Below are 112143 nucleotides of genomic sequence, written 5' to 3'. Positions count from 1 at the left end.
ATGCCGATGCGCGGCGCGGCTCCATGGTGGTGATCATGCGGGTCGGGCCCGTGGTTAGCTCCCAAAGAGACGCACCCCTTCACGTCGGACATGTGCCTCGGCCAGCAGGTCCAAGGCAGGTGAACCCAGAGCAGGCAGCTCCTTGCACGCTCGCGCGGCGACGTCCTCGACGGCGAGTGAGGCCACGATCGCGTTGACCCCGAACGGATCCAGCCCCAGCAACCGGACGGCCGCCGACGCCGGCCCGCTCACGGCCAGATAAGCGCAGGTCAAAGCAGCCTCAACAGGCTCGCCGATCAGCACCCCGATCACCAACGGCTGGTGCGGGTCACGCGGCAACGCATCCAGCCGCGCGGAAGGCCAGGCACGACGAGCCGCGCGCAGCATCCCTCGTCCCTGTGCGCGCGAAGCCGAGCGCTGAGCGGGAGAAGGCGTGCGGGCGTCCAGTTCCGCGTCCAGCACGTCCAGATCCTCACCACGAGCCGCCGCGGCCGCGAACCCGGCCGCGAGCAACCCGGCTCCCAGCAACCGGCCGTGCAGGAACGCCCGCAGCGACGGCTCGTCGTGCACCAGCCCGCGCGCGGCGGCTTCCTCCAGCCCACCGGAGTGCACGTGGCCGCCGCCGGGGAAGCGGGAGTCGGCGAGGATCAGCGCGGTCAGCATCAGAACAGGAAGTACCGTTGGGCCATCGGCAGTTCCGCGACCGGCGAAGGCACGACCAGGTCCCCGTCGACGTGCACGGCGAAGCTGTCCGGATCGACCCGGACGTCCGGCATCGCGTCGTTGTGCACCATGTCCGCCTTGGTCACCGATCGCGTCGAGGCCACCGGCAGCACCCGCCGCGCGTACCGATCGCCGACACCGGCCTCGATCGCCGACGGCGCGACGAAGAACACCGACGAGGCCGCACCGGCCGTCGCGCCGAACATCGGCCGTGCCCACACCGGCTGCGGCGTCGGGATCGAGGCGTTCGCGTCACCCATCGCGCCCCACGCGATGAACCCACCCTTCAGCACCACCGAAGGCCGCACGCCGAAGAACTTGGGCTCCCACAACACCAGGTCGGCCAGCTTGCCGGCCTCGACCGACCCGACCTCGTCGGCGATCCCGTGCGCCACAGCGGGGTTGATCGTGTACTTGGCGACGTAGCGCTGCGCCCGCAGGTTCGAGTCCATGGAACGCCGCGACGACATGACGTGCGCGGTCTGCCAGGTCCGGATGATCACCTCGCCGACGCGGCCCATCGCCTGCGAGTCGGACGAGATCATCGAGATCGCACCCATGTCGTGCAGCAGGTCCTCGGCCGCGATCGTGGTCGGCCTGATCCGCGACTCGGCGAACGCCAGGTCCTCCGGCACGGACGGGTTGAGGTGGTGGCACACCATCAGCATGTCGAGGTGTTCTTCGAGCGTGTTGACGGTGTGCGGGCGCGTCGGGTTCGTCGACGACGGCAGCACGTTCGGCAGCGAGACCACGCGGATGATGTCCGGCGCGTGCCCGCCACCGGCGCCCTCGGAGTGGTAGGCGTTGATCGACCGGCCACCGATGGCGTCCACAGTGGACTCCAGGAAGCCGGCCTCGTTCAACGTGTCCGTGTGGATCGCGACCTGGACGCCGGACTCGTCAGCGACGCGCAGGCAGGCGTCGATCGCGGCAGGCGTCGTACCCCAGTCCTCGTGCAGCTTGAACCCGCCCGCGCCGCCGGCGAGCTGCTCGCGCAGGCCCTCCTCGGAGACCGTGTTCCCCTTGCCCAGCAACAGGATGTTGACCGGCATGTGGTCCATCGACGTCAGCATGCGGTCGAGGTACCAGGCTCCGGGCGTGACGGTCGTGGCCTTCGTGCCCTCCGCCGGACCGGTGCCGCCGCCGATCAGCGTCGTCAGCCCGGACGCCAGCGCCTCGTCCACGATCTGCGGGCAGATGAAGTGCACGTGGCAGTCGATGCCGCCCGCGGTGAGGATCTTCCCGTTGCCGGACAGGATCTCCGTCGACGGCCCGATCACCAGTGCTGGGTGCACGCCGTCCATCGTGTCCGGGTTGCCCGCCTTGCCGATCGCGACGATCCGCCCGTCCCGCACGCCGACGTCGGCCTTGACGACACCCCAGTGGTCGAGGACCACCGCACCGGTGATGACCAGGTCGGGAGCACCCTCGGCACGGGTCGCGACGCCCTGGCCCATCGACTCGCGGATCACCTTGCCGCCGCCGAAGATCACCTCGTCGCCGGACGCCGCACCGCGCGAACGGTCCTCGGTGACCTCGATGAACAGGTCCGTGTCGGCGAGCCGGATCCGGTCACCGGCCGTCGGCCCGAGCAGTTCGGCATAACGCTCGCGGTCGATCATCGCTGCAACCCCCGGACGATCCTCAAGCCTGCCAGCGGAACCAGCGTGACCTCGCGCTCGACACCGGGCTCGAACCGCACGGCCGTCCCCGCCGGGATGTCGAGCCGGTAGCCGAACGCCGCCTCGCGGTCGAAGGACAGCCCCGTGTTGACCGAGGCGAAGTGGAAGTGCGATCCGACCTGAACGGGCCGGTCGGCGACGTTCACGACGACCATCGTCACGCGCGGCCGGCCGGGGTTGAGCTCGACGGGCTCGGCGCCGACGACCACCTCACCCGGCGCCGGACCGGCCGAGGGCGCGATCGGGTGGTGCACGGTGACGAGCTTCGTGCCGTCCGGGAACGTCGCCTCCGCCTGCACCGAGTCGATCATCTCCGGCACGCCCCGCATGACCTGCTCCGGCGCGAGCACGGTCCGCCCGCTCTCCATGAGCTCGCTGACCGTGCGGCCGTCCCGCGCACCCTCCAGCACGTGGTCGGTGATCAACGCGACCGCCTCGGGGTAGTTGAGCAGCACTCCGCGTTCGAGCCTCCGCCGCGCCACGTCGGCAGCGACGTGCACGAGGAGCTTGTCCCGTTCATGCGGCGTCAGATGCACTCCGCCGTTCTAACACGCGAAAGCGCGCTATCGCGGAGTGGAAACACGGCCGAAACACGACCGCGTGTCCACTGACCGGTTGACAATCGGAGTCAGCGGTGCGTGACCCAGGACACCCGGCTGTCACCTCTCGGCCACCGGCCTGCAACACTGTGAACTCCGGCAACGGCGCCGGTCAGGTCCCTGAAGCTCGTCAATCGCCCCGGAGGCGTGACCACATGACCCAGACCGCCGATCCGACCTCGTTGGTGCTTCCCGCCGAGCTCAAGCCGTCTGACGGCCGCTTCGGCTGTGGACCGTCCAAGGTGCGTCCCGAGGCCGTCGCGGCCCTCGCGTCCGAGGGCGCCGCACTGCTCGGCACATCGCACCGGCAGAAGCCCGTCAAGAACCTCGTCGGCCGCGTCCGCTCCGGACTGCGCGACCTGTTCCAGTTGCCGGACGGCTACGAGGTCGTGCTCGGCAACGGTGGCACCACGGCGTTCTGGGACGCGGCGTCGTTCGGGCTGGTCCGCGAGACCGCGCAGCACTTCACGAACGGTGAGTTCTCCTCCAAGTTCGCGAAGGTCACGCAGACCGCGCCGTTCCTGAAGGACTCCCTGGTCACCAAAGCCGAGCCGGGCACCTCGCCCGAGCTCTTCTACGCCGAGGGCGCCGACCTGGTCGGCTGGGCGCAGAACGAGACCTCGACCGGTGTCGCGATGCCCGTGACCCGCATCGAGGGTTCCGGCGACGCGCTGATCGCGATCGACGCGACGTCCGGTGCCGGTGGCCTGCCGGTCAAGGCCGAGGACTTCGACGTCTACTACTTCGCGCCGCAGAAGTCGTTCGCCTCGGACGGTGGCCTGTGGCTCGCCCTGATGTCGCCCGCCGCGCTGGCCCGCGTCGAGGAGCTCAAGGACCGCTGGGTGCCGGAGTTCCTGTCGCTGCCGACCGCGCTCGACAACTCCACCAAGGACCAGACGTACAACACGCCGTCGGTCGCCACGCTCTTCCTGCTGGCGCACCAGATCGACTGGATCAACGGCAACGGTGGCCTCGACTGGTCGGTCGCGCGCACGAAGGACAGCAGCGACCGGCTGTACTCGTGGGCCGAGAAGACCGCGTACACCACGCCGTACGTCGAGAAGGCCGCTGACCGCTCGCAGGTCGTCGGCACGATCAACTTCTCCGACGAGGTCGACGCCGCCGTCGTGGCGAAGGTGTTGCGCGCCAACGGCATCGTGGACGTCGAGCCGTACCGCAAGCTCGGCAAGAACCAGCTGCGCGTCGCGATGTTCCCGGCCATCGAGCCGAACGACGTCACGATCCTGACGCAGGCGATCGAGTGGGTCGTCGGCCAGCTCTGAAGTTCTTGAGGTAGCAGCCTGGGGTGCACCGACGAGTTTCTCGGTGCACCCCAGGGCTTTTCAGGCAAGTGCTTCCGTGGGCGACTGACGTGCCGCCCGCACCGCGGGATAGACGCCGGCGATGGCGCCGATGAGGATCGCCGAGCCCACTCCCCCGAGCAGGGCCGGCCACGGCAGTGCCGCGGGCCATTGCTGACTGATCGAATATCCGGCCGTGACCGCGATTCCCACGATCACGCCGACCAGTCCGCCGAGGCCCGACAGCAGCACCGACTCGGTCAGGAACTGCCACCGGATCTGCCGCCGGGTCGCCCCGAGCGCCCGCCGCAGACCGATCTCCCTGCGCCGTTCCAGTACCGAGATCACCATCGTGTTCGCCACGCCGACGCCACCCACCAACAACGCGACTCCACCCAGGCCCAGGAACAGCGCGTTGTAGGAACTCTCGGCCAGCTGCTGCGCTTCCAGCGCATCCGACGGCCGGGAAACCTTGACCTCGTTGGACTTCTGCGGGTTCAGCGTCGGACCGAGCAGGTTGCGGACGTTGTCGACCTGGTCCGGGGACGTGCGCACGTAGACCGTGTTCGCGTTGCCCTCGAACCCGAACGCCTCCTTGGCCGCGTCCCAGCCGATCAGCGCGGACCTGTCGATCTCCGGGGAGAGCGGCAACGGCCCGAGGATGCCGACGACGGTGAACCACTGCCCGTCGATCCACAGCTGCACACCGGGCTTGTCCACGCCCAGACGTGACGCCGCGGTACCCCCGAGCACCACCGACTTCTCGCCCGGCGAGAGCCACCTGCCCTCGCGCACCTCGGCACCCAGCACCTTCAGCAGGTCCTTCTCCGCCGCCTGCACCTGCAGCCCGAGCGTGTCACTCGACGGCACGAGGTCGTTCTTGCGGACGCTCGCGGAGAGCTTGCCGGTGGCACTGGCCGCCGACACCGCGCCGATCCGCTTGGCCATCGGCACCGCGGTCTCGGGCAGCTTCGCGTCCTGGCCGAAGAAGTCCTGGCCGGGCGCGGCGGTCAGGAGGTTGGTGCCCAGCTTGGACATCTTCTCGTTCAACGCGGCGGCGCTGGAGGCCGGGATGCCGACGACCGCGACCACGGCGGCGATGCCGATCGCGATGCCCAGGGCGGACAACACCGCGCGGATCGGGCGGGTCCGCATCCCGAAGAACCCGAGGCGAAGGAGGTCGATCACACGATCACCCCGTCGCGGACCTCGACCTTGCGCGGCGCCCAGGCCGCGATGTCCCGGTCGTGCGTGATCATCACGATCGTCGTGCCATCGGAGTTGAGGCTTTCCAGCAACTCCAGCACGCCCGCACCGTTCTTCGTGTCCAGGTTCCCGGTCGGCTCGTCGGCCAGCAGGATCCCCGGTGTGTTCACCACGGCCCGCGCGATCGCGACCCGCTGACGTTCACCGCCGGACAGCTCGTGCGGCTTGTGCAGCGCGCGGTGGATCAGCCCGACTCTGTCCAAAGCGGACATCGCCATGGACCGTCTCTTCGAACGCGGCACGCCGGCGTAGACGAGCCCCGCGGCCACGTTCTCGATCGCGGACAGTCCGTCGGTGAGGAAGAACTGCTGGAACACGAACCCGATCGTGCGCGCTCGCAGCGCGGACAAAGCGTTGTCGGACAGGGTGGAGATGTCGTTGCCGTCGATCTCCACGGTCCCTGTCGTCGGCTTGTCGAGCGTGCCCATCAGGTGCAGCAGGGTCGACTTCCCCGAGCCGGACGGTCCCACGATCGCGAGCATCTCCCCGCCCCCGACGGTCAGGGAGACGTCGCGCAACGCCTGCACACCACCGGGATACGTCCGGCTCGCGTGGTCGACGGTGATCACTCGGTGGTCACCACCTTCATGCCCTCGCGCAGGCCCTCGCCCTGCACCTCGACCTGGCCCTTGGCGAAGATGCCGACGGTGACCGGGATGGTCTTGCCGTCCTCGCCGACCACGCCGTAGCCGCCCTCGTTCAACGCGAGGAGCGCGCCGATCGGGACCGCGAGCACGTTCTGCTTCTTCGACACCGTGAACAACGTGGTGACGCTGCCGGTCTCGACGCCCTCGGCGGCCTTGGGGTCGTCGACGGAGATCGTGAGGACGAGCTTCGGTTTCTGGCCCTGGTTGGGGTCGCCGGGGTTGCGGGTGACGCCGGTGATGGTGCCGGTGGTGGGCTTGCCGCCGGTGATCGACAGCTCGACCTTCTCGCCCACCTTGGCGAGGCGCTGCTTGGACTGTTCCAACTCGACTGTCACCGCGCGTTCGGTGCCGGTGACCTTCATCAGGTCGCCGCCGGCGGGTGCGCCGAGCTGAGCGGTCAAGGACGCGACGCGGATCGCTCCAGGTTGGACGATCACGTCACCGGAGCCGAGTTTTCCGTTCTGTTCCAGGCCGTTGGCCTTCTGCCACTTCTTCAGCGCGGAGGCCGTGTACGAGGTGAACTTCTCGTCGGGGGCGCCGAAGTCCTTGAACCCCAGAGCGGCGAGGTTCTCCTCCACCACCTTGACGTCGGGTCCGTTCGACATGCCCGCTTCGAGATCGCGGTAGAGGGGCATCGCGCCGTAGAACAGCGGCACCGGTTTGGCGTCCGAGTGGAACACCGGTTTGCCCTGGTCGATGACAGCGCCCTGATTCGGCAGCCCGGTGATGGTGCCACTTTTCCGGCTGGCCAGCGCTCGTTCCGCGCCGAAGCCGAGCTGGCCGGTCACCGACTGCTGGTCCGCGAGGTTCGTCTTCTTGACCGGCGCGGTCTTGGACGGGTCGTTCTGCAACGGTGCGGCGTTGGCCTGGTTGGAGGCGATTCTCGTGAGGACGACGACCCCGCCGGTGCCGAGCACCACGGCGGCGACGAGTGCGGCGACGACGATCTTCCTGTTCACCTGGCGCTTCATCCGATGGGCCTCGTCGCTACCATGCCTTCACCCATGCCGCAGTCCTTCATGTCCTGCTTGACCTTCTCGTCCTCCATGTCCGGCAGCTCGATCGACTCGGTCATGCCGCCGCCCTCGAACTTCGGGTCCGGCCAGTTGTAACCCCTGTCGCGCATGCACTTCGCCTCTTGGCGCGCCTTGTCCTGCTCCTCCGGCGACGGCGGCTTCATCTCGCCGCCGTTGGGCAGATGCTCCTTGCAGGCCTCGTGGGCGGAGTTCATCTTCTCCATGTCGGGAGAGCCGGCTTCGCCGCCGGGCATCGCCTCGATCATCACGCCGCCGTTGTCGTCCTGCTTCGGGTCCGGCATGTCGACGCCGTTGTCCCGCATGCACTGGGCGAACTTGACCATGTCGCCCTTCTCGTTCTTCTGGGCCCCGCCGGGCTGCTCTTTCGACCCGCAGGCGGTCAGCGCCAGGAGCAGGCCCAGCAACACTGCGATGGTGGATTTCATGGGGACAGGTCTACGGAGGGCGGCATTCGGCGGCGTTAAGCGAAAGGTCTTATCCGGCGCTTATGCCCGTTGGGCGGAAGATAGGTGTCATGCGTGTGCTGGTGGTCGAGGACGAACAGCTGCTCGCGGACACGATCGCCGAGGGGTTGCGCAGGTTCTCGATGGCGGTCGACGTCTGCTACGACGGTGAAGCGGCGTTGGAACGGGTGGGGGTGCACGCGTACGACGTCGTGGTGCTCGACCGCGATCTGCCCTTCGTGCACGGTGACGAGGTGTGCAAGGCGGTGCACACAACCGGTGGCGAGGCACGGGTGCTGATGCTGACGGCGGCGGCCGAAGTGGACGATCGGGTGGCCGGGCTCGGGATCGGCGCCGACGACTACCTGACCAAGCCGTTCGCGTTCGCCGAGCTCGTGGCCCGCGTGCAGGCGCTGGGCCGCCGGGCGCGTCCCGCCCTGCCGCCGGTGCTCGAACGGGCGGGGGTGACGCTGGACCTGCCACGGCACCAGGCGATGCGCGAAGGGAAGTTCCTACCGCTCTCGCCGAAGGAGTTCGCCGTGCTGGAGGTGCTGATGCGGGCGGAGGGCAACGTGGTGAGTCCGGAGGAACTGCTGGAGAAGGCCTGGGACGAGCACGCGGACCCGTTCACCAACGCCGTGCGGGTGGCGGTGATGACGTTGCGCCGCAAGCTGGGCGCGCCTCAGGTCATCCAGACCGTGCCCGGCGCCGGCTACCGGTTCGGCTCATGACGCTCCGGACCAGGCTGACGGCCTGGTACGGCGGGGTGTTCCTGATCGCGGGCATCGCGTTGATCGGGCTCAACTACTGGCTGCTCGCGTCGTTCGCGCCGGTGGACGCCGGGATAGCGGTGGCGCGGGGGATTCCGGCCACGCAGCTGGACCCCTACAGCGGCTCCGTGACGCTCGAAGCGGCGCAGTTGCCCGCCGACACCCTGGTAGTCACCGCCGATCAGGTCAAAGTGGACACGATGAACACGGTCCTGTGGCAGTCGATCATCGCGTTGCTGGTGGCCGCGGTGATAGCCGTGTGGCTCGGCTGGGTGGTGGCCGGACGGGTGCTGGCGCCGTTGCACTCGATCACGTCGACCGCGCACCGGCTGGAGGCCGAGCGACTGGACCAGCGCATCGAGCTGGACGGGCCGCCGGACGAGCTCAAGGAGCTCGCGGACACCTTCGACGGCATGCTCGACCGGCTCGCGTCGTCGTTCGACAGCCAGAAGCGCTTCGTCGCGAACGCCTCGCACGAGCTGCGCACGCCGTTGGCCGTGCAGCGGACGTTGATCGAGGTGGCGTTGGCCGCCCCGGACGCGAACGACGACATGCGCCGTCTCGGCACGCACCTGCTCGACACGAACGAACGAAGCGAGAAGCTCATCGACGGGCTGTTGGTGCTCGCTCGCAGTGACCGCGGCCTCGCCACGCGTGAGCTGGTGTGGCTGGACGAGGTGATCGACGACGAAATCGAGTCCTGCGCGGCTCTGGCTTCGGAGAAAAAGGTCACGTTTGCGGTTCGGACGCGCAGGTATCTGGTCGACGGTGATCCGGTCCTACTTGCCCAGCTCGTCGGCAACCTGTTGCGCAACGCCGTGCTCTACAACAAGCCGGGCGGTTCCGTCTCGGTGGAGCTTGATCGGGAACTGGTCGTCGCCAACACCGGTCCCACCGTGCCTGCCCAGGCAGTACCCGGATTGTTCGAGCCGTTCCGCCGGCTCCGGGACCGCACCGGGACCGCCGGATCCGGCCTCGGACTGTCGATCGTGCAGTCCGTGGCGAGGGCGCACCAGGGCGCGGCGAAGGCTCGTCCGAACGGAGGAGGAGGCCTTGTGGTCCAGGTGAACCTTCCGGAAACGGGAGTGCGGCAACCCTCGTGAACTGGCAAGATCACGTATAGATATCGGCGAGTCTCCCACTCAACGGCGGCTCGTTGTCCTAACGTTGTCTGCTGGCGAGGTGCGAATTCAGGGAGGCCACGATGCGAGCGCTGCGAGTCATCGGGCTCGACGAGGACGGCAAGTCCGTCATCCTCGAGGACCCCGAAAACCGCGGCGAGCGCTTCACGCTCCCCGCTGACGAGCGTCTTCGGGCGGCGCTGCGCGGTGATCTGGCTCGCCTCGGCCAGATGCAGATCGAGTCCGGCGAGGCCCAGATGCGGCCCCGGGAGATCCAGGCCCGCATCCGTTCCGGCGAGTCGATCGATCAGGTCGCGGCCGCCTCCGGCATGCCGACGCACCGCATCGAGCGCTTCGCCTACCCCGTTCTGCTGGAGCGTTCGCGCACGGCTGACATGGCCCAGCGCGCGCACCCGGTCCGTGAGGACGGCCCGGACGTGCAGACGCTCGGCGAGGTCGTCGCGCACTCGTTCGGCCTGCGCGGACACGACCTGTCCGACACCAGCTGGGACTCGTGGAAGGGCGACGACGGTCGCTGGATCGTGCAGCTGCACTGGAAGACCGGGCGCTCGGACAACCGCGCGCACTGGGCGTTCCACCCCGGTGCGCAGGGCGGCACGGTCACGGCGCTCGACGACGTCGCCGTCGACCTGATGGACCCGAACCCGAACCGGACGCTGCGCACGGTGCGCCCGGTGACGCAGCTCGCGCGGCAGGCCCTGGAGGCGACTCCGGTCCTCCCGCCGATCCCCGTCGCCGAGGAGCCACTGCCGGTCCCGGCCCAGGCGCCTGCCCCCGTGGCGGCTCCGGTGCCGGCTCCGGCCGTGGCCGAGAAGCCGGTTCAGGAGAAGCTGCCCGAGCCGGAACCCGCTCCTGCCCCGCCGGTGGAGAAGGAGCAGGAGCCCGCCGCGGAGAAGCCGGTCCGCAAGGACGCTCCTCCGAAGCGGGGCAAGAAGAACCACCCCATCGTCCCTTCGTGGGAGGACGTTTTACTGGGCGTGCGGTCGAACCGCTGAGTGAGACGCTCGCGCCATGGGACGTCGTGTCGCGCTGGCTGCCGGAGTGGGTGCACTCCTCGGGCTGGCCTGGTGGGGAATGTTCGAGCTCATCAGCTCGGGCACGGTCTGCACGTTCGAAGAGTGGGGCTGCCTCGGCGCCTTCGTGACCGCTGTGCCGATCTTCGGTGTGGTCGCGATGGTGCTGGGGTGGCTCGCGTTGCGTTCGCTGAGCGTGTCGCGGGCCGGGCTGGTGGCCCTGCCCGCGACCCTCATGGCGGTCGTCGCCATGATCCTGCTGCTCGGTGTCACTTTCCTCGCCTTCGCGGTGTTCGCCGCGCTCTACGCGTTGATCGCCGTGCTCACGGCTCCGCGTGGTGAAGGTGTTGTGGAGGGTTCGTGAAGTTCGGCCTGACGGGCGGCTCGACCAGTAACTCTGGGCGCATGTTGTCGCGCGCTGTCGTCGGGGTTGTCACTGGAGCGGTGGCCGGCTTCGGGTTCCCGTACACCATGACCCTGATGATCCGGTACTGCAACGGTGGGCCGAGCCGCTCCCTGTGCCGTCATGTCCTGCTGCTGATCCCGCTTCAGTTCCTGTTCTGGGTGGCGGTGGCCGGGATGCTCGTCGTGGCCGGGTTCCGGTTCCTGCGGCAGCGACGCGGCCGGTGGGTGGTGGGGGTCGCCCCCGTGCTGTGGGTCGTGCTGGTCCTGGCGACCTTGCACGTGATCCACGAGTACTTCGACCTGTACCAGGCGGAGCGCGCTCCCCTCATCACGACGGTCGTGGTGGTCACGGGGTGCGTCGCCTACGCGGTCGCCGCGTTGTGCGTCGGCCGGTCCCCTGGTTCCGCACGTGCCGGAGGGCGTACCGCGGTCGCAGGAGCAGGCGGGGACGCCTTGGCTTCCGTGGTGACCGCTGGTTACGGTGGACGGTGTGACGGAGCAGAGCACCGCGGGCAAGACGGGTAGGACAGGACGCCGGCTGTTGTTCCGGGTCGTCCTGTCGATGGCCGTCGGGGCCGGGCTGGTGCTCGGGTGGACGTGGGCGTACGAGTCGGGCTTCCTGAAGTCGTGGCTCGACAGCACGTCGATGTCGACGTTCCTGCTGCTCGTGCTGATCGGACTGCCGCTCGCGCTCGTGTCGTCGCTGGTGCTGGCCGGGCCGGTGCTGCGGGTCTTCGGGGTGCGGCCGGTGTGGCCGATCATCCTGCTCGGACCGATCGTGCTGGGCGTCGGGCTCTACTTCAAGGTGCACGAACCGATCCTCGGGTGGTTCACCAACCGGCACCACGCCGAGGCGTTGCTCGCGGCCGTCGCCTACGGGTTGGTCAGCCTGTTCACCTTCAAGAGGTAGCCGGCACCTCGTCGAGCAGGTGCAGGTCCCAGCCCTCTCGTTCGCACCAGTCCTCCGCGTCCTCACGGGAGACGAGCATGGCGTGTCTGGGGCGTGCGCCGGCGAGCCGGTCCCAGCCGTCCGGAGCCAGGACGAAGTTCACTCCGTCGTGTGAGGCGATGAGCCGTCCGTGCGGAAACGCCATCGTCTGCTCGGTTCGCAGAAACCGCGTCATGGTGTTCATCGTGCCCTTGACCTCGACCTAAGTCGAGACAGGAGGCTCCGGTGGGAGAAAAACCGGATGCTGACTGTCGGTCGTACTTCGTACCGTGGGGACGACCTGGAGGGGGCTCACCGCGTGAGCGATCAACGTAACTCGACGATCAGGACCTTGCGAAGGTTGTGGCCGTACGTGCGGCCGCACCGCGCAAGGATGACTGTCGTGCTGTCGGCGACGATGCTCGCGATGCTGTGCGGTCTCGGCATCCCACTGCTGACGCAGCGCATCGTCGACGGTCCGATTCAGAACAAACAGACCGGTCCGCTGCCGTGGCTGATCGCCGGCGTGCTGGTGCTCGGCATCGGCGAGGCAGTGCTGTTCTACATCCGGCGCAAGGTCGTCGCCCGGCCGGCGGCCGAGGTCGAGGCGCGCATGCGGTTCGACCTGTACCAGCACCTGCAGCGGCTGCCGGTGTCGTTCCACGACCGGTGGCAGTCCGGTCAGTTGCTGTCGCGTGCCACGAACGACCTCACGACCGTGCGTCGGTTCGTGGCGTTCGCGATCGTCTTCCTGATCGTGAACAGCGTGATCGTGGTGATCGGGCTGGGCGTCATCGCGTCGCTCTCGCCGTGGCTGCTGATCGTGTCGCTGTGCGGCGCGCTGCCGTTGATCGTCATCTCGTACTTCTTCGAGGCGAAGTTCAAGGTCGTGGCGCGCAGGGCCCAGGACCAGTCCGGCGACCTGACCACGACGGTCGAGGAGTCGGTGCTCGGCATCCGGGTGCTCAAGGCGTTCGGGCGCGGGCCGGAGCTGTCGAAGCGGTTCCTGGCGCAGGCCCGTGACCTGCGGACGACCGAGCTGAACAAGATCTCGATCCTGGCCGCGCTGTGGTCGGTGCTGATCGTGCTGCCGGAGCTGTCGATCGCGGGCATGCTCGCCGTCGGCGCGGTCGGCATCGTGCAGGGCTGGCTGACGGTCGGCGCGCTGGTCGCGGCGGTCGCCGTGAGCGCGTACCTGCGCTGGCCGGTCGACTCCATCGGCTGGTTGCTGGCGGAGACGAACCAGACCGCCTCGGCGCTGGAACGGTACTGGGAGGTCATCGACTCCCCCGTCGCGATCACCGGCCCCGCCTCGCCCGCGCCGCTGCCCACGCCACTGCGCGGGCACGTTCGTTTCGAGGGCGTGCGGTTCGCGTTCGAGGACGGCCGCGAGGTGCTGTCCGGCGTCGACCTCGACCTGCGTCCCGGTGAGACGGTGGCACTGGTCGGTGCGACGGGATCGGGCAAGACGACGCTGACCGCGCTGGTGCCGCGGCTCGCGGACGTGACCGGCGGCCGGATCACCATCGACGGCACCGACGTGCGGGACCTCTCGCTGGAGGACCTGCGGACCGTCGTGGGCACGGCGTTCGAGGAACCGGTGCTGTTCTCCGCGTCGGTGACCGAGAACGTCGGCCTGGGGCTGCCGGACGTCACCGAGGCCCAGGTGCGCGAGGCGTTGCGGGTCGCCAAGGCGGAGGAGTTCGTGGAGGACCTGCCGTGGGGTCTCGCGACCCGGATCGGCGAGCAGGGCCTGTCGCTGTCCGGTGGTCAGCGGCAGCGGCTGGCGCTGGCCCGCGCGGTCGTCGGCAAGCCGGCGGTGCTGGTGCTGGACGACCCGCTGTCCGCGTTGGACGTCCACACCGAGGCCGAGGTGGAGGGCGCGCTGCGGCGCGTGCTGAGCGAGACGACGGCGCTGGTCGTGGCACACCGGTCGTCGACCGTGCAGCTGGCCGACCGCGTGGCGTTGCTGGTCGACGGCAAGATCGAGGCGATCGGCTCGCACCGGGAGTTGTTGGACACCAACGAGGAGTACCGGCGTCTTCTGTCCAGTATGGACGATGACCTGGTCGAAGAGGAGGTGGCGTCGTGAGTGAAGTTGTCGCACCTGTTGCGGCTGAAGAAGAGTGGCGCGGCGTCGCCGCCGAGGAGATAGAGGAGATCTCCTACTCGACGGGTCTGCGCCTGCAGGCCCGCTCGCGCAGGCTGCTGGGCTCGTTGCTGCGCCCGCACGTCGCCCGCACGTCGCTGGCGATCGCCGCGGTGGTCAGCGGCAACGTGGCGGCGCTCGCGGGCCCGCTGCTGATCGCCGCCGCGATCGACCGGGGCATCCCCGCGGCGGTGGGCGGCGATCCGGCGATCCTGATCTGGTGCGTGGTGGGCTACGGGGTCTGCGCGCTGCTGATGACGTTCCTGCGCTGGGCGTTCCTGCGGATCTCCGGCCGGGTCGGCCAGGACCTGCTGCTGGACCTGCGCGGCCGGATCTTCCGGCACTCGCAGGGCCTGTCGGTCGGCTTCCACGAGTCGTACACGTCCGGCAAGGTCATCTCCCGGCTGACCAGCGACGTCGACGCGTTGCAGGACCTGCTGGAAGAGGGCCTGGACAGCCTGTTCAACGCCGCGCTGTCGGTGGTCGGCATCGCGGTGATCCTGATCTGGCTCGACGCCCCGCTGGCGTCGGTCGTGATCGCGGGCTTCGTGCCGCTGTACTTCCTGTGGCGCTGGTTCCGCCGCCGTTCGATGGAGGCGTACCGGGGCACGCGCGGCGCGATCGCCAAGATCATCGTGCAGTTCGTGGAGTCCATGAACGGCATCCGCGCGGTGCAGGCGTTCCGGCGCCAGCCCCGCAACGAGCAGATCATGTCGGGCTTCAACGGCCAGTTCCGCGACGCGAACACCGACGCCCTGGGCGTCATGGCCACGTTCGTCGCCACGATTCGCGTCATCGGCAACGTGTCACTGGCCGTCGTCCTGGCCTGGGGCGCCTACCGGGTGGCGGGCGGCGCCATCGAACTGGGCGTGCTCGCGGCGTTCATGCTGTACCTGCGCCGCTTCTACGACCCGTTCGACGAACTGGCGATGTTCGCGAACTCCTACTCCTCCGCCACCGCCGCCCTGGAGAAGATCTCGGGCGTCCTGGAGGAACAGCCGTCCGTACCGGAACCGTCGTCGCCGGTGGCCATGCCGCACGCCAGAAGCGCCGTCCGGTTCGCCGACGTGGAGTTCCAGTACCCCGGCACGTCCCGGCAGGTGCTGCCCCGCTTCACGCTGGACGTGCCGGCGGGCCAGACCGTGGCACTGGTGGGCGCAACAGGCGCCGGCAAGACCACGGTGGCAAAGCTCGTCGCCCGCTTCTACGACCCGTCAGCGGGTTCCGTGCAACTAGACGGCACGGACCTGCGCTCGGTGACGGACACAGACCTGCGCAGGGCCGTCGTGATGGTGACGCAGGAGAACTTCCTGTTCTCCGGCTCGGTGGCGGACAACATCGCCCTGGGCCGCCCGTCTGCGTCGCGGGCAGAGATCGAGGCCGCAGCAGCCGAGGTGGGCGCGCACGAGTTCATCGCCGCCCTCCCGAACGGCTACGACACGGACGTCCGCAAACGAGGCGGCCGCCTGTCCGCAGGACAGCGCCAGATGGTCGCCTTCGCCCGCGCGTTCCTCGCAGACCCGGCAGTACTGGTCCTGGATGAGGCAACATCATCCTTGGACGTACCCACCGAACGCGCCGTACAGGCAGCCCTGGAAACAGTGCTCGCCGACCGAACCGCGTTCATCATCGCCCACCGCCTGTCAACGGTCCTGATCGCAGACCGCGTCCTGGTCCTGGATGGTGGCATTGTGGTGGAAGACGGCTCCCCCGAGGAGCTGATCGGTGAGCGGGGCAGGTTCGCCGCCCTGCACACGGCCTGGCGCGACTCGCTCGCATAGGCCTGAAGGTCGCGTTCGCGCCAATGGGGATCTGGCGCGAACGCGACCTCACGACTCCCCGCATGGCACGGCAGTAGCCACACGGCCAGGCCACCGCACGACCAAGACATGGCAAACCACCCTCCCCAGCCACCGGAACGGCGTAGCAAGGCGTCCCTCCGCACGAATCGGGCGACGGCGGAGCCGAGCCAAGCCCGGCCTTTTCCGGCCGTCAAGCATCCCGCCAGAGGCTCAAGGTCAAGCCCCAATCGCTATCGACGCGCAGCGGCGATGACCGGCACCGGCCCGGTCCTGCCCGCCCGGCCACCCACGCAAGGTGACCTGAGCGCATTGGTGACCACCCCTCTGGAACGCGACACGCCCACGCAAACCGACCCGCACAGCCCCAACCCACCCGCCCACGCAAGGCGACCGCCCGCACGGCAGACCGCCACCCCGACCCCAACACCCCCAAACCCCTCATCCGTTCTCCCCACCCTCCCCGTCCGATAGGTTCTGCCCGAAAGCCAGACCAAGGAGGGCTCTGTGGAGTTGCGAGTCCGGGACGGCCGTGCCGTGCTCGCCGGAGAAGACGATTCCGGTGAGCGCGAGGTCGACCCGCACAGCCTGCCCCTCGGTGCCGATCTCGCCGAGGCACTGCACGAGTGGGCCAAGGTCGCCGACGCGGTGGTGCGCACCGAGACGCCGTCCGACGGCGTGGCCGGCGCGCTGATCTCACGCAGGGGCAAGCAGCTCGCGGGCAGGATCGCCGCGGTCATGAACTCCCCCGTCAGCTACACCGACCCGGTCAGCGGCGACCTGCTCACCGTCGACGCACCCGAGGCGCCGGTCGAGGCCGCAGTCACCACAGAGGCCGAGCCGGAGCCGACGCCGTGGGGCACCGGGCTCACGGTCAGCGTCATCACGGCCGCGATCGTCACGGTGACCGTCGTGTCGTTGTCGCTGGGCCTGGGTGAGACGAGCCGGTGGCTCGCCCTGGTCGCGAACGTGCTGGTTGTCGGCGGTCTGGCGCCGAGTGTCTGGCTGGGGCGCAGCGTGCCGGTGTGGCGCTGGGTCGCGTACGGCGTCGTGACCGGGGTGCTCGTCGCCTGGCTGGCCCTGATCCTGACGTTGCTCTAAAGCCTGAAAAAAGGCTCGAAAGGCTCTAAAGCAACGCATGGAACGCCACCGCGCCCGCTGTGGCCACGTTCAGCGAGTCCACGCCCGACGACATCGGGATGCGCACGGCCAGGTCGGCGGCGTCGATGGCCTCGTCGGTGAGTCCCGGCCCCTCCGAGCCGAGCAGGACCGCCACGCGACGGCCGCGCAAACCCGCGTCTGCAAGATGCAGGGCGGTGGGACGAGGCGTCAGCGCGGCAACTGTATAACCCTTTTGCCGCAACAGGTTCAGCGCCGTGGGCCACTGATCCGTGGTAGCGAACGGCACGCGCAGCACGTGCCCCATCGAGACCCGCACGCTGCGGCGGTACAGCGGATCGCTGCAGCCCGGGCCCAGAAGGACGCCGTCGACGCCCAGCGCGGCGGCGTTGCGGAAGATCGATCCGAGGTTCTCGTGGTCGCCCACGCCTTCGAGCACGGCGAGGCGCTGGGCACCCGTGACGAGCTCGTCGAACGACACCGCCGGAGCGCGATCGGCCGCCGCGAGTACACCCCGGTTCAAGTGGAAACCAACGACCGACGCCATAACCTCTGCTGACGTCACGTAGGCGGGAACGTCCAGGTCAGAAAGGTCCAGAGCCTCGATCCTGCGCCGCACCCCGAGCAGCCCGCGCACCGGGTACGGCGATGCCAGCAGACGTTCCACCACGACGACACCTTCGGCGATGACGAGACCCCGTCCTCCTGGCCGGTCGGGCCTGCGATCGGCCGTCGACAGGTCGCGGAAGTCGTCCAGCCGGGCATCAGCCGGGTCGTAGATCTCGAACACGTCAGCCACGCCGGAAGTTTCGCATCCGGCCCGGTGTGGAACAGGCGAGGTAGGCCGGAGGGCGGAACCGCACACGCCCGACCAGCGGATGATCGCTGGTTGTTACCTCCACGTGACAGAGAGCACCGATTTGGGCGATGTAAAGGGGGATTCCGCTGTGACACTTTTGGCGTTCCGCCTGGCCCGCGCCCACCGGCGCCGAGCGAAGGGGTAGCGGCATGGGAAGTGAAGTGTCCAGCCGCACTTTCACCAGAGACGACCGCCAGCGTTATCGGGAGAAGATGCAGCGGAGTCTCGACGCACTGGCCACGATGCTGGCCGAAGACACGTTCTCCTTTCCCCGTCGCCAGATGGGGCTCGAGATCGAGCTGAACCTCGTCGACGACGCGATGCGGCCGGCGATGGCGAACTCGGAGGTCCTCGAGAAGATCGACGATCCCTCCTACACCCTGGAGCTGGGACAGCAGAACCTGGAGATCAACGTCCCCCCGCGAGAGCTCGCCGGGGGTGAGATGCTCGGCCTGGAGGAGGAACTGCGGCAGTCGCTCGACAGCGCGGACTCCAAGGCCAACGACGCGGGCGCCAACCTCGCCATGATCGGCCTGCTGCCCACGTTGCGGGAGCGGCACTTCGACCGCAAGTGGCTCTCCGAGGCACCGCGGTACGCGCTGCTCAACGACACCATCTTCAAGGCCCGCGGCGAGGAGATGGTGCTGCACATGGAGGGCCCGGCGATGCCGGGCAAAGGGCCGGAGAAGCTGCTCACCTACGCGGACTCGATCCTGCCGGAGGCCGCGTGCACCTCGGTGCAGCTGCATCTGCAGGTCGAGCCGACGCACTTCGCCGCGCACTGGAACGCCGCGCAGTGCCTGGCCGGGGTCCAGGTCGCCATCGCCGCGAACTCGGCCTTCCTGCTGGGCAAGGCGCTCTGGCACGAGACCCGGATCCCGTTGTTCCAGCAGGCCACCGACACCCGTCCGGACGAGCTGAAGAACCAGGGCGTCCGTCCGCGCGTGTGGTTCGGTGAACGGTGGATCACGTCGATCTTCGACCTGTTCGAGGAGAACGTGCGCTACTTCCCCAGCCTGCTGCCCGAAACCGACGACGAGGACCCGTTGGAGGTCCTGGAAGCCGGTGGCGCGCCTCGTCTTTCCGAGCTGCGCCTGCACAACGGCACGATCTGGCGCTGGAACCGGCCGGTCTACGACGTGGTCGACGGCGTGCCGCACCTGCGCGTCGAGAACCGGGTCCTGCCCGCCGGCCCCACGGTGCTCGACACGATGGCCAACGCCGCCTTCTTCTACGGTGCCCAGCGCGCGCTCACCTCGCAGGAGCGTCCACTGTGGACGCAGATGTCGTTCCAGGCGGCCGAGGAGAACCTCTACACCGGCGCCAGGCACGGCATGCATGCTCAGCTGTACTGGCCGGGCATCGGCTGGATCCCGCCGGACGAGCTCGTGTTGCGGCGGCTCCTGCCGATGGCGCACGAGGGCCTGCGCGACTGCGGCGTCTCCGACGACGCCCGCGAACGCTACCTCGGTGTGATCGAGCAGCGCTGCCTGGCGCGGCGCACGGGATCGTCCTGGCAGCGGGAAACCGTTGCGCTGCTGGAAGAACGCGGCATGTCGAGAGACGCGGCGCTCTCCGGGATGCTCAAGCGGTACATGGAGCTGATGCACGCGGGCGAGCCCGTGCACACGTGGCACGTCGGCTAGGCCCCACCTGAGCAACTGCTGGAACTCGTTGGATAGGCCGGTCCCCGCGACCGGCCTACCCTCCGCGACAAACCCCAGAGCGTGATCTCCGGGGAACAACCTAACGGCGGCGACCTGCCTTCAACGGCGCGACGTCCGCACCGTCATGGGAAGTCCGGCACTCGTCCGGCGTCACGGCCTCGACCGCCAGCGTCAGCTCGCCCTTCACTCCGGTGTAGATCGACTCACCGCGCGACGCCAGCGAGGCGTGCACGCGGTTCGAGTCGGTGAAGTCGCGTTCGTCCTTCACTCGTTTCTTTCCGGTCTCCTCGGGCCTCGTCGCGCTGCGGAGGTTGACCTCCAGCCACGCGGCGACCTCGGCCGGCGACGTCAGCACTTCCTCTGGGGTGCGTTCCAGCCGAACCTGCCGAGGAGAGGCGTGATCGAGTGACGTGTGCTCCACATAGGCGTGCCAGTGGGTGTTGCGCATCGACCAGGTCTGTTCGACCGGCCAGTCCTCCTCGGTGGTCATGACTCATATCTTCCACCCTTCACACGAGGAAACGTGAGAAGGTCGCACACGTTGATCTCGTGATCCACCCGCACGGTCGATGCGAGCCGCCGATCGTGCGTGACCAGCAGCAACGTTCCCTCGTAGCTTTCGAGCGCCTGTTCCAGCTGTTCGATGGCCGGCAGGTCGAGGTGGTTCGTAGGTTCGTCCAGGACCAAACAGGTCGTGCCACTGGCTTGCAACAAGGCCAAGCCCGCGCGGGTGCGTTCCCCCGGTGAGAGCTCCCGCGCCGGCCGCAGCACGGCGTCGGCGCCGAGCCGGAACTTCGCGAGCAGCGTGCGCACCTCGACGTCCGGCAGCCCGGTCGCGTCCGCCACGATCCGCAACGCGCTCTCGTCGCTCGCGAACTCGGCCCGCAGCTGGTCGACCTCGCCGACGACGACACCGGGACCTGTCGAGCGATCTCCGCGCGTGAGCGGAATGCGGCCGAGCAACGCGCCGAGCAACGTCGACTTGCCGGAGCCGTTAGGCCCGATGATCCGCCACCGCTCGCCCGCGCCGATCGTGAGGTCGATCGGGCCGAGCGTCACGTCGCCGCGGCTGACCACGGCCTGGCGCAGGGTGAACGCGACCGAACTGCCACGCCCGGCCGACGGGAGGGTGAGCCGGAGCTGCCACGCCTCGCGCGGTTCCTCGACCTCCTCCATCCTCGCGAGCTGACGGTCCACAACGGACGCTTTGGCGGTCAGGCCCTCCGCGCCGCGTTTGTGGGCGGCCCTGACGTTGCGGTCCGGTTCGTCGTTCTGCGTCCTGGCGCTCGTCGCCCGGCGCACGCCCTTGCGTGACCACTCCCGGACCTGCCGGCTGCGCTGCGTCAGCGAGTCGCGCTTGGACTCGTACGCCTCGTACTCCTCGTGCGCGCGGCGTTCCGCGTTCGCCTTCTCCTCGACGTAGGCCTCCCAGCCGCCACCGAACATGGTGATCTTGTGCGAGAACTCGTCCAGTTCGGCGATCGCGGTCGTGGTGCGCGCGAGGAACTCCCGGTCGTGGCTCACCAGCACGATCGCGCCCTGGTACGCGCTGACGTGGGACTCCAGCAGGTCGAGCCCGGCGGCGTCGAGGTCGTTCGTCGGCTCGTCGAGCAGCAGCACGTCGGCGCGCGTGAGGAGGACCGCCGCGAGCCTGAGGCGCGCCTGCTGGCCACCGGACAGCTCGTCCGGCTCCCGGCCGTCGAGCAGGTCGGCCCGCAGCCCGAGGCGTTCGCAGACGACGTCAGCGCGTTCGTCGAAGTCACCGGCACCGATGGCGGTCCAGTGGTCGAACGCGTCGGAGTAACGCTCAGCGCCGCCGTCCGCGAGTGCTTCGGCCTCCCGTTGCAGCCACTGCTCGGCCTGCGCGACGCCGGTGCGGCGGGCGAGGTGGTCGCGCAGCGACTCTCCAGCTACGTGGAGGGTCTCCTGCGTCAGGTGCGCGACGGTTCCGGTGCTGGAGACAGATCCGGATTCCGGCATCAGCTCACCGGCGAGCAGGCGAAGCAACGTGGACTTGCCGACGCCGTTGGGCGCGATCAGGCCGACGCGGTCACCAGGCGAAACATCGAAATCAACCTCCGAGATCACGGTCCTCGGACCGAACGACAGCGAAATATTCCTGGCTGTCAGCACGGACACGCTTACGACGGTACGGCCATCGGCAACTGGTTAACTGGCTCTTGTTGCTAGTAAGTTGCAAGTACCAAGAGATTGCAGGAGATGTCATGGGCCAGTACGTGCTGCCGGATCTCGACTACGACTACGGCGACCTCGAGCCGGCGATCATCGGTGAGATCAACGAGCTGCACCACGGCAAGCACCACGCCGCCTACGTCAAGGGCGCGAACGACACGCTGGAGCAGATCGAGGAAGCCCGCGACAAGGACTCCTTCGGCTCGATCGTCGGCCTCGAGACCACGCTGGCGTTCCACCTGGCGGGCCACGCGCTGCACCAGGTGTGGTGGAAGAACCTCTCGCCCAACGGCGGCGACAAGCCGGTCGGCGAGCTCGCGGCCGCGATCGACGAGCACTTCGGCTCGTTCGACAAGTTCCGCGGCCAGCTCAACGCCGCCGCGTCCTCGATCCAGGGCTCCGGCTGGGGCATCCTCGCGTGGGAGCCGATCGGCCAGAAGCTGGTCACGCTGCAGCTCAAGGACCACCACTCGAACCTGTCGATCGCGACGACGCCGCTGCTCGCGTTCGACATCTGGGAGCACGCGTACTACCTGCAGTACCGCAACCTGAAGGCCGACTACATCTCGGCGCTGTGGAACGTCGTCAACTGGGACGACGTCAACGCCCGCTTCGAGGCGGCGCGTGCGGGCCAGAACGGCCTGCAGCTCTGACTCGTTGAAGCTTCGGCAGTGGATGCTCCGACAAGCTCCTGCTGCTGAATACGACGAGGCCCCCCTCTGCCCAGAGGGGGGCCTCGTCCGTTCCCGAACTGACTGCCGCTCCCACCACGAAGCGACGAGACTTAGGTTAGCCTAACTTCGCCACCTTGGGAAGTCCTCCTGATCAGACCCCTCGCGACCAGTTCGACCACGGTCGCCACGGCGGCGGCCTCGACGGCCAGCAGGGCCAGGAGCACCACGATCTGCAGGGCACCGGCCTGCCAGACGGGCGCACCACCGAGCAGCATTCCGACAAATGCACCCGGAAGGGTGACAAGCCCGACCGTCCTGGTCTGGTCGAGGGCCGGGATCAACGCCTCCGCGGCCGGTTGCCGGACAATCAGGCCGACCGCGGCGCGTTCACCGAAGCCCAGAGCGCGAGCCGCCTCGTACTCGCCGTGGCGGTCCCTGAACGTGTCGAGGGCTCTCCGTGCCGACAGCGTGGTAGCGGTCATCGCGCCGCCGATCAGGATGCCACCCACCGGGATCAGAGCGATGCCCTTGACCGGGAGCAGGCCGATGCCGAGCAGCAGGCCGAGCGCGGGAACGGTGCCCACCAGGATCGCGAGCGCCACCCAGACGCCCTTGTGCCCGGTCTCCGTACGACGGGCAGAGGTCGCGGTGGCCACGGCGGCCATGACGACGAGGAACGCCCACGTGAGCCCGAGATGGGTCAGGACGAACGCGATCACGACCGACACTGCCGCGAGCTGGAGCACCGCGCGTGCTGCGGCCTTGAGGAACGGCGTCGGCCTGGCGAGGCCGGTGAACCGCGCGATGGCACCGGCGGCTGCGGTGAAGACGACGCAGACGATCAGCAGCCGGACCCAGTCGGTAGCGATGACCATGATCGCAATCACACCTGATCGTGCAGTTGCGCTCAATTCTGAATAAGTTCAGAATTAGTGCATGGGCATAGTCAACGAGGTGCAGTGGAGCGAGCTGGCGCGCGACCCCAAGAGCGTCGCCGCCATCGCTGATCAACACGAAGTACGCGTCAAGCGGCGCGACGGAGCCGACCTGCTGCTGGTGCGGGCCGACCATCACGGTTACCGGCACAGCGGAGCGGTCACCGCGGCCCGTGCGATGCGTTCGCTGGTCCGGCACGCCGGTCCCGATGTTGTAGCTGACGCGCTGCTGGACGAGTTTCCGTGGGTCGCGGTCCTGCCGAAGTCTGACCGCGCGGAGTTCGTCCAGGAGTTCGTCCAGGCAGTCCTGGCGTCCGCCGAGCTCGGCCAGTGGTCCCTGCTCGCGCAGACCGTCCATGAGTGGGCGAACACCGCGATCGTGCACGCGGACCCGGAGCTCGCGCGTGCGCTCAAGGGGCCGAGCACCGTCACTGACGGCCGAATCGTTCCCAACCCCATGGATGTGTGAACACTTGCCAGCGAAACGTGGCGATCGTGCCGCTCCGCCCCGACGTCCTGGCGGCTACGTGGTTCGGTTCCTCAACACCGAAGCAGCCAAAGGCTGGGAAGAACTCTGTCGGTCCGCCGCATCGAACACGTGGGAAGCCTGGGTCGTGCTGACTGAACGCCCTGCTTCCTCGGAGAACATCGACCGCCAGCACAGGCTCAAAGGCGAGTACGCGCACCACACCATCGACGGCGCCACATTCGCACAGTGGCAGTACGAGGTGACTTCCGGTGGTCGAATCTGGTACTGCGCGGACTCGGATGAGATGACCGTGTGGATCATCCGAGCCGGCACCGGCCACCCGAAACTGACGGACTAGGCGTCGTCCAGGCCCTGCTGGGCCCCGCGTGACCCTCGCCTCGCGGCCCGGCGTTGCCAGTAGAACACTCCGTACCCGATGATCCCGAGCGAGCCTCCGGACAGGGTCGTCCAGATCAGGGTGCTGTTCGAACGATCGACGAGCAGGACCACGAAAAACCCGAGGAACCACAGGGCGGTACCACCCAGCACGACAGGCACGGGATCTGCCAGCCTGTGCGGCAACGAAGGCGGGTGTGGGGCGGAGTCGCGTTCGGACACATCGTAAGGAGAGCAGATGCTGGACGGGTTCTTCAAGATTTCCGAGCGCGGGTCGACCGTGGCGCGCGAGGTGCGCGGCGGTGTCGTGACCTTCTTCACGATGGCGTACATCGTCGTGCTGAACCCGCTGATCATCGGCAGCTTCGCCCCGACCGGTCCCGGAGCTCACCCCGACGTGCTCGGCAACATCCTTCCCGTCGGCCAGGTGGCGGCGGTGACGGCACTGGTCGCCGGCGTGATGACCATCCTCTTCGGACTGATCGCCAACTACCCGTTCGCGCTGGCCACGGGCCTGGGCATCAACTCGTTCGTCGCCGTCTCCGTCGCCGCGAAGGTCACCTGGCCCGAGGCGATGGGCCTGATTCTCGTCAACGGCCTCGTCGTCCTCCTGCTGGTCCTCACGGGTGTGCGGACCGCGGTGTTCAACGCCGTGCCGAACGAGCTCAAAGCCGCGATCGCGGTCGGCATCGGCCTGTTCATCACCTTCATCGGCCTGGTCGACGCCGGCTTCGTCCGCCGGCTCCCGGACGCCGCCGGCACCACGGTGCCGGTCGGCCTGGGCATCAACGGGTCGATTGCGAGCTGGCCGACCCTCGTCTTCGTCGTGGGCCTCGTGCTCACGGGTGTGCTGTTCGCGCGCAGGATCAAGGGCGCGATCCTCATCGGCATCGTCGCGACGGCCGTCTTCGCGATCGTCCTCGAGGCCATCGTCAAGGCTGGCCCGTCCGCCGGCGTCAACGCCAAGGGCTGGAACCTCGGCTACCCCGCCCTGCCCGACCAGGTCTTCGGCGTTCCGGACCTCAGCCTGCTCGGCGAAGTGTCGTTCGGCGCCTGGACCAGGCTCCCGGCACTGGCCGCCGCGCTGATCGTCTTCACTCTCGTGCTCACCGACTTCTTCGACACCGTCGGCACGATGACCGGCCTGGGCAAGGAAGGCGGCCTGATCGACAAGGACGGCCAGCTGCCCAACGTCAGCAAGGCCCTGTTCGTCGACGGCCTCGGCGCCGTCGCCGGCGGTGCCGCGTCCAGCTCGTCGAACACCGTCTACATCGAGTCGGCGTCCGGCATCGCGGAGGGCGCCAGGACGGGCCTCGCGAACATCGTGACCGGCGTCCTGTTCCTCCTGGCGATGTTCTTCACGCCGCTCTACGAGGTCGTGCCGATCGAGGCGGCCGCCCCCGCGCTGGTGATCGTCGGCGCGCTGATGATGATGCAGGTCCGCGAGATCGACTTCAGCGACTTCACCATCGCCCTCCCCGCCTTCCTCACGATCGTCGTCATGCCGTTCACCTACTCGATCGCGAACGGCATCGGCGCAGGCTTCGTCAGCTACGTGCTGCTCAAGGCCATGACGGGCAAGTCGCGCGGAATCCACCCGCTGATGTGGATCGTGGCGGCCGCTTTTGTCGTCTACTTCTCACTGGGACCGATCCAGGGCCTGCTGAGCTGACCTTTCGGCAGGAAACTATTTCGTGAGGTATGCTAACTACGTGGCGATCGATCAGCACGGACTGGCGAGCAGGCTCCGGCTTGCCGTCGTTCGCCTCAACCGCCGCCTGCGGGCACAGCGCACCAACTCGTCGGTGTCGCTCACCCAGGTGTCCGCGCTCTCCACACTGCACAAGTGCGGACCGCTGACCCCAGGCGAACTGGCAGCCAAAGAAGGCGTGCAGCCGCCGTCGATGACGCGCGTGATCGCCGCCCTGGAGGAGTTCGGCTTCGCAACCAGAAGCCCGCACCCCACCGACGGCCGTCAAGCCATCGTCGAGCTCACGGGCGAAGGCTTGTCGTACCTGGAAGACGAGATCACGGCCCGCGAAGCGTGGCTGGACAAGAGGCTGGCCGAGCTGGACCCCGAGGAACGGGAACTGCTCACACGGGCCGCCGAAATCATCGACAGGATGGCGGGCCGGTAAGAACGTGTCGGGTTACGCGGGTGGTGGAGCAGACAGTTCGCCACCTCGTCGTACCGGAATGTTCGGATCGTTAGGCATATACAACTATCGCCTATACGCCTCGGGCCAGATCATCTCGCTGGTCGGCGTGTGGATGCAGCGAGTGGCCCAGGACTGGCTGGTCCTGGAACTGTCCAACGGCTCCCCCATGGCCCTCGGCATCGCCGCCTCGCTCCAGTTCCTCCCGGTCCTGCTGCTCTCCATGTGGGGCGGCGTCCTGGCCGACCGCATGGACAAGCGCAAACTCCTGCTCTGGCTCGAATCCGCGCTGGGCATCTGCGCCCTGGCCCTGGGCATCCTCGACGTGACCGGAGTAGTAGAACTCTGGCACGTCTACCTCCTCTGCCTGCTACTAGGCGCCTTCTCGGCAGTAGAAACCCCAGTACGCCAATCGTTCGTAGTAGAGATGGTCGGCCGCGACCAACTGACCAACGCCGTCGCGATCAACTCGATGATGTTCAACCTGGCCCGCATCATCGGCCCGGCCATCGCAGGCCTGGCGATCGTGGCGATAGGCACCGGCTGGGTCTTCCTGGCGAACGCCATCAGCTTCGTAGGCGTAGTAGGCGGCATCTGGCTGATGCGAACAACGCAACTACTGCGCTCCGACCCCCTCCCCCGCGAAAAGGGCCAACTCCTCTCAGGCCTCCGCTATGTGAGGAGCCGCCCAGACCTCATGACGGTCATGCTCCTGGTGTTCTTCATCGCCACCTTCGGCATGAACTTCTACATGACGCTGGCGATCATGGCCCGCAACGTCTTCGGCGGCGACGCAGACGCCTACGGTCTCCTCTCCACCCTCATAGCCGTAGGCACCCTCGCAGGCGCAACCCTGGCAGCCAAACGAAAAACCCCGAAGATGACCGTGTTCATCGGCTCCGGCGTCATCTTCGGCATCCTGGAAATCATCTCGGGCATGATGCCGACAATGCTCCTGACGGGCCTAATGATGATCCCGGTAGGCGTAGCGATGATGACCTTCAACACGACAGCGAACGCCACCATCCAACTAGCAGTAGAACCAGAGATGCGCGGCCGCGTGATGGGTATCTACATGCTGGTCTTCCTGGGCGGCAACCCAGTGGGTGGCCCACTGATGGGCTGGCTGGGCGAGATCAACGGCAGAGCCCCGATCATCATCGGCGGCGCCGTCTCAACCCTGGTGACGATCACCGCGTGGATCATCCTCGTAAAACGAGGGGACATCGGAAAACCACGCCTGAGAAGGCGGCAACACCCATCTACCTACGCACGGCGTGGACCCCCTGATCAGATTGCCGGGGGTCTGGGGGCAGCGCCCCCAGGGGAAGCACGCAAGGCGACCAGGCCGCCCGCAAAGCGACCACCCACCCACTCAGCCAAGCAAAGTGGCAGCGCTCGGATCAGTGATCAGCGCAACGAAAGTATGCCGATCCCCCCACCGCCCAGAAACCCAAGCCAAAGCCCGCCCAAACCCCTCAGGCGAGTCAGCAGCATGGGGAACCCCCTCCACCATCCACCACTCAACCCGAGCCCCATCAACCAAAAGCTCGTCATGCACAACAACCACACCATCAGGCAACGCGACCTCAAGCAACTCACAGGCCATCCGAACAGCCCCGAGGTCCCGCCACTGAACAACCTCACCGACATGATCCGGCAACCCGGAGAACTCCTCGGAAGCCAGCGCCAGATCCAAAAGATCAGCAAGCTCCTCAGACCCGTCAGCAAGCAACACCCGTGAAGCCGGAACAACCCCCAGCAACCAAGGATGATCCAGCACAACAACATCGTCAGCAGCAACTACGGCCCCGGACAACACCCGAACCCGCTCAGGCGGCGAGAACTCCCCCTCAGGCAGCCCCGCATAAGCCCGCAACACCACAGCGTCGGCGACCACCCGATCGGCATCCCCAAGCCGCTCCAACACAAACTCGGCATCATCGTCGTCGAGAATCTCCAACGAAGACCGAACCCCAGCCGCCCGCAGCACATGCTCAGGCAGCCCAAAGTCCGGCGCAACGTCGAACAACCCGTCCAACAACGACGCATCAGGCAGCCGGTAAGAGCGAGGCGCGACTCCACCCAGCGACGCGTAGCGAGCGATCCACCAGCCCGTGTACCCGTCAGGCTCGGTCACCGCACGCCAAGTCACCGGATCAGCAGCCAGCAACCGCAACGCCGCAGGCCAGTCGACAACAAGATCCAGATCCCGGACGCCCACCACCCGGCGGGGCTCATCGGCCACGGACGACCACCACGCCGGCTCATCGGCGAGGTCGTGATCCGGCCCGGATGGCTCGTCATCGACCACCAACGAGAACCCGTCGACAACCCCGGTCGCAACCAGCGCGGCACGCGGGTACGTCTCAACGATCTCCTTGGACAGCAACGGGAACGCGTCGGCCTCGACCACGCCGACCAAGGCGGAGTCGGGCATCAGCAACTCGTCCGCCCGATGCCACTCGCCGTCAGAATCCGGCAGCGCGAGCGCGCCCAGCCAGGGCTCCTCACCGGCCCGCACCCCGGCGAGATCCACCAGCCGCAGCACGGTCTCGACCAGGTCGAGACCGTCAAGACCGGCCTCGGCGTCCTCCAACGACCGAGCCACGTTCTCGCGCAACGACGGATCAGCCAGCAGTTCGGCAGCGCCGGCCTCGACCGCACCCAGCCGCACCAGCAACGGATGCACGGCATCCGGGTGCACAACCCGCAAGCCGGGCAACGGCTCATCGGCGATCAGGGTCGTGCGCGGCCCGGTCACAACACGGCCATCGGCCAGCGGCACCGGCAGAGCCGCCAGAGCCTCACGAACGTCCGGATCCACCTCGGCCAGCGGCGAGAACGCCGCGTACACGTCACGCCACCAGCCGGGATCACCGGAGACACCCGCCAGAGCCGCGACGACCTCGGAGGTGGTCACCCGCGGAACTTCCAGCGCTGCCAGGGCGGCCGCGTGCACCGGAGCAGACAACTCGGCGTCCAGCAGCCCAGGCAGAGCGTCCTCGACCAGGTCGACGAGATCCTCGGAACCGACGTCCAGAACGCGAGCGCGCGAAGGTTCGATCCACTCGCCGGAAGCCAGCGGCAGCCAGGCGGAAGCACGCAACGAGCGCAGCACGCCGGCCCGCAGCCGAGCGTCCACTTCGGACAGCGGAAAGCCCGGCAGCGGCACGAGCGTGGTCCGCTCGATGGCGGGCACGCGCGCAACGAGAGCCGGGTAGGCGGCAGCGGCGGCGTCCAGCACCGACCACGCGGCCGGGCCGGGCAGGATCCGGCGGCGCGAAGGCTCGACCGGCAGAGTCGCGATCAACCGAGCAGGCAACGACAACCGCTCGTCCGTCGGGGTCGGTGCGTGCAGCACGTCCTCGCCCAAAGCGGCATCCAGCGGGTACGCCCAGGACACAGTCCACTGAGGACGGTGCTCGACACCTTGGACCAGCTCGGAAGGCAGCTCACCGACGGTCCGCTCGACCAGCCAGCGCGCCGGGCCGACGGTGACGACGCCGTCGTCGTCGACAGAGCGTTCCCACGACTGGGTGCCGATCTCGACCCGCCGCAACCCCGGCAGGGCCAGCAGCAGGTCCGGGACCTCGGCAGCCAGGTCGTCCAGCGACAGGTCGACCTTCAACGGCAGCCGGACCTCGGTCGTGAACCCGTCCGGCACGTCCTCGACGACCGGCCAGACCAGGCGCAGCACCGGCACGTCGCCGCCGCGTTCGGACGCCAGGTCCGGGACCTCGGCCTGAGTCCTGGCCAAAGAGAACTCGACGCCACCGGAAACAGACACCACGCGCGGCGCGTCCGACACGGCCAGCACGGCCGCGAAGCCGACACCGAACTGCCCGACTCCGGACTCCTTCGACGACGCCCGCAGAGAAGCCAGAGCGGCGACACCGGCGGCAGTCAGCGGAGCACCGGTGTTGGCGGCACGCAGCTCACCGTCGACGAGAGTGATCCGCAACACACCCGGCGCCGAACCGGCCGCGTCGGCCGCGTTCTGGGCCAGTTCGACGAGCAGCCGGTCCCGGTAGCCACCCAGGCGGAGGTCCTCTTCGGCGTTCGCGTCTTCGCGGAAACGGGTGGGCGAACCGCGCCATGCGGCGAGGACCGAGGTGCGCAGGGCCTCGGTGCCGAACGGGTCGGTCACTCCGAAACGTCCAGAACGTCCAGCTGCGCGTCGTCGTAGACGAGGTCGGCCACGGGCACCATCGGGCTGATGTCGACCTCGACCTGGGAGTGCGCGCCGCAGCCGTACTCGACGTGCACGACGTGGCCGTCCGCGGGCGCGATCTCGTTCGCGCAGACGCCGAACGCCGCGCCGAACGCTCCGGCCACGCGGGTGTAGAAACCGCAGGTGCCGCAGTGTGCGGGGGCGCTGCGGGCCATGTCGGATCGGGGGCCGAAGTCCGAGGTCGCCCAGCGGTCGGCAGCCTCCAGGCGGCCCTCGCGGGACAGGACGCGGGTGCGGCCGAGGCCGATCTCCAGCGCCACCTCCTCGATCGCGGGGTCGTCGGAGTGCACGTAGGCCTCGATCAGGCGCGGGTCGTTCTCCCGGGGCGGCATGAGGTCGCCGACGCCCAGGTCACCGGCACGGACGCGTTCGTTCCACGGCACCCACTCAGGGGCGACCAGGGCGTCCTGGCCCGGCAGCAGCACGACCTCGCTGACCGAGACCGGGGAACCCTCGCCGGCGTAGGCGACGGTCACCGCCCAGCTCCAGCCGCGGTAGCCGGCGTGCTCGGCTTCGAAGAGGTGCGTGACGGAGTACTCGTCCTCTCCGTGCACCCCGACATGAGCGCCGACGCTCTCCACACCCGCCTCTTCTTCTGCGGCGGCGCGGGCGAGATCAACGGCGTCGAGGAGCATCTCAGTCGCGGTCACATCATGAATTGTGCCGCAGGACTTCGCCGGGACGAAAACTCGTGCCACCCTCCGTTGGGTGCGCTCACCCGTCTGGCTGGTCGTCGTCGCGGTCTTGGCCGCCTGTTCGACGCCACAAGAAGCAAAACCGCAGGTAGAAGTCCTGCAGAAGATTCCGCATGACGCAACGGCGTTCACCCAGGGGTTGGAACTCGTCGACGGCGTCCTCTACGAGGGCACCGGCCTGGAGGGCCAGTCGACGATGCGCGCGCTCGATCCGTCGACCGGCGACGTCCAGAAGAAGGTCGACCTGCCTCCGGACTTCTTCGGCGAGGGCATCACGGTCGTCGGCGACACCATCTGGCAGATCACGTGGCAGAACGGCATCGCGATCGAACGCGACCGCAGGACGCTGGACGAGCTCCGCCGCGTGAGCTACCAGGGCGAGGGCTGGGGCATCTGCGACGACGGGCAGAGGCTCGTCATGAGCGACGGCACCGCGAAGCTGACCTTCCGCGACCCCAGGTCGTTCCAGGAGACCGGCAGCGTGCAGGTCACCCGCGACGGCAAGCCGCTGACCCAGCTCAACGAGCTGGAGTGCGTCGGCGGCAAGGTCTGGTCGAACGTGTGGAAGACCGACGAGATCGTCCGCATCGACCCGGCCACCGGGAAGGTCACCAACACCTACGACCTCGCGTCGCTCAAGCCCCCCGGCGACGTGGACGTCCTCAACGGCATCGCGCACATCCCGGGAACCAACGAGTTCCTGGTCACAGGCAAGAACTGGCCGACCATCTTCCGAGTGAGGTTCAACGGGATGGGGCAGGATTGACGGTGTGACCGGCGACCGCGGACGGAGTGACGGACCGACTCCGAAGCGCTACCCGTGGCAGGACGACGAGTACCAGCCGCGGCAGCGTCGCGGAACACCGTCCGAGCACGGTTTCCAAGCACCACCGCAGCGTCCACAGAACACCCGCCCGCTGCCCAACCAGGACCAGCAGACGACGCCGACGCCCAAGCCGCCGCGCAAGCTCACGGTCACGCGCGTCGCGTGGTTCCGCAGCAAGCAGATCTCGCAGCAGGCGGTCGCGGCGTTCCGGCGCGCGGCCCGCGCCGACGGCGCCGGGAAGTCCGGCATGACGTCGGTCACCTACGCGGTGATGATGAACTACGCCGCCGACGCCGCGATGGCCGTCGCGCTGGCGAACACACTGTTCTTCAGCGCGGCCAGCGCCGAGTCCAAGACCAAGGTCGCGCTCTACCTGCTGATCACGGTCGCGCCGTTCGCGTTGATCGCGCCGGTGATCGGCCCGCTGCTCGACAAGATCCAGCGCGGCCGCAGGCTCGCCCTGTCGGCGTCCTGCGTGCTGCGGATCGGCCTGTCGGTCGTGATGGCGCTGAACTTCGACAACTGGCTGCTGTACCCGGCGGCACTGGGCAGCATGGTCCTGTCCAAGTCGTTCACCGTGCTCAAGTCCGCGATCACGCCACGGGTGCTGCCGCCGGAGATCACGCTGTCCAAGACCAACGCCCGCATGACGATCTTCGGACTCGCCGCGGGCGGGGTGTTCGGCGCGCTCGCCGCGGGCTTCGCGAACGTGTTCGGCTCGCCGGGCGCGCTGTGGTTCACCGCCGCGCTGTGCCTGGTGAACGCCTGGCTGTGCATGAAGATCCCGTCGTGGGTCGAGGTGACCGAGGGCGAGGTCCCGGCGACGCTGACGGCCAAGCCCGCCAGGCAACGCATCTCCCGGCACGTCGCGGTCTCGTTGTGGGGCAACGGTTCCATCCGCATGCTGACGGGGTTCCTGACGCTGTTCGCGGCCTTCGTGGTCCGCGAGCAGACCGAGGGCGACGCCGTCCAGCAGCTGCTCCTGCTCGGCGTGATCGCCGGCGCGGCGGGCGTCGGCAGCTTCCTCGGCAACGCGATCGGCGCGCGCCAGCACTTCGGCAGGCCGGACGAGGTGGTCATCGCCTGCGTCGGCACGGCGCTGGCGGCCACCATCGTCGCCGCCGCGCTGCCGGGCCTGGTCACGGCCGCGATCGTCGGCCTGCTGGGTGCCACGGCGTCGTCGCTGGCCAAGGTCAGCCTCGACGCGGTGATCCAGGACGACCTGCCGGAGGAGTCGCGCGCGTCCGCGTTCGGCCGCTCCGAGACGGTCCTGCAGCTCGCGTGGGTCTTCGGCGGCGCGCTCGGCGTGCTGCTGCCCGCGACGTTCTGGGTCGGCTTCCTGGTGCTCGCCGTGCTGCTCGCGCTGGGCCTCACGCAGACCTGGATGTACCGCAACGGCACGTCGTTGCACAGACTGGTCCGCAGGCCTGCGCCGGCGACCCCGTAGGCTGCCTGACGTGCGTCGACTTGCTTCTGTAATGGCTGCCAGTGTTCTCGTGCTGTCCGGCTGCTCCCTGCAGCAGCACGACCCCGAGGTCACGTTCTACGCGAACGGCAAGACCATCCGCATCGAGCCGACGATCTACTGCGACGTCGAGGGCTCCAACTGCGCCGAGAGGAACGCTCCCGGCACGTTGAAGGTGCCGGCGGGCAAGGTCGTGCAGATCTCGGTGGACGGGCAGCTCGCGGACGGCCTCTGGGAGGTCGTGTGCGTGTACGAGAACGCCGCTCGCGTGCAGGAGGGCTGCTCCTCGCCGTTGCTCGGCAAGGGCGACGACTACACGTACACGCTGGCCGTGCCGAACGACTCCGACCAGCTGCTGCGCATCGAGGTGCACGAGGCGGCCGGCGCGGTGCTGGAGACCGGCCAGCCGCTCATGCGCGGCTCGTGGGTCGTCGACATCACCCGCTGATCACCGCCTGCCGAACGCTTCCCACCACTCGCTGGGAGCGATCCGCAGGGCCGACTCCATCAGTGCCTTGCCGGTGTCGGTGACCACCGACGCCTGCATGGTCTGGATGAAGCGCTCCATCTTGGAGACCCCCGCGGCCTGGTACTCCCTGGCCTGCAACAACAACTCGAGCTTGTCCGCGTCACGCGAGCAGCGCGCCTCCGGCGTGTGGTCGAAGCCCTTGGCGGACTCGTGCTCGGCGACGAGTGCCTCGATGTGTGCGGCCAGCGGCGCGGGCAGGTGCTGGACCTGGTCGCGCGCCACGGCTTCCGGCGGCATCTTGACGTCGAGGTAGAGCTTGCCGACGTAGGGGATGTCGCCGATGCGTGCCTCGGGCACGTCGTGGAAGAGGCCCAGAGTCGCGGCCCTGTCGTGGTTCGCGCCCTCCTGGACTGCGATCGCGTACGCCAGAACGCCCACCCGGAACGAGTGGGCGGCCACCGACTCGGGGTTCTGCACCCCGGCGAAGAGCCACCCCGCTCTGGGCAGGCGTTTGAGCTGGCCGACCTCGTAGACGAACTCGACGATCCTGTCAGCGTCAGACATGACGCTGATCCTTTTACGGATCGAGGTCCCGCGCCACCGCCCGGACGACCTCGGCGATGAGCTTCATGTTCTTCTTGTCGGACGGGTAGCGGCCGCGACGCAGGTCAGGCTGCACCTTGTCCTCGAGCAGCTTGATCATGTCGTCGATCAGGCCGTGCATCTCCTCCGCGGGACGGCGGCGGGCCTCCACGACGGACGGCGCCGGGTCGACCAGGCGCACGGACAGCGCCTGCGGGCCACGCCTGCCCTCGGCCATGCCGAACTCGATGCGCTGCCCGGCTTTGAGGCCGTCGACACCAGCGGGCAGTGCGGATTTGCGGACGTAGACGTCCTCGCCACCGTCCTGGGTGACGAATCCGAAGCCCTTCTCCGTGTCGTACCACTTGACCTTGCCGGTCGGCACCGCGCTCACCATTCCCTTGCTTCTGCACAACGAACGCGCCCGGGGGCGTACCCAGGACGCGTCCCACCAGAGTAGCGAGAAGACCTCGGGGGAGGCACCTCCGTTAGCGCACTATCCTGCTCTTATGACCGTTCCGAAGTTGATGCCGCTGGCCATCGGCCTGTTCGCCGTGGGCGTACTGGCGATCATCGTGGTCTTCGTGCTGTTCGCCGCCGGCCACAGCGACCTGCCCGTGGCGTTGAACGTCGCGGCCACCTACCTGCCGGCGATCGGGCTGGGTCTCGGGATCATCGCGGTCATCAGGAAAGCACGCCAGAAGAAGTCCTGAGCCACTCCGGGAACTCGCGCAGGTCCTCCAGCACGACCGCGGCGCCCGCCTCCGTGAGCTCCGCACGCGAGCACGGCCCCGTGACGACGCCGACGCCCAGCGCTCCGGCCTCGACAGCACCCCGCATGTCGCCGATGTGATCACCCACGTAGACGGCGGCGCCGTGCAGCTTGAGCGACTCGGACTTGCCCGTCGCCCACAGTTCGCCGTAGAGGTGGTCGACCTCCCAGCCCATCGCTTCGAGGTGCAACGCGGCGTTCTTGCGGTACTTGCCGGTGACGACCATGGTGCTGCCGCCCAGTTCCCGCACGCACTGCAGGGCCAGCGCCGCTCCGGGCAGCGCGACGGTCGACGGGATCACGACCTCCGGGTACAGCGCGCGGAAGAGCGAGACCAGGTCCGGGACCTCGTCCTCGGGCACGCCCATCTCGCGGTAGATCATGTCGAGGGGCGGGCCGAGGTTCGACGCGAACTTCTCGCCGTCGAGGGCGTGCCCGGTGCGGGCACCCACCTCGTTCATCACGGCGGCCATTCCCGGTCGCGGGTCGATGAGGGTCATGTCCAGGTCGAAACCCACGGTGAACGGCACAGAACCTCACTCTACGTCTTTACAAAAACTATAACTGTGTAAAGGTGAAGTGGTGAGCGACATCACCGAGCTCTTGCTGGACTCGGCCGCGGACCTGTTGGCGGCCCGGGGTTTCCACGGCCTGCGCATGATCGAGGTCGCCGGCCACGCCGGCGTGAGCAGACAGACCGTCTACAACGAGTTCGGCAACAAGGAGGGGCTCGTCCAGGCCGTCGCGGTCCACAAGACGGAGGAGTACCTGACCGGGATCGCGGCCCGGCTCCAGGAGAACCCCGACCCGTGGGAGGCGATGCGGTCGGCGTTCCGCTTCACCTTCGAGCAGACCGAGAAGGACCGGCTGGTCTCGGCCGTGCTGACCGGGCAGAACGCCGAGGACCTGCTGCCGTTCATCACGATCCGCGGCCACCCGATCCTGTTCCACGCGACCGAGGTCGTCGAACAGCACCTCAGCAGGCACTTCCCCGGCCGGCACGTGCGGTTCACGGCGGAGACGACCGTGCGGCTCGCGTTGAGCCACCTGCTGATGCCGAGCGGCGACCTGGACGGCGCGATGGACGCCGTCGTCAGGGTCGCCAGAGTGACGATGGACGCATGATCGCCTGACCCTCGGCCCCTTGTTGCAATAATCCTGCAACAAGGGGAGGTGTCCGGTGGTCGCTGTCTCGACGCGCCTGCGCGCGGGTGCGGCGTTGCTCGGTCCGGCGTTCGTCGCCGCGATCGCGTACGTCGATCCGGGGAACGTGGCCACCAACACCGCGGCGGGCGCGAGGTACGGCTACCTGCTGGTGTGGGTGCTGGTCGTCGCGAACGTCATGGCGGGGCTCGTGCAGTACCTGTCGGCGAAGCTCGGCCTGGTCACCGGGAAGTCGTTGCCCGAGGCGGTGCGGGACCACCTGCCCCGCCCGGTGCGGCTCGCCTACTGGGGCCAGGCCGAGGTCGTCGCGATGGCGACCGACCTGGCCGAGGTGCTCGGCGGGGCGATCGCGCTCCACCTGCTCTTCGACCTGCCGCTGCTGCTCGGCGGCGTGATCACCGGCGTGGTGTCGACGATTCTGCTGCTGGTGCAGGACAGGCGCGGGCAGAAGCCGTTCGAGCGCGTGATCACGACGATGCTGGTCGTCATCGCGGTCGGATTCGTGGCCGGGCTCTTCGTGTCGCCGCCTTCGGTCTCCGGTGCCGTGTCGGGTCTGGTGCCGCGGTTCGACGGCGCGGACAGCGTGTTGCTCGCGGCGGGCATGCTCGGGGCGACCGTGATGCCGCACGCGGTCTACCTGCATTCGGCGCTGGCTCGTGACCGGCACGGCAGGAACCCGTCGGTGCTCGGCGCGACGAAGGTCGACGTCGTGGTCGCGATGGTGCTGGCCGGCGCGGTCAACATGGCGATGCTGCTGCTCGCGGCTTCCGCCTTGCAGGGTCGCGAGGGCGTGGACACCTTGGAAGGCGCCCACGCCGCCGTTGGTGCCACGTTGGGCGGCGGGATCGCACTGCTCTTCGCACTTGGCTTGCTGGCTTCGGGTTTCGCGTCCACGGCCGTCGGCTGCTACGCCGGCGCGGTGGTGATGGACGGGCTGCTGCGCGTGCGGATTCCGTTGCTGGCAAGGCGTTTGATCACGTTGGTGCCGGCGCTGGCGGTCCTGGCGTTCGGGGTCGACCCGACGTTCGCGCTGGTGCTGTCGCAGGTCGTGCTGTCGTTCGGCATCCCGTTCGCGCTGGTGCCGCTGGTGTGGCTGACCGCGCGCCGGTCCGTGATGGGCTCGTTCACGAACCGGCGCTCCGTCACGTTCGCCGCGTGGGTGGTCGCCTTCGCGGTCGTCGTGCTGAACGTGGCTTTGATCTACTTGACGCTGGCGTAGCTGACACCGAGCTGGCGCAGCGCCTCTTCGAGCGTGCGCAGGACCTCCAGGGTGTTCTCCCAGGTGATCAGCGGGCTTTCCGTGAGTCCCGCGGCGACGCACTCCTCGACCGCGCGGATCTGGTGCTGGTAGCCCTCGTCCTCGATCGTGTGCTCGATGCCGTTGATCACGACGGCGGTCGGGTTGAACATCGGGTCGACGAGCTCGATGCGGCCCAGGGTGCCGACGATCTCCGCGCGGGCGCCGGTGTTGGCGACGAGCGAGCAGCTGAGCAACGCGTGGGCGCCGTTGTCGTAGGCCAGGAAGATGCCGGCGTCAGCGTCCACTTCGGTCGGTGCGAGGCTGCCGTGCGCGTGGATGTGCTTGGGCACGCCCAGAAGTTGGTGGGTCAGCGCGACGGGGTAGACACCGAGGTCGAGCATCGCGCCACCACCGGCCTCCTTCGCCCACAGCCGGTCGCTGTCGCTGAAGGCGTGCCGGAAGCCGAAGTCGGCGCGGATCATCCGGACCTCGCCGATCTCACCGTCCCGGACGGCCTGCTGGACCTTCTGGACCAGCGGGTTGAACCGCGTCCACATGGCCTCCATCAGGAAGAGGTTCCTGGACCGTGCCCGTTCGATCATCTCCTCGGCGTCCGCGACCGTGAGTGCGAAGGCCTTCTCGCACAGCACGTGCTTGCCCGCGTCGAGCGCGGCGAGCACGACCTCGTGGTGCTGGCCGTGCGGCGTGGCGACGTAGACGATGTCGACGTCGGGATCCGCCAGCAGGTCGTGGTAGTCGCCGTACGCCCGTTCGATGCCGAAGTGCGCGGCGAACCTCTGGGCCTTCGTGATGTCACGCGAGGACACCGCGAGCACCTTTGCGCCCGCCTTGATCATGTCTGCGGTCACGGCATGCGCGATTCCACCTGTAGCGATCACACCCCACGTCATGGGTTGAGCTTAGATGGAGGCATGCGCCTCATCCTGAACGTGATCTGGCTGGTGCTCGCCGGTTTCTGGATGGCCGTCGGCTACGCGGTCGCCGGCATCATCTGCTGCATCCTGATCATCACGATCCCGTGGGGCATCGCGTCGTTCCGGATCGCGAACTACGCCCTGTGGCCGTTCGGCCGCGAGGTCGTGGACAAGCCGGGCGCGGGCACCGGATCGCTGCTGGGCAACGTCATCTGGATCATCGTCGCCGGCCTCTGGCTCGCGATCGGCCACATCGTCACCGGCATCGCGCTGTGCGTGACGATCATCGGCATCCCGCTCGGCGTCGCGAACTTCAAGCTGGTGAAGGTCTCGCTGGTGCCGCTGGGCAAGGAGATCGTCGACGTTCCGTGAGGGTCTCCCGCGCCTCGTCGGGCCGAGGCTCGGGAGACCACTCAGTGGCGCGAACCGTCAGACTTCACTGTCCGACAGCTCGTGCAGGCACAGGATGTTGCCCTCGGTGTCGTGGAACCACGCCGCGCGCTCGGTGCCCATGACCGCGATGTGGTTCGTGGTCTTGAAGTCGGGCAGGTCGTAGTCGTCGAAGCGCACGCCCCTGCCTTCGAGCTCGCGGATCTCGCCCTCGAGGTCGGGCACCTCGAAGCTGAGGACCGTGTGCCCGGTCTGCGCGCCCTTCTCCGCAGGCATCAGTCCCAGCGCGTCACCCTGGCCGAGCGCGAAGACCCGCGTGCCGTCGGGGTTCGTGGCGACGGGCTTCAGGCCGAGCATGTCCGCGTAGAAGCGGCCGGCGCGCTCGGGGTCTTCGACGGGCAGCATCGTCGTGGTTCTGGTGGCGGTGAGCATGCGCGCCTCCTTCGACGGAATCCACTGATGTTGCGCCGGTCACACCTTCTGCACAAGAGGTACTTTGAACTGCGGAGATTGTTGATTCACGGGACGATTTCGCTCCGTGAACACTCAGCGCCTCGTCGTGCTCGTCATTGCTCTCGGACTGTCCGGTTGCGCGATGGCCCGGCCTCCGGTGAAGACCGTCGAGCCCTTCGCGACGCCGTCGACGACGCCCGCGGACACGCCCGCGTGCCGCCTGTTCGATCCGGCCGACCTGACCGAGCACCGGTTCTACAACGGGTACGCGAGTGCTTCGAGCTGCATCTGGCTCTCGGACGACTCCGGCCCGCTTTCGGTCAGCCTTCGCGACAGGTCCACGCCCGAGCAGTACCTCGCGAAGCCGGACGGCCTGAAGACCTCCCCGATCACCATTGGCGGACACTCCGGGCTGCTCGCCGAGAACAGCAGAGGACCGGGCACGTGCGGTGTCGTGCTGACGCACGCCAGCGGCATCGCGGCCGCCGAGGTCCTCACCGAGTCCGGCGGCAGGTCCTGTGAGATCGCCCAGGCCGTGATGAAGGTGATCGAGCCCGACCTGCCCTAGGCGTGCTTCGCGCTGTCGTCGAGGCCGAGCAGCTCCACCGACTTCGCCCGCATCTCCACCTTGCGGATCTTGCCGGTGACCGTCATCGGGAACTCGTCCACCACGTGCACGTAGCGCGGGATCTTGTAGCGGGCGAGCTTGCCGGCGCAGAACTCGCGGACGGCCTCGGCGGTCAGCCCCGCAACCCCGTCGCGCAGGCGCACCCAGGCCATCAGCTCCTCGCCGTACCTGGTGTCCGGCACGCCGATCACCTGGGCGTCGAGCACGTCGGGGTGCGTGTAGAGGAACTCCTCGATCTCACGCGGGTAGATGTTCTCGCCGCCGCGGATGACCATGTCCTTGATGCGGCCGGTGATGTTCACGTAGTCGTCGTCATCCATCACCGCGAGGTCGCCGGTGTGCATCCAGCCCGCGCTGTCCACGGCTTCGGCGGTCTTCTCCGGCTCGTTCCAGTAGCCGAGCATCACCGAGTAGCCGCGCGTGCACAGCTCCCCCGGTTCGCCGCGCGGCACCGTGCGGCCCGTGTCCGGGTCCACGATCTTGACCTCCAGGTGTGGGCCGACCCTGCCGACCGTCCCAACGCGACGGTCGAGGGAGTCGTCCACGCGCGTTTGTGTTGACACCGGGGAGGTTTCGGTCATGCCGTAGCAGATCGAGACCTCGCGCATCCCCATGCGTTCGACGACCTGCTTCATCACCTCGACCGGGCACGGCGAGCCCGCCATGATGCCGGTGCGCAGGCTGCTCAGGTCGTAGCCGTCGGCCAGGTCGAGCATCGCGATGAACATCGTCGGCACGCCGTAGAGGCTGGTGCAGCGCTCTTCCTGAACGGCCGCAAGGGTTTTCGCCGGGTCGAACGCGGGCGCCGGGATCACGACGCACGCGCCGTGGCTGGTGGCGGCGAGGTTGCCCATGACCATGCCGAAGCAGTGGTAGAACGGCGGCACCACGCAGATGCGGTCGTGCTCGGTGTAGTTGACCAGCTCGCCGACGAAGTAGCCGTTGTTGAGGATGTTGTGGTGGGAGAGCGTGGCGCCCTTGGGGAAGCCCGTGGTGCCGGACGTGTACTGGATGTTGATCGGGTCGTCGCGGTCCAGCTCGACGTCCGGGATCTCCTCACCGGTCCACTGTGGATCGTCGACGTACACGACATGGCGCAGCCCCGGACAGCGCGGCCGGACCTCCTCGATCATGGCCGCGTAGTCCGATGTCTTGAACGACCGCGCGGACACCAGCGTGTGGATGCCCGCCTGGTTCAGCACGTACTCCAGCTCGTGCACCCGGTACGCCGGGTTGACGTTGACCAGGATCGCGCCGATCCGGGCCGTCGCGTACTGCACGAACACCCACTCGGCGCAGTTCGGCGCCCAGATCCCGACCCGGTCGCCCTTGCGGACGCCCAGCGCGTGCAGCCCGGCGGCGGCCCTGTCGACCTCCTGCGCGAGTTCCGCGTACGTCCACCGTCGATCTGTGGACTTGTCGACAAGTGCCTCACGATCACCGAAGCGAGCGACCGTGGCCGCGAGGTTCGCGTGGATCGTGTCGCCCAGCAGCGGGGCGGCGGATGTGCCCGAGGAGTAGCTGGCGGTCATCCCTCAGACGGTAGTCAGGCCTCGGCGTATGGCAAGGGCACGACCAGGCACGGACCGCCGCTGTAGAGGCCCGCGTCGATCGCCAGCACCTTGTCGCCGGCGTAGACGAGAGGCCCGTCGATCTGGTCCGGCGGCACTCCGAGCTGGTCGGCGATGACGCTGTGCCCGTGCACGATCGTGCTGCCGCCAAGGGTCGCGAGCAGCTCGTCCGCGATTTCCGGACCCTGCGGACCCCGGAACGCGTACCGGGTCGTCATCTTGCGCCAGCACTCCCACCAGTCGACGAGGTCGTCGCCCTTGAGCACGTGCCGGACGGCCTCGTTGACCTCTTCGATCGAGGCCCCCCATTCGAGGTAGGCCGCCGTGTCGGAGTGCATCAGCAGGTGCTCGTCGCGCAGCTTCAGCACGGGCCTGTTCGTCAACCACTCGACGTGCTCGTCGGTCAGCCGGTCCTGGTCGCTGCGCAGCCCGCCGTTGAGCAGCCAGCTGCGCGCGAACGACCGCGGCCCCATGCTGTCCGGCACCTGCTCGTCGCCGAACCGGTACATGCCGAGCAGCAGCACCTCGTGGTTGCCGATCAACGAGCTGACCGAGCCACCGGCCTCCACCGCCTCCTCGCCGAGGCGCATGACCAGGTCGATCACGCCCACGCCGTCGGGCCCGCGGTCCACGAAGTCGCCGAGGAACCACAGTTCGGCCTCGCCACCCGTCCAGTGACCGTCCTCGTCGCACAGCTCCGCGACGTGCAGGGCTCTGGTCAGTTCTGCGAGGTGCCCGTGCACGTCACCCACGACGTACATCGGGCGTCGATCCGTGTCCACCTCCGCGACGATAGGTGATGAACCCTCGCGCGTCAGTGGTCAGTCCGAATCAGCGTTCACGCCAGGCAAGCGGCGAGATCGTCACGGCAGCCTCGGCGATCTTGCGTGCCGTCTCCGTCCTGACGCCCTTGAGCGCGGAATCGATCCACCCGTCGACCCGCTGCACGCCGACGTCCCGGTACTCGACCGCCTGCAGCAGCATCTCCAGCTTGTCCGCGTCCTTCGCGCACAACGCCTCGAGGGACTGCTGGTCCTCGTACTCGTCCACAGCGGCCCGAACCGCCCCGCGCGAGGCCTCCGGCAGGCTCGCGGTCTGGTCGGCGGTGATCTGCCGCGGGTCGGGCTTGGTCATGTATCCGCTGATCGTGTGCGGCAGATCACCCGTTCGCGTCTCCTGGGTGTCGTGCCACAGCGCGAGGAACGACGCTCGCGCCGGGTCGCCGCCCTCCTCCGCCGCCAGGAGGGCGGCGAGCTGCGCCACTCGCATGGTGTGTTCGGCGACGGACTCCGGGTCACGCACGCCCGCGTGCCACCAGCCGGCCCGTCGGATGCGCTTGAGAATTCCCAGCTCGTAACCGAAGGCCGCAAGCGCGGCAGCTGCCTGGTCTGACAAGTCTGCTCTCCCTATCCGAGAAGGCGCGCCCGATCCCGCCACGCCATGCGCAGCAGCGTCAGCGCGCTCGCCGACAACCGCGGGTTCAGGCGCTCGATCACTTCACCGGTGAACGGCAGGTAGGCACGGCCGTGGCCCCCGACGACCTCGCCTTCGTCATTGGTTCGCACCAGGTTCGCGAACAACTCGTCGAACGCGGCTTCGTCGATCACCGCGACGGTGAGCTGGACCGCGCCGAGTTCGAGCGGCTCGATGGCGAGTCCGCAATGCCACATCCGGATGTGGCCGCTGTTCCGGAACCGTTCGAACGACCTGAAGGGTTCTTCGGTCTCGTAGTCGATCGGTCGCGGGCTGCTGCCGTCGTGTTCCGGGTTGCCCAGGAACTCCTCGGAGAACTCCCGCATGATGTTGCGCCACAAGGAGAAGTCGTTGTAGACGTCAGTCGGGTCCACGGAGGACGGCTGGAACTCGCCTGCCGGCATCACGTGACAGAGCCCGCCCCCGTCCGCGACCTTGCCCCCGTCACGTTCATGCAGCACGAACCGGTGTTCGCCGTCGCGACCGCGACGGATCGTGAGGGTGCTGATGCCAGGCGACATCAACAGGCGATGCGGGTCGAAGGGATCCCCGATCGCGGTCCGCAGCGGCAGGGCGTCCCAGTCGGGCAGCGAACGTCCGGCAGCGAGCCACGCCGCCTTGAACTCGTGCGCGACGGACTGCTTCATGTCGAAAGTGTCGAAGAACGAAGTCACGCCGAAGCTCAGCTCGCGCCCTGGCTCGATGCCGAGCAGCCGGTAGCTGAGGCGGTTCTCCAGCAGCCGTGGGCGCACCAGGTCACGCACCGCCCGGCTGTAGTTCGGATACCGTCGGCCGCGGTCAGTCAGCGGCAGCACGTGGTCGACCGGTTCCAGCGGTGGCGTCGCGACCTGCGCTCCCGCCCAGGAGAGACCCAGTCCGTCCAGCTCCATCGGCTCGTCGAGCAACCAGCCGGGATCAGCGAGGACGTGCCCGCCCGGTCCGCGCTGCGCTTCGGGATAGAGCCAGGCAGCGAGTTCCGTCAGCTCCCGTCCCCGGACGCCGGGCGCGTTCCTGATGCGCAGCCATTCGGTCTGACTGCTCTCGACCAGCGCCGATGCCTGCACGACCCGATCATCGTCCGGCGGCTCGGTGACGATCCGCCGAAGCCGGGTCTGCTCCTGCTTCGCGAGCGTGCGTAGACCGATGAGCTGTCCATCGGCTCCCAGGACATTGTCCAGGGCCGTCACCAGGTCCTGGGACGGCAAGTTCTTGCCCACCCGCTGAGCCATCGAGACGTACTGGCGGCTGTAACCGACCCTGGCCGCGACCTCATGGTCGCTCAGGCCCTCGTGCTTGCGCAGGCGCCTGATCTCCTCCGCCAGCCTGGCTGCGGCGGGTTCCTGCCGGTCAGCTGCCACGAAGAGCTCCAAGTCGGGCTTTGGGAGGCAAATACGGACGGGAGTTGGTTTGCCTCCTTACGGGATCATGCCATCGGTGGTCGCATTGCGGCATGAACGACCAGCTCCGCAACGCCCTCGACGCTCTCTCGCCACACGGACTGGCACTGAAGCAACATGTCCTGCGCAAGCTCATCGACAGTTCTCCGGAGCAGCTGACGATCGCCGAAGTCATGCAAGGCGGACCAAGTCGCACCGACGCGTCCGTCCGGGGTGCGCTCAAGACGCTCGATCGCATCGGCGCGGTGCAGTTCCTGTCCCAGGACGAAACCGGGGATGTCGCCCGCTGCCGAATCGCACCAGATGCGCAAGACGCGGTCCGCGCGTTCCTGCGGCCACAGGACGAGGAGTCACGCCCGCTTTCACCCCTGCCTCCCCGCCGGGCGTATCAGCAGGTGCTCAGGGCCATGTACGAAGCCCCCGAACAAACCTTCACCCTCAAGGCGTTGCTGGACAAGGTCTGGGGCGAACGCACGAGCGTGCGAACCCCGTTGGCCGAGCTGTTCGAGGCGGGCTATCTCCTGCGGGACCTCACGGACGAGAGCCGGCACGGGCGTCCGGAGTACACCTACAGATTGAACCCGGACGCCAAGGACCACGCGGACGTGCTGCTCTGCGCGCCCACCTGCTCGCCTCAGCGGAGGAGCTAGACGGCCGTCCAGTCGCCGAACGGGTCCGCAGAGTGACCGACGAGCTCCGCGATCGACTTCAGCACGCGCGTCGGCCGGTACGGGAACATCTCGGCGGACTCGGCGGTGAAGACCCCGGACAGCACGAGGATGGTCGACAGGCCCGCTTCCAGGCCCGACCGCACGTCGGTGTCCATGCGGTCGCCGATCATCAGCGCCTGCTCGGAATGCGAGCCCAGGGTGCGCAGGGCCGAGCGCATCATCAACGGGTTGGGCTTGCCGACGTAGTAGGGCTCACGGCCGGTGGCGCGCTCGATCAACGCCGCCACGGCGCCGGTCGCGGGCAGCGAGCCCTCGCGGGACGGGCCGGTGGAGTCGGGGTTGGTCGCGATGAACTTCGCGCCCTCCTCGACCAGGCGGATGGCCTTGGTGATCGCGGTGAAGCTGTACGTGCGGGTCTCGCCGAGCACGACGTAGTCCGGGTCGCGGTCGGTCAGCACGTAGCCGATCTCGTGCAGCGCCGTGGTGAGGCCGGCCTCGCCGATGACGAACGCCGAGCCGTTCGGGCGCTGAGAGTCGAGGAACTTCGCCGTGGCCAGCGCCGAGGTCCAGATGGACTTCTCCGGGATGTCGAGGCCCGTGCGTTGCAGGCGCGCGCGCAGGTCCCGTGGCGTGTAGATGGAGTTGTTCGTGAGCACGAGGAACGGGGTCTCCGACGCCCGCAGCTCCGCGACGAACTCGTCCGCTCCCGGGATCAGGTGCTCCTCGTGCACGAGGACGCCGTCCATGTCCATCAAGTAGTGCCACATGGGCCTAAGTATCGATCACGCGCTTGCGAAACGTCTCGGTCTGGAGCTTGAGATAACGCTCGATCACCTGAAGTTCGTCGTCGTCGAAGTGGCCGAGGACCTCGATGAGGCTGTCGCGGGCCTTCTCGAACGGCTTGCCGAGCTTGTCCAGGTCACCGGGCGTGACCTCGACCAGGACCTTGCGGCGGTCATGGGGATCACGGACACGACGGACATACCCGGCACGCTCGAGGCGGTCGATCACGCCCGTGACGGCACCGGTGGAGAGACCGGACAGGTCGGCGATCCGGCCCGCGGTGAGCGGTCCGTCCGCCCGCATGGCGAGATCGAGGCACTTCTCGTCTGTCGCGGACAGGCCCATCTGCTCGGCGACCCGAGCGTGGAACATGACGGTGAGCGCGCTCTGCTCCCGCATGTACCAGGTGAACCTTTCCAGCACCTCAGGTTCCATATTGAACATCTTAGCCGCTAAGACATTTGGTTGTCAGAGTGCTCCAAACGGGCGGATAGTGAGAAACCTCGTTTGTGGGGTCACCTACAAGAGGTTGTTCATTAAGCTAAACAAGGTGACAGCAGTGGAGTTGGGACTACCCATCGTGCGCGGCACCCCGGACGCGTCCGCACGTCCGGACACGCCGCTGCTCGTCGACAGGTTCGGGCGGGTGGCGAAGGACCTCCGGGTCTCGCTGACCGACCGGTGCAACCTGCGCTGCACCTACTGTATGCCCGCCGAGGGCCTCGACTGGTTGCAGAAGGACGAGCTACTGACCGACGCCGAGCTGATCCGGCTGATGCGCATCGCCGTGGTCGACCTGGGCGTCTCGGACATCAGGTTCACCGGCGGCGAGCCGTTGCTGCGCCGGGGCCTGGAGCAGGTCATCGCCGCGACGGCCGAGCTCGAACCGCGTCCGCGCATGTCGATGACCTCGAACGGCATCGGGCTCTCGCGGCGCGCGCAGTCGTTGAAGGACGCCGGCCTGAACCGGATCAACGTCTCGCTCGACACCCTCGACCCGGACAGGTTCGCGACGCTGACCAGGCGCGACCGCATCACGGACGTGCTGGACGGCCTCGACGCCGCCCGCGCGGCCGGGCTGGAGCCGGTGAAGGTCAACTCCGTGCTGATGCGCGGACTGAACGACGACGAGGCCGTCCCGCTGCTGCGGTTCTGCGTCGAGAACGGCTACCAGCTGCGGTTCATCGAACAGATGCCGCTCGATGCGCAGCACGGCTGGACGCGCACGAACATGGTCACGGCCGATGAGATCCTCACGATGCTCTCGACCGCGTTCACGCTGACCCCGTCGGAGGTGCCGCGCGGCGGTGCACCGGCCGAACGCTGGCTGGTCGACGACGGCCCCGCGGTCGTCGGCGTGATCGCGTCGGTGACCAGGCCGTTCTGCGCCGCCTGCGACCGCACCCGGCTCACCTCGGACGGCCAGATCCGCAACTGCCTGTTCAGCCAGGGCGAGACCGACCTGCGCACGCTGCTGCGCGACGGCTCCCCCGACGCCGCGATCGCCGACGCCTGGCGTGCCACGATGTGGGCCAAGGCGGCCGGTCACGGCATCAACGACGCGGGTTTCTCCCAGCCCGACCGGCCCATGAGCGCCATCGGAGGATGACAGTGACGGCCGTGAAGATCCGCTACTTCGCAGGTGCGCGGGCCGCGGCCGGGGTGGCCGACGAGGACCTGCAGCTCGACGACTCCGAACCGACCGTGGCGCTCGTGGTGAGCACCATCGGCGAACGGCACGGCTCGAAGCTCGGCAAGGTCCTCGCCGCGTCGAGCTTCCTGCTGGACGGCGTCGCGGTGCGCGACACGTCGGTGCGCGTGCCCGCCGGTTCTCAGCTGGACGTGCTGCCGCCGTTCGCGGGCGGCTGACCCAACCTCTCCACCCACGCCAGGCGACCGGCCTCGCGCGCCAGCTCTACCGCCCGAAGCCTGTGCCGTTCCGCCTCCACGGCGTCTCCCGCCGCCAGGTGGATCTCCGCGAGCTCAGCCTCGACCTGCACCCGGCGGACCCGCAACTGCCCGCGCTCCGCGATCTTGTTCGCCTCGGTGGCGCACAGCAACGCCGCACGCAGGTTCCCCAGCACGCGGTGGTCGGCCGCCAGCCCGGTGAGCGCCTGGACCTCACCGCGCGCGAACGCCGCGCCCCGGCACCCGACCAGCGCCTGCTCGTGCTGCGCGAGGGCCTCGCTGGTCCGCCCGAGCCGCCGCAGCACCGTGCCGAGCGTGGCACGCGCGTCCGCTTCGGCCATGTCCTTCGCGGCACCGGCCGCGACGTCGACCGCCTGCCGGCCGACGGTCTCGGCTTCTTCCAGCCGGTTCTGTTCGAGCAGGAGGAACGCGCGGGCGTCCAGGACGCGGGATTCGAACGTCGGACCGAGCTCGGGGGTCGTCAGAGGCTCCACCTCGTCCAGGTACCTCGCCACCTGGCCCAGGTCGCCGATGAAGAGGTGGGCGATCACGAGGCCGTGCAGGCAGAACGCGATGCCCGCGGTCAGCTTCGTCTCGACCGCCATCCGCAACGCCTCCTCGCAGCGGGAGACCGCGAGTTCCAGGGGGCCGAGGTCGGTGAGGACGCAGCACAGGTTGAACAGCGTGTTCGCGGTGCGGGTGATGCCCAGCGACTCGTGCATCGTGGCCGCTGCCTCGGCCAGGTTGCCGAGCTCCCAGTGGATGATGCCGAGATTTCCGACGTACGGCGCCAGGGAGTCGAGGTCGGCACTCTCACGGGCCAGCGCGACCGCGCGCTCGTACTCGGGCAGCGCGTCGACGAACCTCCCCGACCGCCAGTGCGCGAGACCGAGGGAGCCGCGCATGCCCGCCTCGGCGGCGGTGTCACCGAGGCGCCTCGCCGCCCTCAGGCCGGCTTGGGCGGCCACGTGCCAGTCGGCCGCGTTCGCGGCGTGGTGCAGGAAGTACGCGCGCATCGAGTCGGCCAGTTGCCAGGCGATCGGCTGGTCTCCCGCAGCGAGCACGGCGGCGACCACGTTCGCGCGCTCGGCGTCGAGCCAGGCGAGCGCGCGCGGCATGTCGCTCACGTCGTGCGCGGGCAGATCCGCCGAGATCCGCGGCATCGCCATCCGGTGCAACTCCGGGTTCAGCATGCGGCCCGCCGCGTCGGCGTTCATCAGGTAGTACTCGTGCAACCGGGCTGGTGCGGGCGCGCCGAGACGGCGCGCGTACACCCTGAGCAGGTCGTGCAGGCTGTACCGCCCCGCAGAGCGTTGCACGAGGTTCGCGGTGACGAGTTGTCCCAGTGCGACCGCAGCCTCCTGGCCGAGCAACGCTGTGGCGCCCTCGACCGAGAAGTCGGGGCCCGGCACCTGACCCAGCAGCCGGAACAGCCGTTGGGACAATTGCGGTTGAGCCAGGTAGGACAGCTCGAAGGTGGCTCGGACGGCCGCGTCGTCCTCGATCTCCAGCGCTTCCAGCCTGCCCTCGCCACGCAGGTCAGCGAGGTAGTCGCCGATGTCCCGATCCATCAGGTTCGCTGCGGCGATGCGCAACGCGAGCGGGAGGTGGGCGCACAGCTGGATCAGTTCCGCGCGATCGCCGGGCCCGCCGGCGACGCTCATGTTGTCGAGCAGTGCCTGGGCCTCGTTCTCCGCGAGGACACCGACCAGGAGTTGCTCGTGCTCGGGCAGATCGGTCCGGCTGGTGACGATCGCCTGAGACCTTCCTCCCGCCGGGAGCAGCGGACCGATCTGGTCGCGCTCGGCGTTGTCGATCACCACGAGCACCGCGCGGTCCGCCGTCAGCTGCCGGTACAGGGCGATCTGCGCGTCGAGGTCCACCGGGACCTGCTCGGCACCGAGCGCGCGCAGGAACCGCGACAGCGCCTGCTCCGCGGTCACCGGATCACCCTCCGAGAACGCGCGGAGGTTCACGTGGAGCTGGCCGTCCGGGAAGCGCTCGCTCAGCCGGTGTGCGATGTGAACCGCGAGCGAGGTCTTGCCGATCCCCGGCGGCCCGGTGATGGCGAGGATCGGGGCCCGGCTGTCCAGCGCTCGGGCCATCTGTTCGTCACGCCCGACGAAGTCCGGCAGGTCAGCGGGCAGCTGACGCGGCCCCGGCTTGCGCACGACCAGCCGATACCCAGAGGGCTCGGTGATGACCTGTTCGGTGGCGCGCAGCCGTTGTACGAGGTTGCGCAGTGCCTGCCTGGGGTTCGCCGGCCGGTCCGCGGGCCAGACGGCGTCGATCAGCTCGTCGAACGGCACGGGCTGACCCGGCGTGGCGGCCAGAGCCTGTCGGAGCGCCTCGATCCTCATGGCCCTGATCTTGGCCAGTAGATCTTCACCAGTCGATCGGGCACTGCGGGCGCGAGGCCGCCGATGGCCACCGCTCGACCGTGAACGGCCGCCTCCGACGGCTCGACACGCGTGAGCCACGCCTCACTTTCCGTAATAGATCTCGGTCGATCTCAGAATGGAAACGGACCGATAACGACGCCTTTGAGCTGCGGTTTTGTAGGCTCTTCACAACGTTCCAAACCGTTACTGTGATGCGCATCACAGCCCGAAACATTTGGTGAGGGGCTCGACGGTTACGTACGGTCGCTCCTCGGCTGGCCCGAACCAGTCACGAGCACCATCCGGAGGACCGAACACCGAACCCAGTCCAAGGGTTCTCCGGCACATACCCCGAGCGAGAGATACCGCCGGACTGGGACGCAGGAACGCACCGGGCCCCGAACCCGAGTTCCTGACCGCAGGTGAGGTGGACCGAGAGGCACATGGCTTTCAACCGAGGCAACAAGGGCAAGCAGAGTTCCGCCGCTCGCACTATCGCCAAGGTCGCGGCTGTCGGCATCATCGCCGGCGCCCCTCTGGGCCTGGCCGTTGGCACCGCCAACGCCGCCCCCGTGAACTGGGACGCCCTCGCGCAGTGCGAGGCAAGTGGTAACTGGGGCACCAACACGGGCAACGGCTACTACGGCGGCCTGCAGTTCTCCCAGCAGACCTGGAACGCCTACGGCGGCCAGGGCAACCCGGCCAACGCCTCGCGCGAGCAGCAGATCGCTGTCGCCGAGCGCGTCGCCGTCGGCCAGGGCGTGAGCAACGCCTGGCCGTCCTGCAGCAAGCGGATCGGCAACTACACGGGCGCGGCCCCCAAGACCGCCCCGGCCCCGCAGCAGCAGCGCAAGGCCCAGCCGCAGCAGCGCAAGGCCGCCGCCCCGGTGCAGCAGGCACCGGTCGTGCAGCTCGCGGGCTCGAAGACGAACCCGAACGGCAACTACGAGATCAAGGCAGGCGACACCCTGTCCAAGATCGCGGACGCCAACAAGGTCGCAGGCGGCTACCAGGCCATCGTGGAGAAGAACAAGGACTTCGTCACGAACCCGGACCTCATCTTCCCGGGCCACAAGATCCTGATCTGAGCCTCTCCAGGCTCGGACCGATCTGATCGGCCGCACGATCGCCGGCCCGTAGACGTGGGCTGACACAGGACCAGGGATCTCACCGTTACCCCCCGACGGTGAGGTCCCTGCCTGCATTTCCGGGCTGGGCAGGCAATCGCAAGGCGACCCCGCGCGTTCCAACGCAACCAACCCCGCTGGAACGCGACAAGCGCCCCCAAGCCGACCCGCGCGGCCAGAGATTCAGGGGCAGTTGACCCACTCGTCCTCGCCGCCAGGAAAAACCTGCCTCTTCCACACCGGCAACCGAGCCTTGACCTCGTCCACCAGATCAGCACAAAGGGAAAACGCTTCCCCCCGATGCTCGGCGGCCACCGCACAGGCCAACGCCACATCACCGATCTTCAACGGCCCGACCCGGTGCGACACAGCGATCCCGTGCACCCCGGAGTACTTGGCAGCCAAGGCGGAAACCACCTCGGCCACGACATCCGAAGCCGACGGGTGCGAGTGGTACTCCAACTCCAGCACCGCCCGCCCGCCATCGTGATCCCGCACGACGCCGGAAAAGGTGACGACAGCACCGGCCCGGTCAGACCCGACCAGGGCCGCGTGCTCCTCCACCGACAACGGCTCCTCGGTCACGACGGCCCGCAGCACCACGCTCATTTGTGGTCACCTCCACGCAGTTGGTCGAGCGCATGCTCCAGCACGCTCGACAACACCTCCAGCCCGTCCCGCACCCCGCCGGTCGACCCGGGCAGGTTCACGATCAACGTCCGCCCGGCGACCCCCGCGACGCCACGCGACAGCACGGACCCCGGCACGCGCGGCCAGCCGGACATGCGGATCACATCGGCCAGCCCCGGCACCTCGTAGTCCAGCACCGCACGAGTCGCCTCAGGGGTCCGGTCGGTCGGGTTGATGCCGGTACCGCCGGTCGTCAGCACCAGATCGGCACCGGCGGACACCGCGGCCGCCAGCGCCTCGCGCACCGGATCACCATCCGGCACGACGACCGGCGCGGAAACCGAGAACTCGCGCGCCTCAAGCCACTCGACGATCAGAGGTCCGCTGCGATCGGCGTAGACCCCGGCTGCGGCACGGTTGGACGCGGTGATCACCACCGCCTTCACGGGCGTTCCCACAGGCCGGACTTGCCGCCTTCCTTGCGCTCCACCCGCACCGCGTCCAGGGACGCCGCGGGATCGACCGACTTCACCATGTCGTGGAGCGTCAGGCCGGCCACGGAGACCGCGGTCAGGGCCTCCATCTCCACGCCCGTGCGGTCGGTGGTGCGGACGGTGGCGGTGATCAACACGGCGGTCGGTGCCAGCGCCAGGTCCACCACCACCGACGACAACGAGATCGGGTGGCACAACGGCACGAGTTCCCAGGTGCGCTTCGCGGCCATGATGCCCGCGATCCGGGCCGTCGCCAGGGCGTCGCCCTTGGGCAGGCCGTCGGCGCCCAGCAACTCAACCACTTCGGCGGTCGTGTGCAGGACCCCGGTGGCCACGGCGGTCCGGGTGGTCTGCTCCTTGCCGGAGACGTCGACCATCCGGGCCGCGCCTTGGGAGTCCAGGTGGGTGAACTGCTTGGTCATACGGCGATCGTATGCCTGGCCCGCAGAAACGGCCCGTGCCGAAAATCCCTAAGAAGTCGCGGCCTTGCGCACCGCTTCGGCCACGGCCGGAGCAACGGTGCTGTCGAAGACCGACGGCACGATGAACGACGCGTTGAGGCGGTCGCCGTCCACCACGTCGGCGATGGCCTGCGCGGCGGCCAGCAGCATCGCGTCCGTGATGGTGCGGGCGTGCGCGTCCAGCAGGCCGCGGAAGACGCCGGGGAACGCCAGCACGTTGTTGATCTGGTTCGGGAAGTCCGAACGGCCGGTGGCGACGACGGCGGCGTGCTGCTGGGCCTCCATCGGGTCGATCTCCGGGTCCGGGTTGGCCAGCGCGAACACGATGGCGTCCTTGGCCATCGTCGCGACCTGCGCGGCGCCGAAGAGGTTCGGGGCCGAGACGCCGATGAACACGTCCGAGCCGACCAGCGCGTCGTGCAGGCGGCCGGACTGGTTGTCCTTGTTGGTGGAGGCCGCGATGGACTTCAGGTTCGCGTCCAGGCCGGGGCGGTCGCGGTGCACGATGCCGTCCACGTCCACGGCGATGATGTCGCCGGGCTCCTGGGCCTGCAGCAGGCGGATGATCGCGGAACCGGCGGCGCCGACGCCACAGACCGTGAGCCGGCAGTTCTTGATGTCCTTGCCGACGACGCGCAGGGCGTTGCGCAGGGCGGCGACGACGACGATCGCGGTGCCGTGCTGGTCGTCGTGGAACACGGGGATGTCGAGCTTCTCGCGCAGGCGGGCCTCGATCTCGAAGCAGCGCGGCGCGGAGATGTCCTCGAGGTTGATGCCGCCGTACACGGGAGCGATGAGCTCGACCGCGCGGATGATCTCCTCGGTGTCCTGGGTGTCCAGGCAGACCGGCCAGGCGTCGACGCCGGCGAACTTCTTGAACAGCGCGGCCTTGCCCTCCATCACCGGCAGGGCGGCGGCGGGGCCGAGGTTGCCGAGACCGAGCACGGCCGAACCGTCGGTGACGACGGCGACGGTGTTGCGCTTGATGGTCAGGCGGCGCGCGTCGTCCGGGTTCTTGGCGATGGCCTCGCACACGCGGGCGACACCCGGCGTGTACGCACGGGAGAGGTCGTCACGGTTGCGCAGCGGCACCTTGGACGCGATCTCGATCTTGCCGCCGAGGTGCACGAGGAACGTGCGGTCCGACACCTTGCGGACGACGATGCCGGGCAGCGTCTCCAGCGTGTCGGTGATGTCCTTGGCGTGGTTCGCGGACAGCGCGTTGCACGTGAGGTCGATGACGACGCGGTCGTTGTGCGACTCGACGACGTCGAACGCCGTGATCACACCGCCGGCGCGGCCGACGGCCGAAGTGAGGTCACCCGCGGCGCTCGCTGACGGCGGCGCCTCCAGACGAACGGTGATCGAGTAACCAGGGCCGGGGACCGGCATCGTCGTCCTCCCACGAAGTACAGCTCAAGCGGGAAACGAGCCTATCCCCGGGCCCTTTGCGGTACTCACCCGACTCGGCGAGTCTTAAGACCGGCCTGACAATCCACTCAGGACTTGTTGATCTCGGTCACCGGGTGCCTGTACGGGAGGTCCTCCGACGGCAGCGGGAACGTCACCGTGCCGAACGGCGAGAGCGCACCCTGCAGGTCACTGGTCAGTTCGGTGACGGGATGGCTGCCGTCCGCACCCTCCGGCCAGTGCGGGTCGACCCGTCCCGGGCGTCCTTTCGCCACGTGCTCCTCCTCGGTGGTGCCTGCTGACGGGCACAAGTGTGACAGAGCACGATGTCATCTCCAGCGACCCATATACCGTGGTGAGAATGTCCGGCATCACACTCGCCGACTGGCTGCGCGCCCAGGACGACGTTGCTCTCGTCGCGCTGCTGCGCGCGCGCCCCGATCTGGCAACGCCCCCACCTGCCGATATGTCCGTGCTCGCGACACGGGTCGGCACCAGGGCGTCGATCGCGCGTGCCTGCGAGGACCTCGACACCTTCACCCTGGCCGTGCTCGAGGCCCTGGTGGTGCAGGGTGCGGACGCCGGGCCCGTGGCGTTGCCCACACTCGCGCAGATCCTCGGGCCGGACGTGAAGCCCAGGCCGCTCAAGCAGGCGGTCGCGAGGCTGAGGTCCCTCGCGCTCACCTGGGGCGACGACGACGCCCTGTCGGTCGCTCCCCTCACGCGCGAGGCGTTCGGCTCGTATCCGGGTGGCCTGGGCCGCGGGACCGGGCAGACCTACGACCTCAGCGGCGTCACCGAGGGGGAGCAGCGGGTCCTGCGGAAACTCGCCGCCGGACCGCCCATCGGCGACACCAAGGACGCCTCCCGCGTCGTGCCGCTCGAGAAGGCCGAGACGCCCGTGCAACGGCTGCTCGCCCGCGGCCTGCTGCTGCGGCGCGACCCCGGCACGGTCGAACTGCCGCGGGAGATCGCCCTCGAACTGCGCGGCGACCGCCCCCTCGGCCCGATCCAGGTCAACGAGCCGAAGCCGAGGACCACCGCGCTCCAGCAGCGCAGCGTCGACGCGACCGGCGCGGGTGAGGCCCTGGAGCTCGTCCGGCACGTCGAGAACCTCATCGCGAGCTGGTCGGCCGAACCGGCGCCGGTGCTGCGGACGGGCGGTCTGGGCGTCCGCGAGCTGCGCAAGGTCGTCAAGGACCTCGGCGTCGACGAACGCCGCGCCGCGCTGCTGATCGAGCTCGTGGTCGGCGCGGACCTGGCCGCGAACACCGAGGCCGCGGAACCCGAGTGGGTGCCGACGACCAAGGCCGACGTCTGGCTCGCCGCGACCACCGAGGTCCGCTGGGCCACGCTCGCGCACGCCTGGCTCGACCTGCCGCGACTGCCCGCCCTGGTCGGCCGCCGCGACGAGAAGGACAAGCTCTTCAACCCGCTCGCGGACGAGATCCGCCGTGCCCAGGCCCCGCGTGACCGGCGGTGGATCCTGGAGGCGCTCGGCGCGTTCCCCAAGGGCACCGCGATGGCGACCCCCGCCGACCTGGCCGCCGTGCTGGGCTGGCGCGCACCGCGCCGGGGCGGCAGGCAACGCGACGAGCTGGTGCGCTGGACGGTCGAGGAGGGCACCGCGGTCGGCGTGCTCGCCCTCGGCGCGATCACCAGCGCGGGCCGCGTGCTGCTCGACGAGGGCCCCGGCCACGCCGCGAAGTCCCTCGGTGACGCCCTGCCCGCGCCGCTGGACCACGTGCTGGTGCAGGCCGACCTCACCGTCGTCGCCCCCGGCCGCCTCGAACCGGATCTCGCGGACGAGCTGGCGCTGGTCGCGAACGTCGAGTCGGCCGGCGGCGCCACGGTCTACCGGATCAGCGAGGCCACCGTCCGGCGCGCCTTCGACGCCGGACGCACTGCCGACGAGCTGCAGGAACTCTTCAAGACCCGCTCGCGCACGCCCGTCCCGCAGTCGCTGAGCTACCTGATCGACGACGCCGCGCGCCGCCACGGCAGGCTGCGCGGCGGCACGGCGGGCTCGTTCCTGCGCTGCGACGACCCGGTGCTGATCAGCGAGGTCCTCGCGCACCCCGAGGCCGGGCGGCTGGAGCTGCGCCGGATCGCCCCGACCGTGCTCGTCAGCCCGTTGCCGCTGGCGGACGTGCTGGACGGGCTGCGCTCGGCCGGGTTCGCCCCGGCCGCGGAGGGCCCGGACGGCCAGGTCCTCGACCTGCGGCCGGGCGGCCGCCGGACCACGCCGAGGCAGCGCAGCGCCCGCAATCCGGTGTCACCCGCCGTGCCCGCCGACGACCGCCTGGGTGAACTCGTCCGGCTGGTCCGGGCCGGTGATCGTGCGGCCGCGACACCACGGGGTGAACGGATTTCCGTTCCGGGCCACCTCGGCGCCGGTCCGTCCGCCACCCTGTCGTTGCTCCAGCAGGCCGCGCGGGCGCGCCGCAGCGTGCTCGTCGGGTTCGTCGACTCCCACGGCACGGCGGCACAGCGTGTGATCGAGCCGCACGTCGTCGGGGGTGGAGTGCTGGAGGGCTACGACCACAGCTACGGAGAGGTGCTCAGGTTCCCTCTTCATCGCATCACGTCCGCTGCATTGGTGGACGAGGCCTGACGGCCGGTCATCCCCCGGTAGAGAATCCGGACCACCCTTACGTGGGTGTGGCGCGACCTAGCGTCGATTGATGTGGACGTACCCGAGACACGTCCACATCGACCTAGGAGGATTTCCACAATGGTCAGCACACGGCCGGCGCTCCAAGTCGCCGCCATCTTCACAGCCCTGGCCTTCGCCTTGCCGTTCTCATCCGGCACGGCGGCGGCCGCCCCGATCACACAGGACGACAACGCCGCCCACGTCCAGCTGGACTCCGCCCCCAGGATCGATGACATCGGCATCGGCATCGGCCTCGGGATCAGCACCGGACACCACTGGCACGACTGTCACGACTGGGACGACGACTGGGATGACCACTGGCACCACGGTCATCACGGGCTGCTCGACGGCATCTCCATCGGCATCGGTGTCGGCCTGCACATCGGCTGACAGCGACAGCGGCGAAGAACGGCGAAGGGACGACCGCTTGGACGGACAACCGAGCTGAATCAGACCGCAACGACGAGGCGAGCGCCGTCCCCGAAGGTGGCGCTCGCCTCGTTCAGTTGTGTGTGCGGTCGTACTCCGGCGGAAGGAGTTCAGCCCGCGCGGACGGACATCCACTGGCGCATAGCGTGCTCCACCAGCGTGATGAGCGTCTGCTTCGTCGACTGCCGGTTACGCGCGTCGCACGTCACGATCGGCACCGACTCGTCGATCGTCAGCGCTTCGCGCACGTCCTCGATGCGGTGGTGCAGGAGGCCGTCGAAACAGTTGACGCCCACGACGTACGGCAGCTGCCGGTCGTCGAAGAAGTCGATCGAGGCGAACGCGTCGGCCAGGCGGCGGGTGTCGACCAGCACGATGGCGCCGATGGCGCCGCGTACCAGGTCGTCCCACATGAACCAGAACCGGTGCTGACCCGGTGTACCGAAGAGGTACAGGATCAGGTCGCTGTCGAGCGACACACGGCCGAAGTCCATCGCGACGGTCGTGGTGACCTTGTTGGGCGTGGCGGAGAGGTCGTCCACCCCCGCGCTGGCCTCGGTCATCACCGCCTCGGTGGTCAACGGGACGATCTCGGACACCGAGCCGACGAACGTCGTTTTGCCCACACCGAAGCCACCCGCCACCACGATCTTGGCAGACGTCGTCGGCTTCCGTGCGCCCTCGGCGCCCTGGGGACTAGAGCTTGCGAAGCCCACTGAGCACCCTCTCCAGGAATTCCATGGAAGGCCGGTCCCCCACGACCAGACCGCCCTGGTGAATCAAAACCAAACCCATGCTTGCCATGTCGCCGATCAACACCCGCACGACGCCAAGTGGCAGGCGTAGGAGTGCCGCGACCTCGGCCACCGACCGCGTGTCCACACACAGCCCGCAGATCGACCTGTGCTCGGGAAGTACTGCGGCATCCCGTTCGAGGCCCTTTTCGCTGGTCGAAATCAGCGCCTCGATAGCAAGGTCGTAGTCGGGTCGTGTGCGTCCACCGGTGCGTGTGTAAGGCCGCACCAGTGAACCCGATTCCGCAGAAGCATTCTCCTCCGGACGCACTTGAGGCTGCGCACCGGTGCTGTACGCCGGTTGGCCGCCAGTGCTGTAGACCGGATGCGGACCGGTTGTGTACGGCAGTTGTTCCGGCACGGCTTCCGGCATCTCGTGCTGGCCGAAGAGGTCCGCGCCGGGGCCACCGAACAGCCCGGAGCCGTATCCGTCTATGTCGAACCGGTTCGGCACGTCGTCGTACGGATACGACGACGAGTCGTCCACCTCACGCTGAGACATATCGCCTAGCCCTTGCCCTGTAACCCGCTCATCGTGGGGCGCGTCCTCGGTTTCCTCTGGTTCTTGGGGTATCGCGTCAGGCTCGTCGAACTGGAACCCACCAGAAGCCCACTCCTGGTAGTTGAAGTTCCTACCGAAGCCCCGGCCTCTAGCGCCAGATCTACCAGCCATTTGTTCTCACCCCTGAACTTCAGATGAGGTCTAGCGACGGACCACGCCCTGAAGCTGCGCGCGCAGCTCAGGGGTGAGTTGTTGACCGACTCTCTCCACCAACAGCGTCATCTCGTAGGCCACGAGGCCGATGTCACAGTTGGGTGCCGCCAGGACGGCAAGGCAAGAACCGTCACTGATCGACATGAGGAACAGGTACCCCCGCTCCATCTCGACGACCGTCTGGTTGACCCCGCCTGCTTCGAAGCAGCGGGCAGCACCCTGGGTGAGGCTGACCAGTCCGGACGCGACCGCGGAAAGCTGCTCTGCACGGTCCCGGGGCAGGCCCTGGGATCCCGCGAGCAACAGCCCGTCCGCGGACACCACAACGGAATGTGCCACTCCGGGCACCCTCCGCACGAAGTCGGTGATAAGCCAACCAAAGCTGCCTGGCTGCGCTGCGGTCGTCACTCCTGCTCCTCGTTCTGCCGGCTCGACTGGTCACCAGCGTATGCCTCGATCAATGCGTGCCGGCCTCGCTTGACACCACTCTGCAGGCTCGACATCCGTCCGCGCACCGCGTCAGCGGTACGGGGCGGCAGCGGCGGGCGCTGTGCTGTCTGCGACAGGGACTGCGGCTTGGGTGCTGCAGATCCTGGCACGAGCTGAGCCTTCGGTGTCCGTTTCGGCAATCCTGCCGTGGTCTTCGTCTCCGGCGTCTTGTTCAACAACGCCTGAGCCGCGTGCCATCCCTCATCGGCAGGCGATTGCCAAGCCGACTCGGAAGTAGGTGCCGCCGCTGGAGTCTCCTCCACAACGGGCTCGGGATCCACAACTCGCTCCTGCTCGGCGGGTGCGGGTACTTCCTCGACCGCCGGCTGGACCTTCGAGCGCGGCGTGCGCACAGGAAGACCAGCGGCCGACGTGGTGGTGGGTGCCACCGCCGGTACAGGCTTGCGGGTCCGGGTCGGCAGCTCCGGTTCGGGCCCGTCCGAGAGCGGCGGGGTCGACGGAGGCTCGTCGATGTAGTCGACAGAGCGCTTGTCGGTCCCGCCGAGCCTCGACTCGACGTGTCCGTTGGTGGCGGCCGGTGCATCGTCCTCGGCGGCCGCAGGGACCGGCTGAGCGGCCGATGCGGACGTCTCGCTGCCCACGGCCTGGAACCACTGCGACAGGACGGCCTCGTAGATCGGGAGGCGTTCGGTCGGGGCGTCCAGGTCGTGCTCGATCTTCTTGCGCGAGGCGTCCGAGGTCCCGTTGCGGTGACCCATCCCGATGTCGAGACGACCCTCGTCGGCCGAGGCACGCGAGATGCCGTTGGACGAGACGGGCTCGTCCTCGATCGGCGGGATCGGCACGAACTGGGTGGTCTCGTAGCCGGGCTCGAAGGAGATCTCGCCGGCCTCTTCGTTGCGGTCCTCGTAGGCCGTGAAGAGGGTGGGCTCGCCGAACGAACCCTCCGGCTCGACCGCCGCGAGCTGGTCGCGGCGCCACCGCTCGGACGGCGTCACGTCCTCGATCGGCGGGTCGCTGTACACGGGGATCGCCGTCGCGCCCGCACCGGTGTCGGTGATCGAGCTGGGCACGAAGTTGACCGGGATGCTCGGGCTCGACTCGTCGATCCGCGGCGTGAAACCCGTGGTCCCGGTGGTACCGGTGGCACCGCCGAAGGCGCCGGCGATGCCGCTGGCCCTGACTGCGGTGGTGCCGATCTCCGTCGTGTGCTCGGCCGGCGGCATCGGCATCGGCATCGCCGGTGCCGACGCGGACGGCGACATGCCGAACGCGGAGGCCAGCGAACCGGAACCGGACGGCGGGGTCGAGACCGGTGCCTGGCCGGGGATCGCGGTGAGCGTCTCCGGCACGATCACCAGCGCCGTCGTGCCGCCCTCGATGTCCTCGTTGCCACGCAGGCGGACCTTGATGTCGTGGCGCTTGGCAAGCCGCGCGACCACGTACAGGCCCATCCGGCGGGAGACGGCGACGTCGACTTCCGGCGGGTCTGCCAGCCGGTCGTTGGCTTCGATGATCTCCTGCTCGCCCATGCCCACGCCGCGGTCCTGGATCTCGATCGCCAGCTCGCCCTTGCGGGTCTTGGCCGTGCGAACGGTGACCTTGGTGACCGGGTCGGAGAACGCCGTGGCGTTGTCCAGCAGCTCGGCGATGAGGTGCACGAGGTCGTTGACCGCGCGGCCCTGGACCGTGAGGTCCGGGGTCTGACCGACCTGCACGCGGGCGTACTGCTCGACCTCGGAGACCGCGGCGCCGAGGACCTCGGCGGCCGGAACGGGCCGGGTCAGGCGGCGCGACAGGTCCGTACCCGAGAGGACCAGCAGGTTCTCCGAGTTGCGGCGCATGCGGGTCGCGAGGTGGTCGAGCTCGAACAGCGAGGCCAGCTGGTCCGGGTCCTGCTCGTCCTGCTCCAGCCGGTCGATCAGGTTCAGCTGGCGTTCGACCAGGGCCTGCGACCTGCGGGACAGGTTGACGAACATCGCGTTGACGTTGTCACGCAGGAGGGCCTGCTGGGCGGCCAGTCGCACCGCTTCACCGTGCACCGCGTCGAACGCGCGCGCCACTTGGCCGATCTCTTCCCGCGTGTGCACCGGCACCGGCTCGACGGCGGTCTTGGCCGCGTCCTCCGGGTTGGCGTCCGCGAGGATCCGCTCGACCGCGTCGGGAAGACCGTGGTCGGCGACGTCGAGGGCGGTGCGGCGCAGGATGCGCAGCGGGTTGAGGATCGAGCGGGCGACGAACAGCGCCATCAGCAACGCGAGCGCGAGGATCGCGAGCACGATGCCGGACTCGACGTACGCCCTGGTCCGGGTCTCGCCGGCCAGCACGTCGGTCTTGGTCTGCAGCTGCTCGACCAGCAGGTTCTCGACGTCACGGGTCAGGTTGACCGTCAGCGTGGCGGCGATGTCCCACTTCTCGGGCGTGATCTGGGTGAAGTCCTTCGCGCCCGCCTGCTGGTTGATCGCCGATTCCTGCATGTCGTTCGCGTTGTCGACGATGAGGCCGGTGACGGTGTCGTCGTAGATCTTGGCCTGCTCGGGCGTCGCGGACTTGCGGAAGTCGTTGCGGGCCGCTTCGAGCTCGGCGTTCGCGGCCTGCAGGGAACGCAGCTGGGCCGGGGTGAAGGCCTTGCGCTGGAAGACGTCCAGGAGGATCGCCCGTTTGAGCGACTCCTGCTCCTTGATGCGCGCGATGGCGTTCGTGGTCAGGTGCAGTCGCACCAGTTCCGGGTCGCTGATCTCGGAGATCGTCTGCTCGCCGAGCCCGAGGAGCGTCTCGATCGACTCCGAGTAGGTGCGCTGGACGGCCTCGGCGGGGTACTGCGTGTCGCGCACCGAGTTGCGGAGGCTGTTCAGGCGGTCGAGCTGCTTGGCCGCGACCTGGAAGCGCTCGACGGCAGCCGAGTTCAGGTCGGAGCTGAGTTCGGCGATCCTGTTGCTGAACGCCTCGCTGGTGTCGTTCACGCGGCGCAGCTGCCGTTCGAGAACGACCCTGTCGACCTTCTTGTTCGACGCGACGTAGCTGACCGACAGGTCGCGTTCGCGCTGCAACTGCTGCACCAGGTCCGCGACCGCGGTCTCGAGGCGGATCTGGTTCGCGAGGTTGTTGAACTCCGTCGCGGCCTCGAGGTCGCTACGGACTCGCAGACCACCCAGGGCGAGCGCACAGACCGTCGGGATGAGCAGAACGGCGAGCAGCTTCGTGCGCAACCGCCAGTTGCGCAGGCGCCATCCCGCGGATCGGGCAGATCCCGAACCGGGCCCGGCTCCGGCGTCGTGCTTCACCGGGTCCGGTGTCACGCTCATCGGTCCGTTACCCAGCGCAGCCAGTCCGTCACCCGATTCGGGCCTTTCGGAGCGTGTGGTGTCACCCACGCCAAACTGGCTGGGACCTCTCTCACGTCGGGCCACTCTGGGCTTCCTCTTCCAGCAGCAGTGTCCCGGTCTCTCCCCAGGACCGAGCATGGACTCGTCAAACGGGCCGAATTGCAGCACAGGGGTTGTTCGCCCGGTGAGGCGCCCTACCCCGTCTGAAGACACGTAGGTCTACTACGACCTGTGCCACCCGAGCCGGAAGGGTAATGGTCACCCCCTCCCCGGGGGAAGTCTCCAGAAGCACTCACCGTATCGAGATGGGGTGTCGTTTCATACGTTCAGGTGGTTAACATCCCCGGATGTCGGCACACCCCACGTCCGTCCGAACTCCCAGTTGGGACTGCGGACGCCCTGGTCTGTGGTGACACTCACTGATCGATTCGAAGCTACCCAAGCCCTACCGGCGAGAGGTGCCATGGCTACCCGAGCCACAGCTCTGCGGCTTGCTGCAGTGCTCATCACGTGTGTTCTGACCGCGAGCTGCGGCCTGTTCGGAAGTTCGTCGAACGGCGGCAACGCGGACGTGGAGCGCAACGTCATCCGCATCGGCGTGCTGCCCGTCGTCGACGTGGCCCCGTTGCGGATCGCGCTGACCGAGAAGCTGTTCGAGAAGGCCGGTCTGCAGGTCAACCTGGTCACCCAGCCCAGCGAGGCAGAGGCCATCAAGCAGCTGGACACCACTCTCGACCTCACGTGGGCGACACACGTCAGCCTCTTCCGCGCGGTCGCCGAGGGCACCGAGCTGCAGCTGCAGGGCGAGGCTTACCAGGCCGGCCCGAACTCGATGGCGCTGGTCGCGGACGCCCGGTCGGACTACGACGACCCCGGCAAGAAGGCCCAGCCGACGATCGCCGTGAACAGCGAGACCGACATCGGCGCGCTGACCACGCGTGCCGTGCTGGACACCGCCGCGGTCGAGAAGCAGAAGATCAAGTTCAGGCCGATGGCGTACGCCGACATGGAGGCCGCGCTCACGGCCGGGCAGGTCGACGCGGCGTTCATGATCGAGCCCTTCATCACGAAGGCGCAGCGCAAGATCGGCGCGAAGATCGTCACCGACACCGCCCGCGGCCCGACACTGGACTTCCCGATGTCCGGCTACGCGTCGTCGAAGAAGTTCGCCGAGGCGAACCCGAAGACGATGAAGGTGTTCCGGGACGTACTGCGCCAGGCGCAGCAGCGCGCGCAGGCCAACAAGCTCGCCGTGCAGGACTCGCTGACCAGCTACGCGGACGTCGACGCGGCGACCGCGGCCCTGGTGTCGGTGGGCACGTTCCCGTTGTCGCTGAACCCGATCCGGCTCCAGCGCGTCGCCGACATGATGGACACCGAGGACGTGCTGTCCGGGCGTCTGGACGTGCAGCAGCTACTGCCGCCTGGCACGACCAACTAGTTGCTTCGTGGCATGAGAAATGGCGGACCGGAGAACCGGCCCGCCATTTTTCGTGCGGTCACTTTCCGCCCGCGGCCGAGATGCAGTAGGTGATGCCCGGAGCGGGTTCCGCGTAGGCGACGGCCGTCGCCTCACCGCAGTCCGCGGTGGCCGCCCGGACGACCTTCTCGACCTTCAGGACCTTCTGGACGGCGAACTGGTTGTTGCCCTTGGAGCAGTCGACGACCTTCATGCCGTCCATCTTCACCTTCACGAGTTCTTCCTCGTAGCACTTGCCCTCTTCGAGCTTCTCGACGAGGCAGAGCTTCAGCGAGGAGCTGCGCCGGCCGGACTCGGTGTACTCGGCGTAGTCCTCGCTCGGGCACGCCTCCTTCGTGGAGTTCATGGCCTTGGCGATGAAGTAGTTCGCCTCGGCCGCGGAGCAGTCGACCTTCTTGTACGTCGGCTTGAACGTGGTGCCCGTGAGGCTCGCGCAGTCGCCCGGCTTGGCCGACGGCTCGGTGATGGCGCTCAGGCCGCCGCCGATCAGGACCTTCACCAGGATGCCGACGCCGACGAGCACGACGATGGTGACGATCGAACCGATGATCTTGCCGGCGCCGCTCTTCTTGGGCGGCGGGCCGTAGGGCATCGGCTGACCTGAGGGCTGGCCGGGCATCTGGCCGGGAGGCGGACCGTACTGGCCCGGCTGCTGGGCGTACGGGTCGCCGGGCTGACCGGGCTGACCGGGCTGTCCGTAGGGCTGACCGGGCTGTCCCGGCTGGCCCGGGTAGCCCTGCTGGGGCGGCTCACCGTACGGGTTCGGCTGGCCGTACGGGTTCGGCTGGCCGTACGGCTGCTGCGGCTGTCCACCGGGAGGCGGTCCGTAGGGCCCTGGCTGCTGGGGGTAGTTGGGGTCGGTCACTGGATTCCTCTCGGATGAGTCACGCGAAAGACAGCGAAACCGGAGCCGTGGGACACGACTCCGGTTTCGCTGGATCAAGCCTGTTACGCGGGCGCGCCGACGCAGTAGTGCAGCTTCGCCTCGGGGAAGGACTGCGGTTCCTCGCCCTCCGCGCACTGCGGTGCGGCGGTGTCCTTGACGACCTTCGTCACCTTGAAGGCGGCCGACTCGTTGCACTCGACGGCCTTCGCGCCGACGCCGCCGGTGTTCTCGGCGTAGCACTTGCCCTCGGCGAGAAGCGGTGCGAGGCACAGCTTCGTCTTCGGGCCACGGCGCTGCGTCTGCGTGTACTCGTCGTAGCCCTTGCCACACGCCTCGCTCGTGCCGCCGGCCTTGCCGACCGTGTAGTTCGCCTCGGCGGCGCCACAGTCGACCGGCTTGTACTCCGGGCTGGTCGACGTGCCGGTGACGACGGCGCAGTCGCCGGCCTTCGCCTGCGCGACGTCGCTGCTGAAGTAGTTGAACGCGTAGAACGCGCCACCGACGACGATCAGGCCGACGATGTAGGTCAGGATCCGCTTGCCGATGCTCGACTTCTTCGGCGCGGGCTCCTGCGTGGGCTCCGGCGCTGACGCGGGCGAAGCGGATTCAGTCGTGCTCATGCGGTTCTCTCATTTCCGAATACCCCAGATGGCCCATGCCCCCCGACACAGCCGGAGCAGACAGTGCCATGTGGCGCAGGAAAGCGCTCAGGCTTTACGGAAACGTTACGGCCGCTTGGATCACATGGCGGTCGCGGTGCAGCAGGTCACTGCTTCTGGTCGCCGCGTTCCAGGCAGAAGGTGACCGCGGGCTCGGGGAAGACCGCCGCGCGCGAGTCCCCGCAGACGGTGCGGTCGGTCTTGCCGCTGAACACCTTGGCGACCTTCACCGAGTCCTTCGTGGAGCAGTCGACCTTCGCGATGCCGCTCTCGGAGTCCTGGCCGTAGCAGGCGCCCTCGACGAAGTTCGGCATGAGGCACAGCGTGGCGTCGCCCGTGTACGTCGAGTAGTCCATGCCGCCGGACGGGCAGGCCTTCTCGTTCCAGTCGAGGACCTTCGCGATCTTGACGTTCGCCTGCTCGGAACCGCAGTCGAGCGCCTGGTACGTCGGGTTCTCGAGCGCGCCGGAGATCCGCGCGCAGTCGCCGGCCCGCGCCGCCGTGGCCACGTCGCCGAGCTGGTTCACGACGAACCCGCCGAGCAGCACGAGGGCAAGGACAACGGCGATACCCAGGCCGACCTTCTTCATGGCCTGGGTATCGGCGTCAGAAGGGGTTCAACTCAACCGAGTTCACCCGATCAGGATCCTTCGTGGACACCCATGCAGTAGACCGAGGCCGGCTCGCTGAACCTCAGCTCGCTGGAGCCCTCCGGGCACACCGAGCCCTCCTCGGGCAGCCCGTCGACCTTCTTCACGATCTTCACCGGCGAGTCCGTCGTGCACGCCTCCTTCTTGAAGGCGCCGTCGTCGCTCGACGTGTAGCAGTTGCCCTCGGCGAGGTTCGGCATCAGGCACATCGACTTGTCACCGCCCGACCGCATCTGCTCGTAGATGCCCTCGGCGGGACACTGGTCCTCGGCGTTGTTCAGCACGGCGGCGACCCGGTGCGTGGCGGTGGCGTCGTCGCAGCTCTTCGACGAGATGTCCCAGTCGCCGTCCGGTTTGTCCACGTCCTTGGGCGAGGCGCTCACGCAGTCGCCGACACCGGTGGAGTTGAGTGCCGTCAGCCCCCACACGCCGCCGCCGACGAGCACGACCGCCAGCACGCCGACGATGACGAACTTCAGCCAGCTGTTCTTCTTGGGCGACTCGTCGGTCTCGGTCTCCGCGGGTTCCGGGGTCACCACGGCCGGCGGCTCGACGGGATCAGTCGACTCGGTGCTCATGGGCGAGAACGTACGACACGGCCTGTTGGCTTCGTGTGTCGCCTCACAGTTGTCGTCACCAGTTGACGCAGGTCGAACGCATTTGGCGTCGTCAGGGAGACTTGTCGGCGTGACCGATGGCCCATTGATCGTCCAGTCGGACAAGACCCTGCTACTCGAGGTCGACCACCCGCTCGCCAACGACGCGCGCACGTCCATCGCGCCGTTCGCCGAGCTGGAGCGGGCTCCGGAGCACGTGCACACCTATCGCGTGACGCCGTTGGCCCTGTGGAACGCCCGAGCGGCCGGGCACGACGCCGAGCAGGTGGTCGACGCTCTGGTGCGGTTCAGCCGCTACCCGGTGCCGCAGCCGCTGCTGGTGGACGTGGTCGACACGATGGGCCGCTTCGGGCGGCTGGTGCTGACCAACAGCCCCGTGCACGGGCTGGTCCTGCATTCCAACGACCGTGCGGTGCTCGAAGAGGTGCTCCGCAACAAGAAGATCGCGCCGATGTTCGGGGCCCGCATCGACGACGACACCGTCATCGTGCACCCGAGCGAGCGCGGGCGGCTCAAGCAGCTGCTGCTCAAGGTCGGGTGGCCGGCCGAGGACCACGCCGGGTACGTCGACGGCGAGGCGCACGCGATCGAGCTGGAGGAGACCGACTGGAAGCTGCGCGACTACCAGCGGATGGCCGCCCAGGCGTTCTGGGCCGGCGGGAGCGGCGTCGTCGTGCTGCCCTGTGGCGCGGGCAAGACGCTGGTCGGCGCGGCGGCGATGGCCGAGGCCCAGGCGACCACGCTGATCCTGGTCACGAACACCGTGGCCGGCCGGCAGTGGAAGCGGGAGCTGATCGCGCGCACCTCGCTCACCGAGGAGGAGATCGGCGAGTACTCGGGTGAACGCAAGGAGATCCGCCCGGTCACGATCGCGACCTACCAGGTGATCACCCGCAAGTCGAAGGGCGAGTACAAGCACCTGGACCTGTTCGACTCGCGCGACTGGGGCCTGATCGTCTACGACGAGGTCCACCTGCTGCCCGCGCCGGTGTTCCGGATGACCGCCGACCTGCAGTCGCGTCGCCGTCTCGGACTCACCGCGACGCTGGTGCGCGAGGACGGCCAGGAGGGCGACGTCTTCTCGTTGATCGGGCCGAAGCGGTACGACGTGCCGTGGCGCGACATCGAGGCGCAGGGCTGGATCGCTCCCGCCGAGTGCACCGAGGTGCGGGTGACCCTCACCGACAACGAGCGGATGCAGTACGCGACGGCCGAGCCGGAGGAGCGCTACAAGCTCTGTTCGACGGCCCGGACCAAGATCCCGGTGGTCAAGCGGGTACTGGAGAAGCATCCCGGCGAGCCGACGCTCGTGATCGGTGCTTATCTGGACCAGCTCGACGAACTGGGCGAGGAACTGGGGGCGCCGGTGATCAAGGGATCGACGAAGAACAAGGAGCGCGAGGAGCTGTTCGACCAGTTCCGCAAGGGCGAACTCCGCACCTTGGTGGTGTCCAAGGTCGCGAACTTCTCCATCGACCTGCCCGAGGCGTCCGTCGCCATCCAGGTGTCCGGCACGTTCGGCTCGCGGCAGGAGGAGGCCCAGCGCCTCGGCCGGATCCTGCGCCCCAAGGGCGACGGCCGGCAGGCGCACTTCTACTCGGTCGTCTCGCGGGACACGCTCGACACCGACTACGCCGCCCACCGGCAGCGGTTCCTTGCCGAGCAGGGCTACGCGTACAAGATCGTCGACGCGGACGACCTGGTCGGATGACCTCCTGGTGGATGTGGAACCCGGCCGGAACCCCGCCCGTGCGGCGGTTCCGGTCGGAGGAAGCACTCGCCCGGTCGGCACCGGACACGCAGGTCGTCCGGTCCGCCGACTTCACCTGCCCTGCCCAACGCCGCCGCGCCACGGCCATGCGTTCGGACTTCCAGCGCGTGACGGGCGACCCGGTGCAGGTCGCCCTGGTCGAGCAACGGCTCTGGACGCTGCTCGTCGCGTTGCGCCGGGCCCAGCCCCTCCGCGACGCGCTGGCGAGCGCCGTACCCAGACCGGGCCGGGCGGCGCTGGTCGCGGAGCCGTCGCGCGAGCTGGCCGAGTTCGACCGGCGCTTCGACCAGTTCGCGGACGCGTTGCGGGTCCTGGTCGCGGACCCGACGCCCGAGCAGCTACGCCACACCGCCGCCCTGGACTAGTACAGGGATCTCGGCGACGCTTTTGAGCAGGTGTGTGTGCCGGACGGCGCCGAGTTCCTCCGCCGTCTGGCTGCCGCTGAGCACGCCGACGACGAACGCCGCGCCCGCGTTCATGCCCGCCTGCAGGTCTCTCGTGGTGTCGCCGGCGGTCAGCACCCGCCGGACGTCCGTGACGCCGGTCAGCTCCATCGCCCGGTGGATCATGTACGGCGCCGGACGGCCGGCCCTCACGTCGTCCACGCACACCACCGCGTCCAGCACGCCCTCGCGCCAGCCGAGGACGTCGAGCAGCCCGTCCACGACGGGCCTGTCGAAGCCGGTGGTCAGCGCGACCTTGGCTCCGTTGCTCCGCAGCTGCGCCAACGCTTCCGGCACACCGGGGATCGGCGTCGGCGGCGTCTCGGCGTAGTACTTCGCGAGCCGCTCGTGGAAGTCCCTGAACTCGGCGTCCACTTCGGACTTCCCAAGCATCGCCGAGATCGCCTCGTACTTGTCGGCACCCATCCAGTCGCCGACGTTCTGCGCTGACCCGCCGGCCGCGATCACCGTGTCCGCCAGCGCTTTGTAGACCAGCCCGTGTTCCTCCACGGTCGTGCCGGCGATGTCCAGCACCACGAGGTCGATCCGGTTCACGAAGCCCTCCAGTCCCGCAGCAGCGCCGGGTGCGCCTGCTGGGAGTTCTCGATCGAGAAGCTGACCATGTCCGGGCGGTAGCGGTCGTCGGAGTGCTCGACCGGCCGTCCGTCCATTCCGGACGCACACCGCCGTTCCCGCAGAAGTGGTGCCCCCAGAGCGACTTCCAGCAGCTCGCTGTCCTGCGCGTCGGCTGCGACGGCGTCGATCTGGTGCCGCGCGACGGTCATGTCGACGCCCTGCTCCCCCAGGTACGCGTAGAGCGATCCGCTGTCGCAGTCGAAGTCGAACAGCAGGCGCCCCACCGGTTCCACGAACGTCGTGCGCTCCAGCATCGTCGGCCTGCCGTCGATCAGCCGCTGTCTGAGCAGCTGCACCACCGGCGTGCCCTCGTCGAGCTGGAGGGCGTCGGCGATGTCGGCGTCGGCCGGGCGGCGCGCGATCTCCAGGGTTCGCTGCCCCGGCACGTGCCCGAGGCCCGCGGCCCAGCTGGAGAACGACAGGAACGTCTCGAACGGCTGCGACAACGTGTGCCTGCGCACCACCGCCGGCTTGCCGCGTCCGCCGCCGATCATGCCCTCGGCCCTGAGCGACGTCAGCGCCTGCCGGACCGGCGCGCGCGAGGCATTCCACTGCGCGCCCAGCTGCGACTCGGACGGCACGGGATCTCCGACGGCCAGTTCACCGGAGGCGATGCGGCGCCGCAGGTCGGCCGCGATGCGCTCATGCAGGGGCATCTCCATGCCGCTGAGGGTACATGTCATGACAAGTCTGAACTCCAAGTGAACACATCAGAACAGCCATTGCTTCTGGTTCTGCTGCCGCTCATCGTTCCTGTCATGACAAGTGTGGACCTGGTGGTCGTCGGCGCGGGCATCGTCGGGCTCGCGCACGCCTGGCACGCGGTGCAGCGGGGGCTCTCCGTCGCCGTGGTCGAGCGTGACGAGCACGCGGCCGGGGCTTCCGTGCGCAACTTCGGGCACGGGTGCTTCACCGCTCAGGACGGGGTGGCGTTCTCGTACGCGATGGCCGCTCGTGCCGAGTGGCTCACGCTTGCCCGTGAGGCCGGGTTCTGGTTGCGGGAGTCCGGGACGCTTGTCGTGGCTCGCGAGGTGGACGAGCTCGCGGTGCTTGAGGAGTTCGCCGAGGTCCGCGACGTCGAATTGTTGAACAATTCTACGCACGGATCGTTCAACAATCCCACGCGTGGATCGTTCAACGATCGAACCACCGGCCACGCTGAGCAGCCCGCCCGCCGAAGCGTCGGATTGTTCAACAATCCAACGACGGGATTGTTCAACAATCCCTCGATCCTCGGCGCCGCCTTCCTACCCCTCGACATCCGCGTCAACCCACGCGAAGCCGTCCACGCGATCGCAGGATTGTTGAACGATCGGGGCGTCACGTTCCACTGGTCGACCAACGTGCTCACCGTCGAGCCGGGCCTGGTCCGCACCTCCCGCGGCGAGATCCGCTGCCGCGCGGCGGTCGTAGCCGTAGGCCACAACGTCGACAGGTTCTTCCCCGAGATCGCCGAGAAGCGCGAGATCCAGCGCTGCCGGCTGCGAATGCTGCGCGTCGCGCACGGCGGCGTGATCGACCCGGCCGTGCTGACCGGGTTCTCGATGCTGCGCTACGACGCGTTCGCGCGGTGCCCAAGCATCGAGAAGGTCCGCGAACGCCTCACGAACGACCACCCCGAGCTGGTCGAAGCCGGGCTGAACCTGATGTTCACCCAGCTCCCCGACGGCTCGCTCACGATCGGCGACACCCACCACTACAGCCGCACGGTCGACCCGTACCGGTCCGAGGACCTGGACGACCTGGTGCTCACCGAGACGGCCCGGCTGCTCGGCGTTCCCTCGCTCCGCGTGCTCGAACGCTGGCGCGGTATCTACGCGTCCGCCCCCGAACCCTTCCTGACCGCGACGCCCGCTCCGCTCACCAGGGCCGTCTCGGTCACCTCCGGCATCGGCATGACCACCGCGCTCGGCCTCGCCCCGGCCGTGCTCGACGACCTCCTCCAGGAGATGTGATGAGAACCCTCGGCGTTGTTCTCGCTGCGGCGTTGGCCCTGACAGCTTGTGGCACCACGAACTCCGCTTCGAGCGGTGGTGACTGTCCGAACGGCAAGGTGCGTTTCGGCGTCGAGCCGTACGAGGACCCGGCGAAGCTCAAGCCCGCCTACGAGGTGCTCGCGAAGGCGTTGGCGACCAAGCTCGGCTGTGAGGTCGAGCTGCAGGTCGTCGACGACTACGCGGCCGAGGTGCTGGCGATGCGCAACGGCAAGCTGGAGATCGCCCAGTTCGGTCCGCTCGGTTACGTCTTCGCGTCGCAGAAGGCCAAGGCGGAGCCCATGGTGTCGTTCGCGGACGGTTCCGGGAAGCTCACCAGCTACACCGCCGGCATCTGGGTCGCGAAGGACTCGCCCGCGCGGACGATCGAGGACCTGGCCGGCAAGTCGCTCGCCCTGAGCAGCGTCGGATCGGCTTCCGGTGACGCGCTTCCCCGCTACGGCTTGAAGAAGCACAACGTCGCCGACGTGAAGCTCGACTACGCGGGCGGGCATCCCGAGGCCATGCTCTCGCTGATCAACGGCAAGGTGGACGCAGCCGAGATCAACAGTCAGCAGCTCGCGACGGCCAAGGGCACCGGCACTTTCGACGAGTCGAAGTTCCGCCAGATCTGGAAGTCCGAGCCGATCCCTAACGACCCGATCACCGTGCGCGGCGACCTCGACCCGGCGTTCAAGGACAAGGTGCGCAAGGCGTTGCTGGAGCTCTCGCCGGCCGATGTCGAGAAGGTCGGCGCGTTCCTCGACGTCACCCCGCCCGGGCCGCTCGTGCAGGTGAACAACGACACGTACAAGGTGCTCTTCGACCTCGCGACCACGCTCGGGCTCCAGGAAGAGGACGTCTGATGCTCGCCATCCGCGGCCTGCGCAAGTCGTTCGGCGGCCGCACCGTGCTGGACGGCTTCGACCTCTCGGTCGAACCCGGTGAGTTCGTGGCGCTGCTCGGGCCGAACGGCTCGGGCAAGTCCACGGTGTTGCGTTGCGTGGTCGGGCTGGAAACTCCCGACGGAGGCGAGGTCGAGGTCGGCGGGAACGCCGCGATGGTGTTCCAGAAGATCCACCTGGTCGGCCGCCGCAACGCCTTGGACAACGTCTGCTCCGGCGCTCTGGGACGGCTTCCGCTGCACCGCTCGTTCTTCTTCCCGCAGGACGTCCGGGAAGAGGCGATGGTTTGCCTGGAGAGGGTCGGACTCGCGGACCGTGCGCTGGACCGTTGCGCGCGGCTTTCCGGTGGGCAGCAACAACGTGTGGCGATCGCGCGCGCGTTGTGCCAGCGCGCCAACGTGATCCTCGCCGACGAACCGGTGTCGGCGCTCGACCCGCAGGCCGCGGTGCAGGTGATGGAGCTGCTCAAAGCCTTGGCAGGCGACGGAATGGCGGTGGTGGCCGTGCTGCACCAACCGGAGCTCGCGCGCACCTACGCGGATCGCGTCGTGGAGATGAAGGCGACGGTGGCGGCATGAGTGTCACGGCTTCTCCGAAGCTCGCGGTTCCTCGCCGCCGCTGGCCCACGCCCGTCGTCTGGGTCGTGGTGGCGGTCTTCCTCGTCGTGCACGTGCTTGCCTGGCAGGCCACGGAGTTCTCGCCCGCCGCGCTGATCGCGGGCTGGGAGGGGATGGCCGACTTCCTCGCCGAGTCGTTGCCACCGGACTTCTCGGTGCTCGGGAAGTCGTTGGAAGCGGCAGTGATCACGCTCTACATCGGACTGCTCGGCACCACGTTCTCGATCCCCTTCGCCTTGGCACTGGCTCTTCTGGCCTCCAGGGCGACGACATCGGCGGCGTGGGCGCAGCAGGCGGCCCGTGCGGTGCTGTCGTTCCTGCGCTCGGTGCCGGACGTGGTGTTCGCGCTGATCTTCGTGACGGCGGTGGGGCTCGGGCCGTTCGCCGGTGTGCTCGCGCTGGTGTTCCACAACACCGGCGTGATGGGCAAGCTCTGGGCCGAGGCGATGGACGAGAGCGACCGCGGGCCGCGCGACGCGGTGAAGGTGACCGGTGCGTCCGGTCCGCAGATCGCGCTGCACGCGGTGCTCCCGACCGTGCTGCCTTCCCTGGCGGGACTTCTGCTCTACCGGCTGGACGTGAACGTGCGGTCGTCGCTCGTGCTCGGCCTGGTCGGCGCGGGCGGGATCGGCTTCCTGATCAACCAGTCGATCAAGCTGTTCCGGTTCGACGAGATGGTCACGCACATCCTCGTGGTGCTGCTTCTCGTGGTCGTGGTCGACCAGGCTTCTGGCTGGGTGCGCAAGCGGCTAGGTGCTTGACCTGCTGGCCGTAGCGGGCGCCTTGGCGCACGGTCACCGAGCCGTCCGCCGCGACCTCGCAGGGGTTGTTCGCCGTGCACTGCTCACCGCTGTCGTTGCCGGTGCTGTGCACGCCGACGACGGTGACGCCGTCCTTGAGCACGATCGGTGAGCCCGAACCACCGTGCGACGGCGTGCACGCGGGGTCGTAGCGGTAGGCGTTGTCCTGCGTGTAGCCCTCTTCGCGCAGATGCGGGACGACGGCCTCGATGGTGCAGCTGAAGCGCTTGCCGTTGCCCGCCGAGATGATGTCGACGCGTTGTCCTGGCCTGGCTGACCTGTCCGAGAGCTTGAAGATCTTCACGCCCTTGGCCTTGAGCTGGGCGTACGTCTGGTCGAGCTCGAAGAGCGCGGTGTCGGTGCCGGTCATGGTCGCCGAGACGAGGCGCCTCGTCTCGGTTTTGGCCTGCAGGTAGCCCTGGCGGTCGCCGATGGTCACCGGGAGCTTGATCGCGACGTCCCTCCGGGTCTCGCCGGGTGCAAGACGTTCCGGGACGCAGTGGCCGTTGGTGAGCAGAAGCGCCTGGTCACCGGGCTTGCTGTGATCGGTCCTGACCACGGACGCCGAGCAGACTCCCGCCAGTGACGCGGCGCCCTCGAGGTTCGGGACAGGAGTGTCCGGCGGGTTGATCTTCCCCGTGACGACGTCGTCGATCCAGCCCTTGAAGTGGTGGACGTCGGTGTACATCACCGGGCGGTCGTCACCACCCGAGCCGCTCACGAGGCCGGCGATCACCCAGCGGTCGCCTTCGCGAACGAGTGCGGGGCCGCCGGAGTCCATGTTCGTGGCGGCGACGCTGCCGTCCAGCGCGCCGATGCACAACTCGCGATCAGCGTGGATGCCGTCGCAGGCGGCGGCCGGCTGGATCACGGTGTCCGCCTCGCGCAGCTTCTGCGGATAGCACTCGGGCGCACGACGGTCGCACGTCATGCCCCAACCGAGGATCCGCGTGCCCGTGCCTTCGGCGGGCCGGGCCGACGGCAGCGTGACGGGCTTGGTCCTCGCGTTCTTCCTCAGCTTCAGCAGGCCGATGTCGCCGTCGTGGACGGGATTGGGCGAGTAGGTGATGAACCGCTCGACCTCGATCACCTCGCCGCCGCTGCCCGCGTCGAGCGTGCCGAGCCGCACCGACCAGTTCTTCGGCCTGCCGACTTGGGCGAGGCTAGGGTTGTTGCGGGTGCAGTGGCCCGCGGTGACGGCCCAGCCCGGCGCGACCAGCGTGACGCCGCAGGTGTGGCCGTCCGCGCGCGGCGAGTCGGGGCGCTGCAGCGAGCCGGAGAACGGGTAGGGCGCCTGGGCTTCGACACCGCCTCTGATGGCCAGCGCCGGGGTGACGGTGGTGATCACCGCGATGGCCGCGAAGCTCATCGTCAGTAGCACTTTTCGCATGTCACAGAGGCTGTCGAACCTGTGTCCGCGCGGCGTGATGGCTCTGCAACAACTGCGCACGGACGGTCGTTACGCAACGATGACGTCGCACGAACGTCCCCATGAGACCCATCGGGAAGGCTGGAGGGCATGCCGCGCGTACTGCTGATCGAGGACGACGAGGCGGTCCGCGAGGGCCTGTCGCTCGCCCTGACCTACCAGGGACACACCGTGGACGCGGTGCGCACGGGCGAGGAAGGCCTCGAACTGCTGGGCAGCGTCACGCCCGACGTCGTCGTGCTGGACCTGATGCTGCCAGGGGTGGACGGGTTCGAGGTGTGCCGCCGCATCCGTGCCTCCGGCGACCTCCCGATCATCATGCTGACCGCGCGCAACGACGACATCGACGTGGTCGCGGGCCTGGAGGCCGGCGCCGACGACTACGTGGCCAAGCCGGCCCAGGCCCGTGTGCTGGAGGCACGCATCCGCGCCGTGCTGCGCCGTTCGTCCGCCTCCGTCACCGAGGTCGTGGCCGAGCGCTACGGCGACCTGACGATCGACCGCGAGGGCCTCGTCGTGACGCGGTTCGGCAAGCCGGTCTCGCTGGCGCCGACGGAACTGCGGCTGCTGCTGGAACTCTCCTCCTCGCCGGGCCGCGTGATGTCACGGCAGCAACTGCTGGGTTCCGTGTGGGACCAGGGCTACCTCGGCGACTCGCGACTGGTCGACGCGTGCGTGCAACGGCTGCGTTCGAAGATCGAGGACGACGCGGCCGCGCCCGTGTACGTCCAGACCGTGCGGGGCTTCGGCTACCGCTTCGGACCGCTGTGACGCTCCGCCTGCGGTTGCTGCTCGCGTTCACCTTCCTGACCATCGTGACCGCCGCGGCCGTCGCCGGTGCGGGTTACGTACGGGCGCGCGACGCGATCGTGCAGCGCGCCCAGGACAACGCCGTCATCGAGACCACGAACCGCGTCGAGCAGCTCTACCCGCTGCCCGCACGAGCAGTGGACGCCGCCACCCTGGACCGGGTCGCCGCACGGGTTTCCGGGCGTGAAGGCCAGGCATTGGCTTACGGCAACGGGACTTCCGCCGGCGGCATGGACCCCTCCGTGATCACGGCGGAGCTGCGTTCGCTCGTGTCGTCCGGACGCGTCGGCTGGCAACGCGTGTCGTACGCGGACGGTGTCTGGCTCGTCGTGGGCATGCAACTGCGCGTGTCTTCGGGTGCCCCGTCGGGCATCGAGGTGTACGTGCTGCGGCCGTTCACGTCGGAGATCGCGTTCGTCGACGAACTGGCGCGCAACGCGTGGCTGATCGGCGGCGCCGTACTGCTTCTGGCTCTGGGACTGGGTTTCCTGGCGGCCCGCGGCGTGCTGCGCCCCGTACGGGAACTGCAGCTGGCCGCCTGGAAGCTCGGGCAGGGCGAGCTCTCCGCTCGGGTGCCGGTGCGTGGGCGGGACGAACTGGCCTCCGTCGCGTCGACGTTCAACAGCACGGCTTCCTCGCTGGAACACCACGTGGGCGAGCTGCGGCGGATGGAGGCCGACGCGCGGCGGTTCGTGGCGGACGTGTCGCACGAACTGCGGACTCCGCTGGCCGCGATGACGGCCGTGACCGACGTGCTGGACGCCGAGACCGCCTCGCTGCCGGGTGTGGCGGGACAGGCGGCGCGGCTGGTGAACCGGGAGACGCAGAACCTGACGCGGCTGGTGAACGATCTGATCGAGGTCACCAGGTTCGACTCGGGGACGGCGGCGCTCGCGCTCGACGACGTGGACGTGGCCGAGGTGGTGCGGACCTGCCTGCGGATGCGCGGCTTCTCGGAGGTGTCCGCGTCGCTGCCGGACGGGGTGCGCGCACGGCTGGACCCGCGGCGGCTGGACGTGATCGTGGCGAACCTGGTCGGCAACGCGCTGCGGCACGGTTCGCCGCCGGTGTCGCTCGAGCTGTCGGTGGCGGGGCCTTCGCTGGTGATCGAGGTGGCGGACTCCGGGCCGGGGCTGCCCGACGAGGTCCTGCCGCACGTGTTCGCGCGCTTCTACAAGGCCGATTCGTCGCGGGGACGGTCGGAGGGCTCGGGGCTCGGGCTGGCGATCGCGTGGGAGAACGCGCGGCTGCACGGGGGCACGCTGGTGGCGGCCAACCGGCCGGGTGGCGGTGCTTTGTTCACGCTGCGGCTGCCGCTGGACGGTGGGTCGTGAGGCCGAAAACTGTCGGTGCCGCCTGGGATAATGAAATCAGGGGGACCCCCTGGAGGGGACCCCTGCGTGAGCTTGGGCTCGCGGTGCTGGTCCTCGCCGTCCTCACCGCCTGCGGCATCCGCCCCACCGACCCGATTCCGGGCCTCGCAGCCCCCAGCGGCCCCGTCGAGAACACCTCGCCGTCGCTCTACTGGGTCTCCCCCGGCGGCAGGGTGGTGCCTGTCGGGCGGCCGGAGGGCAGCCTCAGCGGGTTCGACGTCGTGGCGTTGCTCGCGCAGGGGCCCACCAACGCCGAACAGGGTCGCGGGCTGTCCACCGAGGTGCCGTTCGACGCCGCGCCGGCCACCGTGGACCGCGTCGCCAACGGCCTCGACGTGAACCTCTCGAGCGACGTCTCGCAGCTCAGTGGCGCTGCTGTGCAGCAGATCGTGTGCACGTTGCTCGCCGCTCAACCCGTCGGCACGGTGAACCTGCGTGGAGGCGGGCATTCGCTGGAGTTCCAGAAGTGCGCTTGAATCGGGCCGTGCACGCCTACTCCATCCCGATGCGCGTCCGGTTCCGCGGCATCACCCAGCGCACCGGCCTGCTGTTCGAAGGACCGGCCGGGTGGGGCGAGTTCTGCCCGTTCGAGGAGTACGACGACGCCGAGGCCGCGGCCTGGCTCGCCTGCGCGCTGGAGGCAGCGAACGACGGCTGGCCGGCGCCGGTGCGGGACCGCATTCCGGTCAACTGCACCGTGCCCGTGGTCAGCCCCGAGAAGGCGCACGAGATCGTGGCGAGGTCGGGCTGCTCGACGGCCAAGGTGAAGGTCGCCGAGTCGACGCTGGAAGAGGACTGCGCGCGCCTCGAAGCGGTGCGGGACGCCCTGGGGCCCCAGGGCGCGATCCGGGTCGACGCGAACATGCTGTGGGATGTCGACACGGCTGTGGCCGCGATCAAGGCCATGGACAAGGCCTCCGGCGGGCTTCAGTACGTGGAACAGCCGTGCCACACACTGGACGAGCTCGCGGCCGTCCGCAGGAGGGTCTCGGTGCCGATCGCCGCGGACGAGTCGATCCGCAAGGCCGAGGACCCTCTGAAGGTGGCCGTGTCGGGGGCGGCGGACATCGCGGTGATCAAGGTGGCGCCGCTCGGGGGCGTGCGGAAGGCGCTGGAGGTGGCCGAAGCGTGCGGGCTGCCGTGTGTGGTGTCTTCGGCGCTGGAGACTTCGGTCGGGATGGCGGCCGGGGTGGCGTTGGCGGCGGCTTTGCCTGAGCTCGACTACGCGTGTGGGTTGGCGACGTTGCCGCTGCTGGACGGGGACGTCACGAGCGATTCGCTCTTGCCTGTGGACGGCTACCTGCCGGTGCTCGAGAAAGCGCCCGGGCCGGACCGCGTCGAGGAGTTCGTGAACGATGTGATCACGGAGGCCTGGATTTATCGGTACGACAGGGTGCTGAGCATGCTCAGTCGATGAGTCGATCAACCTGGATCTTCAGGGGAAACGGCTCGATCGCCTCGTAGATCCTGGTTTCGGCAGGCCCCTCCTGATAGCCGAACTCTCCGGCCAGATGCATAGGGGCCAGTGAGACCGGCTCGTCGATGTCGATGATCCAGTAGAACGGAATACCTGCCCAGGCGTATTCGTCACGCTTGGCGCGGTAGTCCGTGTTTCGCGAACCCGGTGAAATCACCTCGACGGCGAGCACGACTTCTGTCGCTCTGATGAGGCCACCTTCGGCTTGTCGCCGCTTGAGGCCGCTGCGCTTCACAACGATCACGTCCGGTCGCCGGACATAGCCAGGCCTGTCTGGGGTAGCCAGTTCCAGATCCACATCCGTATCCTGGACCACCTCGAGATCAGCAGGTATTTGATTGAGGAGCTGAACCGCTAGTTTCAAATGAGCCATGTTGTGCTCGGGGATTGCACTGGGCGACATGATCAGACGGCCGTTTACCAATTCCGTATAGCCGTCTTCGGTTTCTCCGAGCGCGGCGTACTGAGCAACGGTCATCGGACCCGCTGCAACAGCAAGCAGACGCCTCGGAGGCCTATCGGGTAGAGCGGTCACTGCGTCTCCTTCCGTCTCCACCACCGTCGCACATGGAGAAGCTCCAATCCCGCTCGCAAGTACACACCTTCCGGCGATCTAAGGCTTGCCGCGAGCCAGCCCCTGCTCGTCCGCGCCCAGGCTGAACACGATCCCCTCGGTCCGGTTGATCGCCTCGGTCCGCCGCGCCGAAGCCGGCACCCGAGTCAGGTCCACCAGCCGGATCGGCGGCCCCAGCTCCACCAAAGTGGGCGTGTAGGAAGCCTCGACCACAGCCCACCCGGAGGGCCCCTGCTCGAACTTGAACCGCGCGATCGCCCCCTCCTCGGTGACACCACGAGGCTCGGCGTGCCGGGCGACCTCGTTGCCGAGCCCGTAGGCGACCCACTTGTTGCCGATCTTCTCGAACGGCTGCACGACGTGCACGTGCGTCCCGATGATCAGGTCCAGGGCGGGATCGGCGAGCAGCTGACGGGCCAGGGCCTTCTGGTCCGCGGTGGCCTCGTGCTGGTACTCGTTGCCCCACTGCACGGACAGCACGACGACCTCGGCACCGGCCTCGCGCGCCTTGCGTGCGTCGGCCAGGATCTTGGCCGCGTTGATCTGGTTCGCGCGCCACGGTTGCGGTAGCGGAATGCCGTTGAAGCCGTAGGTGAACGACAGCTGCGCCACCTTCACGCCGTTCGCGTCCAGGATCAGCGGCGCCGCCGACTCTTCCTGCGTGCGGAACGAGCCGGTGTGCTTCAGGCCGACTGCGTCCATCGCGTCCAGCGTCGTCGTGATCGCGGAGACGCCGCGGTCCAGCGTGTGGTTCGAGGCCGTCGAGCACGAGTCGTAGCCCACGTCGACCAGGCCCTTCGCCACCTCGGGCGGTGCCAGGAAGGCCGGGTAGCCGAAGAACGGGCCCTCCTTCGGGCCCAGCGGCACCTCGAGGTGGCACAGCGAGAGGTCGGCTTTCAGAGTGTCCTTGATGCCCGAGAACAACGGCAGGAAGTCACGTCCGGCCGCGCCTCCGTCGGCTACCGCCTGGTCGGTCAGCGCCGGGTGGATCAGGATGTCGCCGCCCGCGGTGAGCACGAACGAACGCGGCGGGGGCGGGCCCTGGGAGGTCGACGACGGCGGAGGCGCCGACGTGATGACGACCGGCGAGCCGGTGCACGCGGACAGCAGCAAGCCGGTGACCAGCACGAACGCCGGCCACCGGACTGCACGCTTCAGCGCTGCCGCCTGCGTCGCAGGACCACGAACAGCACGACCGCCAGCGCCGCCGCCGCGATGGGCAGCACGCGCTTCAACACCGGAACGCCTGCCGTGTCGATCAGGTCGATCGGCTCGTCGGGGACCACTCGGAGATGCTGCTGTTGCGCCACCTCGTCAGGATCCACGGATCCCAGCGTGCTCGCCAGGCATTCCGCGAACTGGTCGACGAGCCTGCCGCTGACCTCGGCGATCAGGCCGCGACCGAGTTGGGCGGGACGGCCCGTGATCGCCAGATCGGTCTCGACCTCGACCGAGTCGCCGACCACGAAGGTCACCACCGCCGAGGCCGTGCCGTTGCCGCGAGCGTCCTTACCTGCGGCTTTCATGACGGCACGGCGCAAGACCGGGTCGATCTCGACGAACTCGCCGCTTCCCCGATACAGCAGTTGCACCGGGCCGAGCTTCACCTTCACCTCCCCGCTGAACGTCTTGCCGTCCACCGAGGTCAGGGTGGCGCCGGGCAGGCACGGTGCCACCCGTTCAGGGTCGATCAGCGCCTCCCACACCTCCTCGGCGGGCGCCGGTGCCGTGAACGAGTGCGTCAACTTCATCCCGCGACCGCCGCCGTCAGCGCACGGCCGGTCAGCACCCGAGCCAGGTTGTCCTTGTAACCGTCGCCCGAGGACGCGCGCAGTGCCGCCTCGGAGATCGCCTCCGAAGTAGCCGGCTGCCCGACCAGGGCCGCCTCGACCTCGGTAGCGCGCAACGGCCCGGACCCGACGTTGGTGAGGCCCACCCGAGCGGCGGAGATGGCGCCGTCACGCACCTGCACGGCCGCCGCGACCGCGACGATCGACCACGCCTGCGCGACCCGGTTGAGCTTCTCGTAGTGCGCGCCCCAGCCCGTGTACTTCGGCACGCGGACGTCGAGCAATATCTCGTCGGGGGCGAGCGCCGTCGTGAAGTAGTCGACGAAGAACTCCGACGCGGGCACCTCACGACGTCCCGAAGGCCCGGCGATGATCATCACGGCGTCCAGGGCGAGCACCGGCGCCAGCAGATCGCCGGCCGGGTCCGCGTGGCACAGCGAGCCGCCGAACGTGCCGCGGTGCCGGATCTGCGGGTCCGCGATCGTGTCCGTGACCAGGCGGAGCAACAACGCATGGTCCTGGACCAGATGATCGCGCTGCACCTCGTAATGCGTGGTCATGGCACCGATGAGCAACGAGTCGCCGTCGTCGCGCACGCCCGTCAGCTCGGTCAGGCCACCGATGTCGATCAACGCCGTGGGCGCCGCCAGCCGCATGCGCAGCACCGGCACGAGCGACTGCCCGCCCGCGATGACCTTGGCGTCCTCGCCCTCCGCGGCGAGCATCCGCACGGCTTCGTCCACAGAGGACGGGAACAGGTACTTGAACTCCGCCGGGATCATGACTGTCCTCCCTGCGCGTCGATCGAGCCGAGCCCACCCGCGGCCACGTCATCCGCGCCTGGATCGGGACGACCCTGCAGCGCGGTCCACACCCGTTCCGGCGACATCGGCATCTCGATGTCCCGGACGCCCAGGTGTCGCAAAGCATCCAGCACGCTGTTCACCACGGCAGGCGTCGAGGCGATCGTGCCCGCCTCGCCGACTCCCTTGGCGCCCAACGGGTTGGAGGTCGCCGGTGTGGTCGTGCGGTCCGTGAGGAACGCCGGCAGGTCTGCGGCACAAGGCACGAGGTAGTCGGCGAACGTCGCCGTCGTCAACGTGCCCATCTCGTCGTGCGTGGCCTCTTCGTACAACGCCTGCGCGATGCCCTGCGCGAGCCCGCCGTGCACCTGACCGTCGACGATCAACGGGTTCATGACCGTGCCGACGTCGTCCACGGCTACGTACCGACTGATGCGCACCATGCCCGTCTCGGTGTCGACTTCCGTTGCGCACAAATGGGTTCCGTGCGGGAACGAGAAGTTGTCCGGGTCGAACGTGGCGTCGGCATCCATGCCGGGTTCCATGCCCTCCGGCAGGTCGTGCGCGACGTGCGCGGCCAGCACCACGTCACCCAGCGACCGAGCCGTCGACGTGCCGCGGACGGAGAACGAGCCGGAAGCGAACTCCACGTCCGCCTCGTCGCACTCCATCATGTGCGCGGCCAACGTCCTTGCCTTGGCGAGCACCTTGTCCGCCGCGTACACCAGCGCCGTGCCACCGACAGCCAGAGAACGCGACCCGTAGCTGTCCATGCCCTTGTGCGATGTCGCCGTGTCGCCGTGCAGCACTTCGACGTCGTCGAACGGCACGCCGAGCTTGTCGGCGACGATCTGCGACCAGACCGTCTCGTGGCCCTGTCCGTGCGGCGAGGTCCCGGTGATCACCTCGACCTTGCCGGTGGGCAGCATGCGGATCGACGCGGTCTCCCACCCACCTGCGGCATAACGCAAAGCGCCCAGCACCCGCGACGGCGCCAGGCCGCACATCTCGGTGTAGGTGGAGATCCCGATGCCGAGCTGGACCACATCACCGGATGAACGACGCCTTGCCTGCTCCTCGCGCATCTCCTCGTACCCGAACAGCTCCATCGCGCGAGCCGTCGCGGCCTCGTAGTTGCCGGAGTCGTAGGTCAGGCCGGCGACCGTGTTGAACGGGAACTCCTCGTGCCTGATCCAGTTCATCTCGCGGATCTTCATCGGCTCCATGCCGAGCTCGACCGCGAGCTCGTCCATCATCCGCTCGATCGCGAACGTGGCCTCGGGCCGTCCGGCACCGCGGTAGGCGTCCGTGGGCACCTTGTTCGTGAACACGTTGGTGCACACGAACCGGTAGGCGGCGAACTTGTAGATCGAGTTGAACATGAACGCGCCCAGGATCGGCACGCCCGGCGTGACCAGGCGCAGGTAGGCGCCCATGTCGGCGAGCAGCTCGACCTTCAGGCCGGTCACGGTGCCGTCGCGGCGGGCGGACAGCGTGATCTTCTGGATCTGGTCGCGGCCGTGGTGCGCGGACAGCATCGACTCGGTGCGCGACTCCGTCCACTTCACCGGCCGACCCATGCGGCGGGCGACCAGCAGGCACAGCAGCTCTTCCGGCGTGACCTGGAGCTTGCCGCCGAACCCGCCACCGACGTCCGGCGCGATCACGCGGAGCTTGTGCTCGGAGATGCCCGTGACGGCGGACAGCATCCAGCGCAGGATGTGCGGGATCTGCGTCGCCGACCAGACGGTGAACATGCCCGCGGTCGTGTCCACGACGACCGACCGCGGTTCCATGAACGCCGGGATCAGACGCTGCTGCTTGAACGTCCGCTCGATCACGACCTCCGCGGACGCGATCTCGTCCTCGACGTTCGTCCCGGCTCCGGCCTCGGCGGAGTCGAAGATCCACGTCGCGCACTTGTTCGTGCCGAGATCCGGGTGCACGAGATCGTTGTCCCGCAATGCTTCTTCCATGTCGAGCACGACCGGCAGCTCGTCGTAGTCGACGTCGATCGCTTCCAGCGCGTCCGCGGCGTGGTAGGCGCTGTCGGCGATCACGAGGGCGACGGCCTCGCCGGCGAAGTTGACCTGGTCGACGGCCATGGCGGGCGCGGGCGGCGACTTCATGTCCTCGGTGATCGGCCACGCGCACGGCAGCGAGCCCTGCTCGGCGGCGAAGTCCTCACCGGTCAGCACCACGGCCACACCGGGCATCGCCGTCGCGCGGCTGACGTCGATATTGGTGATGCGGGCGTGGGCGACGGGACTGCGCAGCACGGCCATGTGCAGCATGCCGGTCAGCTGGAGGTTGTCGGTCCACCTCGTCTGGCCGGTGATCAGCCGGGCGTCCTCCTTGCGGAGCCGGGCCTTGCCGATCTCCGGTTCCGCTGTGGCGGTCATTCGCCACCTACCGGCTGTGTCGCGGTGATGTGCTCGTCGCTGTGCTGTTCCTGCTTGGGGCCTGCGCCTGGTTTCATCCGCTGGGCGGCGTCCTGAACCGCGCGCACGATGTTCTGGTAGCCCGTGCAGCGGCAGAGGTTGCCCTCCAGGCCTTTGCGCACGGTCTCGTCGTCGGGATCGGACTCGTCGGCGAGCAGGTCGATGGCCTGCATGATCATGCCGGGAGTGCAGAAACCGCACTGCAACGCGTGGTTCGACCGGAACGCCTCCTGCACGGGATGCAGCTTGCCGTCGCGAGCGAGGCCTTCGATCGTGGTGACCTCGCGCCCGTTCGCCTGCACGGCCAACATCTGGCACGACTTCACGCTGTGGCCGTCGAGGTGAACAGTGCAGGCGCCGCAGTTGCCGGTGTCGCAACCGACGACGGTGCCGGTCTTGCTCAATCGCTCCCGTAGGTAGTGCACGAGCAGGAGGCGGGGTTCGACCTCGTCGGCGTGTGTCATTCCGTCGACGTTGACCGAGATGTGCATGAACCCTCCCAGGGGTGGTAGGCCTTGAGTGACGAGGGTCACTCCAGCTTGCTCCCTGTTCGTGAGTTCAACAACCCGATCAGTGATGAATCGGTTCACCAAGATCGACCAGACGGCGGCCGGATCCCTTCCACCGCAAGGAAATGATCTCGGCGGCGATCGACACCGCCGTCTCCTCTGGGGTCCTGGCGCCCAGATCCAGGCCGATCGGCGAGGCCAAAGCCCCCAGCTCACCCTCGGTCAAACCTGCTTCCCGCAACCGTTGCAGACGATCTTCGTGCGTGCGGCGGGATCCCATCGCCCCCACGTAACCGACCTTGAGGCGCAACGCGACCTCCAGCAGCGGGACGTCGAACTTCGGGTCGTGGGTCAGCACGGCGATGACCGTGCGTTCGTCGAGCTTGGCCGCTTCGGCCTGCAGATACCTGTGCGGCCAGGCGACGACGACCTCGTCCGCCTCGGGGAACCGGCTGCGCGTCGCGAACACCGGTCGCGCGTCGCAGACGGTGACGCGGTAACCGAGGAACGCGCCGAGCCGGGCCATCGCCGCGGCGAAGTCGATCGCTCCGAACACGAGCATGCGCGGCGGCGGTTCGAACGAGTTCACGAAGACGCTCATGCCCTCGCCGCGCCGCTGCCCGTCCGGCCCGTACTGCAGCACGCCGCTCCGTCCCGAAGCGAGCATGCCGCGCGCGTCGTCCGCGACGGCGTCGTCGATCCGCGAAGACCCCAGGCTGCCGTCGCGTCGGTCTGGCCAGACGACCATGCGCCGCCCGATGCCGTCCGGGTGCTCGACGACCGTCGCGACGGCCACCGGCTCCTCCGCGCGGACCGTCTCCACCACTTCACCGAGCTGGGGAAACGTCTCGGCGTTGATCTTCTCGACGTAGACGTCGATGATCCCGCCGCAGGTCAGCCCGACCGCGAACGCGTCGTCGTCGCTCACGCCGTACCGCTGCAGAACCGGGGTGTCCAACGATTGCGCCAGTTCGTAGACGGCGCCTTCGACGCACCCGCCGGACACGCTGCCGACCGCCTCGCCGCCCTGCGTCACGAGCATCGCCGCACCCGCCGGCCGGGGCGCGGAACTGAAGGTCGCGACCACCGTGCCGACCCCGACCGTCTCGCCGTTCGCCACCCGTTCGGCGAGGTCGTAGAGGACATCACGCACGGCGCACCTCCTTCAGCAGTTCTTCCAACGCGTGCACGCTGTGGCCCGCGACCATCGTGTCGACGTGCGGGAGCGCCGCCAGCACACCCTGCTGGACAGGCCGGTAGCCGGACCTGCCCGCGTGCGGGTTGGCCCAGATGATCTTGTGACTCACCCGCCTGAGCCTCGCCATCTCGGTCGCCAGCAGGCTCGGGTCGCCGCGTTCCCAGCCGTCGCTGAACAGCACGACCACCGCACCCCGTTGCCGCCACTGCTGGTTGAACCGCCGCAGCGCGTCACCGAGCCGGGTGCCGCCCTCGTAGTCGGGGATCGCGCGGCCGGCGGCCCGCAGCGCCCGTTCCGGATCGCGTTCCCGGAGCTGACGGGTCACGCGGGTGAGCCGGGTGCCGATCGTGCGGACCTCGACGGGCATCGCGTGGGCGATGACGTGCGCGAACCTCAGCAGCGCGTCCGAGTAGGCGGCCATCGAGCCGGAGACGTCGATCAGCAGCACCAGCCGGCGTGGTTTCGAGCCCCGGCGGCGATGGCGCGGCAGGGCGATCTCGCCGCCGGTCTCGATCATCGCGCGCACCGTGCGGGCCAGGTCCAGCCGGCCGCGACGGGCCTTGCGGAGCCGGCGCGAGCGCCTGCGCGGCGGGAGCGGGTTCAGCCGGGCGATCAGCGGTGCCGCGTTGAACTCGGAGATGTCCTTGTGCTTCAGCACTTCCACGTCGGACGCGGCCACGCCGACGGTCATCGAGTCGAGTTCGATCGTCGTGCGCGGACGGGGCGGGGTGCCGCCGAAGTACGCCCGGTACGCGGCGTCGTAGCGCGGCAGGTCGTCCGGATCGGCGCACAGCGTGAGGCGCCCGGCCCAGTAGAGGTCGACGTGCTCGGTGGCCCGCAGGAACGCCTGGACGCGATCGGGCCCGCACTGCAGTCCGGCGCCCCGCAGGACGCGCGTGAACCCGACGCAGGCTTCCGTCACCCCACGATTGTGCTCCCGGCAACGCGTTCCGCGTCCTCCCGGTACTTCAGGACCGCTCCGAGGGTCGTCACGTCCGGCTCCGCGCGGCCCAGCGCCTGCAGCGCCCGCGCCCAGTCCAGCGACTCCGCGACGCCCGGCGGCTTGAGCAGGTCGAGGCCCCGCATCTTCTGCACGGCCTCCGCGACCAGGACGGCGAGCCGTTCGTCGAGACCGGGCAGGGTGCGGCGCAGGATCGCGATCTCGCGCTCCAGGGACGGGTGCTCCAGCCAGTGGTAGAGGCAGCGGCGCTTCAACGCGTCGTGCACCTCGCGGGTCCGGTTCGAGGTCAGCACGGTCAGCGGGGGCGTCGTCGCCCTGATCTCGCCGAACTCGGGGATGCTGACCGCGTTCTCGGACAGCACCTCCAGCAGGAACGCCTCGAACTCGTCGTCCGCCCGGTCGATCTCGTCGACGAGCAGCACGCACGGTGCGCTCTCCAACGCCTGCAGCAGTGGTCTGGCCAGCAGGAACCGTCGCGTGTAGAGGGACGCCTCGTCCACCTCGCCGCGCGTCTCCAGCACCCGCAGGTGCATGAGCTGGCGCGGGTAGTCCCAGTCGTACAAGGCCTGCGTGGCGTCGATGCCCTCGTGGCACTGCAGGCGGATCAGCGGCACGTCCATCGACTTTGCCAGCGCGAGCGCGAGCGAGGTCTTGCCGGTGCCGGGTTCACCTTCGAGGAACAGCGGCCGCCCCATCCGGACCGCAAGGAACGCCGCCGTGGCGATCCCGCCGTCCGGCAGGTACCCCGCCTCGTCGAGCCCTGACGCCAGTTCCTCAGGGGACTGCATGCGCCTCAGGGTACGACTAACCTGGACGGATGGGGTCGATCAAGAAAGTCCAGATCACGTTCGACTGCGCGGAACCCGTGCGCGTCGCCGAGTTCTGGAGCCAGGTGCTCGGGTACGACGCGCCGCCGGAGAGCGACGGTTCATGGTCCGCGGTCGCCGACCCGACGGGTGAGGGCCCGCGGTTCTACTTCCAGCGCGTTCCCGAAGGCAAGGTCGTGAAGAACCGCGTGCACGTCTGCGTGCGAGCGGGCACCGGGCTCGTCGGCGCGGAACGCCTCGCCACGCTCCAGGCCGAGCGTGCCCGGCTGGAGGCGATCGGCGCGGTGTGCGTGCGCGTGATGGAGGCCGACGAGGAGAACGAGTCCTGCATCGTCATGCAGGACGTCGAGGGCAACGAGTTCTGCCTGGACTGACCGTTGTCTGAAGTGTGAGTGAACGTGAGTTCATCGTGGTTCAGGCAGCCGTCGCCTTGCGGCGTCGGCGTTGACCTGCCGGGGCGGGTCTTCCCGTGGCCGTACCCGTTGCCCGCGCGGTGCGGGTCTTACCTGGGTTTCCATCGGGCTCGTTTACCGTCGCCCCGCAACTCGGGGAGGACGTCTCGCCGCGCACGAGCGCGGCGAGGTTACGCGCGGCGTTGAGGTCCCGATCCAGGACCAGACCACACGCGTCGCAGCGGAAGATGCGTTCGGACAGGCGCAGCTTGGCTTTCACCACACCACAGCCCGAACACGTCTTGGAACTGGGATACCACCGGCCGGCGACATGCACCCGCACGCCCGCCCACCGGGCCTTGTACTCGATCTGACGGCGCAGCTCGGCCAGGCCGGCACCGGCGACATGCCGAGCCAGCCGCCGGTTACGCGTCATACCCGACACGTTCAGGTCCTCGACCACGACCGTGCCGTGGGCGCGGACCAGCCGGGTGCTGAGCTTGTGCAGCCCATCCCGACGGGCGTTCGCGACCGTGGTGTGCAGCCTCGCGATACGGGCCTGGGTCTTGCGCCACCGGCCCGATGGTCGCTGGCGGACACGCCGGTCAGGTCCGCTACGGCGGGCGGCCTGGCGTTGCAGGCGACGCAGTTCCCGCTGAGCGACCTCCAGGTGTCTCGGGTTGGCAATCACCTCGCCCGTCGAGAGCACGGCCAGCGACTTCACGCCCAGATCGACACCCACCACGCTGCCGGGTCGCGTGGGCGCGGGGCTGGTGCGGGTGATCTCCACGGAGAACGACACGAACCACCGCCCGGCCCGCAAGGACACCGTGGCCGAGCGGATACGGGCGGTGCCGCGCTCGACGTGCCGGGCGAGTTTGCGGGTCGACTCGTGGGTGCGGACCGTCCCGATGCGGGGCAGCTTCACGTGCCGGCGGTCGTCGGCGAGTCCGAACGCGCCGGTGGTGAACCGGCAGGACAGGCCGGACCGCTTGCCCTTGAACCTTGGGAACCCGAACCCGTGGCCCTTCCTCGCACCTCGCTTGGAGTCCGCCCAGTTGCCCAACGCGGTCGCGAGGTTGGCCAGGCCGGACGCATAGGCTTCCTTCGAGTTCTCAGCCCACCACGGCGCGACCGTGTCCTTGGCTTGGTTCCAGTCCTTGCGCAGGCCGTAGGCCGACCACGACACCGGCGGCGTCGGCTCGTCCTCAGCCACGCCGTAAGTCTTCTCGGCGGCCCGCTGATCCAGATTCGCCTTGATCCGCGCCAGGCCCCAGTTGAACGCGCGCCGCTGACCACCGCAATGCGACCGCAACGCCTGCTCCTGGCCGGAGTTGGGGTCCAAGGCGAACCGGTACGCCTGGATCACGGACGACACCCGATGACCGTACCGAACACATGTTCCCATCGCCGCGAAGGGGCACCCCAGCCCACAGACGAACACGTTCGACCACACGCGATCACACACCACCGAACAGTTCAGAACCCTGGGGCCGGACCGGGGAATCAGGGTCGGGTTCGGGGTGGTCACCGATGTGCGGGACCGTCGTTTCGACGACTCTTGAGCCATGACGAACAACGTGCTCAACGACGCGACAGCCCAGGTCAAGAAGCTCCGCAGGAGTCGCAGCGACAAGATGCTCGCCGGCGTCTGCGGCGGCGTCGCCAAGATGATCGGCGTGGACGCCGCGATCCTGCGGATCATCCTCGTGGCGGCGACGCTGCTCGGGTTCGGCACCGGAGCGCTCCTCTACGTCGCCGCCTGGATCCTCATGCCCGAGGAAGATGCTGCGATGTGATCACCGTGGGAAACCGGGCACGCCGGGTAGCCGTTGCCAGGGGTGGGGACCGTTGAGGGGCCGGTACTCCACCCCGAGAGCGTCGAGCCTGGGCAGGTGGTGGTCCTTCAGCCGCCGCACGAACTCAGGATCCTTCTCCGCCGGGGACCACACGACCTCGGCGAACGCGGCCAGCCTCGGGAACGCCGCGTAGTCCACCCGCCGGGCCGAGTCGAGGTGCTCGGTCCAGATGTTCGCCTGCGCGCCCAGCAGCCGTCCGGGTTCCTCGCCCGTGAGCCCTTCGGGCACCGGCTCCCACGCGTAGACGTCCTCCAGCGTCGTCACCGTTCCGACCGGAATCGGTTCGTCGGGCGAGTCCGACTGCCGGTAGTCCAGGTAGACGTGCTGCTCAGGGCACATGACCACGTCGTGTCCGTCGCCCAGCGCCGTGATGCCGCCCTCGACGCCGCGCCAGGACGCGACGACCGTGCCGGCAGGCAGCGGACGGGCGTCCAGGACCTCGTCCCACCCGTACGGCCGCCGGCCCTTGCCGACGATGTGTTCCGCGATCGCGCGCACCAGTTCGCCGTCGTGGCCGGGTGCCTCGTCGCCGCCCAAGCCGATGATCTCCGCCGGGAAGACGTCCATCAGCTCGTCGAACACGTTCCGATAGAAGTCCACTGTGGACTCGTCGGTGTTGAGCACGCGTTCGTTGACGCCCCAGTCGGTCCAGACGCCACCGCCGTGCACGCCGAGTTCCGGATAGGCCGCGATCGCCGCCTGCGAGTGCCCCGGGATGTCGATCTCCGGGATCACCGTGACGTGCCGCGCCCGTGCGTACTCGACGATCTCCCGCAGGTCTTCCTGCGGGTAGAAACCGCCGTGCGGACGGCCTTTCATGCCCGCGGAACGCCGGTCGCCGAACCGTGAGTCCTCCCGCCACGATCCCACCTCGGTGAGCTTCGGGTAGCGCTTCACCTCGAAGCGCCAGCCCTGGTCGTCGGTGAGGTGCAGGTGCAGGACGTTGAGCTTGTGCACCGACAGCAGCTCGACGTACCGCAGCACCTCCCGCTTGGGCAGGAAGTGCCGCGAGACGTCCAGCATCACGCCACGCCACTCGAACCGCGGGTAGTCGACGATCTCGCACGCGGGGATGACCGACGGCTTCTCCCCCGCGGCCCGGAACGCCTGGGCGCCGAGCAGCTGCCGCAACGTCTGCAGCGCGTTCATCTCGCCGGCCGCGTCGTTCGCCTCGATCAGCACACCGTCGTCGGACGAGAGCAACCGGTAGCCGCCGGGAGGGCCGTCGACGAGGACGCTCTCCCAGCCCTTGTACTCACAAAGCCTTCCGCCGTCCACATAGGACACCGGGCGTGGCAGCAGGTTCATCCCTTCACCGCCCCCGCTAGCCCGGACACGAGCCGGCGCTGCACGAGCATGAAGAAGATCAGCACAGGGATGGTCATCAGGGTGGAGCCCGCCATGATCGCGCCCCAATCGTTCTGGTCGGGTTTGACGAACACCTGGAGAGCCAGCGGCAGGGTCTGGTTCTCCACGGCCGAGATGATGAACGTCTTGGCGAACAGGAAGTCGTTCCAGGCGTGGATGAACGACAGCACCGACGTCGCCACCAGGCCGGGCGCGACGAGCGGGAACAGCACCTGCCACAGGAACCGGAACCGCGAGGCGCCGTCCAGGGTGGCGGCCTCCTCCAGTTCCACCGGCACCGCGGCGACGAAGCCCCGCAGCATCCAGATCGCGAACGGCAGGCTGAAAGCCAGGTGCACCAGCACGAGCGAGCCCAGGTGGTTCAGGCCGAACACCGGAACGGTGTCGCCGACGGACCGCATCATGAAGAACAACGGCACGGTCAACGCCTCGACCGGCACCATCTGCACGACGAGCAGCATGATCAGCAACGTCGTGCGGCTGCGGAACCGGAAGCGGGTCAGCGCGGTCGCCGCGAGGAACGAGATCAGGATGCTCAGGAACACCACGATCAACGCGACGATGATGCTGTTCATGAAGTAGCGCCCGAAGTTCGCGACGGTCAGCGCCCGCGTGAAGCTGTCGAGCGTCGGCCGCGTCGTCCACGGCACCGGGTCGGCCGAGATGATCTCGTCCTCCGGCTTGAACGCGGACAGCACCATCCAGAACAGCGGGAACGCCACCACGGCGGCGATGATGAGGACGAAGCCCTCGGTCAGCCAGCGCCTCACAGGACCTCCCCCGACCGCCGCAGTGCGCGGAGGTAGAACATCGTGATTCCCAGCAGCAGCACGGTCATCACGACACCGATGGCCGCGCCCAGGCCGTACTCCGACGCCGCGAACGCCTGCTGGTAGGCGTAGACGTTGAGCACGAGGTTGCGTCCGGCGATGCCGCCGCCGTTGGTCATCACGTAGATCTGCGTGAAGACCTTGAAGTCCCAGATGATCGACTGGATCGTCACCACGAGGATGATCGGCTTCAGCAGCGGGAGCGTGACGCTCCACGCCGTGCGGAACGCCGACGCGCCGTCCAGTGCGGCGGCCTCCAGCACCTCGCCCGGAATCGCCTTGATGCCCGCGAAGAGCGTCACCATGACGAACGGGAACGAGCACCAGATCACCTGTGCGGCGACGAGTCCGAACGCCGTCCACTTGTCGAACGTCCAGGAGAAGCCCTGGGTGCCCAGGACCTCGTTCACGAACCCGAAGTTCGCGTCGAACAGGAAGAGCCAGATCGTCGAGCCCGCGACGGCGGGCGTGGACCACGCGCCGAGCGCCGCCAGGAACAACGTCATCCGGACCCAGGTGCGGACCCTCGTGGCGAGGATCGCGAGGAACGCGCCCACAAGCAACGTGCCGACCACGCAGACCGCCGCGAAGGCGACGGTCTGCCCGAGCACACCCCAGAACTGCTGGTTGCCCAGCAGGTTCCGGTAGTTCCCGAGACCGAGGAACTCGAGCGGCGCGCCGCCGCTCACCTGTTCCTGGCCGTAGTCGTAGAGCGAGATGAGCACCAGCTGGTAGATCGGGTAGGCCAGCAGGCCCCCGAGGATCAGCAGCGCTGGAGCCAGGTAGGCGAACGCGGTCCGCCCCTGGCCTTTGGCGGTCATGCTCACGACGTGAAGGCCGCGTTCATCGTCTTGGCGGCGTCGGCGGTGGCCGTGTCGACGTTCTTCGCGCCGGTGACGATCTCCTGGAGCATCGTCGGCACCACGGCCTGCGCCTCGATCTTCGCCCACGCCGGCGTGACGGGGACGAACTTCGTGCCCGACTGCAGGGTCTTCGTGAACGGCTCCAGGAACTTGTCGGATTCCGCGACCTGCTTCTGCACGTCACTGAACGTCGGCAGGTTGCCCATGGCCGTGTACATCTTCTGCTGGTACTTCTTCGAGGCGAGCAGCTGCGTGAACTCGTTGGCGAGCGTCTTGCGCTGCGTGCCCTTCATGACGCCGAGCAGGTTGCCGCCGGCGAAAGCGGGAGCGACCGAGTCCTTGGTCTTGCCGGGCAGCGGCACGACGCCGTACTTGCCGGCCGCACTGGACGCGTCGACGGACTTGCGGTTGAAGTCGCCGCCGATGGTCATCGCGGCCTTGCCCGCGCGGAACGCCTCGACGCTCGCGTCACCGCCGTTGCCCGCGCAGGTGGCGGGCGGGCAGATGTCGTCCTTGATCAGCTCGGTGTACTTGGCGACACCGGCCTTGGACTCGGCGCTGTCGATGGCGGCGGTGAACTTGCCGCCGTCCTGCTTGGCGATGTCTCCGCCCTGCGCCCAGATGAACGGCAGCGCGGCGAACAGGTACTTGCCGCCGGCCGAGATGCCGATCAGCTCCGGCTTCTTCTGCCGGATCTGACGGGCGAGCGGCGCGATCTCGTCCAGCGTCGTCGGCGGCTTGAGGCCGAGTTCGCTGAACACGTCCGTGCGGTAGTACAGCGCGCGCACGCCGACGAACCACGGCACGCCGTAGGTCTTGCCGTCGACCTTGGCCGTGTCGAGGATCGACGGGACCAGGTCCTTCGACTCGTCCCACTTGCCCAGGTCGAGCTCCGAGAAGCCACCCGCGGAGACGTAGCCCGCCAGGTCGGTGTTGCCGAACTCGGCGACGTCCGGGGCGCTCTTCGGGTCACTGAAGGCGGCCTTGAAGCGTTCCGCCCGGCTGGACACCTGGATGTACTGCACGTCGACGGTGACGCCGCTGTGCTTGCCCTGGAACTCGGAGATCGCCTCCTTGACCACGGCCTCCTTGGGGCCGCGGTTGACCTCGTCGAACAGCCAGACCCGCAGCTGTCCCGTCTGCTCGTCCGTGCCCGAGCTCGTCGGACCTGACTGGACCGGTGCGCAGGCGACCACCGCGCCCACGCCCAGCACGGCTACAAGTGCCTTCAGCCTCATCGCGCCCTCCGCATTGCGTATCGTGCAACAGCCATTTCACATGAAGCAACGTGACTGTAGAACGCTCCAGGGCAAGGGTCTAGACCAGACGAGTGACCCATTCCCGAACTGATGCCGAATCGACCGGTGAGTCCCATCCGGACGGACGGACGGCGCTGCCAACGTGAAATCCGTTCACGCCCGCTGCCAGCAGTTCGGGCACGTGCCGGGCCTGCAGGCCACCGCCGACGAGCAGCGCGGGCGGAGCCTGGGTGACGAGCTTCTTCAGGTTCTCGATGCCGTCCTCGACGCCCTTCGCACTGCCGGCGGCGAGCACGGTGTCGCAACCGAGCGTCTGCACGGTCGCCCAGGACCGGAAGACGTCGTTGGAGTTGTCGAGCGCGCGGTGGAAGGTCCAGGCGCAGCCCTCCAGTTCCGCGGCGAGGTTGAGCGTGACGCCCTCGTCGATCTCACCGCCCGCGTCGAGGAAGCCGAGGACGAACTCCGTTGCGCCGGCCTCCCTGAGTTCGGCCGCCCTCCGGCGCAACTGCTTCAGGTCACCGGGCGCGAAACCCTTGGCGTCCCTGAGCATCACGCGGACGGGGATGTCGACGGCCGCGAGGACCTCCTTGAAGGTGGCGATCGACGGCGTGAGGCCGTCCGAGGCCATGTCGGCGACCAGTTCGAGCCGGTCGGCGCCGCCGGCCTGTGCGGCCACGGCGTCCTGCGCGTCCAGTGCGATCACTTCGAGAATCGGCATGGTCTAGACCATAACGTTCTTCGCTGTGTGCTTTCGGGAATCGGGAGCGCGCGGGCCGTTCAGTGCGTCGGAGGCTGTATCTGCTCGCCTGAGTTCCGCTCTTTCATGATGAGCGCTTTTCAGGCGTGGAGCACGCGTCAGCCGGCTCGAGGGGTGCCGGCCGGCGCGGGCTCCCACCACTGGCGGCCCGTGACTCGAAGGGGGATTCACGGGCCGCTGGCGTACCCGGAGGAAGATGAGGGTCACCTTGGCGGGGATACTGCTCCAATCGAGTGAATTTTGTATCTACCGCCCAGTTAGCCCTTCATGAGTTGGCGGACGGCGCTGACAGGGCGGCCGATCGGAGGTGCTGCATGGACGAGCTGCACACGGCGGATGACCGTCCGCCGTGGGACGGGCTTGAAGGCACCGAACGGCATGCGGTGTGCGTGGCGGCGGCACGTGAGGGCAACCGCCACGCGCTGGACGTCCTGGTGACCGAGCTGACCCCGCTGCTGTGGCACGTGGCCCGCGGGCAGGGCCTCGACCGAGCCGCCGCCGAAGACGTCGTGCAGACCGTGTGGCTCGCGTTCTTGAAGAACATCGAGAACATCAACGAGCCAAAAGCCCTGGTCGGGTACCTGGTTGTCACGACAAGGCGTGAAGCACGCCGAACCTGGACACCCAACAAGCGGGAAACGCACCTGTCCGACGAATACGCCGAACAGCTCGAATCCGACACCGGCCTGCCCGAGGACGTGACACTCCTGGACGACCGCGACCGCCGCCTGTGGCTCGCGTTCGGCCGCCTGACCACAAGGTGCCAGGAACTGCTCCGACTCACCGTGCTCGCGGGCCGCGCGGAGTACCGAGCAGTCGCCGAGGCACTGGCCATGCCCCACGGCAGCATCGGTCCGACCAGGGGACGGTGTCTGACTCTGCTGCGCAACTACCTGGAGACGGAAGGAGGATCGCGGTGAACGAGATCGACCCGCGCGACGACCGCAGGGGCCCCGAGGACACCGCAGTCCTCTCCGAACTGAACAGGCTCGTGGACGAACTGGACCCGCCACCCGCCGACCTGGTGGACCGCGTGAAGTTCGCGATCGCCCTGGAGTCCCTGGACGTCGAGGTCGCCCGCTGGGAACGCGCCGGCTCGTTCGCCGGAGTCCGGGGCGGGCAGACCGGCACGATCACGTTCACCGTGGACAACCTGACGTTGATGGTGAACTTCACCTCGACCGGGTCACGGCACCGGATCGACGGGTGGCTGGTGCCGGCCGGGGAGCACGAGGTCGAGGTCCGGGTGGCCGATCACCAGTCGTCCTGTACTCGGGCTGACGATGGTGGGCGGTTCGTGTTGCCTGATGTGCCGGCTGGGACCACTCAGATTCTGGTGCATTTGGTGAATTCTCGTGGGGAGCCTGGGCGGACTGTGGTCACGCCCACGATCATGCTTTGAGCTTTTGGTTCTACGGCGGCTTTCTGGGGTTCTGGGGTCAACGGCTGTTCCACGGTTGCCGTGGGGGCACTTCCCGAAAGGAGCGTTGGGCGGCCGCTGCGGCTGTAGCCCCAGACGGCCGCCCGACGCCGTGACCGACCGTCAGAAACGGCCGGTCTTGGTCGCGTTGAGGAAGAAGGCCAACGCGTTCTCTCCGAAGATCAGTACATCTCCTTCGGCGTTCTTGCTGTCACGCGCGGCGGCATACTCGCCGATCAAGGCCAGTTCGACGCACTGGCCTCCGTTGCCGCCGGAGCGACTCGACTTGCGCCAGGTCGCCGTGCTCAGGTCCGGGATCATGCCCGTACCTCCTCGTCTTGCCGTCACAGTTGCTTGGCAACAGTATCGAGCAGCTCAACGAACTTCTGCGGCGACAACGCACTGGTCACGAGGGCCTGCCAGGTCATCTCGTAGGACTCGATGCGGCCGGCCTCGGAAACGAAGAGCCCATCAGTCAGGTTCTCGTTGTAGGCCACGACGTTGCCGTCCGGCGGAGTGAACAACGTGAACGGGAAGCCGCAGGCGGCATGGGCGCCTGCGGAGAACGGCACGACCTGAACAACCACCGGCCCCAGTCCGCCGCGCCGTTTGATCGCTCCTCGCCTGTTTCGGGTCAACTCGATCAGGTGCAGCAACTGCTCGCGCATCGCCGCCGCTCCGCCGATCTCACGGCGAATGGCACCCTCGCTCAGCACGATGTGGAGCTGTGGCGGGTGTTCACCGTCCAGACGTTCGTCCAGGAAGCGTTGTCTCGCCAAGCGCGCCTGCACGAGTCGCGGGACGTCGCCAGGACGGTGCAGTCGGCTGGCCTCGATCACGCTTCGCATGTAGGTCTCGGTCTGCGCCAAGCCGTTCACAAGTTCCGGATCGTAGGTCCGGATCAGGGTGGCGCTCTCCTCCGTCCCGAAGTACTTGCGCAGGCTGTCCGGCACGGCTGTGCCCCAGGGTGTCGGCGGCCGGCGCTTCTTCGCCTCCTTGCCGAGCAGCTTGAGCTCCTCGCGTTCCCCGGCGGCGACGCCCAGCAGATCGAGGAGCTTGTCCAGTTCGGACGGATTGACGCCGACTCCGCCGCGCAGGATGCGGAACACCTTGGCCTGTGAGCAGTCGAGCGCCTCGGCGACCTCGGACTTCCCGACTCCGGCGCGTTCCATCAGCTCGCCCAGACGCTTGCCAAGGCTCTTCTTGAAGTCGGACGGACCCTGCGTCATCTCTGCTGCTCCTTCTGATCACGAACAGTCTGCCCGATCACCGCCTGTGTGCAGTTCGCTCGATCGGGCGTCTACGCAAACTGCAATTGCTAGTTTATGGTCGTCTTGTTTGCGCATCTTGCTCCGCAGGGTGCGGCGAGCACCCGCCCTGGGCCTACTTCGTCACAGTTGCGGCCCAGGGTGGGCTCTGCGCGGAGGAGGTGTGGCGCACATGGCAGAACCGAAGCGAATCGTTCGGGTGGCCGTAGCGCTGACGCTCGCCGAGGCCTCCGTGCTCGCACGGGCCGCGGTGGTGGTCACTTCCTCCTTGGACTGCAAGGACGTCAACGCGGCGGAACAGGGGCTTCGCACGTTTCGCGACGCGGTCGGCCAAGCACTGGCGAGCGACGTGAGTCGCGGAGGGAACGGCGATGAGCAACATGGTCTTGTTCGGCGAACTTCGTCAGCGTCTCGACGAGCATCTTGACCTGGTCTCGCGGGTAGCGGCCGAAGGCGACGCCGGGTCCGCTCTGTCGGTGATGAGACAGGACGTCCCAGGTCTGGTCGCCGCACTGCGCGTGTTCGCCGACGAACATCGGCCTGACGAGAACGGTTGCTGCCGGAAGTGCCGCGGCGGGCCGTTCTGGCGCAGGGTGGCTGCGCCGTGCCGGATGCTGCTCAATGCGCATCTCGCGTCCGGAGCAGCTACGGCGACCACACGGGATCGCAGGTGGTGCGGCTCTCACGGACACAAGTCGCGCAAGTCATGAGCACCGAGGCGCAACTCGCCCAGCCGACTCGCATCGTCGCGCCGTACATCACGCAGTGGGGCGCCGAGCAGGATTTGACTCCCCGGCTGGTGGTGCGGCCTGGTGGTGGCGTTGGCTATGCGAGCGAACTGCCGGCAGACCGGGACGATCACGATGTCCTGTGGCAGCAGGTGACCGCACGACCCGGGCTGGGCAAACCCGAGTTCGGCAAAGTGCACCCGTGGCGCCAGCGGCGGGCGATGAGAGAGCTTCTCTGTCAGGTGTGCGCTGGGCCGGCCGACAGAACGCGCGACGGTGTCCTGTGGTTGTTGCGGGACTACCGAGGTGACTGGCCGAGTTGGCCAGAAGGCATGGGTTCGGTCGAACCTCCCATTTGTGCGCCCTGCGTGGCGACCTCATTGCGGCGGTGTCCGGCGCTTCAGCGAGGCGCTGTCGCGGTGCGAGCCCGCGAATTCCCGATAGCCGGCGTGCGAGGCACGTTGTACCGGCAAGGCGTGCTTGCACCTGCCGTACTCGGTGTCGCGAACCTTCCGTATGACGACCCGAACGTGCGCTGGATGGTCGCGGCCGCCCAGATCCGTGAACTACGGCGCTGCACCTTCATCTCTGCTGAGGGGTTTCTCGAGTAGTTCGAGAGCTGAGAACGTTGACGGTGTCCCTGCAGGAGCATGGTCCGGGTTGGCTGTTGACGGGGGAGGGGACTCGTGGCGTCGTTCGAAGAGATCGCCGCCGGTTTGGACCAGGTGACGAACAAAGCCGACCAGGCAAACGGGGCTTTGGCCCAGGCAGAGCAGTTGGCCAACGAGGCAGCTGACCTGCTCGAAGGCGTGATGTACGGAGCGGGCCATCTCGAGAACGACTTCAACCAGGCTGTACGGGCTTGGCTGGATGTCGCTGCGGGAGCTGCGGGATTGGCCCAGGTTGTCGCAGCCGGTTGCCTGGGTGTCGAGCAGTACCGAAAGACCCTTCAAGGGGACGTACCCGCGCGGTCACTGGCAACGCATCCACCAGACTCCACCTCACAGGCCGTGCCGAAGCCGGTGCCACCGCCGGAGAACGAGTGGATCGAACACCAGCGATCGCAACTTCCGAGCTACATCACCAGCGGGATCTACCGGGACGAGGATGGTAATGCCGATCTGGTCCAGAGCGGCCAGGAACCCGACGGTGAACATCTGGCGATCGGTGCTCATCTCACGCCGCTGGGCTTCCCGATGGGCGGCAAGGGACGTGTAGCGGCTACCGAACACGTCGAGGTCAAGGTGGCGTGGCGACAACGCAAAGCAGGAATCGCCCACACCGAACTGGTAATCAACAATGAATTGTGCGTCGGCTTGTACTCGTGCCGAAATGCATTACCCTACGTACTTTTGCCAGGGCAAACAATGACTGTCCATGGTCCGGTAGAATCCGAGACCTTCACCGGAAGGAGTCTGCCATGAGAAATGTTCTCGACGCGTACTACTTCACTCCCGGCAACCGCGGCCGGGAGTCGGTAACAGTGGACTCCCCGTCGAAGCTCGATCAGGTGCTCGCCGAGATCGTGGCGAACAGGCAGCCTCAACCGACCGTCGTATACGTACGAGGGCGACCGAAGACAGGCCTTCTGCAGCTGCCCGACCACCAGCTCAAGTTCGATGTCGACGTGACGCGCGGGGTTGCGGCCATCCACGCGATGGGACCGTCCAGCTTCGTGGCTCAAGACAACCTGACCGCGACGCCCAAGGAGCTACGCGACCGAACCGAGGCGGATGCCGAGGACAGCGAGATGCGCGCGTGGGTCACGCTTTGGAAGGATTCGTCCGAACCGGCGACGCCTGCCTCAACAGCAGACGATGGCGACATCGCACTTTACGTCGACGTGGACACTCGTACTCGGTTCCCCACTGATGCCGCCATCCCGTTGGAGAAGCTGCGGGAGGCACTGCAGGAGTTTGCAGAAACAGGCCGACGCCCCACGTGCGTGGACTGGCAGGAGTCCGACGTCTTTTGACCCTGCGCTCAGTCGGAATCCGCAATCGCCGTGCGCATCACGTAGCGCGGAAGCCAGCCCTTTCGGAGGTGATGCGAAGCGGACGGACTCACAAGTCCATGCCGTCGGCGTCCGGTGCGGACGGAGCAGCGTTCTTCTCCGGCTTGTCCGCGACGATAGCGAACTCGGGTGCACCGCTCAGGAAACGTCCGACTCCTGCCAGTCCACGCAGGTCGGACGCTCACCGGTCTGGCGGAACTCCTCCAGCGCCTCGGCTATTCGGGCGATCGGGAGTGCCGAGTTCTTCGGAAACGGCGTCTTCGTGTCGGTGTCGACGTACAACGTCGGCGAGTCCGACGTTGGCTGGTCGCCAAGGGTGGCGTACACGCCGGTCGAGTCGTCTCCGGCTGCGGGCGGTTCCCAGGACTGCGGACTGAGGAACAGCAGCGCGCCCTGCCGCTCGGGAATGGCCACGGCGACTTTGATCAGGGTGTCCGGCTCGTCGTACGGACCGACCCTTGGACGTTCACGGGCGACGATCTGCGGGGGGTGCGGTTGCTCGTGCGCCAGCATGTACTCCAGCAGCTCTTTCAACTCGGAGCTGGAGGTGACGGCCACGGGAACGTTCGCAGGCCTGGCGACATCGTCGTCCCGGTAGTACCAGACATCAAGCGTGTAGCTCACTGGGTGCCTTTCCCCTGGAACGTGCCGGTTGTTCACCACCACCTCGGCGCGCCGGACACCAGACATCCGTATGCGCCACCCCACCTTGGTTTCGACGTGCTGGGCGGCCGTCAACAGCTGCGCGGCCTCGTCAGCGAGCTGTCCCGCCTGCTCCAGGGCCGCTGCCACCTCTTCAGACTTGGTGATCACCCGGTTCAGCCCGGCGGACACCTCTTCGAACGACGCCATGCGCACCCCTGTCCACAGCATCGCATTCGCTCACCCGAAACCCGGCAAGCCGAAAGGCCCGGCTCGCCGAAGCGAACCGGGCCTTTCAGAGGTGATGCGTTGCGGACGGACTCAGAAGTCCATGCCGCCGGCGTCCGGTGCGGACGGAGCAGCGTTCTTCTCCGGCTTGTCCGCGACGACGGCTTCCGTCGTCAGGAACAGGGCGGCGATGGACGCGGCGTTCTGCAGCGCGGAACGCGTGACCTTGGCCGGGTCGATGATGCCGGCCTTGATCAGGTCCTTGTACTCGCCGGTCGCGGCGTCCAGGCCCTCGCCCGCGGGCAGGGACTTGACGCGCTCGACCACGACGCCGCCTTCGAGGCCGGCGTTGATGGCGATCTGCTTCAGCGGAGCCTCGACGGCGACCTTGACGATGTTGGCGCCAGTGGCCTCGTCGCCCGTGAGCTTCAGGCCCGCGAAGGCGGCCTCGGCGGCCTGGAGCAGCGCGACGCCACCACCGGCGACGATGCCCTCTTCGACGGCGGCCTTGGCGTTGCGGACCGCGTCTTCGATGCGGTGCTTGCGCTCCTTGAGCTCGACCTCGGTGGCCGCGCCCGCCTTGATGACGGCGACGCCGCCGGCGAGCTTGGCGAGGCGCTCCTGGAGCTTCTCGCGGTCGTAGTCGGAGTCCGACTTCTCGATCTCGGCGCGGATCTGGTTGACGCGACCCTGGATCTGGTCGGCGTCGCCGGCACCCTCGACGATGGTCGTCTCGTCCTTGGTGACGACGACCTTGCGGGCCTTGCCCAGCAGCGAGATGTCGGCGTTCTCCAGCTTCAGGCCGACGTCCTCGGTGATGACCTGGCCACCGGTGAGGGTGGCGATGTCCTGGAGGATGGCCTTGCGGCGGTCACCGAAGCCAGGCGCCTTGACGGCGACGGACTTGAAGGTGCCACGGATCTTGTTGACGACCAGGGTCGCCAGGGCCTCGCCCTCGACGTCCTCGGAGATGATCAGCAGCGGCTTGCCGCCCTGCATGACCTTCTCGAGGAGCGGGAGCAGGTCCTTGACCGTGGAGATCTTGGAGCCGAACAGCAGGATGTACGGGTCCTCGAGGGTCGCTTCCTGACGCTCGGGGTCGGTCACGAAGTAACCGGAGATGTAGCCCTTGTCGAAGCGCATGCCTTCGGTGAGCTCAAGCTCGAGACCGAGGGTGTTGCTCTCCTCGACGGTGATGACGCCTTCCTTGCCGACCTTGTCCATCGCCTCGGCGATGAGCGCGCCGATCGTGGGGTCAGCGGCGGAGATGGACGCGGTAGCAGCGATCTGCTCCTTCGTCTCGATCTCCTGGGCGTTCTTCAGGAGCTGCTCGGCAATGGCCTCGACGGCCTGCTCGATGCCGCGCTTGAGGCCCAGCGGGTTGGCGCCGGCGGCCACGTTGCGCAGGCCCTCGCGGACCAGAGCCTGTGCGAGCACCGTCGCGGTGGTCGTACCGTCACCGGCGACGTCGTCGGTCTTCTTCGCGACCTCCTTGACGAGCTCGGCCCCGATCTTCTCCCACGGGTCTTCGAGCTCGATCTCCTTCGCGATGGAGACGCCATCGTTGGTGATGGTCGGCGCGCCCCACTTCTTCTCGAGCACGACGTTGCGGCCCTTCGGGCCGAGCGTCACCTTGACGGCGTCAGCGAGGATGTTCATCCCGCGCTCGAGACCGCGACGGGCTTCCTCGTCGAACGCAATCATCTTGGCCATTGCGGTGTGTTCCTCCGCCTATGTGGATTCTGGGCCACTGCGAGCGCTTGCCCGCAGCGGAACACGATTCGCGTGGCCAGGCTCGGTGCCCGCGACGGACGACCCCGGAGGGCCTCACCGTCCCAGCCTCACTTTTGGCACTCGATGGAGCCGAGTGCTAGTTCGTGTTTAGCACTCGGGCACGTCGAGTGCAAGCGAACCCGGACCACTCGCAGGCGACTCTCAGCGTGATGTGCGCACCGGCACAGAGGTCGGCAGCGGCTTCTTCGAGGTCGTCTCTTCGCCGATGTTCAGCGACGGGGCGGAGCTCGTCTTGGGCTGCCGTGCGGGCTCGTCACCAGGCGAAAGGATCACCACCACGATGATGATCACCACGATCGCCGCCACGGCCGCGATGACCGGCGCGAACCACGCTGGACGTTCCTTCTTGTTCGACGACGTGAACGCGCTCACGCCCACCTGGTTCGGCGGGCGCAGCCGGACCGGGTCCTGCAACTGCTGCTGGTAGCCGCCCTGGTACTGCCCCTGCTGCACCGGCATCGGCCCGGAGACCGGCGATTGAGCGGGGAACGAGCCGGACTGTGGTCCGAGTTGAGCGGGAGCCGAGCTCTGCGCGACCCCGGCGAGAGCGACGCGGGCGGCGTTGACGAGCTCGGCGCAGTTCGCGTACCGCTGCGCCGGGTCCTTCGAGGTGCCCTTGCGGATCACGTCGTCGATCGCCGGCGGCAACGCCACGACCTGTGACAGCGCGGGCACGACGCTGCCGAGGTGGCCCGCGATGACCTCCTGCACACCGCCCTGGAACGGCGGACGGCCGGACAGGCAGGCGAAGATCATGCAGGCGAGCGCGTACTGGTCGGTGCGGCCGTCGACGGGCTCGCCACGCAGGTGCTCCGGCGCCGCGTAGGTCGGCGAGCCGAGGAAATCACCCGTTCGGGTGCGGTGGCCGGTGGCGCCGCGGCGGGTCAGGCCGAAGTCGGCGACGTAGACGTGCTCGCGCACGCCCTCCTTCTGGGTCACCAGCACGTTGGCCGGCTTCACGTCGAGGTGCACGAGGCCCTTGCCGTGCAGCATGTCGAGCGCTTCGGCCACCTGGGCGAGCAGCATCAACGTGCGTGCCGGGGTGAGCGGGCCCTCTTTGATGTGCCCGGACAGGTCCTGGCCGTCCACGAGCCGCATCGCGATGTAGAGCAGGCCCTCGACCTCGTCGAAGTCGTACAGCGGCACGATGTTCGCGTGGTCGATCGCGGACGTGTTGCGCGCCTCGTCGACGAACCGCTCGCGGAACTCCGCGTCGGGCGCCAGGTGCTCACCGATGACCTTGAGCGCGACCTTCCGGCCCAGTCTCACGTCTGTGGCCCGGTACGTCACGCTCATGCCACCGCGACCCAGCACACCGTCGATCCGGTAATGGGCGATTCGCCGTCCGCTCAGGTCCTCCGACACGCAAGGCAGCCTAACGTCCGGCCGGATCGGCTTGCCCCGGGTTCACCGAAACCGTGATCAGAGGGACCTCGGGTGCCCCGCAAAGGCACTACCCGGCGCGGCGCACGTCCGAGGCCTGACTGCGCCCGTCCCGCCCGGCCTGCACCTCGAACTCCACCCGGTCGCCTTCTGAGAGCGTCCGGAAGCCTTCCATCTGGATCGCCGAGTAGTGCACGAAGACGTCGGGCCCGCCATCGGTTGCGATGAAGCCGTATCCCTTTTCGGAGTTGAACCACTTGACGGTACCGAGAGCCAAGACGTCCTCCTTCAGATCACGCACCTCGCGCAAAGCGCAGAACGCAACGCTAAAGAAAGAAATCTCACGCGGATACCTCCTTACGGAGTCATGAACGAGGGGCTGACTCCGTTGGCGCGCAACCAGGTGGTGAGCCGGCGGGGACCGCGCGCCTGGGTCAGCACGGCACCGGGACCGGCGAAGTCGAACACCAGGCCCTCGCCTGTCTGAATGGATTGCGCGCCATCCGGTGCCGAGGGCCGAAGACGGCATTGAACGGTGTCCGCGAACGCCACGACGTGATCGCTGCTGATGGTCACCGCTTCACCTGCTTCCAGCGTCACGAGGTCGAGCGCGCCGTAACAGGCGAGCACCATCGCTCCCTGACCGTGCGCGTAGTTCATGAAGCCCTCGGCTCCCCCGAAGATCGCCTGCATCGGCGGCGCCCCGGGGTTCATCGCCACCGTGCTGCTCGACGCGATCCAGCTGTGCCGGGCGACGCACCAGCCGTGTGTCCCGTCGAGCTCGACCTGGTGCAGGTCTCCCGGCAGCACGGGCGCCGCGTCGATCCAGCCGCCCTCCGCGCCCGCCGTGCACAGCGCGACGGCCTTGGCGCCGGCGCCCTTCACCTCGACGACGAGCCCGTAGCTGGTGGCCGCGATGGTCAGCGGGTCCGCCACCACCGCCTCGCCGGGCGCGAGAACGAGTCTCGCCACGCCGAACGTCGGTGTGTGCCTGGTCCGGACCTGCACGAACAACACCTCCGGGAGGAAACGGGGCAAAGCGGTCGTCACGGCCACCGCGACGTTGGCAGTATGCAGTCGTGTCCCCCACCACTGTCGCCGAACACCGCCAGCGCGTCGCGGAGCTCGTCGGGTCGATGCCCGTGCTGCAGCTCCCGCTCGAGGAGTGCCTCGGGCTCGTGCTCGCCGCCGACGTCATCGCGCCGCTCGCCCTGCCGCCGTTCGACAACTCCGCGATGGACGGGTACGCGGTGCGCGCGGCCGACCTCAGCCACGACGAGACGGTCCGTCTCGTCGTGGCGGACGACATCCCGGCGGGCCGCACGCAGCTGAACCCGCTGGAGCCCGGCACGGTGCAGCGGATCATGACCGGCGCCCCGCTCCCGCCCGGCGCGGACGCGGTGGTCCAGGTCGAGTGGACCGACGGCGGCACCGAGACCGTGGCCATCCACCGGGCCGTGGAGCCCGGCCAGAACATCCGCATCGGCGGCGACGACGTGCAGAAGGGCGACGCGGTGCTGGCCGCGGGCACCGTGCTGCGCCCGTCCACGCTCGGCCTCGCCTCCGCACTCGGCCTGCCCGAGCTGCCGGTCCGCCGGCGCCCGCGCGTGCTGGTCCTGTCGACGGGCTCCGAGCTGGTCGAACCGGGCCGGCCGCTGGAGCTCGGCCAGATCTACGAGTCGAACGGCATGATGCTCGCCTCCTCGGTGCGGGACGCGGGCTGCGTCGCCACCCAGCTGCGGTTCGTGCCGGACGACGTCGAGGCGTTCCACCAGGCGCTGAAGCCGTACCTGGGCGCGGTGGACGTGATCGTGACGTCCGGCGGGGTCAGCGCGGGCGCGTACGAGGTGGTCAAGGACGCCCTCGCGGACCACGACGTGCGGTTCACCAAGGTCGCGATGCAGCCGGGCGGGCCGCAGGGCTCCGGCCGGTACGAGGGCGTGCCGGTGCTGTCGCTGCCAGGCAACCCCGTGAGCGCGCAGGTGTCGTTCGAGGTGTTCGTGCGGCCGGCGCTGCTGGCGTCCATGGGCCACCGGCAGCCCGAACGCCCCTCCGCACGGGCGAAGATCACGACGGGGCTGACGTCCCCGGCGGGCAAGACGCAGTTCCGGCGCGGCCTGCACGACCCGTCGTCCGGCCAGGTCGTGACGCCCGTCGGCGGTCCGGGATCGCACCTGCTGTCGGCGCTCGCGCTGTCGAACTGCCTGATCGAGGTGCCCGAGGACGTGACGGAACTGGCTGCGGGGGCAGAGGTCACCGTGAGATACCTGCAGTAGTTCTGAACGATCTGGGGGGAAGCAGGACACGAGAGCAGCGCTGGCATTGGTGATGCTCGCCGGGTTCTTCGTGCTCGCGGTGGGCATCATCGCGAGCCTGGGCGTCCTCGCGTCCGTCCTCTTCGGCCGAGGTGACGCCGAGGGCGGGTCGTGGCTCCTGGCGTTGGCGCTCATCTTGGGCGCGCCGACGCTGTATGCGCTGGTCAGGGCGATCTGGGCCCGCCCGCGGCCGACCGGCGTTCCGCTGACCCGCGCGACGCACCCCGAACTCTGGCGGCACGTCGACGAGCTCGCGGCGATCGCCGGCACCCGCAGTCCTGACGACATCAGGCTCGTCAACGAGGCGAACGCGGGCGTCTGGGAACGCCGCGGCACGCGTTACCTGGAGCTCGGCCTGCCATGGGTGGCCGGCATGACGATCGGCGAACTGCGGTCGGTGCTCGCCCACGAGCTCGGCCACTACGGCGGCGGGCACACGCGACTCTCCGCCGTCACGTTCCGCGCGAAGGTCGCCCTCGGGATGATGAGCGAGCAGGGCACCGGTTACCTGAGCGGCGTCCTCTACGCGTGGGCCAGGCTGTATGCGCTGGTCGCAGCCTCGGCGAGCCGTGTACACGAGCGGTTCGCCGACGAGGTGTCCGTCGCGGCGGCCGGGCGTGAGGCGTCGATGCGTTCGTTGCTGCGCGGCGGCCCGCTCGGTGCCGCCTGGGCCGACTACCAGCGCTGGTACGTCGCGCTAGGGGTGCTGGCCGGACGCACGCCGCCGTTGCTGGAGGGCTTCCGCGCCTACCTGGACCACCCGCGGCGCGTGCACCAGCTGCGCGAGATCGAGCCGCTGCTGGCCGCACAGGAGCCGAAGTCTGTGTTCAACAGCCACCCGCCGGTCCGGGAGCGGGTCGCGACGATCGCGCGGCTCTCGCCGTTCACCGGCGGCGTGGCCGAGGCGATCGACGAACGGCAGTCCTGGCCGTTGCTCGACGGCACGCCACCCGAGGAGGTTGCGGCGCTCGTCGGGGTGCGGGGGCCACCGATCACCTGGGAGGAGCTCGCCGCTCTGGCCGGACCGGCGCTCGTCCGTCAGCACGCCGACCTGCTGCGGCACGCGGGCAGGGTGAGCAAGGTCGGCGAGACGCCGGCCGACGTGCTGGCGGCGTTGTCCCGGGCCGAGCTGCACAAGCTGACCGGAGCTCCCGTGGACGCCTCGCTGACCACCGAGGAGGTGCACGAAGCGGCCGTCGACGCCGTGACGGAACTACTCGGTTGCATGGTCGCTGACCTGCTCGTGACAGCCGGCCGCGCGACGCTGGAACTCAACTGGGGCGGACTGTTCGTGCTGCGGATGCCGGACGGAGCTGCGGTCTATCCGGAGGACCTGGTCGCGCCCGCCGTGCGTGACGCCAACCGGGTGCCTGACGTGCGTTTCAGGCTGCAGGCGCTTGGCGTCGACGGACTGTGACGGAACGCTCACCCAGCGACGTTGTTCACGCCATGTGACGGGGATTACACTGACCGCAGGTGCCGGTCGGCCCCTGCATTCGTCGGGGGATGCACGGGCCGACCGGCCACTTGTCTTTCCGGCAGTCCCGATGGGCGGTGTGGCGTGTTGCCGTAGCGTGATGCCGCCCGACAATCCACGGAAGCTACGGAACCCACAGACACGATGAGCAGCGAGAAGCCCGTCTCCCACTTCCTCGAACTCGCGCGCGGCATGGTGCCGCCGATGCACCCGGCTGGGCGCCCGTTCGTCGCCGGTGCGGCGATCGCGACCCTCCTCGTCCGGCTGCGCTTCAAGCGCCTGGGCGTCGTCCTCGCGCTGGTCACGGCGTGGGTGGCGTGGTTCTTCCGCGAGCCGAAGCGCGTGACGCCGACCCGTCCGAACCTCGCCGTGGCCCCGGCCGACGGCACCGTCTCGCACGTGGTCGACGCCGTCCCGCCCGCCGAGCTCGGCCTCGGCTCGCAGCCGATGACGCGCGTCAGCGTCTTCCTCTCGGTCTTCGACGTGCACGTGCAGCGCGTGCCCGCGGACGGCGAGGTCGTCCAGGTCTCGTACCACCCCGGCAAGTTCCTCTCGGCCGACCTCGACAAGGCCTCCGAGGAGAACGAGCGCAACACCGTGTTGCTGCGCACCGTCGACGGCCACGACCTCGTCGTCGTGCAGATCGCCGGCCTGGTCGCGCGCCGCATCGTGTGCGAGGTCGCCGAGGGCGAGAAGGTCACCGCCGGCCAGACCTACGGCCTGATCCGCTTCGGTTCGCGCGTCGACCTCTACGTCCCGCGCGGCAGCCGTGTCCTGGTCGAGGCCGGCCAGCGCACGATCGGCGGCGAGACCGTTCTCGCCGAACTCCCGGAGGCCTGATGGCGCCCAGCGGGCCCGGCGTTCGCCTGCTGCCGAACGCGATCACGGTCCTGGCCATGTGCTCGGGCCTGTCCGCAGTGCACTTCGCGAACGTCGGCATGTGGGGTGCGGCCATCGCCGCGATCGCGGCAGCGGCCGTGTTCGACGGCCTGGACGGCCGCATCGCCCGCATGCTGGACGCGACGTCGAAGATGGGCGCGGAGCTCGACTCGCTGGCCGACGCCATCTCGTTCGGCGTCGCACCCGCACTCGCGATCTACCTCTGGAAGTTCGAGGGCAGCCGCGCGGGCTGGGTCATCGCACTGATCTTCGCCGTCTGCATGGTGGTCCGCCTGGCCCGCTTCAACACGTTGCTGGAGAAGGAACAACCGCCGTTCGCGAAGGAGTTCTTCGTCGGCGTCCCCGCTCCGGCAGGCGGCCTGTTGCTGCTGCTCCCCCTCATCATCGAGGAGCAGGTGCGCAGTGACGGCTGGTGGAACAACCCGATCGTCGTCGGCGTATGGACCGTCGTCGTCGCGATGCTGCTCGTGTCGCGCATCCCGACGCTCTCCGTGAAGACGGTGAAGGTGCCGCCGCGCGCGGTCGCACCTCTGCTGGTCCTCATCGGACTGCTCGCCGCCGCGATCATCACGTACCCGTTGGTGGCACTGATCATCGCGATGGTCATTTATCTCGCGCACCTGCCTTACTCGGTGCGCCGGTACATGTGGCTGTCCAAGCACCCCGAAGCGTGGACCGTTACCGGTGCTGATCGTCGTGCCATCAAGCGGGCGCATGGGGTTGCGGCTCGTCGGCTTGGGCTGCGTCAGCCTTTGCACGGTCGTGTCGCCGGCGCGGCCATGCGGGCGGTGCGCCGCCCACGGCGTGACGCCTCCACCGCTGCTGCGGCAGAAAGCGCAGCGTCCGGCTCCAACGGACGCCGCCGTTCGTGGCGTCAGCTGGGACTGAGGCGCCAGCCCAAACGCTGATCGCCAGCACTTCCAACCGGGGGCCGGACACGTCGAACGTGTCCGGCCCCCGGCTTTTTGCCCCCGCTGCCAACGAACTCCGCATTCGGACGAGGTCAACTAGAGTCGTCGGCGTGATCACGCTGACGGCTCGCCTGTCCCCGTCCGCTCTGGACACCCGGCGCGGCGTAGTGCGCCTCCACCCGGAGGTGCTCGACGCCCTGGGCCTGCGCGCCTGGGACGCGGTGAAGCTGACCGGCGCCCGCGTGAGCGCCGCCCTGGCCGCAGCCGGTGAACAACCACCCGGCGTCGTCCTGGTCGACGACGTCACGCTCACCAACCTGGGCGTGGTCGAGGGTTCCGAGATCGTCGTGGCCCCTGTCCAGGTGACCGCCGCGCGCTCGATCACCGTCGCAGGCTCCCGCCTCGCCACCACAGCACTAACGCCAGAACACGTGCGTATGGCGTTGACCGGCAAGGTCCTCACAGTCGGCGACAACGTCTCGCTGCTCCCCCAGGACCTGGCACCGCCGCCCGGCGCGAACCTCTCCGAGACGCGCCGCAAGCTGTCCAACGCCATCGGCATGACGTGGACCAACGAACTCATCACCATCACCTCGACCGACCCGGCGGGTCCGGTGGCAGTGCAGCCGTCGAGCGTCGTGGGCTGGCGCTCGGCCCAGGCCCCGGCCGCCGAGGTGACCCCTGTCGTGGTGCAGGAGAAGCACGACGCACTCCCCGTCGCCGACCTCGTAGGCCAGCGCGACCAGGCCCGCCGCCTCACCGAGTGGCTGGAACTGATGTTCCGCCAGCCCGACCTCCTCACGAAGCTGGGCGCCTCCGCGAGACTGGCCGCAATGGTCAGCGGCCCGGAAGGCGTCGGCAAGGCAACGCTGGTCCGCGCGGTAGCCAGGTCCGTCGACGCCTCCGTGGTGGAACTGGCCGCCCCCAGCATCGCCGTACTGGAGCCAGGCGCGATGGCCAAACAACTTGGCGACGCGATCGCAGGCGTCCCGGAACAACCCACAGTCCTGCTCCTGACAGACATCGACGCCTTGCTGCCCACCACCCCACCACCGGTGGCCACCGTCGTCCTGGACATGCTCCGCACAGCGATCTCCCGCCCGAACCTGGCCCTGGTGGTCACCTCGGCGAGGGCAGAATCCGTGGACGCCCGCCTACGCGCCCCAGACCTGGTGGACCGCGAACTGACACTTCCCCTCCCGGAC

General features: G+C 68.4%; 117 protein-coding genes and 2 pseudogenes (2 of these 119 cut by a window edge). 54 read left to right on the top strand and 65 right to left on the bottom strand.

Annotation, left to right across the window (positions count from 1 at the left end; genetic code table 11):
- The 4 genes in view from ureG to IG04_RS0133335 are tightly spaced (each overlapping or abutting the next) and all read right to left on the bottom strand, a layout consistent with a single transcriptional unit that may run on beyond the window.
- On the bottom strand, positions 1-65 hold the start of the coding sequence (ureG, locus tag IG04_RS0133350) for an urease accessory protein UreG (RefSeq protein ID WP_030480729.1). The gene continues 571 nt to the left of window position 1, outside the view; only the first 65 of its 636 coding nucleotides appear in the window; its start codon is at positions 63-65; the stop codon falls past the left edge of the window.
- Entirely contained in the window at positions 55-666 is a 612-nt protein-coding gene (locus IG04_RS0133345) for an urease accessory protein UreF (protein WP_030480728.1), read from the bottom strand. Before IG04_RS0133345 ends, ureG begins: the two co-directional genes overlap by 11 nt.
- Positions 663-2345, bottom strand: a complete 1683-nt coding sequence (locus tag IG04_RS0133340) for an urease subunit alpha (RefSeq protein WP_030480727.1) — start codon at positions 2343-2345, stop codon at positions 663-665. Before IG04_RS0133340 ends, IG04_RS0133345 begins: the two co-directional genes overlap by 4 nt.
- Complete coding sequence (locus tag IG04_RS0133335; RefSeq protein WP_051771168.1) at positions 2342-2941, bottom strand: urease subunit gamma; 600 nt, start codon at positions 2939-2941, stop codon at positions 2342-2344. Before IG04_RS0133335 ends, IG04_RS0133340 begins: the two co-directional genes overlap by 4 nt.
- A 218-nt stretch (positions 2942-3159) precedes the next feature.
- Here IG04_RS0133335 and serC point away from each other — a divergent pair, with 218 nt between their 5' ends.
- The gene (serC, locus tag IG04_RS0133330) at positions 3160-4287 is read left to right on the top strand and encodes a phosphoserine transaminase (RefSeq protein ID WP_030480725.1); all 1128 of its coding nucleotides are present in this window, start codon (positions 3160-3162) and stop codon (positions 4285-4287) included.
- A 60-nt stretch (positions 4288-4347) separates the two neighbouring features.
- On the opposite strand, the gene IG04_RS0133325 is transcribed toward serC, so the two are convergent.
- Genes IG04_RS0133325 through IG04_RS0133310 form a run of 4 tightly spaced genes read right to left on the bottom strand, consistent with a single transcriptional unit; the run spans position 4348 to position 7680 of the window.
- Positions 4348-5460: an ABC transporter permease gene (locus IG04_RS0133325; RefSeq protein WP_084402105.1), complete on the bottom strand. Its 1113-nt coding sequence runs from the start codon at positions 5458-5460 to the stop codon at positions 4348-4350.
- 29 nt (positions 5461-5489) lie between these two features.
- A complete protein-coding gene (locus IG04_RS0133320) occupies positions 5490-6140 on the bottom strand; it encodes an ABC transporter ATP-binding protein (protein ID WP_030480723.1) in 651 nt (216 codons plus the stop codon).
- The gene (locus IG04_RS0133315; RefSeq protein ID WP_245816666.1) at positions 6137-7177 is read right to left on the bottom strand and encodes a peptidoglycan-binding protein; all 1041 of its coding nucleotides are present in this window, start codon (positions 7175-7177) and stop codon (positions 6137-6139) included. Before IG04_RS0133315 ends, IG04_RS0133320 begins: the two co-directional genes overlap by 4 nt.
- An 8-nt stretch (positions 7178-7185) precedes the next feature.
- Positions 7186-7680, bottom strand: a complete 495-nt coding sequence (locus IG04_RS0133310) for a hypothetical protein (RefSeq protein WP_030480721.1) — start codon at positions 7678-7680, stop codon at positions 7186-7188.
- A gap of 89 nt (positions 7681-7769) precedes the next feature.
- Between IG04_RS0133310 and IG04_RS0133305 the strand changes: the two genes are divergently transcribed.
- The 6 genes from IG04_RS0133305 to IG04_RS0133280 all read left to right on the top strand — a co-directional run bounded on the left by IG04_RS0133305 (position 7770) and on the right by IG04_RS0133280 (position 11938).
- The gene (locus IG04_RS0133305; protein WP_030480720.1) at positions 7770-8429 is read left to right on the top strand and encodes a response regulator transcription factor; all 660 of its coding nucleotides are present in this window, start codon (positions 7770-7772) and stop codon (positions 8427-8429) included.
- Entirely contained in the window at positions 8426-9571 is a 1146-nt protein-coding gene (locus tag IG04_RS0133300) for a sensor histidine kinase (protein ID WP_030480719.1), read from the top strand. Before IG04_RS0133305 ends, IG04_RS0133300 begins: the two co-directional genes overlap by 4 nt.
- Positions 9572-9672: 101 nt before the next feature.
- A complete protein-coding gene (gene sepH, locus IG04_RS0133295; protein WP_030480718.1) occupies positions 9673-10605 on the top strand; it encodes a septation protein SepH in 933 nt (310 codons plus the stop codon).
- Between the two features lie 16 nt (positions 10606-10621).
- Positions 10622-10987, top strand: coding sequence for a hypothetical protein (locus IG04_RS43180; protein ID WP_036016432.1), 366 nt, complete (start codon positions 10622-10624; stop codon positions 10985-10987).
- A gap of 41 nt (positions 10988-11028) precedes the next feature.
- A complete protein-coding gene (locus IG04_RS0133285; RefSeq protein WP_144065648.1) occupies positions 11029-11553 on the top strand; it encodes a hypothetical protein in 525 nt (174 codons plus the stop codon).
- Positions 11519-11938, top strand: coding sequence for a hypothetical protein (locus tag IG04_RS0133280; RefSeq protein WP_030480716.1), 420 nt, complete (start codon positions 11519-11521; stop codon positions 11936-11938). Before IG04_RS0133285 ends, IG04_RS0133280 begins: the two co-directional genes overlap by 35 nt.
- Here IG04_RS0133280 and IG04_RS0133275 read toward each other — a convergent pair.
- On the bottom strand, positions 11928-12152 hold the full coding sequence (locus IG04_RS0133275; protein ID WP_030480715.1) for a hypothetical protein: 225 nt from the start codon (positions 12150-12152) through the stop codon (positions 11928-11930). The two genes, IG04_RS0133280 and IG04_RS0133275, sit on opposite strands and share 11 nt — an antisense overlap.
- Before the next feature lie 198 nt (positions 12153-12350).
- Here IG04_RS0133275 and IG04_RS0133270 point away from each other — a divergent pair, with 198 nt between their 5' ends.
- From IG04_RS0133270 to IG04_RS0133260, 3 genes are all read left to right on the top strand, one after another.
- On the top strand, positions 12351-14048 hold the full coding sequence (locus IG04_RS0133270) for an ABC transporter ATP-binding protein (protein WP_245816667.1): 1698 nt from the start codon (positions 12351-12353) through the stop codon (positions 14046-14048).
- A complete protein-coding gene (locus tag IG04_RS0133265) occupies positions 14045-15886 on the top strand; it encodes an ABC transporter ATP-binding protein (RefSeq protein WP_030480713.1) in 1842 nt (613 codons plus the stop codon). Before IG04_RS0133270 ends, IG04_RS0133265 begins: the two co-directional genes overlap by 4 nt.
- A gap of 525 nt (positions 15887-16411) precedes the next feature.
- On the top strand, positions 16412-17005 hold the full coding sequence (locus IG04_RS0133260) for a DUF2537 domain-containing protein (RefSeq protein ID WP_030480712.1): 594 nt from the start codon (positions 16412-16414) through the stop codon (positions 17003-17005).
- Between the two features lie 25 nt (positions 17006-17030).
- On the opposite strand, the gene IG04_RS0133255 is transcribed toward IG04_RS0133260, so the two are convergent.
- A complete protein-coding gene (locus IG04_RS0133255) occupies positions 17031-17822 on the bottom strand; it encodes a TrmH family RNA methyltransferase (protein ID WP_030480711.1) in 792 nt (263 codons plus the stop codon).
- Between the two features lie 209 nt (positions 17823-18031).
- Between IG04_RS0133255 and IG04_RS0133250 the strand changes: the two genes are divergently transcribed.
- Positions 18032-19528: a glutamate-cysteine ligase family protein gene (locus IG04_RS0133250; protein WP_030480710.1), complete on the top strand. Its 1497-nt coding sequence runs from the start codon at positions 18032-18034 to the stop codon at positions 19526-19528.
- A 100-nt stretch (positions 19529-19628) separates the two neighbouring features.
- Here IG04_RS0133250 and IG04_RS0133245 read toward each other — a convergent pair whose 3' ends face one another.
- Together IG04_RS0133245 and IG04_RS0133240 are read right to left on the bottom strand one after the other, a co-directional pair.
- Positions 19629-20039, bottom strand: coding sequence for a hypothetical protein (locus tag IG04_RS0133245; protein ID WP_030480709.1), 411 nt, complete (start codon positions 20037-20039; stop codon positions 19629-19631).
- The gene (locus IG04_RS0133240) at positions 20036-21688 is read right to left on the bottom strand and encodes an ABC-F family ATP-binding cassette domain-containing protein (protein ID WP_051771162.1); all 1653 of its coding nucleotides are present in this window, start codon (positions 21686-21688) and stop codon (positions 20036-20038) included. The genes IG04_RS0133245 and IG04_RS0133240 overlap by 4 nt, the downstream gene beginning before the upstream one ends.
- An 86-nt stretch (positions 21689-21774) precedes the next feature.
- On the opposite strand from IG04_RS0133240, the gene IG04_RS0133235 reads away from it, so the two are divergent.
- On the top strand, positions 21775-22395 hold the full coding sequence (locus IG04_RS0133235) for a superoxide dismutase (RefSeq protein WP_030480707.1): 621 nt from the start codon (positions 21775-21777) through the stop codon (positions 22393-22395).
- Between the two features lie 131 nt (positions 22396-22526).
- Here the strand turns inward: IG04_RS0133235 and IG04_RS0133230 are convergent, their stop codons facing one another.
- The gene (locus tag IG04_RS0133230; protein ID WP_030480706.1) at positions 22527-23291 is read right to left on the bottom strand and encodes an ABC transporter permease; all 765 of its coding nucleotides are present in this window, start codon (positions 23289-23291) and stop codon (positions 22527-22529) included.
- Between the two features lie 61 nt (positions 23292-23352).
- On the opposite strand from IG04_RS0133230, the gene IG04_RS0133225 reads away from it, so the two are divergent.
- Positions 23353-23820, top strand: coding sequence for a hypothetical protein (locus tag IG04_RS0133225; RefSeq protein ID WP_084402085.1), 468 nt, complete (start codon positions 23353-23355; stop codon positions 23818-23820).
- 145 nt (positions 23821-23965) lie between these two features.
- A complete protein-coding gene (locus IG04_RS47780; protein WP_245816668.1) occupies positions 23966-24178 on the top strand; it encodes a hypothetical protein in 213 nt (70 codons plus the stop codon).
- Here IG04_RS47780 and IG04_RS48355 read toward each other — a convergent pair.
- Positions 24175-24438 (bottom strand): DUF2530 domain-containing protein, encoded by a 264-nt coding sequence (locus IG04_RS48355; protein WP_030480703.1) that lies wholly within the window; start codon positions 24436-24438, stop codon positions 24175-24177. The genes IG04_RS47780 and IG04_RS48355 overlap by 4 nt on opposite strands.
- A gap of 16 nt (positions 24439-24454) precedes the next feature.
- Between IG04_RS48355 and IG04_RS0133210 the strand changes: the two genes are divergently transcribed.
- The 3 genes and pseudogenes from IG04_RS0133210 to IG04_RS45750 form a co-directional block, all read left to right on the top strand.
- Positions 24455-25888 (top strand): NCS2 family permease, encoded by a 1434-nt coding sequence (locus IG04_RS0133210; protein ID WP_030480702.1) that lies wholly within the window; start codon positions 24455-24457, stop codon positions 25886-25888.
- Between the two features lie 40 nt (positions 25889-25928).
- Positions 25929-26354, top strand: a complete 426-nt coding sequence (locus tag IG04_RS0133205) for a MarR family winged helix-turn-helix transcriptional regulator (protein WP_030480701.1) — start codon at positions 25929-25931, stop codon at positions 26352-26354.
- A 58-nt stretch (positions 26355-26412) separates the two neighbouring features.
- Positions 26413-27558: pseudogene (locus tag IG04_RS45750) on the top strand (MFS transporter); the annotation flags it as partial.
- A gap of 189 nt (positions 27559-27747) precedes the next feature.
- Here the strand turns inward: IG04_RS45750 and IG04_RS0133180 are convergent.
- Together IG04_RS0133180 and IG04_RS0133175 are read right to left on the bottom strand one after the other, a co-directional pair.
- Entirely contained in the window at positions 27748-30522 is a 2775-nt protein-coding gene (locus IG04_RS0133180) for a sacsin N-terminal ATP-binding-like domain-containing protein (protein WP_030480697.1), read from the bottom strand.
- Positions 30519-31256, bottom strand: a complete 738-nt coding sequence (locus IG04_RS0133175; protein WP_245816670.1) for a DUF3027 domain-containing protein — start codon at positions 31254-31256, stop codon at positions 30519-30521. The genes IG04_RS0133180 and IG04_RS0133175 overlap by 4 nt, the downstream gene beginning before the upstream one ends.
- A 58-nt stretch (positions 31257-31314) precedes the next feature.
- On the opposite strand from IG04_RS0133175, the gene IG04_RS0133170 reads away from it, so the two are divergent.
- From IG04_RS0133170 to IG04_RS0133160, 3 genes are read left to right on the top strand one after another with little or no spacing between them, the layout of a single operon-like run.
- Positions 31315-32067, top strand: a complete 753-nt coding sequence (locus IG04_RS0133170) for a glutaminyl-peptide cyclotransferase (RefSeq protein WP_030480695.1) — start codon at positions 31315-31317, stop codon at positions 32065-32067.
- 4 nt (positions 32068-32071) lie between these two features.
- A complete protein-coding gene (locus IG04_RS0133165; protein ID WP_051771160.1) occupies positions 32072-33574 on the top strand; it encodes an MFS transporter in 1503 nt (500 codons plus the stop codon).
- A 31-nt stretch (positions 33575-33605) separates the two neighbouring features.
- Complete coding sequence (locus tag IG04_RS0133160; RefSeq protein WP_051771158.1) at positions 33606-34040, top strand: DUF2771 family protein; 435 nt, start codon at positions 33606-33608, stop codon at positions 34038-34040.
- On the opposite strand, the gene IG04_RS0133155 is transcribed toward IG04_RS0133160, so the two are convergent.
- Positions 34041-34625: an HD domain-containing protein gene (locus tag IG04_RS0133155; RefSeq protein WP_030480692.1), complete on the bottom strand. Its 585-nt coding sequence runs from the start codon at positions 34623-34625 to the stop codon at positions 34041-34043. It abuts the gene before it with no gap.
- Between the two features lie 13 nt (positions 34626-34638).
- Positions 34639-35028: a cold-shock protein gene (locus IG04_RS0133150; RefSeq protein WP_030480691.1), complete on the bottom strand. Its 390-nt coding sequence runs from the start codon at positions 35026-35028 to the stop codon at positions 34639-34641.
- A gap of 124 nt (positions 35029-35152) precedes the next feature.
- Between IG04_RS0133150 and IG04_RS0133145 the strand changes: the two genes are divergently transcribed.
- Complete coding sequence (locus IG04_RS0133145) at positions 35153-35356, top strand: hypothetical protein (RefSeq protein ID WP_030480690.1); 204 nt, start codon at positions 35153-35155, stop codon at positions 35354-35356.
- Here the strand turns inward: IG04_RS0133145 and IG04_RS0133140 are convergent.
- Entirely contained in the window at positions 35328-35945 is a 618-nt protein-coding gene (locus IG04_RS0133140; protein WP_144065650.1) for an HAD family hydrolase, read from the bottom strand. The two genes, IG04_RS0133145 and IG04_RS0133140, sit on opposite strands and share 29 nt — an antisense overlap.
- Before the next feature lie 52 nt (positions 35946-35997).
- Between IG04_RS0133140 and IG04_RS0133135 the strand changes: the two genes are divergently transcribed.
- Together IG04_RS0133135 and IG04_RS0133130 are read left to right on the top strand one after the other, a co-directional pair.
- Positions 35998-36540, top strand: coding sequence for a TetR/AcrR family transcriptional regulator (locus IG04_RS0133135; protein ID WP_159460511.1), 543 nt, complete (start codon positions 35998-36000; stop codon positions 36538-36540).
- Between the two features lie 55 nt (positions 36541-36595).
- Positions 36596-37798 (top strand): Nramp family divalent metal transporter, encoded by a 1203-nt coding sequence (locus IG04_RS0133130; RefSeq protein WP_030480687.1) that lies wholly within the window; start codon positions 36596-36598, stop codon positions 37796-37798.
- Here the strand turns inward: IG04_RS0133130 and IG04_RS0133125 are convergent.
- Positions 37780-38730, bottom strand: coding sequence for a Gfo/Idh/MocA family protein (locus IG04_RS0133125; RefSeq protein ID WP_030480686.1), 951 nt, complete (start codon positions 38728-38730; stop codon positions 37780-37782). The genes IG04_RS0133130 and IG04_RS0133125 overlap by 19 nt on opposite strands.
- Before the next feature lie 21 nt (positions 38731-38751).
- On the opposite strand from IG04_RS0133125, the gene IG04_RS0133120 reads away from it, so the two are divergent.
- On the top strand, positions 38752-39126 hold the full coding sequence (locus IG04_RS0133120) for a YccF domain-containing protein (protein ID WP_030480685.1): 375 nt from the start codon (positions 38752-38754) through the stop codon (positions 39124-39126).
- A gap of 57 nt (positions 39127-39183) precedes the next feature.
- On the opposite strand, the gene IG04_RS0133115 is transcribed toward IG04_RS0133120, so the two are convergent.
- A complete protein-coding gene (locus IG04_RS0133115) occupies positions 39184-39576 on the bottom strand; it encodes a VOC family protein (RefSeq protein WP_030480684.1) in 393 nt (130 codons plus the stop codon).
- Positions 39577-39682: 106 nt separating this feature from the next.
- Between IG04_RS0133115 and IG04_RS0133110 the strand changes: the two genes are divergently transcribed.
- Positions 39683-40165, top strand: coding sequence for a DUF3558 family protein (locus tag IG04_RS0133110; RefSeq protein ID WP_030480683.1), 483 nt, complete (start codon positions 39683-39685; stop codon positions 40163-40165).
- Here IG04_RS0133110 and IG04_RS0133105 read toward each other — a convergent pair.
- The 4 genes from IG04_RS0133105 to IG04_RS0133090 form a co-directional block, all read right to left on the bottom strand.
- The gene (locus IG04_RS0133105; RefSeq protein ID WP_030480682.1) at positions 40162-41757 is read right to left on the bottom strand and encodes an AMP-binding protein; all 1596 of its coding nucleotides are present in this window, start codon (positions 41755-41757) and stop codon (positions 40162-40164) included. The two genes, IG04_RS0133110 and IG04_RS0133105, sit on opposite strands and share 4 nt — an antisense overlap.
- Before the next feature lie 14 nt (positions 41758-41771).
- Complete coding sequence (locus tag IG04_RS0133100) at positions 41772-42557, bottom strand: metallophosphoesterase (protein ID WP_030480681.1); 786 nt, start codon at positions 42555-42557, stop codon at positions 41772-41774.
- Between the two features lie 70 nt (positions 42558-42627).
- A complete protein-coding gene (locus IG04_RS0133095; RefSeq protein ID WP_030480680.1) occupies positions 42628-43191 on the bottom strand; it encodes an HD domain-containing protein in 564 nt (187 codons plus the stop codon).
- A gap of 11 nt (positions 43192-43202) precedes the next feature.
- The gene (locus tag IG04_RS0133090; RefSeq protein ID WP_144065651.1) at positions 43203-44627 is read right to left on the bottom strand and encodes a helix-turn-helix domain-containing protein; all 1425 of its coding nucleotides are present in this window, start codon (positions 44625-44627) and stop codon (positions 43203-43205) included.
- Between the two features lie 92 nt (positions 44628-44719).
- On the opposite strand from IG04_RS0133090, the gene IG04_RS0133085 reads away from it, so the two are divergent.
- Positions 44720-45316, top strand: a complete 597-nt coding sequence (locus IG04_RS0133085) for a hypothetical protein (protein ID WP_030480678.1) — start codon at positions 44720-44722, stop codon at positions 45314-45316.
- Here the strand turns inward: IG04_RS0133085 and IG04_RS0133080 are convergent.
- Complete coding sequence (locus IG04_RS0133080) at positions 45313-46104, bottom strand: HAD-IIA family hydrolase (protein WP_030480677.1); 792 nt, start codon at positions 46102-46104, stop codon at positions 45313-45315. The genes IG04_RS0133085 and IG04_RS0133080 overlap by 4 nt on opposite strands.
- A 4-nt stretch (positions 46105-46108) precedes the next feature.
- Positions 46109-46555 (bottom strand): MarR family winged helix-turn-helix transcriptional regulator, encoded by a 447-nt coding sequence (locus IG04_RS0133075; protein ID WP_030480676.1) that lies wholly within the window; start codon positions 46553-46555, stop codon positions 46109-46111.
- A gap of 115 nt (positions 46556-46670) precedes the next feature.
- Here IG04_RS0133075 and moaA point away from each other — a divergent pair, with 115 nt between their 5' ends.
- Together moaA and IG04_RS43175 are read left to right on the top strand one after the other, a co-directional pair.
- Positions 46671-47729 carry a GTP 3',8-cyclase MoaA gene (gene moaA / locus IG04_RS0133070; protein WP_051771156.1) on the top strand — a complete coding sequence of 353 codons (1059 nt, stop codon included), beginning with the start codon at positions 46671-46673 and terminating at the stop codon, positions 47727-47729.
- Positions 47726-47989: a MoaD/ThiS family protein gene (locus IG04_RS43175; protein ID WP_036016426.1), complete on the top strand. Its 264-nt coding sequence runs from the start codon at positions 47726-47728 to the stop codon at positions 47987-47989. Before moaA ends, IG04_RS43175 begins: the two co-directional genes overlap by 4 nt.
- Here the strand turns inward: IG04_RS43175 and IG04_RS44435 are convergent.
- Positions 47953-50388, bottom strand: a complete 2436-nt coding sequence (locus IG04_RS44435) for a tetratricopeptide repeat protein (protein WP_051771153.1) — start codon at positions 50386-50388, stop codon at positions 47953-47955. The genes IG04_RS43175 and IG04_RS44435 overlap by 37 nt on opposite strands.
- 464 nt (positions 50389-50852) lie before the next feature.
- Between IG04_RS44435 and IG04_RS0133055 the strand changes: the two genes are divergently transcribed.
- Complete coding sequence (locus tag IG04_RS0133055; protein ID WP_030480672.1) at positions 50853-51497, top strand: transglycosylase family protein; 645 nt, start codon at positions 50853-50855, stop codon at positions 51495-51497.
- A gap of 222 nt (positions 51498-51719) precedes the next feature.
- On the opposite strand, the pseudogene IG04_RS48725 reads toward IG04_RS0133055, so the two are convergent.
- The 4 genes and pseudogenes from IG04_RS48725 to IG04_RS0133030 all read right to left on the bottom strand — a co-directional run bounded on the left by IG04_RS48725 (position 51720) and on the right by IG04_RS0133030 (position 54806).
- A pseudogene (locus tag IG04_RS48725) lies at positions 51720-52612 on the bottom strand (molybdenum cofactor biosynthesis protein MoaE).
- On the bottom strand, positions 52609-53082 hold the full coding sequence (gene moaC, locus IG04_RS0133040; RefSeq protein WP_030480669.1) for a cyclic pyranopterin monophosphate synthase MoaC: 474 nt from the start codon (positions 53080-53082) through the stop codon (positions 52609-52611). Before moaC ends, IG04_RS48725 begins: the two are co-directional and overlap by 4 nt.
- 48 nt (positions 53083-53130) lie before the next feature.
- Positions 53131-54513: an NAD-dependent malic enzyme gene (locus IG04_RS0133035; protein WP_030480668.1), complete on the bottom strand. Its 1383-nt coding sequence runs from the start codon at positions 54511-54513 to the stop codon at positions 53131-53133.
- A gap of 107 nt (positions 54514-54620) precedes the next feature.
- Positions 54621-54806, bottom strand: coding sequence for a hypothetical protein (locus tag IG04_RS0133030; protein WP_030480667.1), 186 nt, complete (start codon positions 54804-54806; stop codon positions 54621-54623).
- A gap of 86 nt (positions 54807-54892) precedes the next feature.
- Between IG04_RS0133030 and IG04_RS0133025 the strand changes: the two genes are divergently transcribed.
- Both IG04_RS0133025 and IG04_RS0133020 read left to right on the top strand, forming a co-directional pair.
- A complete protein-coding gene (locus IG04_RS0133025) occupies positions 54893-57145 on the top strand; it encodes a helicase-associated domain-containing protein (protein ID WP_030480666.1) in 2253 nt (750 codons plus the stop codon).
- 120 nt (positions 57146-57265) lie between these two features.
- Positions 57266-57577 (top strand): hypothetical protein, encoded by a 312-nt coding sequence (locus tag IG04_RS0133020; RefSeq protein ID WP_030480665.1) that lies wholly within the window; start codon positions 57266-57268, stop codon positions 57575-57577.
- A 149-nt stretch (positions 57578-57726) separates the two neighbouring features.
- On the opposite strand, the gene IG04_RS0133015 is transcribed toward IG04_RS0133020, so the two are convergent.
- The 4 genes from IG04_RS0133015 to IG04_RS0133000 form a co-directional block, all read right to left on the bottom strand.
- The gene (locus tag IG04_RS0133015) at positions 57727-58332 is read right to left on the bottom strand and encodes a GTP-binding protein (protein WP_030480664.1); all 606 of its coding nucleotides are present in this window, start codon (positions 58330-58332) and stop codon (positions 57727-57729) included.
- Positions 58313-58897, bottom strand: coding sequence for a DUF742 domain-containing protein (locus IG04_RS43170; RefSeq protein WP_245816672.1), 585 nt, complete (start codon positions 58895-58897; stop codon positions 58313-58315). Before IG04_RS43170 ends, IG04_RS0133015 begins: the two co-directional genes overlap by 20 nt.
- A 216-nt stretch (positions 58898-59113) precedes the next feature.
- Positions 59114-59533, bottom strand: coding sequence for a roadblock/LC7 domain-containing protein (locus tag IG04_RS0133005; protein ID WP_030470879.1), 420 nt, complete (start codon positions 59531-59533; stop codon positions 59114-59116).
- On the bottom strand, positions 59530-62880 hold the full coding sequence (locus IG04_RS0133000; RefSeq protein ID WP_245816673.1) for a sensor histidine kinase: 3351 nt from the start codon (positions 62878-62880) through the stop codon (positions 59530-59532). The genes IG04_RS0133005 and IG04_RS0133000 overlap by 4 nt, the downstream gene beginning before the upstream one ends.
- Before the next feature lie 484 nt (positions 62881-63364).
- On the opposite strand from IG04_RS0133000, the gene IG04_RS0132995 reads away from it, so the two are divergent.
- Positions 63365-64342, top strand: a complete 978-nt coding sequence (locus IG04_RS0132995; protein WP_030480661.1) for an ABC transporter substrate-binding protein — start codon at positions 63365-63367, stop codon at positions 64340-64342.
- Between the two features lie 58 nt (positions 64343-64400).
- Here the strand turns inward: IG04_RS0132995 and IG04_RS47775 are convergent, their stop codons facing one another.
- From IG04_RS47775 to IG04_RS0132975, 4 genes are all read right to left on the bottom strand, one after another.
- Positions 64401-65246, bottom strand: coding sequence for an LppU/SCO3897 family protein (locus tag IG04_RS47775; RefSeq protein ID WP_051771151.1), 846 nt, complete (start codon positions 65244-65246; stop codon positions 64401-64403).
- An 83-nt stretch (positions 65247-65329) separates the two neighbouring features.
- Entirely contained in the window at positions 65330-65887 is a 558-nt protein-coding gene (locus IG04_RS44430; RefSeq protein ID WP_051771150.1) for an LppU/SCO3897 family protein, read from the bottom strand.
- 146 nt (positions 65888-66033) lie between these two features.
- Positions 66034-66516 carry an LppU/SCO3897 family protein gene (locus tag IG04_RS0132980; protein ID WP_030480658.1) on the bottom strand — a complete coding sequence of 161 codons (483 nt, stop codon included), beginning with the start codon at positions 66514-66516 and terminating at the stop codon, positions 66034-66036.
- 50 nt (positions 66517-66566) lie between these two features.
- On the bottom strand, positions 66567-67154 hold the full coding sequence (locus IG04_RS0132975; RefSeq protein ID WP_030480657.1) for an LppU/SCO3897 family protein: 588 nt from the start codon (positions 67152-67154) through the stop codon (positions 66567-66569).
- A 109-nt stretch (positions 67155-67263) separates the two neighbouring features.
- Here IG04_RS0132975 and IG04_RS0132970 point away from each other — a divergent pair, with 109 nt between their 5' ends.
- Together IG04_RS0132970 and IG04_RS0132965 are read left to right on the top strand one after the other, a co-directional pair.
- Positions 67264-68904: a DNA repair helicase XPB gene (locus tag IG04_RS0132970; protein ID WP_030480656.1), complete on the top strand. Its 1641-nt coding sequence runs from the start codon at positions 67264-67266 to the stop codon at positions 68902-68904.
- The gene (locus IG04_RS0132965) at positions 68901-69329 is read left to right on the top strand and encodes a hypothetical protein (RefSeq protein ID WP_030480655.1); all 429 of its coding nucleotides are present in this window, start codon (positions 68901-68903) and stop codon (positions 69327-69329) included. Before IG04_RS0132970 ends, IG04_RS0132965 begins: the two co-directional genes overlap by 4 nt.
- Here IG04_RS0132965 and IG04_RS0132960 read toward each other — a convergent pair.
- Positions 69303-69962 (bottom strand): phosphonatase-like hydrolase, encoded by a 660-nt coding sequence (locus IG04_RS0132960; protein WP_036016424.1) that lies wholly within the window; start codon positions 69960-69962, stop codon positions 69303-69305. The genes IG04_RS0132965 and IG04_RS0132960 overlap by 27 nt on opposite strands.
- Positions 69959-70705: a GntR family transcriptional regulator gene (locus tag IG04_RS0132955; protein ID WP_030480653.1), complete on the bottom strand. Its 747-nt coding sequence runs from the start codon at positions 70703-70705 to the stop codon at positions 69959-69961. The genes IG04_RS0132960 and IG04_RS0132955 overlap by 4 nt, the downstream gene beginning before the upstream one ends.
- Before the next feature lie 96 nt (positions 70706-70801).
- Between IG04_RS0132955 and IG04_RS0132950 the strand changes: the two genes are divergently transcribed.
- The 4 genes from IG04_RS0132950 to phnE are packed head-to-tail and all read left to right on the top strand — an operon-like array spanning position 70802 to position 74299.
- Positions 70802-71998 carry a TIGR03364 family FAD-dependent oxidoreductase gene (locus IG04_RS0132950; protein ID WP_030480652.1) on the top strand — a complete coding sequence of 399 codons (1197 nt, stop codon included), beginning with the start codon at positions 70802-70804 and terminating at the stop codon, positions 71996-71998.
- Entirely contained in the window at positions 71998-72882 is an 885-nt protein-coding gene (locus tag IG04_RS0132945; RefSeq protein ID WP_030480651.1) for a phosphate/phosphite/phosphonate ABC transporter substrate-binding protein, read from the top strand. The genes IG04_RS0132950 and IG04_RS0132945 overlap by 1 nt, the downstream gene beginning before the upstream one ends.
- Positions 72882-73499 (top strand): phosphonate ABC transporter ATP-binding protein, encoded by a 618-nt coding sequence (locus IG04_RS0132940; protein WP_030480650.1) that lies wholly within the window; start codon positions 72882-72884, stop codon positions 73497-73499. The genes IG04_RS0132945 and IG04_RS0132940 overlap by 1 nt, the downstream gene beginning before the upstream one ends.
- Positions 73496-74299, top strand: a complete 804-nt coding sequence (gene phnE, locus IG04_RS0132935; protein ID WP_030480649.1) for a phosphonate ABC transporter, permease protein PhnE — start codon at positions 73496-73498, stop codon at positions 74297-74299. The genes IG04_RS0132940 and phnE overlap by 4 nt, the downstream gene beginning before the upstream one ends.
- Here the strand turns inward: phnE and IG04_RS0132930 are convergent.
- Positions 74217-75728 carry a trypsin-like serine protease gene (locus tag IG04_RS0132930; RefSeq protein ID WP_084402089.1) on the bottom strand — a complete coding sequence of 504 codons (1512 nt, stop codon included), beginning with the start codon at positions 75726-75728 and terminating at the stop codon, positions 74217-74219. The genes phnE and IG04_RS0132930 overlap by 83 nt on opposite strands.
- Positions 75729-75857: 129 nt before the next feature.
- Here IG04_RS0132930 and IG04_RS0132925 point away from each other — a divergent pair, with 129 nt between their 5' ends.
- The 4 genes from IG04_RS0132925 to IG04_RS0132910 all read left to right on the top strand — a co-directional run bounded on the left by IG04_RS0132925 (position 75858) and on the right by IG04_RS0132910 (position 79367).
- Positions 75858-76538 carry a response regulator transcription factor gene (locus tag IG04_RS0132925; protein ID WP_030480647.1) on the top strand — a complete coding sequence of 227 codons (681 nt, stop codon included), beginning with the start codon at positions 75858-75860 and terminating at the stop codon, positions 76536-76538.
- Positions 76535-77911 (top strand): ATP-binding protein, encoded by a 1377-nt coding sequence (locus IG04_RS0132920; RefSeq protein WP_030480646.1) that lies wholly within the window; start codon positions 76535-76537, stop codon positions 77909-77911. Before IG04_RS0132925 ends, IG04_RS0132920 begins: the two co-directional genes overlap by 4 nt.
- An 83-nt stretch (positions 77912-77994) precedes the next feature.
- Positions 77995-78426 (top strand): GerMN domain-containing protein, encoded by a 432-nt coding sequence (locus IG04_RS0132915; protein ID WP_051771146.1) that lies wholly within the window; start codon positions 77995-77997, stop codon positions 78424-78426.
- Positions 78427-78434: 8 nt separating this feature from the next.
- A complete protein-coding gene (locus IG04_RS0132910) occupies positions 78435-79367 on the top strand; it encodes an o-succinylbenzoate synthase (protein WP_144065653.1) in 933 nt (310 codons plus the stop codon).
- On the opposite strand, the gene IG04_RS0132905 is transcribed toward IG04_RS0132910, so the two are convergent.
- The 9 genes from IG04_RS0132905 to IG04_RS0132865 all read right to left on the bottom strand — a co-directional run bounded on the left by IG04_RS0132905 (position 79357) and on the right by IG04_RS0132865 (position 88491).
- On the bottom strand, positions 79357-79962 hold the full coding sequence (locus IG04_RS0132905; RefSeq protein ID WP_245816674.1) for a Uma2 family endonuclease: 606 nt from the start codon (positions 79960-79962) through the stop codon (positions 79357-79359). The genes IG04_RS0132910 and IG04_RS0132905 overlap by 11 nt on opposite strands.
- Before the next feature lie 78 nt (positions 79963-80040).
- Positions 80041-81129 carry a CapA family protein gene (locus tag IG04_RS0132900; protein WP_030480642.1) on the bottom strand — a complete coding sequence of 363 codons (1089 nt, stop codon included), beginning with the start codon at positions 81127-81129 and terminating at the stop codon, positions 80041-80043.
- 26 nt (positions 81130-81155) lie between these two features.
- The gene (locus IG04_RS0132895) at positions 81156-81752 is read right to left on the bottom strand and encodes an SRPBCC family protein (protein ID WP_030480641.1); all 597 of its coding nucleotides are present in this window, start codon (positions 81750-81752) and stop codon (positions 81156-81158) included.
- Entirely contained in the window at positions 81749-82573 is an 825-nt protein-coding gene (locus IG04_RS0132890; protein ID WP_030480640.1) for an FAD binding domain-containing protein, read from the bottom strand. The genes IG04_RS0132895 and IG04_RS0132890 overlap by 4 nt, the downstream gene beginning before the upstream one ends.
- Complete coding sequence (locus tag IG04_RS0132885; protein WP_030480639.1) at positions 82570-84996, bottom strand: xanthine dehydrogenase family protein molybdopterin-binding subunit; 2427 nt, start codon at positions 84994-84996, stop codon at positions 82570-82572. The genes IG04_RS0132890 and IG04_RS0132885 overlap by 4 nt, the downstream gene beginning before the upstream one ends.
- Positions 84993-85526, bottom strand: a complete 534-nt coding sequence (locus tag IG04_RS0132880) for a (2Fe-2S)-binding protein (protein ID WP_030480638.1) — start codon at positions 85524-85526, stop codon at positions 84993-84995. The genes IG04_RS0132885 and IG04_RS0132880 overlap by 4 nt, the downstream gene beginning before the upstream one ends.
- A 79-nt stretch (positions 85527-85605) precedes the next feature.
- Positions 85606-86697 (bottom strand): XdhC family protein, encoded by a 1092-nt coding sequence (locus IG04_RS0132875; RefSeq protein ID WP_030480637.1) that lies wholly within the window; start codon positions 86695-86697, stop codon positions 85606-85608.
- Positions 86690-87664, bottom strand: coding sequence for a vWA domain-containing protein (locus IG04_RS0132870; protein WP_030480636.1), 975 nt, complete (start codon positions 87662-87664; stop codon positions 86690-86692). The genes IG04_RS0132875 and IG04_RS0132870 overlap by 8 nt, the downstream gene beginning before the upstream one ends.
- Positions 87661-88491 carry an AAA family ATPase gene (locus tag IG04_RS0132865; RefSeq protein WP_030480635.1) on the bottom strand — a complete coding sequence of 277 codons (831 nt, stop codon included), beginning with the start codon at positions 88489-88491 and terminating at the stop codon, positions 87661-87663. Before IG04_RS0132865 ends, IG04_RS0132870 begins: the two co-directional genes overlap by 4 nt.
- 29 nt (positions 88492-88520) lie before the next feature.
- Between IG04_RS0132865 and IG04_RS0132860 the strand changes: the two genes are divergently transcribed.
- A complete protein-coding gene (locus IG04_RS0132860; RefSeq protein ID WP_030480634.1) occupies positions 88521-88904 on the top strand; it encodes a VOC family protein in 384 nt (127 codons plus the stop codon).
- Between the two features lie 40 nt (positions 88905-88944).
- Here IG04_RS0132860 and tnpB read toward each other — a convergent pair whose 3' ends face one another.
- Positions 88945-90300 (bottom strand): IS607 family element RNA-guided endonuclease TnpB, encoded by a 1356-nt coding sequence (gene tnpB, locus IG04_RS0132855; protein ID WP_036016422.1) that lies wholly within the window; start codon positions 90298-90300, stop codon positions 88945-88947.
- A gap of 190 nt (positions 90301-90490) precedes the next feature.
- Between tnpB and IG04_RS0132850 the strand changes: the two genes are divergently transcribed.
- Positions 90491-90721, top strand: a complete 231-nt coding sequence (locus IG04_RS0132850) for a PspC domain-containing protein (protein WP_030480632.1) — start codon at positions 90491-90493, stop codon at positions 90719-90721.
- Here the strand turns inward: IG04_RS0132850 and IG04_RS0132845 are convergent, their stop codons facing one another.
- The 5 genes from IG04_RS0132845 to IG04_RS0132825 all read right to left on the bottom strand — a co-directional run bounded on the left by IG04_RS0132845 (position 90722) and on the right by IG04_RS0132825 (position 95819).
- Entirely contained in the window at positions 90722-92089 is a 1368-nt protein-coding gene (locus IG04_RS0132845) for a beta-N-acetylhexosaminidase (protein ID WP_030480631.1), read from the bottom strand.
- Complete coding sequence (locus IG04_RS0132840; protein ID WP_030480630.1) at positions 92086-92919, bottom strand: carbohydrate ABC transporter permease; 834 nt, start codon at positions 92917-92919, stop codon at positions 92086-92088. The genes IG04_RS0132845 and IG04_RS0132840 overlap by 4 nt, the downstream gene beginning before the upstream one ends.
- Positions 92916-93800 (bottom strand): carbohydrate ABC transporter permease, encoded by an 885-nt coding sequence (locus IG04_RS0132835; RefSeq protein WP_030480629.1) that lies wholly within the window; start codon positions 93798-93800, stop codon positions 92916-92918. The genes IG04_RS0132840 and IG04_RS0132835 overlap by 4 nt, the downstream gene beginning before the upstream one ends.
- Before the next feature lie 2 nt (positions 93801-93802).
- Complete coding sequence (locus IG04_RS0132830) at positions 93803-95080, bottom strand: extracellular solute-binding protein (RefSeq protein WP_030480628.1); 1278 nt, start codon at positions 95078-95080, stop codon at positions 93803-93805.
- 79 nt (positions 95081-95159) lie between these two features.
- Positions 95160-95819 (bottom strand): copper homeostasis protein CutC, encoded by a 660-nt coding sequence (locus IG04_RS0132825; RefSeq protein WP_030480627.1) that lies wholly within the window; start codon positions 95817-95819, stop codon positions 95160-95162.
- Positions 95820-96172: 353 nt separating this feature from the next.
- Here IG04_RS0132825 and IG04_RS0132820 point away from each other — a divergent pair, with 353 nt between their 5' ends.
- Together IG04_RS0132820 and IG04_RS0132815 are read left to right on the top strand one after the other, a co-directional pair.
- Positions 96173-96778 carry an RNA polymerase sigma factor gene (locus IG04_RS0132820; protein ID WP_030480626.1) on the top strand — a complete coding sequence of 202 codons (606 nt, stop codon included), beginning with the start codon at positions 96173-96175 and terminating at the stop codon, positions 96776-96778.
- Positions 96779-96783: 5 nt separating this feature from the next.
- Positions 96784-97260 (top strand): carboxypeptidase regulatory-like domain-containing protein, encoded by a 477-nt coding sequence (locus IG04_RS0132815; protein WP_169746023.1) that lies wholly within the window; start codon positions 96784-96786, stop codon positions 97258-97260.
- A 141-nt stretch (positions 97261-97401) separates the two neighbouring features.
- Here the strand turns inward: IG04_RS0132815 and IG04_RS0132810 are convergent, their stop codons facing one another.
- Entirely contained in the window at positions 97402-97599 is a 198-nt protein-coding gene (locus IG04_RS0132810) for a DUF397 domain-containing protein (protein ID WP_030480624.1), read from the bottom strand.
- Between the two features lie 23 nt (positions 97600-97622).
- A complete protein-coding gene (locus tag IG04_RS0132805; RefSeq protein WP_030480623.1) occupies positions 97623-98507 on the bottom strand; it encodes a helix-turn-helix domain-containing protein in 885 nt (294 codons plus the stop codon).
- 592 nt (positions 98508-99099) lie between these two features.
- Here IG04_RS0132805 and IG04_RS0132800 point away from each other — a divergent pair.
- The 3 genes from IG04_RS0132800 (at position 99100) to IG04_RS0132790 (ending at position 101249) form a co-directional block, all read left to right on the top strand.
- On the top strand, positions 99100-99885 hold the full coding sequence (locus tag IG04_RS0132800; protein ID WP_211257853.1) for a hypothetical protein: 786 nt from the start codon (positions 99100-99102) through the stop codon (positions 99883-99885).
- 75 nt (positions 99886-99960) lie between these two features.
- A complete protein-coding gene (locus tag IG04_RS45740; protein WP_084402091.1) occupies positions 99961-100698 on the top strand; it encodes a DddA-like double-stranded DNA deaminase toxin in 738 nt (245 codons plus the stop codon).
- Positions 100695-101249: an Imm1 family immunity protein gene (locus IG04_RS0132790; RefSeq protein WP_030480620.1), complete on the top strand. Its 555-nt coding sequence runs from the start codon at positions 100695-100697 to the stop codon at positions 101247-101249. The genes IG04_RS45740 and IG04_RS0132790 overlap by 4 nt, the downstream gene beginning before the upstream one ends.
- Positions 101250-101426: 177 nt before the next feature.
- Here the strand turns inward: IG04_RS0132790 and IG04_RS0132785 are convergent, their stop codons facing one another.
- The 5 genes from IG04_RS0132785 to IG04_RS0132765 form a co-directional block, all read right to left on the bottom strand.
- Positions 101427-102140, bottom strand: coding sequence for an Imm1 family immunity protein (locus IG04_RS0132785; RefSeq protein ID WP_030480619.1), 714 nt, complete (start codon positions 102138-102140; stop codon positions 101427-101429).
- Positions 102141-102251: 111 nt separating this feature from the next.
- Entirely contained in the window at positions 102252-103871 is a 1620-nt protein-coding gene (groL, locus tag IG04_RS0132780) for a chaperonin GroEL (protein WP_030480618.1), read from the bottom strand.
- A gap of 222 nt (positions 103872-104093) precedes the next feature.
- Positions 104094-105317, bottom strand: a complete 1224-nt coding sequence (locus IG04_RS0132775) for a serine/threonine-protein kinase (RefSeq protein ID WP_084402093.1) — start codon at positions 105315-105317, stop codon at positions 104094-104096.
- A gap of 88 nt (positions 105318-105405) precedes the next feature.
- Complete coding sequence (locus IG04_RS0132770; RefSeq protein ID WP_030470913.1) at positions 105406-105612, bottom strand: cold-shock protein; 207 nt, start codon at positions 105610-105612, stop codon at positions 105406-105408.
- A gap of 80 nt (positions 105613-105692) precedes the next feature.
- Entirely contained in the window at positions 105693-106343 is a 651-nt protein-coding gene (locus tag IG04_RS0132765) for an AIM24 family protein (protein WP_030480616.1), read from the bottom strand.
- Positions 106344-106414: 71 nt separating this feature from the next.
- On the opposite strand from IG04_RS0132765, the gene moeA reads away from it, so the two are divergent.
- The 5 genes from moeA to IG04_RS0132740 all read left to right on the top strand — a co-directional run.
- The gene (moeA, locus tag IG04_RS0132760; RefSeq protein ID WP_030480615.1) at positions 106415-107611 is read left to right on the top strand and encodes a molybdopterin molybdotransferase MoeA; all 1197 of its coding nucleotides are present in this window, start codon (positions 106415-106417) and stop codon (positions 107609-107611) included.
- A 52-nt stretch (positions 107612-107663) separates the two neighbouring features.
- Positions 107664-109067, top strand: coding sequence for a M48 family metallopeptidase (locus IG04_RS0132755; protein WP_216824334.1), 1404 nt, complete (start codon positions 107664-107666; stop codon positions 109065-109067).
- A 204-nt stretch (positions 109068-109271) separates the two neighbouring features.
- A complete protein-coding gene (locus IG04_RS0132750) occupies positions 109272-109967 on the top strand; it encodes a phosphatidylserine decarboxylase (RefSeq protein ID WP_030480613.1) in 696 nt (231 codons plus the stop codon).
- Positions 109967-110935 (top strand): CDP-diacylglycerol--serine O-phosphatidyltransferase, encoded by a 969-nt coding sequence (gene pssA / locus IG04_RS0132745; protein WP_144065654.1) that lies wholly within the window; start codon positions 109967-109969, stop codon positions 110933-110935. Before IG04_RS0132750 ends, pssA begins: the two co-directional genes overlap by 1 nt.
- A gap of 113 nt (positions 110936-111048) precedes the next feature.
- Positions 111049-112143, top strand: partial view of an AAA family ATPase gene (locus IG04_RS0132740; RefSeq protein WP_084590035.1) — the 5' portion only. Its footprint extends 1128 nt past the window's final position; only the first 1095 of its 2223 coding nucleotides appear in the window; its start codon is at positions 111049-111051; its stop codon lies off the right edge, out of view.

Source organism: Lentzea albidocapillata, from assembly GCF_000719115.1.
Classification (GTDB): Bacteria; Actinomycetota; Actinomycetes; order Mycobacteriales; family Pseudonocardiaceae; genus Lentzea; species Lentzea albidocapillata.
This window is presented reverse-complemented; position numbering and strand designations above follow the sequence as displayed.

Excerpts from the sequence above, each read along its gene's own strand:
- groL (WP_030480618.1), bottom strand. The coding sequence starts at position 103,871 with ATGGCCAAGATGATTGCGTTCGACGAGGAAGCCCGTCGCGGTCTCGAG.
- IG04_RS0132890 (WP_030480640.1), bottom strand. The coding sequence starts at position 82,573 with ATGATCCCGGCGGAGTTCAAGTACCTGTTCCCGTCCTCTGTGGACGAA.
- serC (WP_030480725.1), top strand. The coding sequence starts at position 3,160 with ATGACCCAGACCGCCGATCCGACCTCGTTGGTGCTTCCCGCCGAGCTC.
- IG04_RS0133225 (WP_084402085.1), top strand. The coding sequence starts at position 23,353 with ATGGGCATAGTCAACGAGGTGCAGTGGAGCGAGCTGGCGCGCGACCCC.
- IG04_RS0132845 (WP_030480631.1), bottom strand. The coding sequence starts at position 92,089 with ATGAACCTGCTGCCACGCCCGGTGTCCTATGTGGACGGCGGAAGGCTT.
- IG04_RS0133305 (WP_030480720.1), top strand. The coding sequence starts at position 7,770 with ATGCGTGTGCTGGTGGTCGAGGACGAACAGCTGCTCGCGGACACGATC.
- IG04_RS0132940 (WP_030480650.1), top strand. The coding sequence starts at position 72,882 with ATGCTCGCCATCCGCGGCCTGCGCAAGTCGTTCGGCGGCCGCACCGTG.
- IG04_RS44435 (WP_051771153.1), bottom strand. The coding sequence starts at position 50,388 with ATGAGGATCGAGGCGCTCCGACAGGCTCTGGCCGCCACGCCGGGTCAG.
- IG04_RS0132790 (WP_030480620.1), top strand. The coding sequence starts at position 100,695 with ATGAGAAATGTTCTCGACGCGTACTACTTCACTCCCGGCAACCGCGGC.
- IG04_RS0133210 (WP_030480702.1), top strand. The coding sequence starts at position 24,455 with ATGCTGGACGGGTTCTTCAAGATTTCCGAGCGCGGGTCGACCGTGGCG.
- IG04_RS0133245 (WP_030480709.1), bottom strand. The coding sequence starts at position 20,039 with ATGACCACCGAGGAGGACTGGCCGGTCGAACAGACCTGGTCGATGCGC.
- IG04_RS0133020 (WP_030480665.1), top strand. The coding sequence starts at position 57,266 with ATGGTCAGCACACGGCCGGCGCTCCAAGTCGCCGCCATCTTCACAGCC.
- IG04_RS0133325 (WP_084402105.1), bottom strand. The coding sequence starts at position 5,460 with ATGCGGACCCGCCCGATCCGCGCGGTGTTGTCCGCCCTGGGCATCGCG.
- IG04_RS0132925 (WP_030480647.1), top strand. The coding sequence starts at position 75,858 with ATGCCGCGCGTACTGCTGATCGAGGACGACGAGGCGGTCCGCGAGGGC.
- IG04_RS0132895 (WP_030480641.1), bottom strand. The coding sequence starts at position 81,752 with ATGAAGTTGACGCACTCGTTCACGGCACCGGCGCCCGCCGAGGAGGTG.
- IG04_RS0133120 (WP_030480685.1), top strand. The coding sequence starts at position 38,752 with ATGCGCCTCATCCTGAACGTGATCTGGCTGGTGCTCGCCGGTTTCTGG.
- IG04_RS0132805 (WP_030480623.1), bottom strand. The coding sequence starts at position 98,507 with ATGACGCAGGGTCCGTCCGACTTCAAGAAGAGCCTTGGCAAGCGTCTG.
- IG04_RS0133025 (WP_030480666.1), top strand. The coding sequence starts at position 54,893 with ATGTCCGGCATCACACTCGCCGACTGGCTGCGCGCCCAGGACGACGTT.
- IG04_RS0133115 (WP_030480684.1), bottom strand. The coding sequence starts at position 39,576 with ATGCTCACCGCCACCAGAACCACGACGATGCTGCCCGTCGAAGACCCC.
- IG04_RS0132850 (WP_030480632.1), top strand. The coding sequence starts at position 90,491 with ATGACGAACAACGTGCTCAACGACGCGACAGCCCAGGTCAAGAAGCTC.
- IG04_RS0133145 (WP_030480690.1), top strand. The coding sequence starts at position 35,153 with ATGACCGTTCCGAAGTTGATGCCGCTGGCCATCGGCCTGTTCGCCGTG.
- IG04_RS0133275 (WP_030480715.1), bottom strand. The coding sequence starts at position 12,152 with ATGACGCGGTTTCTGCGAACCGAGCAGACGATGGCGTTTCCGCACGGA.
- IG04_RS0133000 (WP_245816673.1), bottom strand. The coding sequence starts at position 62,880 with ATGAGCGTGACACCGGACCCGGTGAAGCACGACGCCGGAGCCGGGCCC.
- sepH (WP_030480718.1), top strand. The coding sequence starts at position 9,673 with ATGCGAGCGCTGCGAGTCATCGGGCTCGACGAGGACGGCAAGTCCGTC.
- IG04_RS0132880 (WP_030480638.1), bottom strand. The coding sequence starts at position 85,526 with ATGCACATCTCGGTCAACGTCGACGGAATGACACACGCCGACGAGGTC.
- IG04_RS0133300 (WP_030480719.1), top strand. The coding sequence starts at position 8,426 with ATGACGCTCCGGACCAGGCTGACGGCCTGGTACGGCGGGGTGTTCCTG.
- IG04_RS0133235 (WP_030480707.1), top strand. The coding sequence starts at position 21,775 with ATGGGCCAGTACGTGCTGCCGGATCTCGACTACGACTACGGCGACCTC.
- IG04_RS0133250 (WP_030480710.1), top strand. The coding sequence starts at position 18,032 with ATGGGAAGTGAAGTGTCCAGCCGCACTTTCACCAGAGACGACCGCCAG.
- IG04_RS0133270 (WP_245816667.1), top strand. The coding sequence starts at position 12,351 with ATGACTGTCGTGCTGTCGGCGACGATGCTCGCGATGCTGTGCGGTCTC.
- IG04_RS43180 (WP_036016432.1), top strand. The coding sequence starts at position 10,622 with ATGGGACGTCGTGTCGCGCTGGCTGCCGGAGTGGGTGCACTCCTCGGG.
- IG04_RS0133085 (WP_030480678.1), top strand. The coding sequence starts at position 44,720 with ATGAACGACCAGCTCCGCAACGCCCTCGACGCTCTCTCGCCACACGGA.
- IG04_RS0132885 (WP_030480639.1), bottom strand. The coding sequence starts at position 84,996 with ATGACCGCCACAGCGGAACCGGAGATCGGCAAGGCCCGGCTCCGCAAG.
- phnE (WP_030480649.1), top strand. The coding sequence starts at position 73,496 with ATGAGTGTCACGGCTTCTCCGAAGCTCGCGGTTCCTCGCCGCCGCTGG.
- IG04_RS44430 (WP_051771150.1), bottom strand. The coding sequence starts at position 65,887 with ATGAGCACGACTGAATCCGCTTCGCCCGCGTCAGCGCCGGAGCCCACG.
- IG04_RS0133340 (WP_030480727.1), bottom strand. The coding sequence starts at position 2,345 with ATGATCGACCGCGAGCGTTATGCCGAACTGCTCGGGCCGACGGCCGGT.
- IG04_RS0133035 (WP_030480668.1), bottom strand. The coding sequence starts at position 54,513 with ATGCCGGTCCCCGGCCCTGGTTACTCGATCACCGTTCGTCTGGAGGCG.
- IG04_RS0133105 (WP_030480682.1), bottom strand. The coding sequence starts at position 41,757 with ATGACCGCCAGCTACTCCTCGGGCACATCCGCCGCCCCGCTGCTGGGC.
- IG04_RS0132930 (WP_084402089.1), bottom strand. The coding sequence starts at position 75,728 with ATGCGAAAAGTGCTACTGACGATGAGCTTCGCGGCCATCGCGGTGATC.
- IG04_RS0132820 (WP_030480626.1), top strand. The coding sequence starts at position 96,173 with ATGGACGAGCTGCACACGGCGGATGACCGTCCGCCGTGGGACGGGCTT.
- IG04_RS0132785 (WP_030480619.1), bottom strand. The coding sequence starts at position 102,140 with ATGGCGTCGTTCGAAGAGGTGTCCGCCGGGCTGAACCGGGTGATCACC.
- pssA (WP_144065654.1), top strand. The coding sequence starts at position 109,967 with ATGGCGCCCAGCGGGCCCGGCGTTCGCCTGCTGCCGAACGCGATCACG.
- IG04_RS0133125 (WP_030480686.1), bottom strand. The coding sequence starts at position 38,730 with ATGACGTGGGGTGTGATCGCTACAGGTGGAATCGCGCATGCCGTGACC.
- IG04_RS43175 (WP_036016426.1), top strand. The coding sequence starts at position 47,726 with ATGACAGTGACGGCCGTGAAGATCCGCTACTTCGCAGGTGCGCGGGCC.
- IG04_RS0132835 (WP_030480629.1), bottom strand. The coding sequence starts at position 93,800 with ATGACCGCCAAAGGCCAGGGGCGGACCGCGTTCGCCTACCTGGCTCCA.
- IG04_RS0133055 (WP_030480672.1), top strand. The coding sequence starts at position 50,853 with ATGGCTTTCAACCGAGGCAACAAGGGCAAGCAGAGTTCCGCCGCTCGC.
- IG04_RS0132950 (WP_030480652.1), top strand. The coding sequence starts at position 70,802 with ATGACAAGTGTGGACCTGGTGGTCGTCGGCGCGGGCATCGTCGGGCTC.
- IG04_RS0133285 (WP_144065648.1), top strand. The coding sequence starts at position 11,029 with ATGTTGTCGCGCGCTGTCGTCGGGGTTGTCACTGGAGCGGTGGCCGGC.
- IG04_RS0132980 (WP_030480658.1), bottom strand. The coding sequence starts at position 66,516 with ATGAAGAAGGTCGGCCTGGGTATCGCCGTTGTCCTTGCCCTCGTGCTG.
- IG04_RS0133310 (WP_030480721.1), bottom strand. The coding sequence starts at position 7,680 with ATGAAATCCACCATCGCAGTGTTGCTGGGCCTGCTCCTGGCGCTGACC.
- IG04_RS0132860 (WP_030480634.1), top strand. The coding sequence starts at position 88,521 with ATGGGGTCGATCAAGAAAGTCCAGATCACGTTCGACTGCGCGGAACCC.
- moaC (WP_030480669.1), bottom strand. The coding sequence starts at position 53,082 with ATGACCAAGCAGTTCACCCACCTGGACTCCCAAGGCGCGGCCCGGATG.
- IG04_RS0133080 (WP_030480677.1), bottom strand. The coding sequence starts at position 46,104 with ATGTGGCACTACTTGATGGACATGGACGGCGTCCTCGTGCACGAGGAG.
- IG04_RS0133075 (WP_030480676.1), bottom strand. The coding sequence starts at position 46,555 with ATGGAACCTGAGGTGCTGGAAAGGTTCACCTGGTACATGCGGGAGCAG.
- IG04_RS0132865 (WP_030480635.1), bottom strand. The coding sequence starts at position 88,491 with ATGCAGTCCCCTGAGGAACTGGCGTCAGGGCTCGACGAGGCGGGGTAC.
- IG04_RS0133230 (WP_030480706.1), bottom strand. The coding sequence starts at position 23,291 with ATGGTCATCGCTACCGACTGGGTCCGGCTGCTGATCGTCTGCGTCGTC.
- IG04_RS0133155 (WP_030480692.1), bottom strand. The coding sequence starts at position 34,625 with ATGTCTGACGCTGACAGGATCGTCGAGTTCGTCTACGAGGTCGGCCAG.
- IG04_RS0132955 (WP_030480653.1), bottom strand. The coding sequence starts at position 70,705 with ATGGAGATGCCCCTGCATGAGCGCATCGCGGCCGACCTGCGGCGCCGC.
- IG04_RS0132755 (WP_216824334.1), top strand. The coding sequence starts at position 107,664 with ATGCTCGCCGGGTTCTTCGTGCTCGCGGTGGGCATCATCGCGAGCCTG.
- IG04_RS0133160 (WP_051771158.1), top strand. The coding sequence starts at position 33,606 with ATGGCTGCCAGTGTTCTCGTGCTGTCCGGCTGCTCCCTGCAGCAGCAC.
- IG04_RS0132995 (WP_030480661.1), top strand. The coding sequence starts at position 63,365 with ATGGCTACCCGAGCCACAGCTCTGCGGCTTGCTGCAGTGCTCATCACG.
- IG04_RS0133100 (WP_030480681.1), bottom strand. The coding sequence starts at position 42,557 with ATGTACGTCGTGGGTGACGTGCACGGGCACCTCGCAGAACTGACCAGA.
- IG04_RS0132830 (WP_030480628.1), bottom strand. The coding sequence starts at position 95,080 with ATGAGGCTGAAGGCACTTGTAGCCGTGCTGGGCGTGGGCGCGGTGGTC.
- IG04_RS0132965 (WP_030480655.1), top strand. The coding sequence starts at position 68,901 with ATGACCTCCTGGTGGATGTGGAACCCGGCCGGAACCCCGCCCGTGCGG.
- IG04_RS0132810 (WP_030480624.1), bottom strand. The coding sequence starts at position 97,599 with ATGATCCCGGACCTGAGCACGGCGACCTGGCGCAAGTCGAGTCGCTCC.
- IG04_RS0132975 (WP_030480657.1), bottom strand. The coding sequence starts at position 67,154 with ATGAGCACCGAGTCGACTGATCCCGTCGAGCCGCCGGCCGTGGTGACC.
- IG04_RS0132825 (WP_030480627.1), bottom strand. The coding sequence starts at position 95,819 with ATGCCGATTCTCGAAGTGATCGCACTGGACGCGCAGGACGCCGTGGCC.
- IG04_RS0132750 (WP_030480613.1), top strand. The coding sequence starts at position 109,272 with ATGAGCAGCGAGAAGCCCGTCTCCCACTTCCTCGAACTCGCGCGCGGC.
- IG04_RS0132945 (WP_030480651.1), top strand. The coding sequence starts at position 71,998 with ATGAGAACCCTCGGCGTTGTTCTCGCTGCGGCGTTGGCCCTGACAGCT.